Source organism: Corynebacterium drakensteinense (genome assembly GCF_041224285.1).
Taxonomy (GTDB): domain Bacteria; phylum Actinomycetota; class Actinomycetes; order Mycobacteriales; family Mycobacteriaceae; genus Corynebacterium.
Map to the genome: position 1 here is coordinate 113,927 of NZ_JAXOFP010000001.1, position 115,343 is coordinate 229,269.

The window sequence follows — 115,343 nt, forward strand, 5'->3', positions numbered from 1 at the left end:
GTTCCGTGCGAAATACTCTCGTCTATAGGGGGCTGGATAGAACAGCCACGAAAGATGCCCCATTGCTGAATGATTGGCTGCGACAAATCCACGAAAGCGATGATGTGCTATCGACTGATTTCCGCTTCGACCTATTATATGAGGTTGCCTCGGTTTCAGTACGACACCCGAAATTCTCGCAGTTAAGATCGTTGCCCTATTGGTATCAAGAGTCTTTGGGGGCGCTATGGCGAGCACCACTAACATCGTTCCTGGAACACGGTGAGAAAGCCGTTTCTTTGGCGACACTGCCTTACGAAAGCAGAGGAGGGTCAGTAGTCGCCTATATGGTACGTGCTTCGGGGCTTACTCCCGTGGAATGGTTTTCGCGTTTGTGGCGCCTAATTTTGCAGCCAAATCTGCGTTGGTTTTACTATCATGGTGTGGCGTTTTGTCCTCATTCCCAAAACTTAATACTCGTGGTTGACGAACAATATCGTCCCCAGAGAGTTTTGATTAAGGATTTTGCACAAGGGGCAGACTTAGTACAGCCATTAGACGGAAAGTCCTTTGCAAGTCATGATAAATTGCCAAAAACTGTGCGGAAAAATCTGCTTGCATGGGACGCATCGCTGATGGCACAGGCGTTTTTCTCCTCAATATTTTCGGGTCAAATCAGATTCTTAGCAGAAATTGCATGGGATCAGCTGGACTTGGAACGTACCACGATGTGGGACATTATCCGAAAAAATTTCGAGGAATTTTTTGAACAAAACCCAGCTGCTACCTCAATCGTTGGCAGTGAATGCTTCTATGTGGAAAACCTGGAACGGGTCTGCTTAAACCGTGAGCAGTTGTCGGGAGAAGGATTCAACCGTGTGGACAGAGATGAAGAATTCGATGTGAGGTACGGAGTAGTGCCTAATCCCTTGTTAGGTCCTGACTCAGAGGGGCACCGATGGTAAACACACGCTTATTAGGTCCGGCCTCTTTGGATGAGCGTGAGATACGTGCACGCGAAGTACTGAAGAAGCATCCTGACTGGAAACGTTTAAGACTAGTTGTGCCAGATCATCATAGCCGTTTGATATGCCAGGATCTTTCTGGAATCTATGGAACCCAAAACTTGGACTCACTGGCGCATGGATTTTGTTCCTATGTTTTCACGTGGGATCTGGACAAAAACATGTTGCAAGGAAACGGCTTCGATTGTGATGATTCATATGGCGATGTCTGCGTCAAGCCAGATTGGTCAACGCTGATCGCTGATCCGTTTGACGATGACTTGGCGTGGGTTTTCGGAGATTCGGAACACCGATTGTCTCCACGGAAATTTCTCCGGGATTCTTTAGCGGAATTAGAAACATTCGGTTTTGTCCCTTCAATAGGAATCGAACACGAATGCGTCCTATTGCAGGAGTCCGGAGAACCTTTGACAAAACATGGTCTAGACTACTCGTTGTTTTCGGCGCATGCTGCCTTAGATTTTCTGGGAAGTTTAACCTCGAGTTTAAGCAACATTGGTTTAGAAGTGGAGACGTACCGAGCAGAATGCCATCCGGGGCAAATAGAAATCGTATTAGCCCACCGCAACGCCTTAGCAGCATGCGATGACGCGATGCTCTTGCAGCACTTTGTGCGTCAGCATGCTGTGAATCGGAAATTAGAGGCCTGTTATTTACCGGCACCGCGTACCGGATGGGGCAATTCTGCGCATGTGCATATTTCTTTGAATCCATTGCTTAAAGATAGCGAGGGCGATATGGATTTGATGCAGAATCTTCAGCGCTTTACTGCTGGAATACAGCGTTATCTACCGCAAATTATGTCTGTGGTGGTGCCTACTCGAAATGGCTGGGTGAGGTTTAATTCAGGACAGTTTGTCGATAATCCACTTAGGGTTGGTATTGATTCCAGAATAGATGGATTACGGATTTTGCCTGGTGATATTCCGCGGGTTGAGTTTCGTCTCTCAGGCTCCGATGCCCAGTTACATCTGCTAATTGGAGTGCTTGTGCGGTGTGGTTTGGAAGGTATCCGAGAGCAGTGTGAAATTAACCCAGAGCCTTTGGACAAATTACCCGACAATTTAGATCAAGCATTAGAGCTTTGGCAGGATAGCGAGGAAACACGGCAAATAATCGGGGCAGAAATGCATGGACTTATTTCAGCATTGTGTAAAGCCGAGCTGGAAGCTCATGGCTCAGCAGTAACGTCTGTTGATGTACAACGAGAACGGTTGCGTGCGTGATCCTTAAGCAAAACAAGATTTGTGAGTTGCTGACTGTTCCGTCGATTCGGAGCATCTTGCTATGGTCAATTCCTGCGCGTCTGCATTTGTCTGCGACTAGTATCGCGATAGTGCTTTTATTGCTGGAGCGTACAGATTCCGCTGCAAAAGCCGGGATTATTGCTTCAGGATTGGTTTTAGGACAGGGGATAACCGGACCCATTAGAGGGGGTTATGTAGATAACCATCGAACATCTGTTGTACTAAAGGTCACTAGTATTGCCTATGGTATTGGGCTAATCGGGCTGCCTCTTGTGTTGTCGGAATCATTGTTTTCCGGTTATCTCTTGGTTTTTCTCGTTGGGCTGATGTGCCCACCATCGACTCAAGTTTCTCGTGCAAAACTTGCACAGGCCACTGCAGATACAGAGTGGAATAGAGTTTATGCGTTACAATCTGTTATTAACGAACTGGTGCTAATTTGTGGTCCTGCTTTGGTGGCATTCGTCGTAGCCGTTTTTTCTCCTTCGATTGCGATGCAGGTATCTGGGGCAATAGCTATAATTGGTGGACTTGGTCTGGCTCGTTCATGTAAATACTTCGGGATAGACCATCCCCCTTCGAGCAGTGCTGCGAATCAGTCACGGGGACGGCTCAGCTCAGCTGCGTGGCGAATAATTGTGAGCGTGGCGGTTTTGGTGGCTTCGTTTACGTTGATCGATTTGTCTCTACTTTTTTGGTCAGGAAATTCTGGAGAGAGTGCTTTAGGGGCAATACTTATTGCTATATGGGCGGTCGGTTCGATGGTAGGCGGGATTATATCGGGTAGTAAAGAGCAGACTTACAGTCTAATAATCCCATTTTTAGCAGTAGTATTCTTGACTGCTGTATTGACGGTTATGATGTATATTTTTCAGGCCAATTCTCAAGGCTTGCTGCTATTAGGTACTGTTTTATTGGTTCATGGGGGATTTATCACTCCATGCCTGGCCAGGCTGTATTCGTCCTTAGCTGTGTTGGCGGGGGCTGCGCGTGCTCGTGCTTTTGGCTGGCAAGCAAGTTTTACGACAGCTTCCGGAGCAGTAGCGAGTGCAATCGGCGGGGCGGTGAGTGAATCTCACAGTCCTTATATGCTAATTGCAGTTGCGACTGTGTTGTTGGCTGCAGTGTCTTTGTGGGCACCGCGAATTAATAATGAAAATACAGTAAAGAGTGTTTGATGAAATTAACTGTATCGAAAAATAACACTAGAAAAAATTCTAGGAAAATTCCCACGGCAGTCGTGTGTATGTTGCTACTATGTGCGGTTTTATTGCTGTGCATCGGCAGTCTAATTTTTGGTGCAAAGCCATTATCATTATCTGCGTTACTACAGGCTACCCCAGGTAATGATACAGAAGCGGCGTTAATAGTCTGGGATTTACGTGCTCCGCGCACACTGATTGGCCTCATAGTTGGGATGGCCCTAGGAATTGCTGGAAGCTTGTTGCAGGGGCTGACGCGAAACCCGGTTGCTGATCCTGTGCTCTTAGGAATTGGTGCTGGTGCAGGACTTGGAATAACCGGGGCAACTTTTTTGCTGCACGTTTCCACCATCACATCAACCGTGTGGTTTGGACTACTCGGTTCCTTCGTTGCAGCAGTGACTCTGGTCGCTATTGGCCAAAGAATAGGAACGGGCATGTCCGGGCTGACCCTTATCTTGGGTGGAGTAGCAGTGCAAGCAGGGTTCATGGCTATTTCTAGTGCTCTGATTATTTACGATCAGCAGTCTTTGGGCACCTATCGCTTATGGACTGTAGGTTCATTGGCAGGACGTCCTACTGCAATATTCTTGCCATTGCTTTTGCTACTCGTATTAGGTTTAGCAATAGCGCTCTACACTGCGATTAAGCTGAACATACTGGCGCTGGGTGATGAAATCGCTGTCAGCATGGGCGAAAACGTACGAAGAATCCAGTTGTTTGGTTTTTTAGCTGTGGCCATATTGACAACCGTTGCGGTTGCTGCGGCAGGCCCCATTGCATTCGTAGGGCTGATGTGCGCCCATTTAGCTGCCTTGGCTGGGCAAGCAGATTGGCGGTGGAACGTGGCGCTGGCTGGTTTGTTGGGCATGTGCGTTGTGTTGTTCGGTGACATCGTGGGCCGCCTTATTGCTCAGCCGGCAGAAGTGCCAGCCGGCATAGTTTTGGCGCTTATTGGGGCCCCTTATTTCATTATGCAGATTAAGAGATCAGGGGTGAGGACGTGATTGCACTCCAAGCTCGCAAAGGTAATCTTCGGCCCTTTTGGTCAACGACTGGGTTAGCGGTGGCACTGCTTGCCGGAATAGTTGTTTCTATCGCGGTGGGAGAAGAATATTTTTCGTTGATGACAGTTATTCAAGCCCTTGGCGGAGGTGGGGATTCGCACACGAGTTTTGTAGTTCGTGAGCTCCGTTTCCCACGCGCAGCAGTAGCCGTTGTAGTCGGAGCTGCTCTCGGGCTGGCTGGGATGGTGCTGCAATCGATGTCGCGCAACCCGCTGGCAAGTCCTGATGTGCTGGGTATCGTCACTGGAGCTGGAACTGGGGCAGTTGCTTTAATCGTGCTCACTGGTGACTATGGTGGCATTTCCGGTAAGTGGGCAGAAGTCGGGTTGCCGGTGGCGGCCTTAGCCGGCTCTTTGCTGGCAACGATTCTATTGTGGATTTTAACGCGGAACGAATCTGTCATCCGGGTTTTGCTCATTGGAGTGGGTATGCAAGCTATGTTTGGCGCGCTAACATCCTGGCTCTTGCTCAAAGCTTCTATTGTGGATGCAGGGCGGGCTATCGTGTGGTTGACCGGTTCGTTGAATGCGGTCACGATGGCTAATGTCTATCCTTCCTTGGTGGCACTCGTGGTTTCTACAGTGGCTGTTCTCGCAACTTATCGTTCATTAATTGCGTTATCCCTAGGGAATGAGACTGCCATTGGTTTGGGCGTGTCTATCAACCGCACCCGATTGATATTGCTTCTGGTCTGCGTGATTCTTTCTGCAACAGCGACCGCCGCGGTAGGCCCCATAGCCTTTGTGGCCCTTGGTGCTCCGCAGTTAGCGCAGAGGCTTTATCGCAGCATTATTCCACCGTTATCTGGGTCAATATTATTTGGCGGGTGCTTGGTTGTCTGGGCCGATTGGATTGGGCGGGCTTTGTTTGAGCAGTCGCTGCCAGTGGGGGTAGTAACTGCTGCATTGGGGGCTCCATTATTAGTTTACCTCGTAATTTCTAGTACCAGAACAGGAGAATAGCATCGTGGGATCGCGTTTGGAGGTTAAAGAATTAAGCGCTGGATACGGCGACGATAAGGTATTGGACGGGGTGGATTTAGCTATCGTCGATAATGCTGTTACAGCAGTAATTGGGCCTAATGGCTGCGGAAAATCTACGTTGGTCAAGGCTTTGGGGAGAATCTTGGAGCCAAAAGAGGGCGGCGTATATTTGGATGGACGTTCTTTGCGATCGATAAATACCAAGGCCATTGCGCGTACGGTCAGTATTTTGCCGCAGAACCCGCAAGCCCCTGTCGGTATTACAGTGAAAAAATTAGTGAGCCGGGGCAGATTTCCGCATCAAAAATGGTGGGGTGCTAATACCGAACACGATGCACAGGTTATTCGAGAAGCATTGCGCACAATGCGGCTGGAAAAACTTGCTGATGAGCCGGTGACTAATTTGTCAGGTGGACAGCGGCAGCGCGTCTGGATTGCGATGTCGCTAGCGCAAGAAGCAGATATTTTGTTATTGGATGAACCCACAAACCACCTTGATCTCATACACCAATTGGAGATTATGGAGCTGTTGCGCAGCCTGCCAGCGGATCACCGAACGGTCGTAGTGGTGCTGCATGATTTAGCGTTGGCAGCGCGTTATTCAGATTACTTAGTGGCTATGCGGGATGGCGTGATCGTCTCGCATGGCCGAACGGAAGATACCTTCAATGAACAATTATTGTTGGATACCTTCAGTTTGGAATCAAAGATTTACAAGGATGAACCCACGGGGCTACCAGTGGTGTTGCCGTTGGCAGCAAAGCTCGAGTAATCATAAACTCGCGCTTAATCCGCCACCAATGGTTCCATGGTCAGCTCTGGGTGTTCTTTTTGTATGAACGCGAGCTTCCATTTATCGCCGAACAGTGCGATCAATTCGCCGTCAGTGCGAGTGAAAATTTCCACTCCGCGTTGGCGGCCTAATTCTTCGGCTGAGGCCGCGTCGGTGCGTCGTGCTACCGAATAGGGCACGGGTTCGACGACGGTTTCCACGTTGTATTCGACTTCCATGCGCGCTTGCATGACTTCGAACTGCATCGGGCCGACGGCTGCCATCACGGGGGCAGCATCGCCGCGCAGTTCGTTGCGCAGGATCTGCACGACGCCTTCGGCATCCAGTTGCTCCAGCCCTTTGCGGAATTGCTTGTATTTGCCCAGTGATTTTGCCCGCAGGGTTTGGAAGCTTTCCGGAGCGAACTGCGGCATTGGGCGGAACTGGATCTTTTTGCCCGAATAGATGGTATCGCCGGGAGCCAGCGATCCCGCGTTGACCAATCCGACGATATCGCCAGGGTAGGCGGCTTCGACGGTATCGCGGGTGCGGCCGAAAACGGTCAGCGCATATTTCGTCGAAAAGCTGCGCCCGGATTGCGCGTGCGTGACCTGCATGCCGCGTTCGAAGACGCCGGAGACCACGCGCATGAAGGCTAGGGTGTCGCGGTGGTTGCGGTCCATGCCGGCTTGCACTTTGAATACCACTCCGGCGAAATCGTCGGCCACCTCGCGGGTTTCGGCGATGGCCCCGGTGGCCTTTTCCACTACCTTGGGGTCGCACTCGCGGCTACTTGGTTCTGGGGCGATTGCGCACAACGTGTCCAGGATTTGGTGTACGCCAAAGTTCAACATCGCGGAGGCGAAAATCAACGGCGAGGTCACACACTGTTCGAATAAATCTTGATCGTGTAGCGCGCCATCGGCAGCCAAAAGCTCAGCTTCTTCCACTGCCGTTTCCCACGCCTCGGCTTCTTTTTCGCCAGCTTGCTCCGGTGAGTAGTGCTCCTCCGGTGCGATGGTGGAACCACCGGCGGTGCGGATGAAGTGGATGTAGTTATCAGCCTCACCGTCGTCGTTAATGTGGGCGAGCCCGCGGAAGTCACCGGCTTCACCAACCGGCCAGTACAGCGGTGTGGGTTGAAGCTGGATTTCGTTGACGATTTCGTCGACAAGCTCTAAAGGCTCGCGGCCAACCCGGTCCCACTTGTTGATCACTGTAATAATCGGCAAACCGCGAGCTTTACACACGCGGAATAGCTTCAGTGTTTGCGGCTCTAGGCCCTTGGCGGCGTCGATGAGCATGACTGCCGCGTCGACGGCAGTGAGAACGCGGTAGGTGTCCTCCGAGAAATCGGCGTGTCCGGGGGTATCGACCAGGTTGATCACATACGGTTCGCCGTCGTGGCCTTCCGGGGAATAGTTGAACTGCAGCGCGGAAGAGGCCACGGAAATGCCGCGGTCTTTTTCCATGTCCATCCAGTCAGACACGGTGGCTTTGCGGTTTCCTTTGCCGTGCACCGCGCCAGCTTCGGTGATGATGTGCGCGTGTAGTGCCAGAGCCTCGGTCAGTGTTGATTTACCCGCGTCGGGGTGGGCGATCACAGCAAAGGTGCGGCGGCGCGAGGCCTCGTGGGCAGGGGAGGAAACAGCAGTGGTCATGGTTGAACAGTCTAATGGTTTGGTGATGTGCGTGCCGAGGTGGATCGGGTTTTTAGGAATACCAAGAAGTTGTTTAGAAAGATGTTGTTGACAGGTCAACTAAAGTCGTTTTATTGTTGTTGTATCAACTTCGTTATTTCTAGGAGGTAATCGTGAATATTGGTGTCTTTATTGGTTCGATCCGTGCAGGCCGCGCTGGTGAAGCGATCGGCCACTGGGTGCACGAGCACGCAGCTAGCCGCAATGACGGCCACAACTACGAAATCATCGACCTGCAGGATCACGACCTGCCATTTTTGGCCGCAGATACCGTCCCTGCCATGGCCAATGGTGAGTACGGTGATCCGAAGACCCAGCAGTGGGCCAAAGTAATCGCGCAGTATGACGGCTTCGTTTTTGTGACTCCGGAATACAACGGCACTGTACCTGGCCCAATGAAGAATGCCTTCGACCAGCTTGGCCAAGAGTGGCAGGGCAAACCAATCGGTTTCGTCGGCTACGGTTACTCGCAGGCTGGTAAGGGCTCGACCGCGACCTGGCGTACCGTCGTCAGTGGCATGCTGGATATGCAGCTTGCCGACGAAGACGTCAACATCGACCTGAACACTGCATACCCAGAAGATGCCAACGGTGAATTCCGCGCAAACGACGCGGAAAAAGCTGGCTTGGACAAGATTTTGGATCAGGTCACCACGGCTGGCGCTAACAGCTAGTTAGCGAGAATGAATCTCGTTTTGCGCGGCGCCTAGCCCCCGAGCCACGATCAGTCGGGCAGCCTCGGCGCCGGTGGCAATAAACTCATCGAAACCAGCCCCTGCTGGTACTGGGCCCAGAACCCAGGCAATGATGTCATTTCCTTTCCCAGGGTGGCCCACCCCCATACGTACACGGGGATAGTCGCGGGTGCCCAGGTGCTCAGTCGTCGATTTTAGGCCGTTATGCCCGGCTTCATTTCCGCCTTGTTTGAGGCGGATTTTGTGCTCTTTCAGGTCTAATTCATCGTGAATAAGCAGCACGCGCTGCGCGGGGATGCCTAAACGTTGGGCAACTTCGGCAATCGCCGGGCCAGAATTATTCATAAAGCTCGCAGTCCGCAGCACCAAGGCGGTGTTCTCGCCTGCTTCGATGGTGGTGCCGAAAGCCTGCACATCTTTAATAGGTTGCAAGGTCTCGCCGTGTTCGGCCAGCAGATCGTCGACCACCATATAGCCCACGTTGTGGCGTGTGGCCGCATATTTTTGCCCCGGATTACCCAAGCCGACGATTAGCCACTCGGCGTTGAGGTCAGCAAGATTTAATACCGGTTGTTGGGTAGTTGCCCTCTGGTATCCACCGTCGGCAGGGTTAGCGGCTGGGTCACCTTCACCGTCGGCGTTGCGGCCGAATACTTTCGATAACAAGTCGCGCACAATATTCACCCGCCCAGTGTCTCATTATTGCCGGGGTTTTCTCTACTAGCCTGGGTGCTATGTCGAAAGTTTTGAGTCAGCTGGATACCCGAATTCTCATCGCGCCCATGGCCGGTGGGCCGTCGACCCCAGAGTTGGTCACTGCCGCAGATCAGGCAGGGTCCTTCGGCTTTCTGGGGTTGGGCACGTTGCCGGTGGCGCAGGCGCAGGAGCTCATCGACGGCATGGGCGATGGCGTGCGCTATGGAGTGAATTTGTTCGCCCCGCAGGATCCGCTGGAGATCACCGCCGAGGTGCGCGAATTTCATCAACTGTTGCAGCGCGAGTACGGGGTAGCGGAGGCACTGCCAGAACCCGATTACACCAACGGCTGGGAAGGCAAGCTCGAGGCCGTGTTGGGCGCGCAGAACCCACCTGCGGTGGTGAGCTCCACGTTTGGTTGTTTCAGTTCTGCAGAAATCCGTCGGCTCCACGATGCTGGGATCGAGGCCTGGGTGACAGTAACCACCGTTGAGGATGCGTTGAGCGCGCAAGATGCCGGTGCAGACGTGCTGGTCGTGCAGGGCCCAGCAGCCGGCGGGCACCGCGGCACGTGGTTGGTCGAGGAACAGCCATCTGGTCTGGGCTTGGGTGATCTCATCGAAACCATGTCGCTGGCTGGCGTGAACGCGCAGTTAGTGGCCTCTGGTGGCGTGCGCACCGCAGACGACGCTGCGACGTTGTTGCGTTTACCACGAGTAAAGGCGGTCAGCTGTGGTTCGGCATTTTTGCTTGCCGACGAAGCCGGCACGAGTGAGTTTAACCGTCGCCTGCTGCGCGCTGGTGGCGAAACCGTGGCTAGCCGGGCGTTTTCCGGGCGGGTAGCCCGCGGACTAGAAACAGAATTTTCCCGTGCGCATGGCGACGATGTGCCCGCGATGTACCCGTTGCTGAATCCGTTGTTGGCGCCGCTGCGTGAGAAGGAAGATGAACGTATGGCCTATTGCTTGGTCGGCGAAGACGTCGACAAGCTCGCTGCGGGCAGTGTGGCTGAGATCCTTGCCCAATTACGGGGGTAGTAACCAAAATCCGGGTAGGATGTGGGTTGTAATTTTGAACCCCGATACCCCCGCGTAAAGGAAGTTGACTGTGAATCAGCCCGCCGAGGTAGGACACCAAAACTGGAACGAACGCATCGCGCTGGCGCAGGAGATGATCCCACTGATCAGCTCGTTGCACCGCAACCACAACGTCGTCACCTCAATTTTTGGTCGTCTGCTGATTAGTGTCACAGACATTGACATCATCAAAGCGCACGAGCGTGCTCATCAGGTCATCGAAGAGGATTTACCGCTGGAGCAGACCCTTCCTGTCCTGCGGGAGCTGACCAAGATGGACTTGGGAACCGCTTCGGTTGACGTCGGACGACTGGCCGTCGGTTTTGCACAACCTGGTTCCGATGATCTTTCCGGATACCTACATCAAGAGCTGGAAGAAGTCATCGGCGGACGCACCAACGTCGAGCCCACCGACGTCGTTCTCTACGGCTTCGGCCGTATCGGTCGTCTGCTCGCGCGCATTCTCGTCGAACGTGAAGCCTCCTATGGCGGTGTGCGTCTGCGCGCTATCGTCGTCCGCTCCAAGGGCGAGGGTGACATCATCAAGCGTGCTTCGCTGCTGCGCCGCGATTCCGTGCACGGTGAGTTTAACGGCACCATCTCGGTGGACGAAGAAAACAGCATCATCTGGGCCAACGGCACCAAGATCCAGGTCATCTACGCCAACTCGCCGCAAGAGATCGACTACACCGCATACGGCATCAATGACGCCATCATCGTTGACAACACCGGCGCATGGCGTGACCGCAAGGGCCTGTCGCAGCACCTAGAGGCCAAAGGTGCCGACCGTGTCGTGCTGACCGCGCCGGGCAAAGGCGATATCCCGAACGTCGTCTTCGGAATCAACGAAGACAGCGTGACTGCCGACGATAAGGTGCTTTCCGCGGCATCGTGTACCACCAACGGCATTACCCCGGTGCTTAAGGCACTCGGCGACCGTTACGGCGTTGCGCACGGACACGTAGAAACTGCGCACTCGTTCACCAACGACCAGAACTTGATCGACAACTACCACAAGGGTGACCGTCGTGGACGCGCTGCTGGATTGAACATGGTGCTGACCGAAACCGGTGCAGCCAAGGCCGTGTCGAAGGCTCTGCCAGAATTCGAAGGCAAGCTCACCGGTAATGCCATCCGTGTTCCCACCCCGAACGTATCCATGGCTGTATTGAACCTCGAGCTGGAAACCGAGGTGACCAAAGACGAGGTCAACGACTACTTGCGTAAGGTAGCGCTGCTGTCGAACCTGCGCCAGCAGGTTGATTACGTCAACGACCCAGAATTGGTCTCCTCTGATTTCGTTGGTTCGGTCAAAGCCGGCGTCGTCGATGGCTTGGCGACGATCGCTAACGGCACCAAGCACCTGGTGGTATACGTCTGGTACGACAACGAAAACGGCTACTCCAACCAGGTAGTACGCTTCGTTGAGGACATTGCGGGCAAGCGGCCACGCGTGCTGCCGCACCGTACCCCAATCAGCGAGCTTTAAAACTGGAATAGGCCACGCTGGCTGGTTCGCCAGTTAGCGCGTGCAACCGGCGATGAAGAAAACCGCGGGTTCCGGATTGCCGGGCCCGCGGTTTCGCTGGTCGTGCCTGTGAAGATTTTGCTGAATTAGCTTTCGAGCTGAATGGATTCAAAGCCCAATACGGGCTGTGTCTCGGTAGTTGATGTACCTTCATGCTATAAAGCTAAAGAACTAGGAAGCAAAGCAGAGACTGCGACCCAAAAAATTCGCCAAGCATACCCATAAAAATGGCAAGGGGGATGCTTTCCGTCACTGCTACTGGAGTGGATTGATGACTTTACATTTGAGGTTTGGGCAGGGTAAAGCGTTTCTTGCGTTGTCTTTGATGGCATTCTTGGTGGCTTGTTCAAGCGAAATTGAACAAGCGTTACCAGCTGCAAGTGAATCTGGGGGGCCGGTTACTATCTCGGTTCGCGATGCTTATGGTCAGCATTGGGTAGAATTTGGTGTCCAATGTCCATACACCAGTGCTGATGATATTTCCGAACATCTGGGTCTGGAGCCTGATGAGGCTTATGACTTAGGCAGCTACGACACTCGAGAGGTGGTGTACCTGAAAGATGCCGACGGTGACGTTGATTTTGACGTGCTCAATAGGCTAGATGTTACTTTGTGCTCCCATAGGGCCCCGGAATACTTTGGTTATCGTGGATGGTTACCGGCAGACCTGCCTCTGATTTTTGAGGTTAATTATGATGGCTGGGCCCTCACAGGGGTGGGTGATACAGCCACGGAATAGATCATTCTGTAGCCTAAGTAGCTATACACCATGCCTGCCATTTGTGGGCAGTGGGTAAGCTCACCGGTAATGCTATCCGCGTGCCAACCCCGAACGTATCCATGGCTGTATTGAACCTCGAGCTGGAAACCGAGGTGAGCAAAGACGAGGTCAACGACTACCTGCGTAACGAAAACGGCTACTTAACCCCCGGCTGGTGCGCCAGTTGGCGCGTGCAACCGGCGATGAAGAAAACCGCGGGTTCCGGATTGCCGGGCCCGCGGTTTCGCTTGTCGTGCCTGTGAAGATTTTTTGCTGGATTAGCTTTCTAGCTGGATGGATTCAAAGCCCAATACGTCGACAGACATGCCACGCTTTTCATCTTCGACATGGTTGCCTGCTGGCCGTGCATCAGCCCATTTTTGGTAGTTTTCCTGGCTGTCCCACCGGGTGATAACGAAGTAGCGATCCTCACCGGCGACGGGGCGCAGCAACTCAAAGCTTTCAAAGCCTTCCGCCTTGTCGACGCCTTTTGCGCGTTGCGCAAAGCGCTGCTCGATTTCCGGGCCAGCACCTTCAGGGAAGGTAAGGGCAGAGATGTTGACGTAGCTCATGGATCATCCTTTCTACGGTTGGATTCATCCACCATTTTAGCGATATTAATCTGGTGGGGAGTGTGAAATTCAGCAGAAATACTGTGATATTTTGCGGCGAACTGCTCGCCGTAACCTCGTCGTTTGGTTGGTTCTAGCTCGGTTTCCGGGCCACCAAAGCCACACCGCGCAAGACATCGCTGTGTTCGTTGAAAAGCTTGCGCATTGCCAACATGCGGCGCCTGGCATCCTTATCGCGCAAGGCATTTTTCATGATTCGCAATGTACCCAGCAGGCCTTCGTCGGCAAGATTGCGGCGCATCTTTAGCAGCGCCATTGGCGCGGTATCTGTCCATTCGACGACTAAGCCAGCGTTTTCGAGAAGCTCTGTCCACTCAACCACGGTGAGCGGGCGGGCATTAACCTTAATCACGCGCGCGAGGTTTTTGCGCAGCTCTGTCTTGAATTCATCGTCAAGGTCGTCGGGTTGCAGGCCGAGCTCATGAATCGCATAGCGTCCACCTGGTCGCAACACCCGCACGGCCTCGTCAACGATCTTTTGCTTGCCGGTGGGCGACTGCATCGTCAGCATTGCCTCACCCAGCACCACGTCAGCGTGAGCATCGGGCAAACCAGTATCCGCGGCATCAGCGTGCACCATGCGTCCGGTGTCTTTGACGATCTCACCGGTAATGCGTGCGGCATCTTCGTCTTTTTCCACGCCGACATAGCTGGCGGGTTGGAAACTTAATAGTTCGGTGGCGGTGCGCCCCAAGCCCGGTGCCAACTCGACGACATCAGCATCAGTAAGGTTGGCATTCTTGAGTAACTTGCGGGTGAGTTCCAAACCGCCTGGTCGTAGCACTCGTTTGCCCAGCCGCGCGAGCAGCCAGTGGCCGGGTGCATCTTCTGCACGACGCTGCGCATAGGGAAGTGGATTGTCCTGGTGTAAACCGTGAGTCATGGTGGATTCCTTTCTCGAAGGCCCACCTACAACGGACTAAGGCAGATGCTTGCAGATACTATAAGGCAGGCCTAATGTGCATCCATTTCCGAGTTTAATACCAGGCGAACCCAAAGAATAGGCTTGCCAAAATAATGTGATTTTTCTCGGAAATATTCGCCCCCTTTCTAGGTAGGGCGGCGGTAGCTCGGCGGACAAGAGAATAGAAAACCCCTCGCTCGCTGGTGAAGCTTTGGAACACCGGCTAGCGAGGGGGCAGTCTGCTATGAACTTAGCTGTGCATTAGCAGTCGTAGTACATTTCGAATTCCTGCGGAGTTGGGCGCAGACGAACCGGGGTGATTTCCTCGTCGTACTTGTACTTGATGTAGGTATCGATGAGGTCTTCGGTGAACACATCGCCTTCGGTCAAAAATTCGTTGTCTTCCTGCAAAGCCTTGAGGGATTCCTCCAACGACGTTGGTGCGGTAGGAATATCTTGTGCCTCTTCTGGTGGTAACTCGTAGAGGTCTTTGTCGACCGGAGCGTGCGGCTCGATCCGGTTCTTGATGCCGTCGATACCGGCCATCATCATTGCCGCGAAGCCCAAGTATGGGTTACCGGATGGGTCCGGTGCACGGAACTCCAGGCGTTTTGCCTTCGGGTTGTTGCCAGTGGTCGGAATTCGCACGGCAGCCGAGCGGTTACGCTGCGAGTACACCAAGTTGATTGGCGCTTCGAAGCCAGGAACCAGGCGGTGGTACGAGTTCAGCGTGGCGTTGGTGAAAGCCAAGACCGCTCCCGCGTGCTCCAGAATGCCGCCGATGTAGTAGCGAGCCATATCCGACAGGCCGGCGTAGCCGTCCTCGTCATGGAACAGTGGGGAACCGTCTTTCCACAGCGACTGGTGGGCGTGCATACCCGAGCCGTTGTCACCGGCCAATGGCTTCGGCATGAAGGTAGCCGTCTTGCCGTGCTGGAAAGCGGTGTTTTTGATGATGTATTTAAACAGCTGGATCTGATCCGCTGAGTGCAACAAGGTGGAGAAACGGTAGTTAATCTCCTGCTGGCCACCCGAACCGACCTCGTGGTGGAAACGCTCCAGCTCAAAGCCCACCTTTTCTAGGTTCAAAGCCATGGCATCGCGGATTTCCACGGACTGGTCATAAGGAGCGGTAGGGAAGTAGCCACCCTTCGGGCGCGTCTTGTAACCAGGGTTTGGAAGCCCATCGATGGTGGTTTCCTTATCGGTGTTCCACCAGCCCTCATCGGAATCGACTTCGTAAAAACCGGCGTTCGTTGAGGTATCGAAACGTACCTTGTCGAACAGATAAAATTCTGCCTCGGCACCGAAGAAGCAGGTATCGGCAATGCCGGTGGACTGCAAATATTCCTCGGCCTTGCGGGCGGTAGTGCGTGGGTCACGCGAGAATGGCTCGCGGGTAAACGGATCGTGCACAAAGCACTTAATGTTCAGCGTCTTTGTGCTGCGGAATGGATCTACCACTGCCGAGTGCGGATCCGGCAGCAACATCATGTCGGATTCATCAATAGTGGTAAACCCGCGGATCGAGGAGCCGTCGAAAGCCAGTCCTTCTTCTGCTGCCTCCTCAGTGAACTCCGAGGCGGGGATGCTGAAGTGGTGTTCAACACCAGGAAGGTCGGTAAATTGAATGTCGACGAATTTAATATCTTCGTCTTCGATATGTTGGACGACATCCGAAATGGATTCGAAACTCAAGGGAACTCCTCGTTTTGGGTGCAACTGTGCAGTCGTATTTCCCACTATACCGACTAATCCCGCTTCATATTCGGAATTTGTGGTTGCAAACTCAGAGAAGTTCTTGCCGAAGATAATCGGCAACATCTGGAATTATAAAATCGAGTTCTTGCTCTTGTGCTGCGGAAAATTTTCCAAGCACAAACGCAGAAGGGTCCATTTTCCCCGGTGGGCGGCCAATACCCACGCTCAGACGGGCATAATCTTTTGTGCCCAGAGCTTTCGTCACAGATTTCAGCCCATTGTGGCCCTTATCGCCACTGCCGAAGCGCACCGTATAAGAACCAAATTCGCGTTCCATATCGTCGTAAATCGCGACGATGCCCGCTGGCGCCACGTGAAAATAATTCGCCAAGGCATCGACTACGCCACCAGATGTGTTCATTGGGGTGGCGGTGCGCGCCAGAATTAGCTTCGGCGCGCCTGGTCGCAGAGCACCAGCGGGCATTTCAGCGACAAAAGCCCCGGTGCGCTTGTGCAGACTGAACGGCACGGGCTGGAACGACGTCGTTTCTGCTAATTCATTAACGACCCGGTATCCAATATTGTGCCGTGTCTGCGCATACTGCGCACCGGGGTTACCGAGCCCGACAACGAGCACACTGGATTGCTGGGATAAAGCAGGTGCAGCGGGCATGGTGTATTCGGGCTCGGCTTTCTTCGAGAAGATTCTTCGTCGGAAGGTTTATTCTTCGTCGGAGGACTCAGTGTCAGGGTCCAGACGGTCTGCTGGGGTCTCCTCGTCGGCTTCTTCTTCGCTGTCAGCACCAGCCTCAGCGCCACCTTCCTCGGCAGCGGCAGCAGCGGCCTCGAGTTCTTCGTCTTCCTGTGGCTCCATGACGGAGACGATGACGGTGTCTTCTTCGGCAACCAGGGTGGTGTTGCCTGGCATATCCAGGTCAGCAGCGGTGATGACGGTGCCGTCTTCGGCGCCTTCGATGGAAACCTCGATCTCTTCCGGAATGGACAATACGTCGGCCTCGACCAGCAGAACGTCGTTGTCCTGGATGAACATCATGCCAGCAGCAGGCTCGCCGGTGATGGTGACAGGAACCTCAACCTCAACCTTCTCGCCGCGCTTAATGGAGAGTAGGTCAACGTGGTCAACGTCCAGCGTGAGAACGTTCTGATCGACGTTTTTCACCATCGACAGGTGCTTTTCGCCATCAACTTCCAGTTCCAGAACGGCGTTCAGGCCGTTGTAGCGCAGCATGGTCTGCAGTTCCAGCAGTGGAACAGAGAAGTGGATTGGCTCGGTGTTGGAGCCGTAGAGAACACCAGGTACTCGCCACTCGCGACGCAGACGACGTGCGGCGCCCTTACCGAATTCGTTACGTGGTTGTGCTGCAAGAATTGGGGTCTTTTCAGCCATAATGGATAACTCCTCAGTGCGGTCAAAAATTTTAAAATGTGGACAAACGTGCACAGGCAAGGGCACATCCACGACCGGGGAGCAACCGGGTTAAGTGTAGATCGCGTCGATAACGGCCAAAAATGAATGGCCCTCGCCGAGACGAGAGCCATCATAGCAAAACAGTGGGTGCGCTAAGAAATCTGCTTAGACCGCGGTGTAGCCACCATCGACGGTTTGTGCGCTGCCGGTGATAAACGATGCGTTCGACGACAGCAGGAAGATCACCATCGCGGCAACCTCACGCACCGAGCCCAAACGGCCCAGCGGGTGGTCGTTGATCAGCTTGGTTAGCTCGTCCTCGTCCATGAAATTGGCCAGCAAGGCATTGCGGATATAGCCCGGGCACACTGCGTTGACACGAATTGCCTTGGAACCATATTCCACGGCCGCAGACCGGGTCAGGCCAATCACACCGTGCTTTGCGGCGGCATAGGCCGCTTTTCCCTTGGCTGCGACCAAACCGTGCACCGATGCGACGTTAACGATTGAGCATTCCGAGGTCTGATCCATGTCGAGGAACTGATCGATCTCATAGCGCATCGCATATGCGACACCATTGAGGTTGAGATCTACAAGTTCACGCCACTCGCGGCCGCTCATTTTGCCGGTGAGTTCACCCTCGCCGCCGTAGCCGGGGGAGTTCACCGCGTAATGCAGACCACCGAATTGCTCGACGGCGGTGTGCACCGCGGCCTTGTAATCAGACTCGGAGCTCATATCGATCTCGATGGCGTAAGCTGATCCGCCATTGTCACGGATTTTTTCTGCTACCGCGGTGGGGTTATGCTCTGCGGAATCGGCAACCACAATGTGGCTTCCGAGTCCACCTAGCTCATAACAAATTTCTTCGCCGATGCCGAAGCCGCCACCGGTAACGAGTGCAACTTTGTCGCGAAATTCCTCAAAGCTCTTCATTAAGCTGACCCCTCGAACAATGTGGTAACCGAACCGTTTTCGAAAATTTCGTTGATCGTGCGCGCCAGCAACGGAGCAATGGACAGCACGGTCAGGTTGTCCCAGCCTTCGGTGGATTGCGGCATGGTGTCGGTGGTGATGACCTCTTCGGCGCCACAGCTCGACAGCTTTTCCCGCGCTTGGCCGGAGAAAACGCCGTGCGTACAAGCAACGACGACGGATTTCGCGCCCTCGTCCTTCAAGATCTTCGCCGCTCCAGCGATAGTTCCACCGGTATCAATCATGTCGTCGACCAGAATGCAGTCTTTACCAGCGACGTCACCGACCACGCGGTTAGCGACCACCTCGTTGGCGACATCAATGCTGCGTGTTTTGTGCACGAAGGCCATTGGCGCGCCGCCGAGCACGTTGGCCCACTTTTCGGCAACTTTCACGCGACCAGCATCTGGAGAAACGATGCACATGTTCTCCGTTGGGTATTTGGACTTGATGTAGTCGGTCAGCACCGGCATGGCGTGCATGTGATCGACCGGGCCATCGAAAAATCCCTGGATTTGGTCGGTGTGCAGATCCACCGAGACCAGGCGGTCCGCACCAGCAGTTTGCAGCAGGTCAGAAATCAGGCGGGCGGAAATAGGCTCACGGCCGCGGTGCTTTTTATCCTGTCGTGCGTAAGGGTAGAACGGCAGGATGGCGGTGATGCGCTTGGCTGAGCCACGCTTGAGCGCATCAATCATGATGAGCTGTTCCATCAGCCACTTGTTGAGGTCCCCGCCTTCGACGGTGGCGTGAGATTGCATCACGAAACAGTCGGCACCACGCACAGATTCTTCGAAGCGGACAAAGATTTCTCCGTTAGCGAAGTCCTCAGCGCGCATTGGGGTGATCTTGGTGTCCAGTTCCTTGGCGACGGCCTCGCCGAGAGCTGGGTGCGAGCGGCCGTTGAAGACCATCATATTCTTTTGGTTGATAGCGATCTTGCCAGTCATAGGATTAACCCTTCTGCGTCGGAGTCTGCGCTTGTTCTACGTTGTGGTCACCAGCGGTCTGCTGGGCAGCTTCGGCGGCCTGCGCTGAAGAGCTGTTCGGACGCTTTTTTGCGACCCAACCCTCGATGTTGCGCTGCCGACCACCCGAGACGGCGAGTGCTCCTGGTGGAACATCGTCTTTAATCACTGTACCCGCCCCGGAATAGGCGCCATCACCCACGGTCACTGGTGCGATAAACATCGTGTCCGAGCCAGTGCGTACGTGGTCACCGACGACGGTGTGGTTCTTGTTTACCCCGTCGTAGTTCACGAAGACTGAGGAGGCTCCAATATTGGAATGCTTGCCGATGGTGGCGTCGCCGACGTAGGTCAGGTGTGGCACCTTGGAACCTTCGCCGATCGTGGCTTTCTTCGTTTCTACGAAACCGCCCAGTTTCGCCTCATCGCCCAGGTCAGTTCCTGGGCGCAGGTAGGTAAACGGGCCGACATTGGCGCGTGCACCGATGTGTGAGCTTTCACCGTGGGCGCGGATCACACGGGCATCCTGGCCGACGGTGACATCTCGCAGCGTGGTATCTGGGCCGATTTCCGCGCCGTCGGCGATTGACGTCGTGCCCCACAGCTGGGTTCCGGGGTGGATGGTCACATCCTGGCCGATGGTGACATCGGCGCCGATCCAGGTGGAATCCGGATCAACGATTGTCGCCCCACCCAGCATCGCGTCTTCGACGGTGCGCCGGTTGAACTCTTTGGCCGCCGCTGCCAATTGCACTCGGTTGTTAACTCCAGCTAATTCGCCTTCGTCAGCGGCAACGAAAGCTCCGACACCGTGGCCAGCTTCGCGTGCGATGGCCAGTACGTCGGTGATATAGAGCTCGCCTTGCGCGTTGTCGGTGTTGAGTCGGGTCAACGCGGATCGCAGAACTGCAGCATCGAAAGCGAAAACGCCGGAGTTGATCTCGGTGATTTTGCGGATTTCTTCCGAGGCATCTTTATGTTCCACGATCGCGGTGACCTGGTCTTTTTCATCACGCACGATACGCCCGTAACCGGTGGCGTCGGCGAGCTCTACCGAGAGCACCGTCACACCTGCCTGGGTCTTTTCATGATGGGCGCGTAACTGATCCAAAGTCTCTGGACGGAGCAGCGGGACATCTGCATTGGTGACAATGATTGTGCCCTGGAAATCCGCCAGAGCATCCATGGCGCACTGCACCGCGTGGCCGGTACCGTTTTGCTCTTCTTGTACCGCGGCAGTCAACGTGCGGCCGAGTTCGTCGGCAAGCTTGTCGACGGCTGGGGCTACCTGCTCGCGCTGGTGGCCGACAACGACGACGATTTGTGCCGGGTCAAGGCCTGCTGCGGCATGCACGCTGTGGGACAGCAGCGAACGACCGCCGATTTCATGCAGCGTTTTCTGGGTGGCGGATTTCATCCGCGTGCCGGCGCCGGCCGCCAAGATGATGACCGAGCAGGAAGATTGATGAGCCACGGCGAAAATTCACTCCTGAACAAATGGGGATTAACTAATGGCATCAATCATAACGATCTGTCTACGGCTGCGCGCTGACATCCATGGCGAGTGAACTAGCGCCGGTGCGGCTCGGAGACTTCCGGAAGGCTTCGAGCTGCCCAAACGCCGCCCAGCCCGATGACTGCCAAAAAGACTAACGCCCACAGTGGCCCCTGAATGGCGATCACTGATGACAACGCACCGACTAGCAACAAGATCACACCCATGATGGTGTTTGCTGCGCCGGTATAGCGGGTGCGTTGATCATCTTCGGCCATATCCACCAAGTACGTTGATCGCGCGACCCGGACCGCGGCGTGGGCAAGGGAGACCAAGAAAAACCCCAGCGGAAACGCGACCGTATTCCACCAGTGTGGCGCCGTGAGCGCACTCAAAACCAGTATCAACAGCACGACCGACGATGCTCCGGCGGCAGCAGCCATCACGTTTTTGGATGAGCGGTCCGACCAGATCCCCGAAACCCTGCCTGCCAGCAGCGCAGATAAACCAGAAACGAGCACAAATGGAGCAAGATCGGCGAAACCAGAATTTGCGGTGGCGGCTGTGGCACCCTCTGCCTGCGCACTGGTGGCTTGCGCGCTGGCGGCGACGATAAACGCAGTGGAAAGTGCAGAGACCAACAGCAATGAGCGCACGAGGACGAAGCGGCGGAATAGTTCGTCATCGCGCAGTAAGTTCCAGGTATCGGTGTACCACGCAGAGTTCGGCGTATGAGGAGGCTGTGCACTAGAGCTTTGTGCGTTGGCATTCGGGACACTGTTGGTGCGCTTCGGGGCTGCGTGGAGATGCTCATCCACGCGTGCAAAGACCACCGCCGCCAGGGCCCAAGCTAACGCACCAGTGGCGAGGAGAATCGCTCCGACCCAGATCGGCATGGGGGCAGGCAGGAACAACAACACGATGCCGACGATGATGGTGACACTGCCAGCGAGTGTCGTCGCCAAGCCTGTGACAGCTCCGCGCCGCCCCTTCGAGATTGCCCGGCCCATGACGTCTTTGCCGGATAACGACGACAGCGAGCGGAAGGTTGCGAGCAGCGCCAGCAGTACGACGACGGCGATGCCGAGCGCGCTTCCGCTAAGCGTTAGGGCAGCGAGAGCCATCAGTCCTGCACAGACGGCTTGTCCCGCCGACCCGATAATCCAGACTCGTTTGCGCGAACGACGGTGTGCTGTCACCCAACGGCGCAGTGGAGCTTGCGGGAGCATCGCTAAAGATTCACGAACCGGCACCAACAAACCGAAAAAGAACGCTGGCACCCCGGCGGCGGTAAGCAGCCAGGGCAGTACGGTTTTGGCCGAGGCGGTTTGATCACCGACATTTTGCAGGCCATTGGCGGTGGCGATGAGCCGTCCGTTGGTGCGCTCAACGCGTGCTGCCGAGGTTGCAGAATCATCTGCATCGATAGCGTTGCCTGCGGACTCTTGCGGCGCGGAATCTGGGGAGTCTGGACTCATGCTTTCAGGCTAATGGAAGAGCACACTGCGGTTTGTGTATTCGTGGCACTATTGTGTAAAGTTGCAAGCCGTTGGCAATCCGCACAGCGGTGAAGCTAACGTTTCCCCATGGTGTAATCGGCAACACTACGGTTTTTGGTACCGTCATTCTAGGTTCGAGTCCTGGTGGGGAAGCTTTTTTCATATGGGGGTAAATCACCAGCCGTCGTAGTCAGGAGAATGATCCCGAAGTGAATATGCTCGCCGGCCTATTAAAAGTTGCTGCCAGCGATCCAAAACTCAAAGGGCTCATTAATCACGTTGCTGAACCGAGTCTGCACGTCACCGGAATCACCCAAGCTCGGCCCTGGGCCATTGGAACCCTCGCACACCACGCACCAGTAGTGGTGCTCACCGCGACTGGCAGGGAAGCCGAAGACATTACTGCAGAACTTGCGGCGATGCTGGGCGATAAAGTCGCGATGTTTCCGGCTTGGGAAACTCTTCCGCACGAGCGGCTTTCACCGGGAGCTGACATCGTCGGCAAGCGCGCGGCTGTGCTGCACCGTTTAGACGAGTTGCAAGTTATCGTCACCCCCGCCCGCGGATTGGCGCAGCCGGTGCTGGAGACGGTGGCTGGACGTGAGCCGATCCGCCTGGCTGAAGAACAAGAATATGACTTTGACCAGTTGGTTTCAGAGCTAGAGTTCCGTGCTTATTCGCACGTCGATATGGTCTCAAAGAAAGGCCAATTTGCTAAGCGCGGCGGCATCGTCGATGTCTATCCCACGACGCTGGACTATCCCGTGCGCATCGAATTCTGGGGCGATGAGATCACTGATATTCGCCAGTTTTCGGTCGCAGACCAGCGCACGATCTCCGAAATCGAAGTTGGCAAAGTCGATATTTTCCCAGCCCGCGAACTACCAATCACTGATGCAGTGGCGGCGCGCGCAGAATCCCTCGCCCGTGAATACGCCTCGAACGCGACGCTCGCGGAACTGCTGACCAAAATCTCAGAGAAGATCCCGTCGGAAGGTATGGAAGCGTTGCTTCCGGTGCTGACGGATGCGCCGATGGTGTCGTTGGTGGACCTGGTGCCGGATAACACACATGTTCTGGTCATGGACCCAGAAAAAGTTCGCCGCCGGGTAGAAGATCTGCACGAGACCGACGCAGAATTTTTAGCAGCCAGCTGGGAAGCCGCAGCGATGGGGGCGGATGGTCCCGTTGCCCACAACAAGCTTGATCTATCTGCGGCGAATTACCTCTCCTTAGAGGCACTCGAAGATATCGCGCGGGAGCGTGGCAACTCCTGGTGGACGTTCGCGCCTCCGGGAATGTTCGCGGCGGATGAGTCAGCGACGTTGCCTCTCGAATTCGAAGCTGGGCCGCAGCCGAAGGGCGAGCCGAAAGAAATCGAAGCCATGATGTCGCAATTGCGTGCGCACTGTCAGGCAGGGGGACGCGCCGCCTATATCGCCCCTGCTGCGGGTGCTATCAAACGCATGGCGGAACGCTTCCGTGAAAACGGAATTTCGGCCCATGTCGCTGAACCAGGCTGGCAACCAAATTCTGGTGAAATTACTCTTTACCAGGCTCTCAGTCATGCCGGATTGGTCTTTCCGAAGGTACGCAACCAGCACGACGGCGCGACGCTGCCGCTGGTGGTAGTGACCGAAACCGACCTTACGGGTAACCGGGTTGGCGATATCGCCGGGGCGAAGCGTCGACCAGCAAAACGCCGCAACCGGGTGGATCCACTGGCGCTGAAAAAAGGCGACTTCGTCGTGCATGAAACCCACGGCATCGGCAAATTCATCAAGATGGCCGAGCGCACCATCAATGCCGGTGGAGAAAGCTCACGCCGCGAATATATCGTGCTGGAATATGCTGCCTCGAAGCGCGGACAACCCGCCGACCAGTTGTGGGTGCCGATGGAATCGCTCGATTTACTGAGCAAATACACCGGCGGGCAAGCTCCGACGCTGTCGAAAATGGGCGGTTCGGACTGGAAAAACACCAAGAAAAAGGCCCGCGCTGCCGTGCGCGAAATCGCGGGCGAGCTGGTGCAACTCTACGCTAAACGCCAAGCCGCGCCGGGCTATCAGTTCGCCCCGGATTCGCCGTGGCAAGCAGAGATGGAAGATAACTTCCCGTTCGTAGAAACCGAAGACCAGATGCTGGCCATCGAAGCGGTGAAAGCGGATATGGAATCATCCGTGCCGATGGACCGCGTGATTGTCGGCGACGTGGGCTATGGCAAAACCGAGGTTGCCGTGCGTGCAGCCTTCAAAGCTGTACAAGACGGCAAACAGGTCGCGGTGCTGGTGCCGACCACGCTGTTGGCGCAGCAACACTACGACACCTTCGCTGAGCGCATGGCTGGTTTCCCCGTCGAAATGCGCGTGCTGTCACGTTTTAGCACGACCGCAGAAGCCAAGCAGACGATCAAAGATTTGGCCAGCGGTACCGTCGACATCGTCGTCGGCACGCACCGCTTATTGCAAACTGGTGTGCAGTGGAAGAATCTGGGGCTCATCGTGGTGGATGAGGAACAGCGCTTTGGTGTGGAGCACAAAGAACACATCAAGGCGTTACGTTCATCTGTAGATGTGCTCACGATGTCTGCGACTCCAATCCCACGCACCCTGGAGATGTCGATGGCGGGCATCCGGGAAATGTCGACGATCCTTACTCCACCGGAAGACCGGCACCCGATCCTGACGTATGTCGGTGCCTACGAAGACAAACAGGTTGCGGCTGCGATCCGCCGCGAGCTCTTGCGTGATGGCCAAACCTTCGTGATCCATAACAAAGTCGCCGATATCGAGAAAAAGGCCCGCGAGATCCGTGAGTTGGTTCCCGAAGCCCGCGTCGTCGTGGCCCACGGCCAAATGAACGAGGACCTGCTGGAACGCACCGTGCAAGGTTTCTGGGATCGTGAATACGACGTGTTGGTGTGCACGACGATCGTGGAAACCGGCCTGGACATCGCCAATGCGAATACCTTGATCGTAGAGAATGCGCACCAAATGGGTTTGTCGCAGTTGCACCAGTTGCGTGGGCGCGTGGGCCGTTCCCGCGAACGCGGCTACGCCTATTTCTTGTACCCGCAAGGCGCCACGCTGTCAGAAACCAGCTATGACCGCTTGGCGACGATCGCGCAAAACAACGACCTCGGTGCCGGCATGGCAGTCGCGATGAAAGACCTGGAGATGCGCGGTGCCGGTAATGTGCTGGGCGCCCAGCAATCTGGCCATATCGCCGGCGTAGGTTTTGACATGTACGTTCGCCTGGTGGGAGAGGCCGTCGAAACCTTCAAAGCTCTTTCCCGCGGTGAAGCCCTCGACGCCACTGATCAATCGCCGAAAGAAATTCGCATTGACCTACCCGTTGATGCGCATATTCCAGAAAAATACATTGCGTCTGAGCGCCTACGCTTAGAGGTCTACCGGAAGTTGGCGTCGTCGCAGGACAACAAAGACCTGCGGTTGGTCGTCGAAGAAATGGAAGACCGCTACGGGCCGATCCCCGAAGAAGTCGAGCGTTTGTTGGCTGTTGCCCGTTTGCGGCACCAAGCGCGCCGGGCTGGAGTCACCGACATTATGGTGCAAGGCACCCGCATCAAGGTGGGGCCGGTCGAGTTGCCGGATTCCAAGCAAGTTCGGTTGAAACGCACCCACCCCGGCGCGAATTACCGCGCTGCCGCCAAGGCAATCCAGTTGCCATTCCCGAAGGCTGGACGCGGCAACGTCACTGATCCGAAGCTGCGTGATGTGGAATTGCTGCAGTGGCTGGCAGATTTTCTCTCTGAGATGTTTGATGTGGAGGCAGTTGATGTCTCGGGCGCGCGTAGCAGGCAAACGCCGCAGAGCAACGAAAAGTCTGCGGCACCTGGGGCGGAAAAATCTCGCTCAAAAAAGCGCCCAGGGCAGAAACCGGCAGGGAAGACTACTGGCTCGGTATTTTCACTGAGCGAATAAGCTGAATGAACGCTCTGAGTGAATAAGCTGAGTGAGCACGTTGAGTGAACATGCTGGGTGAATAGCTGGAAATGCAAAAGGTGAAGTGACTAGCTAATGCCAGTGATTAATTTTCACAACGATGCGGATGTTGTAGCACCGCAGCTGCTGGGGGCGACCCTGGCTTTTGGCCCGGTGGCGATACAAATTACCGAGGTCGAGGCATACCTGCACGGAGTGGACGAAGCAGCCCATAGCTTTCGTGGGAAAACCGCCAGCAACGCTGCGTTATGGGGCCCGGGCGGGCACATGTATGTCTATATCTCGTATGGCATTCACCGGTGTTGCAACCTGGTGTGTGGTCCGGATGGTACCGGACAGGGATGTTTGCTTCGTGCCGGGCGCGTGATTGCGGGCGAGAGCCAGGCGCGCAGCCGCCGCGGCGATGTCGGATTCCCGCGTTTGGCCTCTGGGCCGGGAAATATTGGCAAGGCCTTCGGGTTTAATACCGAGCACAATCATCTCCCGGTAGACCAGGTTGCACAGAACTGGGAGGATAGCCAACTTGCTGCCACCAACGCCGCTGCAGACAATGGTGCAGAACCGATGGTTGCAGACCCGACGGTTGCAGAGGCCGGGTCAGGGGCAATACCGCGCCCGCGACTGTATATCCGTTCAGAAGAACCAGAGTGGGTCGCTGGTCCGCGCATCGGCATTTCGAAAAACGTCGACGCGCCACTGCGGTTTTGGATTCCGCACGATAAGACAGTTACTAGCCCGAAGCGCCCGCCGAGTTAATTGGCGCTGCGCATCCGTGCCTGGTTGCGCAGTCCTGCGGTGATAATCAGCGCCACACCAACCACGATCTAGGTGATGAGCATGCCGATGGTATGCCCGGGGCGGCGAAATTAGCACTAAATAGAGTTTTTTGTTCCAGTAATGGGGCAGTGTAGTCTTGCATTAAAGAAAAATCCAACTACGCGCCCAGAAAGCCAAATACTGTGCAGCTGCATTGACGCAGTGACATCGACTCAGCCACGTTGACTCAGCCACGCTGACGCAGTGAGATTGACGCAGTGACCTGCTAATTCGAGCACACGGAAAGGAGCATGACACGTGCGCGCTGATGCACAAGCCAACCGCGAGGCGATCATCAATGCCTGCCACCGGTTGTTCCAAAAAGACGGCATCGATGTGACATTTCGTGCTATTGCCGAAGCTGCCGGCGTCGGAGTGGCGACAGTCCACCGCAATTTCCCCGACCGCTGGTCGCTGATTTTGGCTGTTGGGCAATACAGCTATGACCGGCACTGCGCGATCATTGCGAAATACGACGAACGCTGGGAAGCCGACCCATGGGAAACCTGGACAGACTTGGTGGTGGAATTAGTCGAGCAGGGCATCGGGCCTTTAAGCGAGCAAATATCGATGTATGCCGAGCGTGAAGAACTCGTCGATCAATTCGCCGAGGTAGTGCGCAACCGCGATATGGCACCTATCGAAAAACTTTTACAGCGCGCTACCCACTATGGCTTTGTCGCAGAAGGGCTGCATCCGCGACGATTCGTCATGACCATCGGCGTACTTTCCCGGCACCTCACCAGCCTGGCTCAGGACATCATGCCGGATCATCAACGGTGGATGACCCATCTCGTGCTCAAAGGCCTGGCACAGTCTGCGAATTCTGAATAATCGCGAACAAACTGCGCGCCGTTTTATCGGTTTCTTGCAGCATGATCGGGTCGGTCCCGGGCATAGGCGAAATCGTGGTATCCGGCATTTGTGCATGCGTCGGGATGCCAATGATGTGCAGACGTGCATCCTCGCTGCCATCCGGGTGCACCGTACGACGATTCTCCATAGTGGTTTCTGGCGATGGTCCCGCAACCCCATCGACGGAAAACGGGCGGATCCGGCCAGAGGCAAACAACGACTGGCTCAACAGATCAGCAGGGAAGCGGATATCAGGCTTTGGCAACCAAGCATCGACCAGAGTGGCAGCGCTTGCCCTTCGCGCGGACACACCGCTACCGCAGGTCAGAGTGAATTCCTCTGCGCCGATTTCTAACTGCGGGTTCGCTCCTAAAAATTCCACCAGTCCGGCGTCGACAAGCGCTAACAGTTGCTGCGAACGAAACAGCGGCGGCCCAGAACCGACCATCTGGCCCAAGGCCATGACTTCGCGCAGCGTTGGCGACTGTGAGTCCGGGACAAACTTGCCTTGTGCTCCTGCAATGCCGACGAATTTGCGGCAGGAAGCAAAAACCCACAGCGCGGCTTTGATCGGAGAATCCGCACCCGCCAACGCAGCAGTGATGTCTTCAGCCATGGATTCAGCAACCTGTGCCGTCGAATTCGGCTGCGGATGGAGATACCGTTGCAGATCACAGACTTGATTGGTGTGCCGGTGCAGTGCGCCCGCCAAACCCTGCGGGTTTAGCAGCACAGAGACCGGGGTGGCATCGATGACGGCGATGATCTCCTCGACGCTCGTGGCGATAGCATCCGGGTGAACCCGAGCCAGCGTGGAATAAAACGCCTGCAGTGCATCGCGGGCAATCGCGGGGAAGAAATCCACCGAAAAATCAATGCGCTGCCAGTTCTCGGCAGCCTGCAATTGCTCCTGCAGCCGTGGCATCGCAGCTTTCGGGGGCAGACCACCATAGTCCGATTTCGGCAAAAATGGATAGCCGCGCCGGGAAGTGACGACAAAATGCGGCTCTGCGCCGCTCGCACGGTAGCGCAAACCGGAACGGGAAGTGGGGTCGACCTCGAAAAATCCGCCGCGATCGATGGTGCACAAAGCCATCACATCGAAAAATCCCATACCCAAACCGCGCACCAAAACCGGGGCGTTTGCTGCGATCTTGTCGAGGGGTTGTTCGACCGGGTTGTCTGGGCTGATCCACGTGAGCCCTGGCGACTGCGCGGCGGCACGCAATTGGTATTGCTCGTCGTTGTCTGCATTGAGCAGCCAACCGGTTGCCAGCACGGTGGCGTGTGCAGTGATGGAGGCGCCGTCGGCAAGCGAAATGACATCATGGTCCGGCTGCGTCTGCAGGGCAATCGCACGTGTATTGTGCTCGACAACCTGCACCGATTCCGGCAACAAATCGATGCTCACCTGATATACCCAGCGCAAATATTCGCCGTACAGTGCTCGTGAAGGATTAGATTCTGCAACGGTTCCGGTGAGTTCTTCGCGGTAGCTAGCAGCCAGGTCAGCACGCGGTGGGTGAGCACGAAACAGGTCCTGTTTGGCAGCATCTGCCTGGTCGAGTTCGTCGCCGCGTAGGAGTCGAATCCATTCGAACAAGGTGGGGCCTTCCACCACCGGGGAGTTGACGCTAGCTCCGGGTTCGGTGAAAAGTGTCACGGCATCGGCCAGGGTATTCATGCATAGCGTGCGGGTTTGGGTGGTATCCCACACACGGCCGGCACCGATTTGAGAATCATCGATGAGGTGGATGGTCACTGGCTGCGGAGAAGTTGCTGCGCGAAGATACGACCCCACACGCTCAATGACTGAGATTCCGCGCGGTCCTGCCCCAACGATGGCGATGTGCATGCGCTGCATTAAAAATCCAATCCGATGTCGAATACGCGCACCGAATGCGTCAGTGCTCCGACCGCAATATAGTCCACCCCAGAGGTGCCGTAAGCGCCAGCGCGCTCCAGGGTTAGCCCGCCGGATGCCTCCAGCGCGGTATCCGGGCTGAGTGCTTGTCGACGCTGCACGGCGGCGTGGACATCCGCAAGCGCAAAGTTGTCCAGCAACACCATATCTGGTTGCAAGGGGAGCACCTCGGTGAGTTGATCGAGGGTATCAACTTCCACTTCGCAGGCAATTGCGGGGTTGTGAGCACGCACCCGGCGCAAAGCTTCGGCCACACTGCCCCCGGCAGCAAGCACGTGGTTGTCTTTGATCATCGCGGCATCGCCCAAGCCCATGCGGTGGTTGACTCCGCCACCGGCGCGCACGGCGTATTTTTGCAGCGCGCGCATGCCAGGCAGGGTCTTGCGGGTATCACGTACCCCGGCCTGCACGCGGCTGCGGGCAGATTCTCTCGTGGCTTCGGTAGCGATCGCAGCTACCCAGCGATGGGTTTCTGTGGCGATAGCACTGGTATGCGAAAGCAGATTGAGCATGGTGCGCTCGGCAGCTAAAACCACGCGAGTATTCGCGTCAATTGTCGCCAGGGTTTGTCCGGCGCTGACCTGCTGGCCGTCGGCACTGTGGAATGTGATCTCACAGTTGTCGTCGGCGATCTCGACATCTAGGCGGCGCAGACGCTGCGCGGTGGCATTGAGCACCGCCTCGAGCAATCCCAGCCCGGCGATGGTGCCGTCCTCACGCGCATTAAGATCGGCGCTGCAGCGAGCAGCGGCGGGCACCGTAGCGATTGAGGTGTGATCGGGGCCGTAAGCGAAATCCTCGTCGAGGGCGGTGGCGATCAGCGCAGAACAATCGGGCAGCTGCAATTGAGTCATTTATTCGGCACCACCGGGGTTGCCGATCGAGATCATTGCTTCGAGCGATTTACGCGCGGCATCCGCAATGTTTTTCGGGACGGTAACCTCATCGGTTTCGGTTTCCAGGCAGCGTTCGAGCGCTTCTGGGGTGATCATTTTCATGAATCTGCACTCGGCGCGATCGTTGACGGCCTGGAAATTAATGTCTGGAGCAGCCTGGTTGAGCTGGTGCAGCATGCCGGTTTCGGTGGCAACCAGCACTGTGTTCTTTTCTTGTTTTTGTGCCTGGGTAATCATCTGCCCGGTGGAGAGCATGTGCACGCGCTCTTCTGGCACCAGACCTTCGTTGGCCAGGTAGAGCGCGGAGTTCGCGCAACCACATTCTGGGTGGATGTACAGATCCGCTGTAGGGTTATCCTGCGTTTGCTGAGTTAATTGCTCGGCGCTGATGCCGGCGTGCACGTGGCATTCACCAGCCCAAATCCGGATGTTCTCGCGGCCGGTCTCACGCTTGACATACGCTCCGAGGAACTGGTCGGGGCAAAATAGGATTTCTTGGTCCGCGGGCAGTGAATTGACCACATCAACCGCGTTTGAAGAGGTGCAGCACACGTCGGTCAGCGCTTTGACCTCAGCGGTGGTGTTGACGTAGCTGACCACCAGCGCGTCAGGGTGCTCGGCCTTCCATTCGCGCAATTGCTCGGCGGTAATCGAATCTGCCAGCGAGCATCCGGCGCGGGCATCGGGGATGAGAACTTTTTTGTCTGGCGAGAGGATCTTCGCGGATTCGGCCATGAAATGCACACCGCAAAAGACGATGATATCGGCGTCGGTTTCGGCAGCTTGGCGTGATAGTGCCAGGGAATCGCCGGTGTGGTGGGCAATATCTTGAATTTCGGGGATCTGGTAGTTGTGGGCCAAAATCACTGCGTTGCGTTGCTCTGCTAGCGCGCGTACCCGCTCGGCCCAGCGAGCGGAATCAGCGTTCGACGTGGTGGTTGAAGTGGTGGTCGCAGCGTCGGCAGTAGAACGCGTGAGATCCGCGTTGGTAAGAGTCACAAAAGCTCCCAAGAATTGGTGATAGTCACAGGAATCGACGGTGTCATTACCGTACTAAAAATCTGCAGTGAACTACCAGCTAAGGCCAAGCTACAGCTGGCGAATGTTAGCAAGCTATAGCTGGCGAATATTAGGCAGCAGACTAGAGCTGCAGTGAGCCTTGGGCCAAACCAACAGCCGCGAAGGCCGCAGCTACCAGCACGAGTACGACAATTGACCACTCAAAACCGTTGAAAAGCTTCTCTCGTCGCGAGATACGCGTTAAGACGTACGGGATGATTCCTGGAACCACAGCGAGGGCACCGAAGAGAATATAAACCGGATCCGCGGCATAAATTAGCCAGATGGAATAGACAAAAGCTACCACCGCCACGGCCAAGTGCCGTCGATTTTCGCGCGGGGAAATTTTTGGCCCGGACAGGTCAAACCGTGTCCCCGCGTGCGGGTGCGTGATGCCTTTGCCGCGTAGAGCCAGCAGCAACAGGTAGAGCGAGGAGAAGATATACGGCAGCAGGTACATCACGGTGGCCAGCTGCACCATGGAGATATACGCGGTTTCGTTCAGGAAGAACACGATGACTGCGAATTGAATCACCGAGGTAGAAATCAGCTGGGCCATCCACGGGGCGCCGGCCTTATTGATTGCGCCCGTGCGCTTCGGCAGCAGGCCGTCGAGAGCCATCATCGTCAACGGTTCGGCACACAACATCTGCCAGGAAACATAGGCACCCAGCACAGAGATGCACAGACCGATCGAGATCAACAATCCGCCGACCGGGCCAATCGCGGCTTCCAGCACCGCGGCCATGGAGTTATCTGGCAGCGCGGCGAGTTCTTCTTTGCTCAACACACCGAAAGACAACGTCGCCACGGAGACCAACAGCACCAACACAGAAACAAAACCCAGCACGGTGGCGCGTCCGACGTCGGTACGCTGCCGGGCTTGTTTCGAATAGACCGACGCGCCTTCTACGCCGATGAAAACCCACACGGTAAACAGCATGATGCCTTGGACTTGTTCAAAAACCGAGCCCTCGCTGGATTCACGGCCCCAAAAATCCAGGGTGAAGGTATCCCAGCTGAAGCCGAAGAACAACAGCAACACAATAAACGCCAGAATCGGCACCAGCTTGGCGACGGTGACCACCGTGTTCATGATCGCGGCCTGCTTTACTCCGCGGCTGAGTAACGCGAAAATCACCCACGTCAGCAAGCTCACCGAGATAAACGACGCCCAGCGGTTCGATTCGTGGAACAGCGGAATGTAGTGGCCGACGGTATTGAAAAACAGCGTCGCATAACCGACCTGCGCGATCACAGAACCTAGCCAATAGCCCCAGCCCGAGGCGAAACCAATAAAATCGCCCAGCCCGGCGCGCACGTAGGAATACACGCCGGAATCTAGATGCGGCTTACGCTGGGCCAGAATTTGGAAGACAAAGGCGACCGAGAGCATTCCCACCCCGGCGATCGCCCAACCGATCAGCATCGCGCCGGGGGCGGCGACCGAGGCGATATTTTGCGGGAGCGAGAAGATCCCAGCACCGACGCAGGAGCCAATGATCAACGCCACCAGCGACCACATGGTCACGGTGTGCTTGGATTTTTCGCCTGCCTGTGGGCCAGCAGAATCTACAGCCGCAGCGTGGGCTGTTGCGCCGGCCGGGGTGCTGGTGCCACCGGCGGCAGGGGAGGAGGCATGAGGCTCGCTGTGCATGTTGGTAAAACTACCGTGGAAAAGCCTGAGTGGGAAAGGCGGGTGGGGATTACAGCTGCTGTTGCTTATAGGATTGTGCCCATGACTGTTCTGCTTCTTGATCCTCGTTGGCCCGAGCAAATCCCGTTAGAAGTCCTCAGCGGCGTGTTTGGGCCAGTGAGTTATACCGAGGAAGTTCCGGTGTCGGTGCGCTGGAATTTTGCTGACATCATTAGCGGAACTGACCCGTCTGGCCAGGGACTTTTGGTGAGCACGAATGAGGCCGACAAGCGCGTACTCGAGCGTCTAGATGCTGGTGAGCGCATCATCAGTGCGCGCTCGAGAGATGATCAGATGCATATCGCCCGGCAGGTGATGCGCCGTGCCCGCGATATCGGTGAGTTTGAATTGTTGCAGACGCATAAAACTCTTCTGCCGTATCTGCGCGAAGAAGTAGCCGAGCTTTCCGAGGTCATCGAAGCGGCCGAAACCACCGCGGGGATTGACGAAGGCAAGTTAGTGCGTGAGCTTGGCGACGTTTTGCTGCAGTTGCTGTTTCATGCGGAGCTGGGACGACGTCGTCAAGCATTTTCGCTGGATGATATCGCAGCGAGTTTTATCGCGAAGATGCGTTCGCGTGCGCCCTATCTTTTCGACGGCACCACCGGGGTGGTAGCGCAAGAAGAACAAGATCGTTTGTGGGCTGCGGGTAAACGCACGGAAAAGGCGGCCCGCGATGCCGCTGCCAGTCGTGACAACGATGCTGGAAACGAAAACGCCGGGAACGAAAACACCGGGTCGGCGTTCTAGATGAGTTATTCATCACGCCGCAGCCCTGCGGGTTGCGTGAAAGTCGGCTGCGCGTCTGTGCTCGGGATCATTCTGATTATCTCTGCGGTGCTGTGGTTGCTCTCGTTTGTCGACGGGCCGTCAGTGACTCGGCAGCTACAACCGGTGCCGGACAATGTACCGCCAGCAGCCGGACGCGAGGTGCCATCGATCGACGTGCACGCAGAAGGCCGCACCGCAGACAAGCTGACGTACTGGTCTGATGGGCTTGCCGACGACACCGGTATCCCAGGCCAAGCGCTGCGTGCGTATGGGAATGCCGAGCTGATTGCCCGTGACTCGTGGCCGGAATGCAACCTGGACTGGACGACGCTCGCGGGCATCGGGTGGGTAGAAACCCGGCATGGCAGCTATGCCGGAAACTGGTTTGATCGCCCCTCGATTGGCGACGATGGCAGGGTAGAACCGCCGATCATCGGCATCCCCCTGGATGGCACGAACAACACCGTGCATATTCCGGATACCGACGGCGGTGAATTCGACAATGACGACGTCTACGACCGTGCGGTCGGCCCGATGCAGTTCATCCCGCAATCGTGGCACCGCTACGGCTCGGACGCGTCCGGGGATGGCTACCCGGATCCGCAAAATATCGACGATGCCGCCCTGGCGTCGGCGAAACTGCTGTGCGATGGTGGCCGAAATTTGCATGATCCGCAAGCCTGGACCGAAGCGATATTGTCGTATAACCATTCCAACGATTACGTGCGCAAGGTCCGCGATGCCGCGAATTCCTACGCCATTGACCAGCCCGCCTCCCGCTAATCCGGGGTGCGTGTTACAGCGCAAGATAAAATCTGGAACAATTAGCAGTGTTGACTGCACCTGACATGGCGCAAGAATGCGCATAATTCTCTGAGGAGGCCCAGCCAGTGGCTGATATCATGCACGTTTTCGCTCGCGAGATCTTGGATTCGCGAGGCAACCCAACGGTGGAAGCCGAAGTCGTTTTGGACGATGGTGCGCACGGCCGCGCCGGGGTCCCATCCGGTGCTTCCACTGGTGAGCACGAAGCCCACGAGCTGCGTGATGGTGGAAAGCGTTATTTGGGCAAAGGCGTGTTGCAAGCCGTCGACAACGTCAATGAGGTCATTGCCGACGAATTGGCGGGCCTGGTGGCTGATGATCAGCGCCTGATCGATGCCGAAATGCTGGCACTTGATGGCACCGAAAACAAATCTAAACTCGGCGCGAACGCGATTCTTGGCGTGTCTATGGCGGTAGCGAAAGCCGCAGCGGATTCTGCTGCGTTGCCGCTGTACCGCTACATCGGCGGACCGAACGCCCACGTACTGCCGGTGCCGATGATGAACATTCTTAACGGCGGTGCACACGCTGATTCCGGTGTGGACGTGCAGGAATTCATGATCGCCCCATTGTCGGCCACCAGCTTCGCTGAGGCTCTGCAGCAAGGCGCTGAGGTCTATCACGCGCTCAAGGCTGTGCTGAAAGAGCGTGGCTTGTCGACGGGATTGGGTGATGAAGGTGGCTTCGCGCCGTCGGTGGAATCCACCCGCGCTGCACTGGATGTCATCGTCGAAGCCATCAAGAAAGCCGGTTATGAGCCGGGTAAAGACATCGCCTTGGCACTTGACGTGGCGTCGTCGGAATTCTATGAGTCTGGTTCCTATAAATTCGAAGGCTCCGAGCTCAGCGGCGAAGAAATGGCGCAGGTTTATGCTGAGCTGATCAACGAGTACCCAATCGTGTCCATCGAAGACCCATTGGATGAAAACGACTGGGACGGCTACGTTAACTTGACTCGCGAAATTGGCGATAAAGTCCAGATCGTCGGCGATGATTTTTTCGTCACCAACCCGCAGCGTCTGCGTGAAGGAATCGAGAAAGGTGCCGCCAACGCCCTGTTGGTCAAGGTGAACCAGATCGGTACTCTGACCGAGACTTTCGATGCTGTCGAACTGGCACACCGCAACGGTTACCGCACGATGATGTCGCACCGTTCCGGTGAAACCGAAGACACCACCATCGCTGATTTGGCAGTGGCATTGTCCTGCGGCCAGATCAAGACCGGTGCACCAGCACGTTCGGAGCGCGTTGCAAAATACAACCGCCTGTTGCGCATCGAAGAAGAACTCGATGCTGCCGCACGCTACGCCGGCCGTGATGCGTTTCCACGTTTTCAGGGCTAAGGGCTAATCTATGGTGCACGAGCAGTGAGTGCGCCATCGGTTGTAGCGCGCACTAGGTTGTAGTTGTAGTGTGCCAGCTGCAGGTTAACTGCGGCAGTGCGGCCACAGGCACAAAAGACGCTGGTTAGACGAGGAGATTATGACAGAGCGTAAAAAATCTACGCTGCGGACACGGACTACCGTGCCCGTATCTTCTCGTACCGCACAACGAAATGCCGACCGCGCACCGCGACCGCGCGCCAGGCTGCACCAGAGGTTCGATCTGATCAGCATTGGCGTGATGGTTTCTGTGGTACTGGTGATTCTCGTGTCGGTGGCCGTACCCTTGCGCAATTACTACGAAGGCCGTGCGGAAATCGCTCGTCTGGAAGATTCCATTGCGGCCAAGCAAGCCGAAAAACAGCAGCTTTCCGAGGAAATCGAGCGCTATCACGACGAAGATTTTGTGCGTGAACAAGCTCGCCGCCGATTTGGTTTGGTTGCACCTGGCGAGACTGCCTACCGGATTCTTGATCCGCGCATAACCAATAATGACTCGGTGACAACTTCGCGCCAAGATTACGAAGAAGCCCGTTCATGGTATGAGGTGCTCTGGGACGCGATAACCGAGCCGCCTGAACCACCTGTACCGGCAACTCCTGCCCAGCCGGCTGAGCCGGTGGAAGAGCCAGCGGGAGAACACCCCGATGGTGAGCCTGCGCCCGAAGTGCCGGATGCACCGGCGGCTCCATAAAGTTAAGACTTAGTTACCCGCAGGCATGGCACGCGTGCCAGAATAGGGCGCATGAGTCTATCTTCTTCTGAGCTTGCTTCTCGAGGGCTTGATTCTCGAGAACTCGAATCACGAGAGCTTGCTTCAACTGAGCCCGATTCAACTGAGCCCGATTCAACTGAGCTTGACATCGTCGAAAAGCAATTGGGGCGCCGCCCACGCGGTGTCGTCGAGATTTCATACCGCACACCAGACGGTCAGCCAGCGGTGATTAAAACCATGCCGAAGCTTCCCGATGGCACCCCGTTTCCGACGCTGTTTTATCTCACTGATCCACGCCTGACCGCGGAGGCTTCTCGGTTGGAAGTCGCGCATGTGATGAAGTGGATGGAATCACGCCTGGCAGAAGATGCAGAGCTTGCCGCCGATTATCGCAATGCACACGAATCTTTTCTGGCAGAACGCAACGAGCTGGCGGACCTCGGCACTGATTTTTCCGGCGGCGGCATGCCCGAGCGCGTGAAATGTCTGCACGTGTTGATCGCTTATGCCCTGGCCAAAGGTCCAGATCATTTCCGGTTGGGCACTGAAGCAGTCGCTATGGCCGCAGAACACGGCAACTTGCGCGGTATTGCTATTCCTGTGGACTGGCCGTCGTGTGAAGCGCTGGGTATTGACCTCGATGAGTTCGATTTCAGTAACGCTTAATAACGAAGCCTAGTAATAGTGCCGAGCAATAGTGCCGAGCACACAACCGAAACCGAGGACGAAGGGGATCCTATGACCCGCATCGCAGCCGTTGACTGTGGTACCAACTCAATCCGATTGCTTATCAGCGATGTCACACGCACCAGCAACAATTCTGCAGGCTTTAGCACCAATGAAGTCACCCGCCGTATGGAAATCGTGCGTTTAGGTCAAAGCGTCGATGCCACCGGGGAATTGGCGCCCGAGGCGATCGAGCGGACACGTGCGGCGTTGAGCAATTACGTCGCCATCATGAAGTTTGAAAACGTCGAAAAGGTGCGCATGGTGGCGACTGCGGCGGTGCGAGATGCGAACAACAGCGAGGAATTCTTCGCGATGACCGCAGAACTGCTAGGCGAAGTCGAAGACGGCGTTCAGGCTGAAGTTATTTCTGGCGTCGAAGAAGCCGAACTATCTTTTTTGGGCGCGGTGCAAGATCTCAGCCCTGACGCCGGCCCATTTTGTGTGATCGATCTTGGCGGTGGATCGACAGAGTTCATCGTTGCGAACAAAGGCGAAGAAATCCTTGGCGCACACTCGGCAGCCATGGGGTGCGTGCGTATTACCGAACGCATGATGCCCAGCGACCCACCGAGTGAAACCGAGGTCGAAATTGCCGATGACTTCGTGGCCGAACGCATGGGCGAAGTAGAAAAACTCGTGCCCATTGAGCAGGCGCGCACCGTCGTCGGCTGTGCCGGAACCTTTACGACGCTGTCTGCCCTGGCACAAGGGCTAGAGCAATACGATCCTGAACAGATCCATGGCTCCGTTTTGCGCTTTGCTGCCCTGCGGGTGCTGTTGCAGCAAGTGATTGCGGCTTCTGCGGCCACGCGGGCACAAAACCCAGTGATTCATGCTGGGCGTGCCGATGTCCTTGGCGGTGGTGCCGTCGCGGTCCGCGGAATCATGGACATGCTCGAACGACGCAGTGGTGCACGAGAATTTGTCATTAGCGAAAAAGATATCCTTGATGGTGTGATCTGGAAGCTCGCGGGGACGCTGCCGGCCTAAAAAGTGAGTGGCGTCTGCATAGCAATTGCGCAGCCGTTGTTGCTGGGATAGTGGTAACTGAGGTGCTGATATGCGTACTCGACGGTATGAAGTGCTAAGATAGTTTTCCGTGCCAGAAGCAATGGATAATTGCTGGTGGCGCGGTTATGCCCCCATAGCCCAATTGGCAGAGGCGGTGGACTTAAAATCCATACAGTGTCGGTTCGAGCCCGACTGGGGGCACAATGACCAGCGGAAACGCTGGATGTAGGGTCTGCAGGCCTAAAGAATGCCACATCCCATATCCCGCAGTTGCCTCGATATTATTCGGGAAGACTGCCTTAAAAATATAAACGGGAAAAAATAAAAGGGTTCGAAATAATTTGCTTACTTGGGAACTATTTTGCCGTGCCCGTCGTTAAACTTGGTGAGAGATGTACAAGAACAACGTACAACCCATGACACGAAAGGCACAGGATTTCTACAGTGCGTAATAGCAATCCAGTAATGAGCAACGTGTCTGCTGGCGCTACTGGCAACGGCAACAATGCCGGTTTCCAACAGCAGATGGATTACAACGCTTACGACAATTATGGCGGCCAGGGTGGCTACGCCCCGATGAGTGAGCAGCAAGCGGCTGACCGTCCGATGACCGTCGACGATGTTGTCACTAAAACTGGTATTACCCTTGGTGTCATCATCGTCTTCGCCGTCATCAACTTTGGCATCGGCATGGTGAACCCACAGCTTGCGATGATGGCTACTCTCGGCGGTGCCATCGCAGGGTTTATCACCGTTTTGGTTGCATCGTTCGGCAAGAAGTGGGGATCACCAGTTGTGACCCTGCTGTACGCCGTATTCGAGGGCTTCTTCGTCGGCGGCATTTCGATGATCTTTTCCGGCATGTACGTCGGTGAAGCAAATGCAGCCAGCCTCATCGGCCAAGCCGTATTGGGCACCGTAGGCGTCTTTTTGGGCATGCTTGTCGTCTACAAAACTGGTGCGGTTAAAGTAACCCCGCGCTTTAACAAGATTCTGACTTCCTGCATCATCGGCGTTGTCGTTTTGATGTTGGGTAACTTCGTTCTGGCTATGATCACCGGAAACAACCCGCTGCGTGACGGTGGCATTCTGGCGATCATCTTCTCACTGGTGTGCATCGGGCTGGCTGCTGCGTCATTCTTGACTGACTTCGATGCCGCAGACCGTATGATCCGCGCTGGTGCACCATCGAAGATGGCGTGGGGCGTTGCATTAGGCCTGGCAGTCACCTTGGTCTGGCTCTACACTGAGATCCTGCGTCTGCTGTCGTATTTCCAGCAGCGCTAAATAACGCAGAAACAACACAGCGCGAAACAGCACAGCACTGAGTAGCTAGGCGTTATAGATTGTTGTTACCCCGCTAGAGCAGCTAAGAAAGCTGCAGTGGGGTAGCAGAAAGTACAGAAAACTCCGGTGCGCGTGTCAACATCGATATGATGCTGATGACAAGCTCACCGGAGTTTTTCGTGCTGGTAAATCGACTAGCTCTAGCGGCCGAAAGCTACGGCGTGATCAATTGATTATCAACCCAGATCTCAGAAAAAACCACACCTTGTGCGGATTCTACTGGCGATCTCAAGGTCACAGTGACGGTGCCTTGTGGTGAGGAGTCTTGTGAATTCTTCGAGCCTGTGGTGCTTTGAGGAACACGCTGTGCGGTTGCTTTCGCGGAATCGGTACCCCAAGATTCCCACTCTAATTTTTCCAGTCGCAGCGTGGGATCACCGCAGTCGAGCACGATAAAGCTGGGCTTGCGCTCAGGAGCGCCTAGGCAATTGATAAAACCGACGCGTTTCGCGCTCTGCGCCCTGTTGGCTCTGGTGCTAGCGGAGGAGGTTTTCACGGCCCCTGAAGAACCCGTCGCAGAATCTCCAGAGGCCGTGGCTAATTCAGCGTCTTCGTCGTCGTCCAGCTCGGAATCCGAGCCACCGATGACGGTTTCCGTGGTTTGTACAGATTGGCCGGTGCTATCGGTCCCGGTGCCGTCAGTTGCGGTGGTGCCAGCAACGCCGGTTTCGGTGGTTTCGGTGCTGTTCGATTCGCTCGTGCGAGGTGCCTCGAACGTAGAGCCGGTTTCGACTTTCTGATCCGATGGGTTCTCGTTGGGCGGGGTGCACGCAGCCAAAGCCAAAGCAGCAGCGGAAACTCCGGTCACGGCGAATTTACGGTAGTTAGTCATAGGAAAATCCTTCTTAGTTTTCTTCGCGTGGGGTGGCATACAGCGCGGAATCATAAGGCGTAGCCGAATCGATGGTCACCTTGATGACATTGCCGTTAGGAGCGGAATACTGGCGGGTTTCGCCTTCTTCTGCACCCAAGATTGCCGCACCCAAAGGAGATTGCTCCGAGTAGGTCTCCAAGTTTTCGTTGTCTGTGGCAGCAGCACGAGTACCGATCAGGAAGGTTTCTTTATTCTCTGGGTCTTCGTTGTAATGCACGTGGACAACCGAACCGACGTTGGCGACGCCTTCTTTCACGCCGGTGCGCTCAGTGGTGGAGTTGGCCAGAATCTCCGAAATGTGCTTGATGCGGGCCTCTTCTTGGTCCTGCATCTCACGCGCAGCGTCGTAGCCGGCGTTTTCTTTCAAGTCGCCTTCTTCACGGCGCTCATTAATTTCGGCGGCAACGACAGGGCGGTGGTCGATCAACGCCTGCAGTTCTTTTTCCAGTTTCGCCTTGGTTTCTGGCGTAATGTATTGCTTCTGGTTTTCAGCCATGGTGGTGTGAAACCTTTCTTCGTTGATCATCGAGGTAAATGCTCGCTGCTTTGCGACGATGCTGCCTAGATCTTAACGCATTTGCTCGCAGGGTTTTGCCGTGGTGGCACAACAGGCTGTGTGAGTCTTAGCTTTCGAGGTCGAGATGCGCTGGAATTGTTCCAGAACAACCGTAGACGCCGCCGGCGACGGCTTTTTCACCTGCACGCACTGGTACATCGACACTGATGCGCTCTGTGCGTTTTTCTCCAGGAGCCATGGGGATTTCTACGCGCCCGACCTCAGCTTTGTCGTAGTTGAACGCTTGCACGATGCAGTATGCCGGAACCGCCGGATCCTCGCGGGTGATGTCCACCCACACTCGCAACGTGTCGTCGTCGGGATACTCTTGGCTTAGCAGCGTGATTTCTGCGGCTGGGGAGTCTGCGTTGAACAGGCGGAATAGCCCCCACGAGCCAAGAGCGAGCATTGCGATCAATGCAGCAACCAAGATTTTTCCGGTGAGGTTGCTGGCGGGCTTTTTCGGCCTGCTGGAGCCATAACGTGCGCGCGTGGGAGTGCTCATTCTTCGCATCTTAAGGCAGGCGTATCAGCCAGTACAATTAGGTAATATAATCAGTTCGACTAATAACTCGTCTAATAATTCGCCTGTGAATTCAATCGTGAATTCAAACGCGAGTTTAGCGGCGAACTAGACCACGAACTCGAACCCGAGAAAGGACCGATGTGAATTACCGGTTGCTGTCTATCCATGCCCACCCGGATGATGAGGCATCAAAAGGCGCAGCTACCACCGCGATGTATGCGCACAACGGTCACGATGTCATGATCGTCACCTGTACTGGTGGTGAACGCGGCGACATTATTAACCCGGCTATGGATAAACCGGGAATCAAAGAAAACATGCAGGCTGTGCGCCATGAAGAAATGGCGGAGTCCGTGCGCGCTCTCGGCGTCCAGCACCGGTGGATGGGCTATATCGATTCCGGTCTGCCGCAAGGCGACCCGCTACCGCCGCTGCCTGAAGGCTGCTTCGCCCGGGAAGATTCCATGAAGGTGGCACGCGAGTTGGTAGAAATCATTCGGGAGTTTCGCCCGCACGTGATCATGACGTACGACGAAAACGGCGGCTACCCGCACCCGGATCATTTGAAAGTGCATGAAATCAGCATGATCGCCTGGGAGCGGGCGGGCGATTCTGAGTTCATGCCCGAGATCCCGGCCTGGGAGCCGTTGAAGCTGTATTACAGCCATGGTTTTGTCTACCGACGCATGGAGCTGTTCCACAACCGCCTGTTGGAGAAAGGAAAGCCGTCACCGTATGGCCCGATGATGCAGCGCTGGGAGCCGCACTTGGCGGATATCATGTCGCGCATTACCACGACGGTTGAATGTAGCGATTATTTTTCCCACCGAGAGGCTGCCCTGCGTGCACATGCCACGCAGATTGACCCGGCCGGAGCATTCATGGCGACGGATGTTGCCACGCAACAGGAATTGTGGCCGACCGAAGAATACGAACTTGCTCGCAGCCGGGTAGAAACGAAACTTCCGGAAACTGATTTGTTTGCCGGACTGGAGGGAGCCAACTGATGCAAGCGACATATCTGTCGACCGCGCTGCAAGAATCGTTAACGCATACCGCTGCCCGAGCTAGCCAGGGAGCAGGCGAGGCGCTGGTGTGGGCGCAAAATCAGGTTAATGACGGCCCGATGGGACCAGAATTTGGTAAAGCTTCGCCGATTGGTTTGTTGGTGATTGTTGCGCTGGTGGTGGCGATTATGGTTTTAGGCTGGTCGTTTCACCGTCGTCAATCGAAGTTTCGACGTCGTCGTGCTTTTGCTGAAGACCATGGTCTCGACCCTTTTGATCAGCAAGCTGTAGATGCAGCTATGCGCGAAGCTGGCGTGCACGACAGGCGGTAGCGATGAAGTTTCGCGAGTTGGTATACCCATTTTACGAGGCGCGTATCCGGCGCAGCCTGCGTGGGCGCCCGCAGCCACAGCATGTCGCGATCATGGCCGATGGAAACCGTCGGTGGGCACGCGAGGCTGGGTTTACTGATATCAGCCAAGGCCACCGCCGCGGAGCGAATAAGATCGCGGAATTGGTGTCGTGGTGCGCGGAGACTGAAGTCAAGGTCGTAACCTGCTACTTGCTGTCAACGGAGAATTTGCGCCGCGCACCGGAAGAGCTTGAGCTGCTGTTTGACATCATCACTGATGTCGTCGTCCAGCTTTCCCAGGGTGATATGGATTGCCAGGTGCGCTTGGTCGGCCACCTCGATCTGTTGCCGGTGGAGGTTGCCCGGCGCATGGAGGAAGCCGCTGCGACCACGAGATCCAATAGCGGTGTCATCGTCAACGTTGCGGTTGGCTATGGGGGGCGGCAAGAAATCGTGGATGCGGTGCAAAAACTCATCCGCGCAGAAGCTGCAAAGGGGCTGAGCGCAGCCGAGATCGCCGAGGCGGTCACTGCAGATTCAATTTCGCATCATTTGTATACCAAGGGCTTGCCAGACCCAGATTTGGTGATTCGTACCTCTGGCGAGCAGCGGCTATCCGGGTTTTTGCTGTGGCAGGCTGCGTATTCGGAAATTTGGTTTACCGATACGTATTGGCCGGCTTTCCGCAAGATTGACTTCTTCCGGGCGCTGCGGGAGTTTTCGCAGCGTTCCCGGCGTTTTGGGAAGTAGCCGGCAGCCCCCGGGGCAATTGGTGTGCCCGGAAGCATGCTGGGTGATTCGTAGTGGGTTGGGTGCTTAGTAGCGGGGTCAGGTGCGAGTGAGCCGCGATAGTTTAGGCTCTAAAGCTTGCGCAGCCGGATCTTTTCGACGAGATGGTCGTGGTTTTTCCGCAGCACTAGAGAGGCGCGCACCCGCGTGGGCAAGATATTTTCCACGAGGTTGGGCAAGTTGATGGACTGCCAGATTTCGCGAGCTTCGGCGCGTGCCGTGGTTTCTTCGAGGTCGGCGAAATGCGCGAAGTGTGCGCCAGGCTCGCGGAAGGCGGTGCGACGTAGTTTCAAAAAGCGTTCGATATACCAGTTTTCGATATCGTCGACATGCGCATCGACGTAGACCGAAAAATCCACGAGATCTGACACCATGAGCGTCCGGCCCGTTTGTAAGACGTTGAGACCTTCGATAATCAAGATATCGGGCTGCCGAATGCGCTGCACTTCACCGGGCAAAATATCGTATGCGGTGTGGGAATACACTGGCGCGTGCGCTTCGGGTGCGCCCGATTTTACCTCGGTGACAAAACGCAGCAACGCGCGTTGATCGTAGGATTCCGGAAACCCTTTGCGCTTCATCAGCCCACGCTTTTTCAGTTCTGCGGTGGGCAACAAGAACCCGTCGGTCGGCACCAGGTCGACCCGTTGGTGTTTATCCCATTTCTGCAACAGCACCTGGAGTAGACGGGCAGTGGTGGACTTGCCGACGGCTACCGAACCCGCCACCGCGATGATGAAAGGGACTTTCTGCGGTGGGTGCCCCAAGAATTGCTGCGTGGCATCGTTGACCCTCCGGTGGGCTTCGATCTGAAAATGCAGCAAACGAGCCAGCGGGAGGTAGATTTCTGCTACCTCGTCGAGGTCAATGTTTTCCCCGATGCCGGCGAGTTCGGTGACCTCTGCCTCCGTGAGCAATTGTGGCACTGATTTACGCAGGTTACGCCAATGTTCACGGGAAAAATCCAGGTAGGGGCTGGTAGTCATAGTAGGTATTGTCTCATTAGTGCTGGGTGTTATGGTTATAAGCATCATTATCACCACCTGCGTGCAGAAAGGCCCGCTTTGATGTTTGAATCCCCGCTGTCTGAGTTTGACCCAGAGGTAGCTGCTGCGATCGACGGAGAGATCTCCCGTCAACGTGGAACCTTGGAAATGATTGCCTCGGAAAACTTCGTGCCACGTGCGGTGTTGCAGGCACAAGGTTCGGTGCTGACCAACAAGTACGCCGAGGGCTACCCGGGCCGCCGTTACTACGGTGGTTGTGAGCACGTTGACATCATTGAAGATCTGGCACGCCAGCGCGCCAAAGATCTGTTTGGTGCAGAATTCGCCAACGTGCAGCCGCACTCTGGTGCGCAGGCCAATGCTGCCGTATTGGCTTCGCTGATCAAGCCAGGCGATAAGATCATGGGCCTTTCTTTGGCACACGGTGGTCACCTGACTCACGGCATGAAGTTGAACTTCTCCGGCAAACTGTACGAGGTTGCCGCGTATGAGGTTGACCCAACCACCCACCGTATTGACATGGATAAGGTGCGTGAGCAGGCGCTGGCGGAAAAACCACAGGTCATTATCGCTGGCTGGTCCGCATACTCGCGTCGTTTGGACTTCGAAGCCTTCCGCTCAATTGCTGATGAGGTTGGTGCCTACTTGTGGACTGACATGGCGCATTTCGCTGGTCTGGTAGCCGCAGATCTGTACCCATCACCAGTTCCACACTCTGATATTGTTTCGTCGACCGTGCACAAGACCCTGGGTGGGCCACGTTCCGGCATCATCTTGGCTAAGCAGGATTACGCCAAGCAGATCAACTCCGCGGTCTTCCCAGGCCAGCAGGGTGGTCCATTGATGCATGCTGTTGCTGCCAAGGCCGTGTCATTCAAGGTGGCTGCTACGGAGGAATTCCGCGAACGCCAGCAGCGCACGATCGACGGTGCACGCATTCTGGCTGAACGCCTGACCGCGCAGGATTGCCAAGATTCCGGCATTTCTGTGTTGACCGGTGGCACTGACACCCACTTGGTTTTGGCTGATCTGCGCAATTCGGAGCTGGATGGCCAGCAGGCAGAAGATCGTCTGCACGAGGTTGGTATCACCGTCAACCGCAACGCGGTGCCGAATGATCCGCGTCCGCCGATGGTGACCTCTGGTCTACGTATCGGTGCTTCGGCCCTTGCTACCCGTGGTTTCGATCAGCAGGCATTTGAAGAAACCGCTGACATCATTGCGCAGGCATTGCTGGGTAACGACGTTGCACAGCTGCGTTCCCGCGTCGAGAAGTTGACCCAGGATTTCCCACTGTATGAGGGCCTGGAAGACTGGAAGATGGTCTAATTGCGCGTTGTCCTGGTTGATAACCACGACTCGTTTACCAATAACCTGGCCAGCTATGTACGCATTGCTGGCCATGAGGTCGAAGTTATCGCCAATGATGCTGACCTTGACGGGTTGGATTTTGCCGCGTTCGTAGCACGGCGCGGATTTGGTGCGGTGATTATCTCCCCGGGCCCGGGCACGCCGGAAAACCCGCAAGACCTGGGACATTCTGCAGCTGCGCTGGAAACAGGGCTTCCGGTGCTAGGGGTCTGTCTCGGCCAACAAGCGATGGCCTGGGCCGAAGGCGGGGCGATTGTGCGTGCGCCGGAGCCGTTCCACGGACGACGTAGCCGGATTAGCCATGACGGTACCGGGCTATTTTCCGGCATTGACCTGGATTATCAGGTGGTGCGCTATCACTCGTTGGTAGTAGCGGATGATGAAGATAGACCCGTTCCGGAATGCTTTCGAGTCACCGCCCGTACCGCCGATGCGGATGACTTGGTCATGGGGCTGGAGCATAAGCACAAGCCGTGGTGGGGCGTGCAGTTTCACCCAGAATCCATTGCCGATGAGCACGGCATGGCTCTTGTACGTAATTTCTTGCAGCTTGCCGTCGCGGCCGCTGGCACAGCTGAACTGACCACCGCCAGCGGTAGGGGAGAACCTGGTGGCAGCACGCACCAGCACGCGGAGATGAATACCGCCCCGTGGTTGCTTGTTCGCTCGATTCCGGCGCCTGGATTATGCGCCGAGCCAATGCGTGCGTACGAGCTTTTGCGCGGGCAGCGCTGGTGGATCGAGGATGGTTCCGGTGCTATCTGCATCGGCGATGATTCTGGCCCATTGGCCAGGCACATCAAAGCATCGGTGACACGCGGGACAGTCGAGGTATTCCGCTCTGCTGGAGGCGGGAACGCAGCGCAGTCGTCGACAGATCACCAGGCTGCGAGGCCTACTGAGCACGTCAAACACCAAGAGTCAGTGTTCACCACGCTTGAGCGTATGCTGCAGCGTTATTCTGGTCTGCAACCGCCGGTGGCCAGCTGCGAATTTAGCCTGGGCCTTGTGGGTTATCTGGGCTATGAGTTGAAGGCAGACTGTGGGTATTCCGCACCCCACGCCCGGGACGATTTCTCGGATGCACAATTGCTGCTGGCGGATCGGGCAATCATCCTTGCCGACGACGAGTGCCACGTGGTCGTGCTCTGCGAGGATGCTCACTCAGCAGCGCTGCAGCAGGAGTGGGTGGGTTGCGTGCTCGCAGCCGTGCAGAAAACGCACGATCACATGTCTGCACAGGCTAGCACCGCTCCTGCTGCATCGCAGCAGTCCGAGGTTGACGTGGAGACGGTCTCGGATACCCGGCAGGCAGTTTCCCCGCAGCAACTACATTCGCGCGCGGAATACCTGCAGCTGATCGAGGAATCACAAGAGCTCATTGCTGCTGGTGAGTCTTATGAAATTTGTCTGACCAACCGTTTGACGTTGCCGATTTCCGGGCACAAGGCGAAGGATGCATTCACGTATCTGCGGAAAAATCATGCTTCCCGGCGCGCAGGATTGCTGGAGTTTGCTGATTTCGGATTAGCGTCGACAAGCCCGGAATGCTTCGTGCGTATTGCCAACGGGGAAGTGACAAGCAAACCTATCAAAGGTACTCGCCCGCGGGGCGCGAGTGCCACAGAAGATGTGGCCTTGCGTGAGGATCTCCGAACGGCAGAAAAAGATCGCGCGGAAAATCTCATGATCGTGGATTTGGTGCGCCACGATATGAATGCGGTCGCGGTGCCGGGCTCAGTGGAGGTCTCGAAATTATGGGACGTGGAATCGTTCCCGAGTGTGCACCAGCTGGTCAGCACCGTGTCTGCGCGGTTGGCTAAGGTGAGTCCGGTTGCTGCGGTGCGGTCGCTATTTCCTGCTGGTTCGATGACGGGTGCTCCGAAAAAACGCACGTTGGAGATCATTGATCGTCTCGAGGGGGGCCATCGCGGGGCGTATTCCGGTGCCTTTGGTTATTTTTCATTCAATGGGGCGGTGGATTTGTCGATGACGATACGCACGATGATCTTTGAAGCAGACCAGGTGACCTATGGCGTGGGCGGGGCGATCGTCTCTTTGTCGGATCCGGCAGACGAATATACCGAGACGCAGGTGAAGGCCAGACCATTGCATGGTTGGTTGGATACCCTTGCCTAACTTGTGTTGTGCGGTTAGTATAAACGAGTTTTGTTAGTACCGGGCCTGGCCGCACAAGACTTATCCGCAGCCAGTGCTGGCTGATGCTATCGACGACGGTGTCGGCAACGTTGATCCAGGATGGTCTGGCAGAACACCTTGCTAAGGGTGCGAAGTTGCCAAAGCGGACGCAATAAACAGCGTTGTTGTAATCAGGCAGGATGCGCGCCGGAACCGCGACTGCACAATCTATAATCACGTTTATGATGCGCTGGTTCTTGGCGTTTTTACAACCCTGGCATAATTGGGCAAACAATGAAGATCCTGGATTCTTACCTCATTAAAGACGGTCGCGTGATTGGCCGTGAAGCCCACGAATACCGCTTTAGCCTTGGTGCTCGCGAAGCGGGTTTCGACCAATGGGATATCGAAGCTTTTTTGCTGCGCGTGCGTGATGAGCTACCGGACGAGGGAACGTATTTCCCGAAAATCGAGGCAGGCGCCGAAGGGCGGCTTCGTTGGCAGCTGCGCCACCCGCCAGCACTGCGGAGCACCACCGAGTTGTATATCCCATCCGAACAAGATGGACGTGTGCAGCCGCGGGTGAAAGGTCCTGATTATGATTACCTGCAGCAGCTGCGTGAGCGTGCCCGAGCTGCGGGGGCTGATGATGCGGTACTCCACCGCAACGGGAAGGTGCTTGAGGCAGCGAATGCCTCGATCATGTTTTTCCCGGGCTGGGTAGCAAAATCTGCTGCCGCCGGTGCGGACACCGCGGCAGGCGAAAACGCAGGTGGTGCGACAGATACAGCCGGTGAAGCTGACCATGTAGCAGCGGAAGACAAAATTGCGCTGCTGCCGCCGGAACAAGCTCAGGTTTTAGCATCGGTGACGGCAAACAGCAGTGTGAGCATCCTCCACGATGCTGGGTGGCAGGTCCATCGCGGGGTGTTGAGCCTGGCAGAAGCCTTGCAGACCCCGGCGTGGGTGGGAAGCTCACTGCACGGCTGGACACGCTTGACCGCGTGGCGCACCGATGCTGGGCGTCGGCCTGCGGCTCCCGCCCCCGATCCCGCACCAATCAATCAGGCTTTGTGGGAGGCTGCTAGCTAGCCACCATGCGCGTGGGGGAGCTAGCCACCACGTGCATGCGGCAGTTAGTCAGCAGCGTTATCGCCGTCGGCTCGTGCGCCTTCCTTGCGGGATTCGGCAAGCTGGGTGCGAGCTTTAGATAACCACTCCGGCTGGTTTTGCAACAGCTCTTTGATCTCCGCGGTGGTCAACGCCTTGTCCAGGTGAGTCTTGACAGCATTGACGGAAATTCCTAACTTGCGGGCAACTTCAGCGCGCGGATGAGGGCCTTCCAGGCGCAACTGTTGCAACCACTGTGGTGGCTCGTGCTGCAGCGAACGCAGCTGGGCATGGCTGATACCACCATTCTGGAACTCGGGTGGGCATGCCGGCAGATGGATGCCGAGCTTCTTGGCCGCTGTTTGCGGCTTCATTGCAGTGCTGGAAGGGGCAGCGGCGTCGGCACCACGGACAGTGGCATCACTCTGGTCAGCGTTGTTCTGATCAGCTTGTGCGGCAGAATTATTGCTTTGATTCACACCTGCACCCTACAACACGAGACGCATTTACAGCACACAGTCGCCGATGAGTTTGTCGATCGCACGCACATCCAGCTTGCGTCCGATTTTGATTTTGATATGCCCAGCGCGCGTCCACAATTCGATTTCAGCATTGAAGTCCAGCGTGCCGGCGTTTTCCGTGGACCACATATTGATGGCAGAATACGGCAGCGAGTACATCTCGATCTTCTTGCCGCGTAATCCTTGTGAATCACGGACGATCAACCGCTTGTTGGTGAAAATCGCGCTGTCCCGGAACGTTTTAAAAGCGACGTGTGCATGTTCGCCGTTGGTCAGCAGTGGATAGACATCGTCCGGGATGGGGGTTTCTTCGAATAACGTCCACTCGGCAATCGCTTTAAATTCCATGGGGTTTCCTTCCGCTCAGAGTATTGGGGTTCTCTTCTAATATGCCAGGCGCGGTAGCATGGCCTGCATGTTGCACCTCGCATTCGCTACTGGCACTGAACCGGGAAAATGGTTCCAGCGATTCCAACGTGACACGCCACATGGGTTGGACGCGGTGGCGGTCGATGATCCTTTTACAGCGCTTGACGACGGCTCCGGTCCCGACGGCCCCGACGGTGCTGATCATGAGACCGATCACGAGGCTGGAGTCGGTGAGGATGGGGTTAGTGGGGCTACTGCGGATCTCGCGCTGATGCGGCTGCCGGATAAACGAGTTGATGAAGCTGCAATCGGCAGGCAGTTCCACGTCGTCAAGCTATACACCGAACAATGCGGGATCGCGGTGCCGAAAGATAGTGTGTACGCCGAGGTTGGCGAAGCCGTGGAAGCAGCAGATATCGAGGGCGAGATCATTAACTTCGTGGCAGCACACGATGGCCCGATTGACGTCGACAAGCTCCGCGAGGCATTGCAGGTGGTTGCGGCCAATGTTGGGGTTGCTATTGGGCCGCTGCCGTTGTTGAAGTTGCTGTCGAAAAAGCAGATCAGCGTAGTGCCCTATGTTGGTGGTGAAGTTGTCGATCGTGACGGTGGTGTGTTCACTGCCCCGGAAACCGAGATCGCGCTGGTATGGAAGGTTTCTGACGACGGGGATGCAATTCAGGATTTCGTTGGGATCGCCAAGGGGCGCAAGTCGGGATCAACGCGGCACCGCGCGGTGAAAGACACGCGCGGCAATGCTGGCAGCAAAACTGGAGGAGCGAAAGCGCCGGTTGGAAAAACTGGAGGTGGTGCGCGCGGCAAAGGAACCGGAACGCACGGGAAAGGCAGCGGGGCACGTGGTAAAGCTGGCGGCGGACCACGGAAGAAGAAGCGTCGCCGTTAGCGCAAACGTCGTTAAGCGCAACAGCCTTCACCGTATGAAGTGCGAGCTTTGGCGGCACGTTAACTTTTATTGTTGTGACACACATTGCTGAGCAGTGTGATGTGGGTTATATTATAGGGAATATAACCTCGGTTTGGGGCCGCGTTTATTGTGTAATTTGCAACGACGTGGCCTCTACCGTCAAAACCACGGTGAAACGGTGATGCCGCATGACAACAAGCTCTGATATATCTGAGCACGAGGCAACTGACGGCACTTCCGCAGCTGCACACGAAGAACAGCGTTCGGCGGGGCACCCATTCGCGTGGGTCATCACGCTCTTCGGTACCGCCGTCGGCGCTGGCATTTTGTTTTTGCCGATGGATGCCGGAAGTTTCGGCTTTTGGCCGCTATTGGCCGGTACTATCGTGATCGCTCCGCTGGTGTTTTATGCTCACCGGATGTTTTCGCGCGTTATCAGCGCATCGCCGGTGCCCGGTAAAGACGTACTGGAAATCGTCTCGCAATTCATGGGTAAAACCCCAGGCACCGTGGTGGCCATTGCGTATTGGATGGCGATTTATCCCGTTGTGCTCATTTACGCGATCTCGGTGACTAATACCGTAGATAGCTTCGTCGTCAACCAACTGAATGGCCCAGATCTCAACCGCTGGCTGCTATCGATCATCTGCGTTGGTGTATTGACGGGTGCTTTCGCCTTGGGGCGCCGTCCCATGTTGTGGCTGTCGAATGCGCTGGTGTACCCGCTGATTATCGCATTGGCTGCGACCTCGATTTATCTCATCCCGTTGTGGGATTTCAATTCTTTTTATAGTTCGACAGAATTTTCCGTCTGGCCGTTCATCAAAGGCTTGTTCTTAATCATGCCGGTGCTCATATTTTCCTTTGCGCATGAGGCGGCAATTTCTCAGTTCTCACTCGATATGCAGAAACGCCATGGGGTGGCAGCAGAAAAATACGTCTCAAGGGTCGGACGGATCACCGCGGCCATGCTGGTCTTTTTCACGATGTTTTTTGTGTGGTCGTGTGTGCTGGCGATGGGCAAAGACGGCATCACTGATGCAGCTGAGCAAAATATTCCGGTGCTGTCTTATTTCGCGAATATCACCGGCACGCAGTTTATGGCTTATATTTCGCCACTGGTGGTGATGTGCGCGATTATCTCGTCCTATTTCGGCCACATGCTCGGAACAGAGGAAGGTACCAAATACCTTTTCCGTCGCATCGCCCCGGAAACCGCAAAGAAATTCAATGACCGGCAGATTAACGTGATGACTTACCTCTTCGTGTTCATCACCGCGGTTATTGTCTCCGTCGTCAACCCATCAGTGCTGGAGTTAATTTCCATTGTCGGCGGAATTTTTGTGGCGCTGACCGTCTACATCATGCCGCTGTTGCTGTTCCGCAAGCACGAGCGCTACGAACAATTCCGCGGGATCTGGTCGAACTACTTCGTCTTTGGTGCTGGCATCCTCATCATCATCACCACCGTGCTGGATTTGTTCTCGCTAGCTTAGACGGCTAGCTGTGCGGTGCGCATACGGTGGCAATTGTTCCATTGCGCTGCGGTTGCATGAAAATACGGCGGCAATAAGCACCAGGGGTGTAAATTGGGGCCTTGTCAGACAAGAAAACCAGGCGAAATTCGGCTCCGCTGGAGCGAAAGAACCTGGTGATAATAATGAATGTACTTCACGCATTGCTGCGAGTCGTACCAGTTACCTCGAACCCGTTACGAGAGGATCAACAGCAATGTCCGATGATTTCAACCTGCGCCCAATCCGGCCTGATGACTACCCACAGGTCAGGGATATCTATGAACTGGGCCTAGAAACCGGCCACGCGACCTACGAAACTGAAGCACCGACGTGGGAGCAATTTACCCGTTTGAAAGTCATGGAAACGGTGTTCGTCGCTGTCGAAAAAGATAATGATTCCAAGATTTTGGGATGGGTCTCGGGTGCACCTGCCAGCCACCGCCCGGCATTTCATGGTGTGTTGGAAGATTCCATTTACCTGCATCCGGATGCGCAAGGACGCGGCATTTCTGGTGCGCTGCTCGACAAATTGATTGAGGTTGCAGAGCAGCTGCACAAGTGGGCGCTCCACGCGTGGATCTTTCCGGAAAACGAAGGCTCAGCGAAGCTGCATGAATCTCGCGGCTATGAAAAAGTCGGAACATTCAGCCACATGGCAAAGATGACGTACGGTGAGCGCGCCGGGGAATGGCGCGATACCGATGTGTGGGAGAAGCTACTGGCGAAACCAGACGAAAAATAGGCGCACTTAGTGCTTGTCGACGCCCCGGAACGTCACAATCGTTCCGGGGCTTAGTTGTGCCATCTTGTCGACGGACTCGGTGGTCAAAACCCCAATAACGGGATATCCGCCGGTGATGGGATGGTCCGCACCGAAAGCTACTGGGTGCCCGCTCGGCGGAACCTGCAGTGCTCCGCGTAATGCCCCTTCGGAGGCGAGCTCGCCATCAGCGGCACGCCGCAGTGGGCGTGCCGCTTGCAGGTTCACCCCGACGCGATCAGATTCTGCTGAGACCTCGAATTGCTGGTTGAACAGCTCGGAAACATCTTCGAACCAATCTTCTCGTGGTCCGACAACGACGTCGAGGACTTCGCGCTGTTGTGGCACAAACGGCGCGGGTAGATGTTTGGCGTGCGGCGGCTGGCTGGGGGAGTGGACGTCGCTCTGGTCCTGGTGGGCTTTCGTCGGCAAGCAATCGTTGGCAGCGATAGGGGCAGGCCCGATGCCCGACAGCGTATCGGTGGCGACCGAACCCAATACCGGCGAGATGTCGAAACCGCCCGCAACAGCGAGGTAGGCGCGCAATCCGGTGCCTACCTCCAAGCGCACCGTCTGGCCAGCGCGAACATCAAGCACCGTGTGGGTGCGCATCCGACGCTTGTCGACGAAAACGTCGGCATCAGTGCCGGTAAAGACCAAGCGCAGCGCAGTTTCGGCCTGCACCTGGAACCCGCCGAACAGGATCTCGACAACAGGTGCGTTGTCATCATTACCCACCATGCGATTAGCACGCCGGGCTGAGCCGCGATCGAACGCGCCGGAGGGGCCGACGCCTAAACCTGAATACCCGTTGCGGCCGAGATCTTGAAACAGAGCGTGTGGGCCGGTCTCGAGAACTTTTAGCATGTCTTCTCCTGGAATCGCACGGTATCGCCGGGGTGTAGCAGTGCAGGCTGGTCTCGGTCGAGATCCCACATCTGCTCGTCAGTTTTGCCGATCAGCTGCCATCCACCTGGGGAACTTTGTGGGTAGACTGCGGAGAAGCCACCGGCTAAACCAACAGAGCCTGCTGGAATTGAGGTGCGTGGTTGGCTGCGCCGGGGAATCTCGGCGAAGATCCGCGCATGTGGGCTGTCTTGGTCTGGGCGCAGGTACAAAAATCCCGGGGCAAAACCAGCGAACGCAGCGGTCCAGGTGGTTTCGGTGTGGGCGGTGATTAACTCGTGGGTGCTGATCTGCAAATCGTCGGCAAGCTCGGCTAAATCCGCGCCGTCGTAGGTGACCGCGATGGTGTGTGATTGACCGTTTGTGTTTGTTGCATCCGCGGCGTTGAACTCGGGCAAGATGGTCTCGCTGGGATCGCGGTCGAAAACGACCAACAATGTTTGCGCTGCGGGGATGAGGTCGACGACAGCATTGAGATTTTCCTGCTGGAGCTGAGCCTGGTAGGCAAGCACCTGACCGAGCGGGTCGGAGTGCTTGCTGAAATCGACGAGTAACCCACGGTCACCATAGGGGATTAGCATATAGCGATGCCCTCCTTTTGCAGTGCAGCGATGATTGCTTCGACCATTTCTAGTGCTTTGCGGCTATCGCCGTGAACACAAATCGATTGGCCAGCGACCTGCACCGGGTTGCCGTTGATCGAAGTAAAAGAATTTCCGGTAGCAATCGCGACAGCCTGTGCGACGGCGGTATCGATGTCTTCGTGGACAGCGCCAGGTTCGCGTCGAGAGACCAAACGTCCTTCGTCGGTATACGCACGGTCAGCGAAGGTTTCTTCGATGACCTCCAACCCGGCAGCTCGGGCTTCTCCGACGACCGGGGTACCCGACATCGCCATGAGCTTGAGTTGCGGATCTACAGCCAGGATTCCGCCAATGACGGCCTCGGCCTGATAATTATCCGTCGCCATGCGGTTGTAAAGGGCACCATGTGGCTTGACGTAACTGACTTCTGCACCGACGACTGCTGCGGCGGCTTTGATAGCGCCAAGTTGGTAGACGGTTTCGGCGAGGAGTTCATCGGCGTCGTAGTTGATAAAGCGTCGCCCGAATCCTGGAAGGTCGCGGTAGCCGATGTGTGCACCTATGCGCACGTCACGCTCATATGCTGCCTTGACCGTGTCGAGAAGGACTTTCGGATCGCCAGCGTGAAATCCGCACGCGATATTTGCGGAACTGACCAGATCGAGCACGGCGTTGTCGTTGCCCATGGTCCAGTTGCCGAAGCTTTCACCGAGATCGCTGTTGAGGTCGATGTGCAGTGCAGGTGTATCAGGCGCGGTGCTCATCGTTGTCATCTCCTGACTAGGTTGAAGGTTGTGCGGCGTTGTGCTGTGAAGGTGTGTGGGGCAGGGGTGTGGCGTCAAGAATTAGAATACGAAATCCCAAACGCCGCCAAAGGAACGTATGGCCAAGAACCAGGCGATTGCGACACCGATAGAGCCCAAAGCGATCAGCCAGCGCGGGTAGTTGTAACCGAACAGCAGGTCTTTTTGGCGGAAAATGGCGACGTAGATGATCATCGTAAAGCCAACCGGCAGAACCAGACCGTTGAAGGCGCCAGCGAAAACCAACAGGGCAGCCGGGGCCGAGCCGACGAATCCGAAGGTGGTTGCCGAAGCCACGATGAAGATGATCGTGACGATGTTTTGTGTTTTCCGCAGGTGGTCTTTCTTCGGGATGATAAACGTCGCCGAGGTATAGGAGGCACCGATGACCGAGGACAATGCAGCAGCGAACAGGACTGCACCGAACGCACGCATTCCGAAATCACCGGCGGCGGCTTGGAATGCTTCAGCAGCAGGGTTGTCGTCGATGTTGAGAACGACACCACCTGCGACCACACCCAGAATTGCAAGGAATAGCACGAAGCGCATGACACCGGTGAGGACGATGGCTGTTACAGACGCGCGGGTCACAGCCTTGACGTTTTCTGGGCCGGTGGTGCCGGAATCTAGCATGCGGTGCGCGCCAGCGTAAGTGATGTAGCCGCCGACGGTGCCGCCAACCAGCGTGGTGACGATTACCCAGTCGATGGTGTCTGGCCACACTGTTTGCGTCAGTGCTTCACCGACGGGCGGTTGGGAGACGAAGGCAACGTAGATCGTCAATGCGAACATGAGGATGCCAAGTCCGACGAGGATTTTGTCGAGTGCGGCACCGAGGCGTTGGAACAAGAAAATGATGATGGCGATACCAGCGGTGATCAGTCCACCAATTTTTGCGTCGATGCCGAGCAAGGCGTTAAGGCCTAAACCGCCACCGGCGATATTTCCGATGTTGAACACGAACCCACCGATGGCGATCAGTGCGGTCAGTAAATAGCCCAGACCGGGAAAGACGGTGTTACCGAGCTCTTGAGCGCGCAGACCGGAAATACCGATTACGCGCCAGACGTTCATCTGTACGGCGATATCAATAATGATCGAGACCAGGATGGCAAAGCCAAATGCGGCAGCAAGTTGGTTGGTGAACACCGCCGTTTGGGTGAGGAAGCCCGGGCCGATGGCTGAGGTTGCCATCAAAAAGATAGCGCCCATCAAAATGCTGCGGGTCGAAGCAGTGGCCGCGGCTTGCTTCAGGCTTGGCTGTGGCGCTTTATTGCCCTGGTGAGAACCAGCGGCTGCAGCGTTGGAGGATGATGACATGTGTGCGTCCTTGTCGTGAGATGCGGCTTTGCGCTGTGCATTGCCAACGAAGGTGGGGAAGAACGGATAATTATGTGATTGTTGAACAACGATAACATAAATGTGCGTTAACTCACGAAAAGATGATTTCTGGGTGGTGTGGTGTGTGAACAAAGTATCGAGTTGCCTGGGATAATTCCGTAGATAGAATTAGTACGTATGATTGCTGATTCCTTGGCGCGCGAGATCACACAGCGCATAACGCGAGGCGAACTGCGCCCCGGCCAACGTTTGCCCGAAACCCGCCTCGCCCAGCAATTAGAGTGCTCGCGAAACTCTTTACGCGAGGCATTTCGTTTCCTCGCCAACGACGGCCTAGTCATTCACATTCCGAACCGGGGAGTGTTTGTTCGAAAGTTGAATGCCGATGCCATCAACGAAATCTACACGTATCGCCGTATCGTCGAATGTGCCGCAGTAGCAGAAGCTGATCTCGATGCGATTGATTTGTCGAGCTTGTACACAATCATCACTGAAGCGCGTCGTGCAGCCGAGCATGACGATTGGCACGTGGTAGGTAGCTTGAATGCCCAGGTGCACTTGGAATTGGTGGCCTTGGCGGGCGTCGATCGTTTGGTGGAAGATATTCGGCCCGTCATCGCCCAAGCGCGCATCGCCTTCTTATCGCTCGCACAGCGCGATATTCACGAACCGTTTATCTCCCGAAACGAAGAAATCATCGAGCTGTTGCGCAACAAACAACGTGACGACGCCGTGTGTGCACTGCGAAAATTGCTGGATACCGCGCAACAACACGTGCTGGAACGCCTGGAATCCTAGTTGCCGTTACACTAGGTGCATGATGTTCCGACGCTATCGCCAAAACCGCCTGTTGCGGCAGCCGGACCCGTCGTTTCCTAGCTTGAGCCGCAAAGATGCTGACCAATTGCGTTCGTCTCTGCGGCGCCAGCTGGCAGCCGAGGGGGCATCGGTTCGCTTCGATGGAATGGTAGCTACGATCGAGCATCCGCGCCGGGGCCGGATGTCGGTGCGATTGGATGATTTGGTGCACCAAGTAGCGAGCTCGCAGCACCCGAAAGCAATCCCTAATTTAACGGCTAATTTTATGTCGGGTCTGGACAACGATACGTACGTTGACCAGCTGGATACTGCCGCGTTTTACTCGCGACTACGTTTACGTTTGGTCTCGACGCGTGATTTGAGCGCTGAAGAGCAACGAGTAGTAGACGCTGCGACGTTGTTCGGGTTCACCAACGACACTTCAGCGACGATCGCCGTCGATACCGCGTCGTCGATTCAGACCATAGCTTTAGAAAAACTCTCTGAGATCGACGACATTGATGCGCTAGAGCGTGCTGCACGGACGAACTTGCGCGAAGAGCTGCGCACCAGTGACGTCGACGTGCAGTTTCACAATGGGCCTGATGAATCCCCGGGTGCATCAGCATGGACGTTTGAATCGAGTTCGCATTATCTCGGCTCAGCGCCGTTGCTGCTAGAAGAATTCGTTGACATGTGGGCCCCGGAAATTGATACCACTAATGGACTGCTATTTTCCATGCCGACCCGGCACTTGTTGTTGGTGCGCGAAATAACGGAGGGCACGGATTTGTTGGAAGGGATCTCGCGAATGGCCCCGGTGGCTGCACAAATCGCGGATAGCGCAGAATCCACAGTCTCGCCGCTCGTGCATGTTTACGACGACGGCGAAATCACCACAATTTCCAATTGGACACCGGGTAGCCATCAGATTGAAATTGCACCCAATGCCCACATCATGAACCAGCTGATCAAAGGTGGGTTTGACCCGCAGGCTGCCATTGAAGCTGGTGGTGGGGTGTGGGAATCGGGCGAATTGCCACCATTGCCGGAAGATTTTGAATTGCCTGATACTCCGGCAGCGATTGATGATGTCGATGATGACGACAGCGATGCCTCCGGACGTGGTGCAGATGGCGACTATGGTGGCGGCAGCACTGGCGATGATCGACGCCGAGATACTTAGTTTCGATGTACCGGCGGTAGATCATGTGGCCGAAAAGGAGAAATCCGCAACTGAAAAATCTGCCCGCTCGCGGGCGTAAGAACTGGGGATTGCCCGCGGGCGAAGCCAAGGCGTTGGAAGCCGAACTCTTTACGACGTTCAGCGCTGCGGGGATTAGTATGCGTGCGACTGGGCAGAAGATTCATCTGCGATGGCGCGAAGGACATGAAACCAGTAGAGAGATCTCACCGCTGCTGGAAAAGATTGCTGCTGGTGAGCCGCGTGCTGCAAGTGTTGATGAGTTCGTCGCAAAGATTATTCGCAGCGAGACTGACACCGTAGCGCGTGGCCTTAGCTTGGCCGAGCTCTACCGCGGTGCATTTTTGCACTTGGATGCTAAACGCGGGGGTGAATGGGGGAGTTACAGCTTTGATTTGGCACGCTACCTGGTGGTTGGCAGTGCTGGGAGTTATTTGCGTCTTCCTGCTTTTAAGGTTCGGGAGATTGACGATGATATCCAAACGATTTTGGGGATTGCCCGGCGCAATTTATTCGAAGCTCTAGATACCGCTGAGGTAGATGTGCAACGCCGTCGTAGTGGCCCGGGCGGAGAATATGCCTATGTGCTACGTAGTTCGAACCCGCATTGGAGTTCTGCGCCGTTGTTCGTAGATTGGTGCGTGCAACGGTTCATCCCTGGTGAGGATTTCAGCGCGGGAATATTATTTGCTGTTCCACAGCCGGATATGTTGCTCTTTCGGCCTGTAACCTACGGCAATGATCTTGCCGACGGCATGGCGACGATGGCGGGCGCGGCGCTCACGTTGTTTTCCACCGATGCGCGGGGAATCTCGCCACGCCTGCACGTCGCTGTGGATGGCTCCGTGCACACGATCTCGGATGTTACGGAGAACAGTTATATGCTGTACCCGACGGATTACCTGCTCGCCCGGATTAAAGGAACCTAACCGGATTGACGCAACCTAACCGGACGATTGCAGGAACCCTGCTGTGTGGGGTTTGGTTCCAGGTGCAGTCGTTTAGTCGTTTCTGTTCCCAAGGACCGTAACAATCGTGGACTCGAGTTATTCGCGAACCCACGCACCGATGACGCCGGGAACGACTGGGCGGCGCTGGCCGAGTAGCGCTTTTTGATTACCTTCACGCTCGACTGCGGTCGTTACTGCTTTAGTCCGAGTCTTCTTGCTGCCTGCTTGCATGCCTTGCCCCGTTTGTCCAGCTCCCCCCATCATTGGTATCATGCCTCGTCCTGTGTGAGCAGAGTGAGCACGCGATGAATTCCCTGCGGAATTGCCAGATCCGTGACCTGATGTCTGCTGATTACTGTGTGATCCTTGTGAACCGTGTTGCCCGGCATTGTTGTGACCGCCGTTGCTTGTCCCGGGTCCAGATCCGCCGGGGTTTCCAGAGTTGCCGGCACTGGGCGCTGGGCCACCAGTTCCGATCGGACGGGTAGTGAGATTTTCACCATGGCTCGAACCCAGGGGCCCAGCGGAAGGCAGACCAGCTGATCCAATGGCGCGGATGCCTGTTCCCAGTGGTGCAGAGTTGTTGATTGCACCGCGTGCTGTGCTGTTAGCCCCCGGCGAAGAATTGTTGCTCGCTCCAAGATTGCCAGCACCTGGTGAAAGACCATGTGGCTGGCCACCAAATACGCCTGGTGCCGTGGAATTACCAGGGGCAGGCGCATGTGCACGCTGAGAAGCAGCCGTGTTGATCGCATTGATCGAGTTGCCTGCGCCGAGGACGCGTGAGGCTCCTGTGTTCGGTGAAATATTTGGCGATACGGAAGCCGGCGCCCCGTTTAATCCAGATGGTAGTTGAGATGGAGAGTTTATGGTTCCCGGTGCTGCATGGTTGATTCCAGGTTGTGGGGAATTCAGCGCTGACGCAGTCGTTGGTTGTGAGCCGAGCGTGGCGGAGGTTCTGTCGAGAGCCGCATTGTGGCTCGCAGCTGCGGTGTGACCTTCTGCATTTCCGACATTTGCTAACGACGCGGTGCCCTCGTCTGCAGCAGCAAACGATGCTTGGTTGGTTCCATAGTCACCGATTACTTGTTGCACATCGCGTGGAAGTTGGAATTGAGCACGCGCTTGGTCAGCGCCAGATGCGGAATGCGCACTACCAACAGCTTGATTAGCGCCACCACTAGCCTCAGGTTGAGGGATAGTGAGCCCGGATAGCCGTGGTACGGCAGCTTGCAGTGCGGCACTAAAATGAGCTGGGAAGGCAGCTAAATAATTGGCTTCGACAGTTTCGCTCGCTCCCGGGGTCAGATTCATGGTCACTGACGCTTGCACAACTTTTGTCGCTTTGCGGGTGCTTTCGACGGCACTGATCAAGTTGTTGATGGTGCCGTGCATGACTTGGGAATTCGCATGCAGTACTCGTCCGCTTTCTGCGAAACTCCGTAACTTGTGAGCCCCACCCGAGATTGCTGCGCCGTAGTTATTAGTTTCAAGTTCCGAGGCGATGTCCTCGAGTGCATTTGAGATATCTGTTGCGGTATTCCCGATCTGCTGCCACAGCTCGGCGTCGTGATGAGCTGCAGAATCTAGTGTCCCATCGAAATAGCTGGCTAGCAGATTAATACTAGGAACATAGCCAATCACAGGATTGTTGATAACGACTGGCGCAGCTTTATCGTTCGGCTCGGCTGCAGTAAAGAATTGAGTATTGCTGCCTGCATGGCCTGCCTGCATGTTGTCGAGGCTGCGAGCCAATTCTCCATCTTGCTCATAGACTGCCTCGGCAAGTGTGTGCAGATTGTTAGCGGCCCAATGGATTTTGCTGGATAACGCCGCAAACTCCTCTGCCGCTGAGCCAGGGTTTCCTGCAAGCGTACGGCCATGTTCTGCAGCAAGGAACCCAAGTCCAGGTATTTGCGAAAAGGCCTGATTTAAATGATTTAATCTGCTGCGCCGCTCGATTCTGTCTGCTGTGTCAGCTAGCCGGTTGAGATGATTACGCGAAGATTCTAGTGAATCAATGGAAATTTCCAAGCTCATAATTACCCCCTGTTTATTTTGTTAGCAATTGTGAAAAGAAGTGATATGCGATCTCGCAGTTCGTGTCGAAGGACTTGCTTCGAATTTCGTCGTACCCTATGTTTATCCGGCCTTCTCTAGTTTCGATGCCGACAGTGCATTCGAAGCTATTAGGAACACCATGGAAATGAATATCAGGAATGCGTGCGTGGTCTATTGGTTTTGTTAGCAGGCCACTTTCTTCAAAGTTTTCTCTTGTACTGGCGTCGGCTGAGATACGAATGCTTCCTTCTAACGGATGCTGCTCTACTATATTTTGGCTTGCGGGAGCTATTGCGTAATAACAATCCGTATAGCGGCTTCCAAGAAAAGTTCCAACCGATGCGTCGGAATCATACAAACCGGCTTCGGTTACCAGCGACTCGGGTATGGTTCCGCAGATGTCGAATACTTGAAAATCCGGATCAAAAATATCTGCAGGTCCGATTTCCGGGACCCAGTCTTCGAATTCGACGTCCGAAATTGGTTCATGACTTGAATTTTCTTTATTTCTGTTGCCAGCTTTTTCTTGTGAAGTTCCCGTACCTGCGCTTGTACCCCCGATTGGTTCTAAGGGTTCGTCAGAAGTTGCGGTACCTGCTGTGGAGGTTTGCTCTGGCGTACTACAGCTGATTAGCAAAATGCTCGATAGTGCCAGTGCAGAGCTAGCCCTAAACCAGCGCATCTGTTTTCCTTTCCGCTTAGAATTTGTTGTTGGCAGCTACAGCCCAGCCGGTGGGGCAGCGGCACCATGAACTCTTTAGACTGAAACCAGTTCAATGAGGTTCCCACGAACACGATATTCAGTGGTTTTCGCACTGTGAGGTAAACGAAAGCGCCCCAGATGAGCGTAATGTTGAGATCTGGGGCGCTCTCGCGAACCAAACGCTATGGAATTTTCTAAATCAGCCGGATTCCGGCCCGAGCAATCGATTAATAGAACCGATTGCTTTTTATGCCCCCTGGACCGGAATCCTGTCGCCTTTTGGAAACCGCTTTGCCGCAAGCGCTTTCCGAGAGCACGCTGGCGATACACGAAATAGCCCCCAACGTGTATCCGCTGAATAGGTGGTCCTGGCCGCAACCACTTCTCGGGCCTCCCTTGTCTTCGCAGGCTGTGCCCGAGCAATTGACGCAGTCCTTGACCCCGAGACGTGCCAATCAGTGAATAAGCCTTGGCCATTGCGGTTAGTAGTGTTCCCCCGATACACGCTAGCCGCGCCAGAGCTCAAGACTGAATCGGTCGCCTGCATGAGGCCGTTCCGAAGTAACTGCATCAATGATCCCCCGCTTATTGCCGGTGATTACAAACGTGCTCTCAGCGAATGATCAAGCGATCCTGATCTGTTCGCCAGGATTCATTGTGCATGAAACTTCGTGATTTGTCCCACCTCGGTAAGAAAAAATAAATCCGTGATATATCAACTTTTGTGATGTTCGACTGTGTTTCCATCGCGGCCTCGATAGCTTGTTCGGGAAATATTTTGGGGAATTATAGTTTAGGGTGAAAATTGAATTTCCTGCCAGGTTACTGACAGGAAGTTGCGGCTTCTCGTGCTGACTTTTCCAAGCTCACGGCAGTTAAAACGGTTGGTCTATAGATTTAAAGGCGTGTGAATTGTGTTAATCGAGATGTGATGGCTAAACGCTGCCTTGCTGCTGGTTGGGGATCACCCGAACGCGAAACTGTTCGAATTGTATTATTTTGTACTCTGGGGTGTGAACGCGCGCTTGAAAAAGCGGGAACGAAAAAATTACCCCCTTTTCGGGGTGGAGAATCATCTACAGGTCGACTGAGATTCTTATGTCGCGCAAATCTTAGTACGCGAATTTACCCGTGCGACGACTTATCGATGGGGTTGTTCCATCGTGGGCGAAACCCAATGGAACAACTTTCAAGTAGAAACCTTCCGACGAGAACGCTGGTGGGTGCGCAGTCGTCGGTAGCTATTATCTAGGATTTTTTGACTACAGCAGGTTTAAGCGTCATCGCACCGAAACCATCGATTTTGCAGTCAATGTTGTGGTCTTCCAGACCGGTTCCAGCGTCAAAATTTAACCGAATATTGCGAACCTTGGTGCCGGACTTAAGAGGTTGTTGCGCGCCTTTGACCTTGACCGTTTGTGTGATGGTGATGGAATCACCGTCGGCAAGCTCATTTCCTACGCTGTCTTTGATGACTGTGGATGCTGCAGCCGTGGAATCGTCGTCAGAATCGGTGTTGGGGTTCCATTCATGTGCGCATTCTGGACACACAAGCACCGGTGGTAGTTCATAGGTGTATTCGCTGGTGCACTCCGGGCAAGCTGGCAAAGTCATTGAACAATAATAACCGGAATCGAATGGAGAAAGTGAAATGCTTGGACACTGGTGGTGTAAAGCAGCACATATGAAACTGTGCGGTCTGTGACGGCTGTGATGGGTCGGTAGCAGATTTAGGCCATCCGGGCGCTCGTGGGCAAATATCGCAGAGGCCTCGTATGCCCTTTGAATAGCGATCCAGGTGTAAATCTCATCGTTTCATTCTCGCTCCTTGGGAGAACCAGTAAAAATCGAAGTTGGCTGAATTATAAGACTTGCGCTGGGATTATAAAATGATTTATGTCATGGCACGCACAACGCCCCGGGCGAAAACCCGGGGCGTTGCAGGAGTGAGACAGCTATGCGAACGGCTTTCATCACTAGCTGTGGCAGACTTTTGCTAGAAAAGCCTTAGAAGCGGTCGCGATCCGTATTTGCCATCGCCAGAACATCCAGACGCTTGTCCAGCTCTTCTTCAGACAAGTCGTCGCCAACGAAGCCCAGGTCAATGACGGCCTCGCGGATGGTGATTTCCTTCGCCAGCGCGTGCTTGGCCACCTTAGCGGCATTCTCATAGCCGATAGCCGAGTTCAGTGGGGTCACGATCGATGGAGACGACTGTGCAGAAGTCTTCATCATTTCGCGGTTTGGCTCAATGTCGTCAATCAGACGCTCTGCGCACACGCGGGAGGTGTTCGCCAGCAGGCGAGCGGACTCTAGTACGTTGCGAGCCATCATCGGGATGAAGACGTTCAGTTCGAACTGTCCCTGGGTGCCGCCGAAGGATACCGCGGCGTCGTTGCCGATGACCTGCGCAGAAACCTGGGTAGCGGTCTCGCACAGAACCGGGTTGACCTTACCTGGCATGATCGATGAACCCGGCTGCAGGTCAGCCAGACGGATCTCGCCCAGACCAGTCAGCGGTCCCGAACCCATCAGGCGGATGTCGTTGGTGATCTTGTACAGGGAACCAGCGATAACTTTCATCGCGCCAGAGAATTCCACCAACGCGTCGCGGTTAGCCTGGGCCTCAAAGTGGTCCACAGCTTCACGCAGCTCTTCCAACCCGGTTAACTTCTTGAGTTCCTCGGTTACCTGCGCACCGAAATCTGCGGAAGTGTTCAAACCGGTGCCGGTAGCAGTACCACCGATTGGTAGTTCGCCCAGGCGTGGCAACGTCGCCTTGACTCGTTCAATGCCCAGTTCGATCTGGCGAGCATAGCCGCCGAATTCCTGACCCAGGGTGACTGGCACAGCATCCATCAGGTGGGTGCGTCCAGACTTGACGACGTCTTTCCATTCTTTGGCCTTGTTCAGCAAAGAATCGTGCAACTGCTGCAAGCCGGGGATGAGGTCTTTCACGGCAGCTTCGGTGGCAGCAACGTGGGTGGCGGTAGGGAAGGTATCGTTCGAGGACTGGCCCATGTTGACGTCGTCGTTAGGGTGCACCTCGGTGCCAGCCTGCTTGGCCAACGAAGCGATAACTTCGTTGGTGTTCATGTTCGACGAGGTGCCGGAACCGGTCTGGAAAACGTCGATAGGGAACTCATCGTCGTATTTACCTGAGGCAATGTCTTTTGCTGCCGCGATGATGGCATCCGCCTTGGCACCGTCGAGTGTGCCGTTATCCTTGTTCACCTGCGCACAGGCGGCTTTGAGCAGACCCATGGCACGGATCTGGGCGGATTCCAGACCACGACCGGAAATAGGGAAGTTCTGCACGGCACGCTGGGTTTGTGCGCGCCACAATGCGTTCTTAGGGACCTTCACTTCGCCCATCGTGTCGTGTTCGATGCGGTATTCTTGCTCGCTCATTATCTCACCTTCAAAGTAATGTTTGTCTTTGGTTAACGTGCATCTGTGTAGTTGTGCGCCGAGCCTAGCTAGCCGACGCTTACTACCAGTATTCCAGCGTCGCGGGATTATTTCCCGTCTAATTTGCTGCCGTAATCAATGACGGAATATTCCTGCAGCTTAGCCAGTTGGTGAATCGACTCGACATAGCGAGTAGTACCCGATTTCGAACGCATGACCAGACTGCGGGTCACCGCACCGGCCGGGCGGTAGGAAACTCCGCGCACCATGTCTCCGTCGGTAACGCCGGTGGCCGCGAAGTAGCAGTTGTCGGACGAGACCAAATCATCGGTGGTCAATACTTTATCCAGGTCGTGTCCGGCAGCGCGGGCCTTTTCAGCCTCTTCTTCGCTTTGTGGCCACAACTTGCCTTGGATCTCGCCGCCCATGCACTTCATGGCACATGCGGTGATGATGCCTTCTGGGGTGCCACCGATTCCCATCATCATGTCAACGCTGTTGGAATCGTGAGATTGAGCAGCGGCAATCGCGCCCGCAACATCGCCGTCCATGATTAAACGGACTTTCGCGCCGGCTTCCCGGATTTCTGCGATGAGCTTTTCGTGGCGTGGGCGATCCAGAACGACGACGTTCATTTCGGCAACCTTAATGCCTTTGGCCTTGGCGACAGCGGCAATATTTTCGGCAACCGAGGCGTTGATATCAATCGCACCGCGGGCTTCTGGGCCGACGGCAATCTTGTTCATATAAAAGACCGCCGATGGATCGAACATGGTCCCGCGCTCTGCTGCGGCGATGACAGAAATCGCGTTGGGGCGACCTTCTGCCATCAGTCGGGTGCCATCAACGGGGTCGACCGCGATATCGACCTGTGGGCCTTCTCCCGTGCCCACATTTTCTCCGTTGTAGAGCATCGGAGCTTCGTCTTTTTCGCCCTCGCCAATAACGACGACGCCATCCATGTGCACTGAGTTGATCAGGCTGCGCATGGCATCGACCGCGGCGCCGTCTCCCTCATTTTTCTGGCCACGACCTACCCAACGGCCCGAGGCCAAAGCGGCAGCTTCGGTCACACGGACTAATTCCATGGCGAGGTTGCGGTCAGGGATATACGAGGTGGGAGCGGACATGAATCCTCCTGAATCTAGCTTGGGCATAAACGTTGTTCCCATTGTTCCACTAAATTGCTGGGTTGGCCGACGGGCGCACCCATTTTACGACGAACCCGCAGTCTTTAGCTGCTGATTACCACCCGAATGTGGGAAACATGCCATACTAATGAGCGTGGCTGGCGAATCTAAAAAACCCGCAATTTTTCAGGGCGGCCGGGATATGGTTATCTCCGTCGCCGTCATTGTTATCGCCATGATCGTTGTGGTTGCACCGACTGGCTTGTGGTCGTACGGGCCCGGTGAGCCCGAATTTGAACCGGTGCATGAGGTTGACCCGCAGGCATTTATAGATAATGAAGCCCGCGCGAATGCATACGAAATTTATTTCCCAGAGACCCCAGAACAATGGGTGCCGAACTCCGCGCGACGCAAGCTCATCGACGGTGAGTCTGCGACCGTCGTGGGGTGGGTTACTGCAGAACGCGGTTTTATCCAGATTGCGCAATCCGATGTGCCACTAGAAAAAGCCTTGCAGTCCTTTGATAGCAAGTATCGCCCGCATGAGACCATCCAGCAGATTGCTGGCCGGGATGTCATCGTGAAATCTTCTGACGACGACAGTGTTAGCCGACTATGGGGCGTCGACAAAAACGGCACCACCGTGCTTTTCGACGGCGTTGCCTCGGATGACGAATTCACCACGATTATCGAGGCTACGCTGCAAGCCGAGGCTTACCGTCCGCAGTAGAGTCGGAGCTTTGACTCGGCTTGCCAAGCTGGCGCATAGATCTGCCGCTGAGAGCTGCACAGCTGAGCGTTGTGCTTACACGTTGTAATACAACTCGAATTCTTTCGGGGTGGGGCCTTTGCGCAGCGGGATGATCTCTTTGTCATATTTCAGTTGAATATGTGCATCGATCAGCTCGTCGCTAAAGACACCGGTACGCGTGAGAAAGTCCCGGTCGCTGTCTAAAGCTTCCAACGAGCGTTCGAGAGAATACGGCACCTGCTTGACCGAGCGCGCAGCACTGCCCTTATCACTATTCGCGCCCACTGACAAGTCAAAATCAGCTGGCTCACCAGGATCAATCTGATTTTGGATGCCATCCAATCCAGCCAACAGCTGGGCGGCAAAGCCGAGGTAGGGGTTGCCGGAAGGATCGGGTGCACGGAATTCCAGGCGCTTGGCAGCTGGGCTGTCACCGGAGGCAGGAATCCGGATCGCTGCGGAACGGTTGGACGCTGAATACGCTAGATTTACCGGAGCTTCAAAACCCGAGTACAACCGGCGATAGGAATTTGCCGTGGGGTTAGTGAAAGCCAACACTGCACCCGCGTGCTTGAGCAATCCGCCGATATACCACAGAGCCATATCCGACAGTCCGGCGTAACGGCTACCGGCAAACAGCGGCTCGCCGTCCTTCCACAACGATTGGTGGGCGTGCATGCCGCAGCCGCCATCGTTTTCGAGTGGCTTCGGCATAAACGTTGCGGTTTGTCCCATGGCTTCGGCCGTGTTTTTCACGATGTATTTGAATGTTTGCAGATCATCGCCGGCACCCAACAATGTATTGAACTTGTAATTGATTTCCTGCACACCACCAGTGGCGATTTCATGGTGGAAGCGTTCAACCTCAAAGCCGCAACCGTGTAAATGGTGCGCGATTTCATCGCGGACAGCAATCGTTTTGTCATAGGGGGCGACCGGGAAATATCCGTCACTCAGATTGATCTGATTACCGCGGTTGGGGGAGCCATCCATCATTGTCTTTTCCCCAGAGCGCCACCAACCTTCATCGGAATCTACATGGTGAAACGCAGAGTTGACCGCGGTGGAATACCGTACAGAATCAAAGACGAAAAACTCCGCCTCACAACCGATATAGCAAGTATCGGCAATTCTGGTTTCTCGCAGGTATTCTTCGGCTTGCCGGGCGATACTGCGCGGATCTCGCGCGTAGGGAGTTTCTTCGGAATCGGGCTTATGTACGAAGAACTTCATATTGACCGTTTTACGGGCACGAAACGGATCAATATACGCCGTCGAAATATCCGGACGCAGCAACATATCTGATTCATCGACCGTCGCGAAGCCATCGATCGACGAACCATCAAAAGCAAAACCTTCTGCGGCTGATTCCTCGGTGAAAGCACCAGCGGGAATGGTTAAGGCATGTTCGATGCCTCGCAAATCAGTAAACCGCATGTCCAAATATTCGATGGAATGTGCTTTGAAAAAATCCAGTAGTTCGGTCACGGTCGTGATTGCCATGTCTGCTCCTTGCAGAAGAATCTTGTTTCGCTGGGGCTTGTTGCTCTGGGGCTTGTTGCTCTGGGGCTTGTTGCTCTGGGGCTTGTTGCTCTGGGGCGGGGGAACTAATGCGGTGACATCACTGCAGCAGCACGATTACAACGACATGCTTGCAGCAGCGTTATTTCAGCGTCGGAATATCCCACAGATTGAGCGAGGTACCAATACCTTTATCTAGCGCGTTCTGGTACACATCAGTCGCCCACGCGACATCTTCCACCGGCATGCCGCCGACGGAATAACAGATGATTTGTTCATCGTTTTTTCGTCCTGTGACCTTGCCCGAAGCAATATCACCCATGTTAGAAATCTGCTCGGCATCCAAGCGAGATTCTTCGATCATGTCGTACCAATGGCTGCCGATAATTCCCAAGGACTTATAGGTTTGGCCTGGGCCGTTTTCGTGGAACCACTCGGAGTACAAACCTTCGTAATCCCAGACCAGCGTGCATTCATCCGAGCGTAGGAAGTCTTCATCCATGCGTGCGGCAGCCGGACACAGCAAAAGCGCGCCGGGTTTGATCCACTCTTTTTTGAAGTATGGATACGCTTGTGGTCCCTCGGCAGACGTCGTCGTAGCACCGATGCAGATATCGGAACCCTCGATGGCTTCTTGCTCAGTCTCGACGATGGTGACCTCGACGTCGAAATTATCGCGAATCCACTCGGCTGCTTTTTCCGTGGAACCGGCACTGCGTCCTTTCAGCTTCACCTTGTTGATCGTTGGACGCTGCGAAATAGCTGAACCCAAAATCGTACGTGCCATTACCCCAGGTCCAATGATGCCGACGGTCTCGGCGTTTTCGACTGCCAAATGCTTCACACCAACGCCTGGTACCGCGCCAGTGCGATACGCGGATAACAAGTTTGCTGACATGATTGCCAGGGGAGCGCCGGTGTCGGCGTCGTTAAGCACAAAGACGTGAATCGAACGCGGTAGTTCGTGCTGGCGATTTTCCGCGTTGGATCCGTACCACTTCACGCCCGTTTTACGGAACCGTCCACCGAGATAGGCGGGCATAGCCATGAAACGACGGTCTGGGCCATCGGCAGGCATCGATTCATGTTGTGGTGCGGCCGGGAAACTGATTTGCGCACCGTGAGAGTTCGCAGAAGCCCCGGCCATGCGGTAATCGCCGTCGGCAAGCAAAATGAGTGCTTCTTCCATCGCCTCGACGCACTGTGCGTAGTTGGTGACACCGGCCTCGATCATGTCCGGTTCAGACAGGTAGAGAAAATCAATGCGGGGGTTGTTGTCGGTGCTGTTGTGGGACTTACCGCGCGGGGTGTTGTCTGCGCTCATGGGGGTCCTTTTCGTGTCGTGGGTCAGGTGCGGAAAAACCAGTGGCATTGGGCTTAAACAGCGGGGCTGCCCTGGAATCATCGCTGTGGATGGGAAGCCTAGTGTGCAGAGCCAGAATCGCTTGCCGTGTTTGATTCGGCGCCGGAGCCGTCGTCATTAGCCGAGTTAGCCGAGTTATCGGAGCGGGCAGAACGCGCGTTCATCGCATCATCGACCCGCTTGCTGGCACGGTCCAAGTGCTCCTCACACCGTTTGGCCAAAGCCTCGCCGCGTTCCCAATATTTCAGGGACTCGTCGAGACCCATTTGGCCCAGCTCTAAGATCTTGACGGTTTCGATGAGCTCATCGCGTGCTTGTTCATAGCTGAGCTTGTCGACGGATACCGCTTCGCTGGGGTTACCGGTACCGAAAGAGTCATTCATGGTGCAGCCTTTCTGTGGAGTAGATGTGATGCGGAGGCTTGAGGACGTCGGCGCGGAGGCTTGAGGGCGTCGGTTTCGTATGTCTGCGGGAATAACTGGTGCTGATGACAATGGACTGTTAATCCGCGTGTTGGGTTCCCATACCCGCGGCTGTGATCGAGCCGTCGGTGACACGAATACGCAGTTGTGAACCGGGGGGAGTTTGCGCAATATTGGTGACTACCTCCGGCTCGCCATCGCGCGGCAAGACTTGGACGATGGAATAGCCGCGCTCGAGGGTCGACGCTGGACCTAGTGCCGATACTTGGCCGCGCAATGCAGAAACTCGTGATACCTCTTGCCCCACTAGGTGCCGGATTTCGCGGCGAATTGCACCGAGAGCATTAGTGAGTTCGTCGTGCCTGGCTTTGATTGGGGTGCGTGGGTCTGCCAGCACAGGGCGTGAGCGCAAAGACTGCAGATTGTGGCGCTCGCGAGCTACCCATTGGCCAACCGCTTGTGCCATGCGGTGGCGGGCTTCGTCGAGAAGCGCGCGCTCTTCAGCAACATCCGGAACCACCCGCTTAGCGGCATCTGTTGGCGTTGCAGCGCGCAGATCGGCGACGTTGTCTAGAATTGGTGAGTCGGGCTCATGACCGATGGCAGAAACAACCGGAGTCGAAGCCGCAGACACCGCACGTTGGAGGGCTTCTTCCGAAAACGGCAACAAATCTTCCACGCTGCCGCCGCCCCGGGCGATGATGATGACATCGACCTCATCGTCCGCATCCAGCGTCTGCAAGGCATCGATGACTTGGCTCACCGCTTGGGAACCTTGCACGGCGGTATTGAGCACGCGAAAATTCACCGCGGGCCAGCGATCGCGGGCCACAGACAACACATCTCGCTCGGCGGCCGAACCCCGGCCGGTAATCAGCCCGATGGTGCGGGGCAGGTAGGGGAGCGGAAGCTTCTTCGAAGCGTCGAATAGCCCCTCGGCCGCAAGAACTCGCCGCAAGTTCTCGATGCGCGCCAGCAGCTCACCGATACCGACGTGGCGAATATCTGTTACCCACAGCGAAAAAGAACCGCGGCCGGCGTAAAAAGCGGGCTTACCGTAGACGACGATACGGTCGCCGTCTTTGATCGGGGTGGGCAGGTTTTGCAGCAATTGTGTTGGTGCCGTCAGCCCAACCGACATCTCTTGGTTGACATCGCGCAGCGTGAGATAAGACAGCTTCCACGACGGCTTCATATTGATTTGGGTCAGTTGGCCTTCGACCCAGAGATAGCCGAGGCGTTCAATCCAGCCCTTGATCTCGGTATTAACCGTGCTGACTGACCATGGATTCTCGAATGTTGCAGGTGGTCTACTCAACAACTATCCCTTCGCGTCGCGATGATCTTCTGCTGGCCTATTGTACTGCCTGTTGACGTATTGGATACCCTGGAAGGCATGACTGATCAGGCTGTGCAAGAACCGAACGTTCTCCTCGCGGCACCTCGTGGCTACTGTGCCGGGGTCGACCGTGCCGTCGAGACGGTGGAAAAGGCCTTAGAAAAATATGGAGCACCAATTTATGTGCGCAAAGAAATTGTGCACAACAAGTACGTGGTGCAGTCCTTCGAAAAACGCGGCGTCATTTTTGTCAACGAGGCCGAAGAGGCACCCGAAGGTGCCCACTTGGTGTTTTCTGCCCACGGGATCTCACCAGCAGTGCGCGCGGAGGCTTCTGAGCGCAAACAGTTGACCTTGGATGCGACATGCCCGCTGGTGACAAAGGTGCATCGGGAGGCGGAACGTTTCGCCCGCGATGGTTACCATATCCTGTTGGTAGGCCATGAAGGCCACGAAGAGGTGGAAGGTACCGCCGGTCACGCCCCAGAAGTGACCTATCTTGTCGACGGAGTTGGCGGCGTCGATAAACTTCCAGACTCGCTTGCCGACAAAAAAATTGTCTGGCTTTCGCAGACCACGTTGTCGGTGACTGAAACCATGGAAATCGTCAACAAACTACGCGAGCGCTTCCCACACCTGGAAAATCCGCCGAGCGATGATATTTGCTATGCGACGCAGAACCGGCAGGAATCCGTGCGTGCGATTGCTCCACAGTGTGAGCTCGTAATCGTGGTTGGTTCGACGAACTCGTCGAATTCCAAACGCCTGGTAGAAGTTGCCCTTGATGCTGGTTCCAAGGCTTCATACCTGGTGGACTTTGCCGACGAGATCAAGGAAGAATGGCTCGATGGTGTAGAAACTGTCGGAGTGACCTGTGGCGCTTCGGTACCGGAATTGTTGGTGCGCGAAGTCGTCGAATGGCTTGATGAACGCGGATATTCACGGGTCAAGGAAATTACCACGACGACAGAGACGATACAGTTCTCGCTGCCGCGTGATTTGCGCCCTGCCCGCAATAAGAAAAACCGGTCCGCAGCGAAGGCCTAGAGGCCTAGCACTCCTAGCGTAGGGGGCGTCGTCGGCGGAGTGGTTAATTGCGTCGATTGTGCTGCGAATAGCGTGCAGCATCCGCACTTGCAGGATCAACGGCGGCACGACGACGTGCAGTCCGAGTGGGCTCTGCCGGCCGCTGGCGGAATTCATCACGGCGATACTGCGGCTGCTGTGGCGACTGGCCACGCCCGCTTGTGGTACCCGCAGGTTGGGTGTAGTCAGCGTGCGTACGCGGCAACCGTGAAGAGCGCACGGGCGAGCGGGTAGCGCCGTCGGCACGATTGCGTGCCATGAGTTCTTCCACGGTAACGCGGTTGGACTGTTCCCGTGCACGCGTCGTCGAACGCAAATTGCGTCGATTAGCGGCGCGGTTGTGGCTGCGCTGCTGCCGACGGTTCCGGTCGTGCACGCGCACTCGTCCACGAAGCATGACCACGCGGAGAATCGCAATTCCTATCGCCACAAACGTGATCAGCGCCAGTGCTGGGAAAAATTCGATCACCGGGTAGACCGAGGTCCAAACCATCGCCCGCGAAGCCCAGTTTGTACCATCTGGTGCGTTGGCAATATTGCTGCCCCAGGAAGTGAAAAAGGCGAAAACTGCAAAAAATAACGGCAGGGGAGCCACCGTCATAAACAATGATTCTGGCTCGACGAAAAGCGTCACGAAGATGACAGCGACAAAAAAGCACAGCAAAAATGGCAACCCGATGCCATTGAACAAGATGCTAAGCAGTAGTCCTGTCACGCTGGCGGCGAGCACGAGCACGAGTGCAAGCGGCAGCGACAGGCCGGTAAAGCCTGGCGCGGGGGACCTTCGAGACTGGGTAGACACAATCGGTAATCTTAGCGGAAGTTGGGATCGTGATAGTCTGCGACATCGTGGTTGGCAGGCTGCGCGGTGCCGTCAGCAAGAAAATCACCAGGATCAGCGATCTCCTTGCGAGCGGAGGGATCGTCCACACTATGCCGCGCCCGATGTGCTGCGTGGTATGGCTTGGTTGGTTGCTGGGAGCTAATGCCCATCTCTGCGAGCCGACGGGCACTGACCATGACACGCGAATCCAGCGATGACAGCGTTGCGTTATAGGCGTCGACGGCTTTATCGAGGCTGCGCCCGACGCGGTTATAGTGCTCACTGACGGTATTCAGGCGCGCGTACAACTGCCGACCCAGATCATGGATTTCTTTGGCTTTGTCGGAAAAATCTTCCTGTCGCCAGCCGAGGGCCACGGTGCGCAACAGACCAAACAAGCTGGTCGGGGTAGCGATGACAATATTGCGTGCGAAGGCAAATTCCAGCAGGTCCGGGTCGGTGTTCAACGCGGAGTCCAAGAAGGGATCTGCCGGAACAAACATGACGACGAATTCTGGGCTGGGTTGGAACGCGTCAAGATATGGCTTGGCCGACAGGTTCGCCACGTGCGTGCGTAATAAATGCGCATGCCTGCGTAAATATGCGGCGTGTTCTTCGGGATCATTCGTATCCAACGCATCGAGATAGGAAGAAAACGGCACTTTGGCATCGACGACAATCTGTCTACGGCCAGCCAAATGAATGACCATATCGGGGCGGACGAGTTTATCGCCGAGTCTGGCGGTGGCTTGCACGCTGAAATCGCAATGTTCCACCATGCCGCCGAGCTCGACGACGCGCTCGAGTTGCATTTCCCCCCACCGGCCGCGGACATTCGGGCTGCGCAAAGCGTTGACAAGCTGATCGGTGCGTTCATTCAACCGGGTCGAGGTACGGGAGAGCGCTTGCACCTGACTGGCTATCGATGCTGCACTATGGCTACGCTCGGTTTCCATCGCGCGCAACTGGCCATCAATGTTTTCTAAGGATCGTTCGACGACGGCGAGTGACTCCAATGCCGGAGTCAGCCCTCGATCGGGGGAGCCGGCGCCTGGTTGGTGCGGGTGCGGCGAGCCGTCGCGTTCGGTACCGCTAGTGGTATCGAGTGCAGTGCGTGCGCCGGTGTTGGCCGAAAACGTATGTCTGGCCTCTAGGCTGCCGTGGGCGAACCAGCCGAGTGCGATACCCAACACCAGGGCGATGACGACGGAGATAACGGCGGCTACAGAAAGTGTCATGTGTGTGCTTTAGTGTTCGTCGCGTTCTGAAGTTTCGCGCTGGGAAGCTTCTTCACAGTGTGACTTCTCTTCCGATGATCCTTCGGCTGCTGATTGCTCGTCGTGTGATGGCGTACTCACCGAGAATTGAGAAAACCATCGTGCGAAACGCTCGGTTGCTAATCGATGCTCATGGCGCGTGGTTTTATTATCTGGTCGTGCATCGAGATCAATGCGTTTTTCCAGCTGATCTTCCAGATCTTCATCGAGATGAATCGTGGCTTCTTTGGTGTATTTTGCGGCATCTTCGTGTGCTTGAGGTTGTGAACTGCCGTCTTGGCGCCACGTACGGCGAAGTCCGCGCCCATTATCTTCAGTGAATTGGGCGGCGAGTTCTCCGGCGATGGTTACAGAAGTAATATCCCGTGCGCGGCGTTCGCCGGATTCTAGCGTCAAAATGTCTTGTGCGTAGCGATAGCACACCGCGACCATCGCGGCGACAGGAACTGCCAAGAAAGCACCGATGAGGTTGAACAACGCCGCACCGGTGATCACGGAGATCAGCACGACGACCGGGTGCAAGTTCATCGCGCGTGCCTGGAACCACGGCGAGAGGATATTGCTCTCAATTTGCTGGACCGCAACGACGACGATCAACACCATGATGGCTTCCGTGAACCCGAGGCTGACCAAGGCGATGAGCGTCGACAAGGCACCGGCGGTGATAGCACCAGCGAACGGGATGAAACCAGCCATGAACGTGATGATCGCCAGTGCGAGCGCGAGTGGCACGCCGATGATCACGAGCCCCAGCCCGATGAACACCGCATCGATCAAGGACACCAGTGCTTGGGCACGAATGAACCCGCCGAGGGTGAGCCATGCCCGGGTGAACAGCTCGGTCATGTGCCAGCCGCTCCGCCGTCCGGTAGCTCGCCGCAACCAGGGGAGGAATTTGTGTCCGTCTTTGAGGAAGAAAAAGGTCAGCACCAAAACCACAAACAGCGTAATGATCATCGAGGTGGCTGTCTCAATGCCGGCGAATACGCCGCCGACGATGGTGTCGGCTTGGTCTTGCATCCAGGTGAAAACCTCGTCGATGAAATTCGACAGGTCTTCACTGTTCAGGTGTAGCGGTGGGCCTTGCAGCCAGACCTGGACACGCTGAATGCCTTCTACCGTCTGTAAGTAAAGCCCCTGTGATTGACGCGCGAAGTCGGGAGCGATGAAGAAAATTGTGGCGCCAACGAGTCCGACGAATCCGCTGAGCGTTAAGAGGGCCGCTAAGGAGCTGGGAAGCCCAGATTTACGCAAGCGAGTTGATATTGGTGCCAGAACGGTGCAGATGATCAGCGCAAACGTAATCGGCAATACGCCTGCCCAAAAGCGGCCCAGGATACGGCCGAGCAAGTATATGAAAACGCCGAGAATGATCAGCCGCAACGCCCAGGTTGCGGCCTGTTTAATGCCGTGGCCGAGCACAACCGAACGATCGACTTGGTCACCAGGCGGGTGCGGGGTGATATCAGACCATTCGATGTCCTGGGCGTCCGTATGCGGTGATCCAGGACCGGATGATCGGTTCGACTTCGTACTCACCCTTATCATCATGCCTTATTACAGCCTGCGAGGCGAAGGTGCGTTGGCAATGCGTTAGGATACAGCGTGTGAGTCTTACACTAGGAATCGTCGGATTGCCCAACGTCGGCAAGTCCACTCTGTTCAATGCCCTGACCCGTAGCGAAATTCTGGCAGCGAATTATCCATTCGCCACCATCGAGCCCAACGTCGGCCAGGTGGAGTTGCCGGATCCACGATTGCGCCGTTTGGCGGAGATCTTCTCTTCCGAGCGGATCTTGCCTGCCATCGTTTCCTTCGTGGATATCGCGGGCATCGTTAAAGGCGCCTCCGAAGGCGAAGGCATGGGTAACGCTTTCTTGTCGAATATTCGTGAAGCCGATGCGATTTGCCAGGTGGTGCGCGCCTTCGACGACGACAACGTGATTCACGTCGACGGCAAAGTCGATCCCACCAGCGATATTTCGATTATCAACACCGAGCTGATCCTCGCCGATCTGCAGACCATTGAAAAAGCTCTGCCACGGTTGGAAAAAGAGGCAAAGAAAAACAAAGACCTTGCTGAGGTAGTCGAGACGGCGAAAGCCGCGCGCGATATTTTGGAAGATGACCGCACGCTGTTTTCTGCAGCGAAAAATGGCGAGATCGAAATTGCACCGCTGCGTGAGCTGCATCTGATGACCACCAAGCCGTTTTTGTATGTCTTCAACTCCGACGAAGGCGTGCTCACAGACGAGGCAAAGCGCGCCGAATTAGCGCAGTTGGTAGCGCCCGCAGACTGCGTGTTCCTGGATGCCAAGACCGAGACCGAATTGCTGGAGCTGGAAGAAGACGAGGCCGCGGAACTTCTGGAATCCGTCGGCCAGCACGAACCAGGCTTGAACACCTTGGCACGAGCTGGTTTCGAGACCCTCGGATTGCAGACCTACCTGACGGCCGGCCCCAAAGAAGCTCGCGCGTGGACCATCAAAAAAGGTGCCACCGCTCCACAGGCTGCCGGTGTGATCCACTCTGATTTTGAAAAGACCTTCATCAAGGGTGAGATCGTGTCTTTTGCTGATCTTGACGACGCCGGTTCGATGGTCGCTGCCCGCAACGCCGGCAAGGTTCGCCTAGAGGGTAAGGATTACATCATGCAAGATGGCGACGTCTGTGATTGGAAGACGGGCGCTTAATCCGTCGACTGGCGCGGCAAGCATGCCGATACGCAATGCAATCAGCGCCATATCTGCTGAAAAGACAAGGCTGTAGGAAAACGAGATGACCGCAAAGAAGAGCACTTCCAGCAACAACCAGACAAAAGCGCGCTATATACCGGTGCGCGCCGGGCTTTATCCCATTTTTGTAGCCGTGTTCGTCGTGGTTTTTGTCATCTCGAATATTACCGCAAGCAAAGGCGTGACCATCGGCCCGTTGGTGACAGATGGCGCATTCTTCTTATTTCCGATCGCTTATGTCATAGGTGACGTACTAGCAGAATGCTATGGCTTCAAAGCCACGCGCGTTGCGATTTGGATCGGATTTGCCTCAGCATTGGGCGCGGTTATCGCGTTCTATATTGCGATTTGGCTTCCTGCAGCCGATTTCTACGAAAACCAAGAGGCCTTTTCCACCGTGCTGGGGCTGGTTCCACAAATTGTTGCCGCTTCCTTGGCTGGTTATGCCGTCGGCCAGCTGCTCAACGCGTGGGTGCTGACCAAGATGAAAAACCGCAACGCATCTGCTCCGCTGTGGCAGCGGTTGATGGGCTCGACGGTGGTCGGTGAATTCGGCGATACCCTGGTGTTCTGCCTGATTGCAGCGACAGCGATTGGCATCAGCACACTGCCGGATCTTGTGAACTACGTCGTGGTTGGGTTCGTCTGGAAGACGTCGATGGAAGCCATCTTGCTGCCAGTGACGTACCGCGTTGTCGCCTGGGTGAAAAAGCGGGAAATGCCTGCCGCGCCAGCTGCGTCCACAGCATAAAAGTATCGCGGCATAATGGTGTCTATGGGATCTGCGAAATCGGAACAAGCTAGCGAACAAGCTAGCGAACAAGCCAGCGAACCAGACACTACTGCATTGACACACCTTGATGTTTCGGGAATCAAGAAAATCTTGGTGGTTGTAGCGCACCCGGATGATCCCGAATACGGACTTTCAGCGGCTACGCACGCGTGGATTGAAAACGAAGACATCGAGGTTGGATATTTGTTGCTGACCTCAGGCGAAGCGGGCATAGCTGCGATGCCGCCGGAAGAATGCGGACCGCTGCGCGCCGACGAGCAACGCAAAGCCTGTGATGCCATAGGCGTTACATCTCTGGAAATTCTTGATTTCCCAGACGGGCACTTGGTGTACAACCTAGAGTTGCGCGAAGCGATCGCGCGCACAATTCGTCAATTTCAACCGGATGCCATCGTGACGTTGCCGATGAGTCTCGAACTACCGATGGGGCTCAACCAGGCTGATCACCGTGTGGTGGGTGTGGCAGCGCTTGATGCTGCACGAGACGCGGCGAACCCGTGGGTGTTCCGTGAATTGAGCGAACCAGCGTGGTCTGCCCGGCAATTGTGGATCGTAAACGACATCGCCGCTGATCACGTCTACCGTGTCAGTGACGATGATGAACAGGCGGCGATTGCTTCTTTAGCATCGCATGAACAATATCTCGCTGCGCTGGATGACCACCCGGCAGCGAAAGAATTTATTCCCATGGTGCTGCGCGGTGACAACCCTAGTGCGCCACCGGTGGTCAAATTTAAGGTTTACGAACTCTGATTGTGCGAGCTATTTCCCGCAGCATCTGCCGCGATATCAGGAGGTGCAGTGACCGTGCGGTGCCCGTCGGGTAGCGGCTGCACGACGGCAGCTGCTGGGTAGATGTCCAACGGCTGCGCAAGGCTTGGCAGCTGTACAAACTGGGCCTTGCCATGAGGCAAAGCGATTACCATGCGGCCGGCAGAACAATAGGCGCGGACAGTTAATGGTGGGGAGATCGGGGCAGCGACATCAATGGTGCCCAGTTTATTACCGTCGATGAACACGCTGTTTCCTGTGACAACGACATACATATGCGATAGACCGTAATTGTTCATGTCATACGCAGAGTGCACCGGGAGATAGCGGGATCCCGTAGCCACGGGGCCTTCTGGATTATTGACGGGAACGATCCACGGTGCAATCGGTGCCAGGATATCGACGTCGATTCGCCCCGACCTTAGGGTGATGCGCGCAGTGGCTGCGATGCGCAGGGCGCGTAATGTGCGCAGTGCTTCGACGTCGGCAAGCAGGGCGATGATTCCAGTTTGGGCACGTACCCGCCAATTGCCCTGAAACGTCAAGGTTACTGGTAGTTCGAAGTACCTTGGCGCGCCGCCAGCATTACGGGCATGGCGTCCTTGCGGCTGCTCGACGACAATGGTCGGTAAACCGAGTATCGCGGCGCTGAACACGCGTTCGGCGGGAAGCGGATCGCTCACGTGTACGGCGCTGGCTGGCAGCGAAAAGGTCTGCACTTCGATCATCCTGACTCGGGTGGCTTGGTACCGGTACTGGCTTAGTTCGTTGCGCTGCATGTGCTGGCGGCACAGCATGGCACGTCATTGCTTGTGTCGTGCGTGTTCAGTCAGCTTTTTGTTGCAACACCATCTAGTGTAATGAGTCGATGTACGAGACTTCCACGATCCTGTTCGCTTTCGCGCTCACACTTGCCGCAGGCATTTCCACTGGCATCGGTGGCGCGATAGCGGTAGCGAAAAGACGTCCAGGTCCGGCATTCATGGCAGCCGCACTGGGGTTGTCTGCGGGGGTGATGCTCTATGTCTCGTTTATGGAGATCCTGCCACAAGCCATGGAATCGATTGGCGGGTGGGCAGTCGCTGGGTTTTTCGCTGGTATCGCGCTGATCCTCGTGATTGACCGTTTGGTGCCAGAAGATGTCAACCCCCATGAGCCTCTCAGAATTCAGGCTGATGCGCGCAGCCGGTTCCTCAAAACTGGGGTGTTTACTGCCGTGGCAATCGCCATCCACAATTTCCCCGAAGGGCTAGCGACGTTTATCGCTGGGCTGGAAGACCCCGGCATCGCCGTGGGGATAGCTGCAGCGATCGCGATCCACAATATTCCTGAAGGCGTTGCGGTCGCGATTCCTTTGCGCGAAGCTACTGGTTCGCGGTGGAAGGCCTGGCTTGCAGCGACTGCCTCGGGATTAGCCGAACCCATTGGTGCACTCGTCGGTTTTGCGTTGCTGATGCCTGTCATGGGGCCGACAGCGCTGGGGTTGGTGTTCTCTGCAGTCGCCGGCGTCATGGTCTTTATTAGCTTGGACAAGCTCTTGCCGACGGCTGAAGTTACCGGCCGTCACCACGCTGCTGTGTATGGCTTGATTGCGGGCATGGCAATCATGGCGGTCTCGCTCTTGCTGGGTGCCTAGTGCTTCATCGGCGGGGTGAGCGTAATCGAATCTGGGTGAGCCCAGTCAATGGGCATATCCAGCGAACGTAGCCACGCGGGTACATCATCGTCATGTCGCGTGATGCCTTCGACGGCGCGCAGAGTGGCTTCGATGGCATGCTCTGCTTCCTCAGCAGAAATAAGCCCTTGCGCGGTGGCCTCTGCAAGCTCGTCGATATCGAGAACGTCTACCTGGTGGCCGGTCAAAGACACGATATCGATGTACAAATCGCGGGTGCGCCAGGTTTGTGCAGTGTTGCTGGTGCCGGAAGCGGTAGTGGGCCTGGCCTCGTCGGTCGCGGAGCTGACGTCGATATCAACGATGTCGATGTAATAATCCTGCGGTTTTTCGCAGCCCTTACGGAAGTGGAAGATGCTCACACGTAACGACAGCTCTGGCAATAACCACGACTCGAGGTAGCCGAATTGTGGGTGATCAGCACCGCGCGCCATGTACAGGCCAAACTCGGTGGTGCGGTAAGAATCAACCTCGCGATGAAAGCCTTTGGGGTCAATGTTTATTTTGTCCGCTGTAGCGAAAATTTCGTTTTTGACTGGATGCATGGTTTAGCTGGTGATAATCGCGGCGGTCGGGAAATAATTGCAGATGCTGTTTTCTGTATGCACGCTACCTTCCAACAAGGCCACGATGACGCCACGGCCGGTATCGGCAACTCCAGAAATAGTGGCTGGCCCCTCTGGATTAATCCCGTGGTTGCCTAATGCAGTGGTGCCGCGCTTGCCGTTGGATAGGTTGAACCAGTGTGCTCGCATGTCTTGGTGTTGCGTTGCCGGTGCGGTGCCCAGTGCAGTGAACAAAAATGCCGTTTCGTGGGCTGCTGCTCCAGGGGCTGGAATTTCTGCTGGCCCAGGCACAGCAAGCGCGGTGCCCACGCTCTGGTGTGTGCCGTCGATGCAAGATCCAGCTACCGTAGGCCAGCCAAACTGCGTGAAGTGGGGAGCTTGCTGGGGCAGGTCTGGTCCGTCGGTTTCGCCGGCGCCAACAGCGAAGTCCAGGGCTTGCAAAATGGATTCCCGTGCCTGTGACGGAATCCAGGGTTGGTGTGCGAACTGGCGGATTTGCGCTTCTGTTTGTGGGGTCGGCCGACCGAGGTGGTCAACCGGGGAAAAACGTGCGATAAATTCGTCGATTTCGCTGCTCAACTGTTGGTTGCTGGCCGGTGCCGGTAGTGCGCTGGAAACTTGCGCGGGGGAAAGATTCTGCGCGTGTGCTGCGGGTGCTGTCGTTGCCAACAGGGCGCAGCTGGTGGCGATGGTGACCGCAATGCTGGGCACAATGGTGCGTGGGCGGATGGCTGCAACCATGGGTCCTCCGTGAACCGAGTTTAAACTGGGCGTGAGCTATTCGGGATATAGCGGTGTGTTCAATACAACGTCGTTAAGCACTGCATCGTTACATATTTATTATTGTAAGTCTAATAATTATAATTGTGCTTTTTAGTCACTCTAGAAACTTTAGCCACAATTGTCACAACGATAGCCGTCTTGTTGGCCGAGCGCAATGGAGCGCGACTAATTTGTTGGGGGAAGGCTGGGGCTAATAACGAGCACAAAGGTGCAAGTGTTAGCGAAGACGCGTATCGTTGAACCGTTAAAACCCACGATCTTTTCAGGAGTACTGTGAACACTGAGTTCCGCAACGTCGCAATCGTCGCGCACGTCGACCATGGCAAAACCACGCTTGTCAACGGAATGCTCGAACAATCCGGTGCGTTCGGCGAACATGGCGAAGTAAATGACCGCGTCATGGACTCGAATGACCAGGAAAAAGAGCGTGGCATCACGATCCTCGCAAAAAACACCGCAGTCCGTCGTAAAGGGCTCGGCAAAGACGGCGCTGACCTTATTATTAACGTCATCGACACGCCGGGACACGCTGACTTCGGTGGTGAGGTCGAGCGCGGCATCTCGATGGTTGACGGTGTTGTCTTGCTTGTCGACGCTGCCGAAGGTCCACTGCCACAGACTCGTTTCGTATTGACCAAGGCACTGGAGGCCAAGCTTCCAGTGATCATTGCCGTCAACAAGACAGACCGCCCGGATGCCCGTATCGATGAGGTCGTCCAAGAGTCACAAGATCTTTTGCTGGAAATCGCCGCTGGCCTGGAAGATGAGGAAGCATCCGCAGCTGCCGAAGAGTTGCTGGACCTGCCGGTGCTCTATGCCTCCGGCCGTGAAGGCAAAGCATCGACCGAAAACCCGGGTGACGGTAACGTCCCAGAATCAGATGATCTGCAGCCGCTTTTCGACGTCATCTACGACGTGCTGCCAGAGCCGTCCGCCAACGTCGATGGTCCACTGCAAGCACACGTGACCAACCTCGACTCCTCGGACTTTTTGGGGCGTTTGGCCCTGTTGCGTGTGTATGCGGGCAAGATCACCAAGGGGCAGCAGGTTGCCTGGATTCACTACGACGAAGACGGCAACCAGAAAGTCAGCAACGTCAAAGTTGCCGAGTTGTTGCGCACCGAAGGCTTCGAACGCCAGCCAGCGAAAGAAGCCATCGCGGGCGATATCGTCGCGATTTCCGGTATTCCAGAAATCATGATTGGCGATACGGTCGCAGATACCGAAGATCCGAGACCTCTGCCGCGCATTGCAGTTGATGAGCCAGCGATCTCGATGACCATCGGTGTGAACACCTCGCCATTGGCTGGTCGCGGCGGCGGTGACAAGATGACTGCTCGTTTGCTCAAAGGCCGTTTGGATCAAGAATTGATCGGTAACGTTTCGCTGCGTGTATTGCCTACCGAAAAGCCGGACGCTTGGGAAGTGCAAGGCCGCGGAGAAATGGCCCTGTCTGTATTGATCGAGTCGATGCGTCGTGAAGGCTTTGAGCTGACCGTTGGCAAGCCAGAAGTGGTTACACAAACCATTGATGGCCAGCTGCACGAGCCGTATGAGATCATCACCATCGACGTGCCAAGTGAATTCCAGGGTGCTGTTACCCAGCTGCTGGCCGGGCGCAAAGGCCAAATGCAGACCATGGACATCAAAGAAGGCGACTGGGTGCGCATGGTCTTCCGCATTCCTGCCCGTGGTCTGATCGGATTCCGCACGCAGTTCATGACTGAAACCCGCGGCACCGGTATCGCCAACTCCATGTCGGACGGCATGGACGTATGGGCAGGTCAGATCAAGTCGCGTCCTACCGGTTCTTTGGTTGCCGATCGTTCCGGCAAGATCACCCAGTTCGCGCTGATGTCACTGGCAGATCGCGGTAATTTCTTCGTGGAGCCAGGTGCAGAAGCTTACGAAGGCATGGTGGTTGGTGCGAACAACCGTGATGAAGACATGGATATCAACATCACCAAGGAAAAGAAGTTGACCAACATGCGTGCAGCGTCGGCGGATACCACCGTGACGCTGGCGAAGGCGAAGACCCTGTCGCTGGAAGAAGCACTGGAATTCTGTGGCAATGACGAATGCGTCGAGGTTGCCCCAGAGGTTTTGCGCGTGCGCAAGGTAGAGCTCAACGCTGCCGAGCGCCGTCGTGCAGCTTCCCGTGCGAAAAACCAGAAGTAACTCAACCCTGGTGCCACGATGAGTGCCCGACGACACACGATCCCATTATCCCTGGTGGCGGTGTGTGCTCTCGTGACCTCATGCGTGGCTAACCCAGGACCACCACCGATAGAAACTGGGCAAGAAGCAGAATCGAGTGCTTCTGCTGTCGCCGGTGCTCACGAGCGTGACGACGATGCTGCACACGAGCCTGCAGCCGAAGAAAAAGACGAGCGGGACGATTCTGCAACGGAATCCAAGGTTGGTGTGGGAATAGACCCGATTCACTTCGGGCTTAACCCCCATTTGCGTGCGAACCAGCAGGCCGTCGTCGATGATATTGCGGCGTTGGTGCTGCCGTCTGCGTTTCTTGGCGACGAGACCACCGAACTGTTGGAAACGGCGGAAGAAATTCCCGTCGCGGCGGCAGATGATGCGAGCGCTGGGAAGCAGCCTGTCGTGCAACGGGTGCGCTACACCATTGACGCGCAGGCACAGTGGTCCGATGGCACCCCCATTACCGGGGAAGACTTCATTTACCTGTGGAAAAGCATGGTCTCAACACCCGGTGTCGTCGGGGCAGCCGGATATTTCGCGATCGCTGATATCACTAGTTCTGCTGGTGGGCGCATCGTGGATGTGGAGTTTTCGCACCGGGTCGCTGACTGGCGCGGGCTATTCCACAACCTGTTGCCCGCGCATTTGATGACGGTGCCGTTCGCGCAGGCCCGGGAACTGCCGGCCGGAGCAGGACGATATCAAGTTGATAGCGTTGATTGGGCGCGTGGCAAAATAATCTTGCACCGTAATGATCGTTTCTGGGGGGCCGAACCCGCCAACATTGACGTTGTTGAGCTCACGGAGATTCGCACCCCTGCACAAGGGCTCAATCTGATGCGCTCGGGCCAAGTCTCGTTCGTAGACATTACTCCGCAAGAAACCACCTTCGCCGCCTATGGTGCGTTGCCGGGCACGCAGGTTTTCCGTTTCAATACTCCACGCCAGCTGCGGATGGACTTGACGCTGCGGTCGTCGGTTTTTCTGCGTCCCGAGGCGCGCGCGGAGTTTTTCGATGCTATCAACATTCCGGAACTCGCCGTGTACGCTGCGGGGCGACGAACGGATCTGCGTATCCCCGGGTTCGGGGAGGACGCAGCCCACGCCGTAGATGGTGTTGACGCTGCGGCGGATGCTGCAGTCCAAAAGGCTGCCGGTGGCGCAGACCTCGAGGAAAACGACGAACTTGCGGTGCTGCGGGAACATACCGGCCATGAACGCCCATTGCGGATTGCCGCCGATCCTGCTGATTCCGTGGCGAGTGCGGCTGCCGCTGCAGTGGTGGATCGCATGGTCGCACGCGGCCTGCATGCTGAACTAGTCGCTGATGATTTTGCATCTTTGAGTGCCGATTTGGTTCCGGCAGGCGAGGTTGATGCGGTGCTGAGCTGGGATGATACCACCGCATCCGCACTCGCTATCGCGGATGATTTGTTATGCCGGACGCCGCACACAGCGACAGCCAAGGCTGGATGGCTTCCACGCTGTCTGCCCGATAACGCAGATGCCTGGACGGACATTCTCAGTGGCGAGCTAGATCCCGCCGGGGGACAAGCGCAGATCGCGAGCCTGCGTGATGAGCGCACACTGTTTATTCCCATCATCGATGAGCGGCGAATCCGGGTGCTGGGCAGCGGTATCATTGGCCCTAGCGAAGCAATCGCGAGCTGGCCTGCAGGCTTAAAAACTTTGCCGCAATGGCAGCTTACTGCGCAAACCGAATTGCCACACTAACTGAATTGCCCGGTTCTGACTGTGTCGGCTGCACCCGCGGTGCGATGTGTCAGCTGCACCCGCGGTGCGATGTGTCAGCTGCACCCGCGGTGCACTGCGTCGTCGGTCTGCCAGGGCCTGTCTGCCACCGTCTGTTTGTAGTTGCCTGTTTCCCCAAAAATCGGAAGGTATAAACCCCATGAAAGTACTTGCCGTCCACGCTCACCCCGACGATGAATCCATCTGGACGGGTGGAGCTTTGGCGCGATTTGCCCGGCAGGGTGGAGCAGTCACGGTGTTGACGTGCACGGGAGGCGAAGAAGGCGAGATCATCGGCCGCGCCGAAATCGTCGACGATCTAGCACAGTTTCGCCAGGAAGAATTAGATCGTGCCCTGGAGATATTGCAGGTCAACGGGGAATTGCTGGGGTTGCGGGATTCTGGAATGGCGGGCTCTGCAGCCTCACAACATCCGGAGGCTTTGGTTAATAATGTCTCAGCAGCCGCAGATGCCGTCGAAAAGCTACTGCGCGAACAACGCCCAGACTTGGTGATCACCTACGGCCCGGATGGCGGATACGGCCACCCCGATCACATCGCTGCCCATGAGGCGACACACCTGGCGCTATCGCGCGTGCACGCCGACGGCCTCGATCCGGAGGTGTGGTGGTCGGTGCTGTATCGACCAGGTGTAGTGGAAGGCCAGCAACACTTTGCGTTGCCGGAAGGCTGGCAGTGGCCGAGCCAAGAATATTTATTCAACGGTACCGACGAGATCGCGGATGTGGAATTGCAGCTTTCCTACTACGAAGTCACCGCGAAACGGGAAGCCATGGCGGCACACGCTACTCAGGTATGGATTGCCGATGGACGAACCTCACGGGTTAACCCGGATTCCGTGCAGACCAATTACGACGAATCACTCGCCGGAGTCTATGCCTTATCGAATCTCTATGCTTATCCAATTTCGCGCACTGAGCACTACCAACGGCCTTTCGGCCCCGGGAAATTCTCGCGAGCTCAAGAAAGCTCACAGTAGCCGAATACAAGCTGTAGTCAGCAGAGCGGGGTTTGGTGCAGAAAAATTAAAGTAGGCACGAGCAGTAAGGAATACGGGTGGGCGCAGCGTACACGCGAACGGAATTCAGCCGCGGTGAAGTGATTACCGGCTTAGTATGGCTGAGTGTCTTTGCCGCGGCGGGGTCAGTTTTTTGTCTGCAGTACCTGCCCGCTACCATCGAACTGAAGGTTACGAGCCTGCCGTGGACTGTCCCATTAGCCTTCGGCGGGTGCTTGGTTTTGGTGAAAACCGCCACGTTATGGTCGCAGAACTACCTCATTCAGGTGATACCAGCGGTAGTCTGGTTGGGTGTAGTTGCGCTGATGTCGCCTACGTCAGCTGCATTTGCGTACGTGGTGGGTTTGGTGTGTGCCGTCCTCGCAGGAGCAGCGTGGCCGGTGATCGCCAGCCGTACAAGAAACCGTCGTGCCGCAAACTAACGTAAATAGGAGAGCCCATGACTTATATCATCGCCCAGCCGTGTGTCGACGTGCTGGACCGTGCTTGTGTCGAAGAATGCCCAGTCGACTGTATCTACGAAGGCAAGCGCATGCTCTATATCCATCCAGACGAATGCGTCGATTGCGGTGCGTGCGAACCAGCGTGCCCCGTCGAAGCTATTTTCTATGAAGACGATACGCCCGATGAGTGGGAAGAATACTACGACGCGAACGTTGGCTTCTTCGACGATCTCGGATCGCCAGGTGGAGCTGCGGGACTTGGACCGCAAGACTTCGATCACCCAATGATCGCAGCACTGCCGCCGCAAAACCAGGATGTTGAAACCTAAAGCGCCAAATTAAAGAGGACACCATGTTGCGAACACCTTCGCTCCCGGATTTTCCGTGGGATAGCCTAGAAGCCGCCAAACAGACGGCGCAGTCGCATGCTGACGGCATCGTCAACTTGTCCGTGGGTACCCCAGTAGATCCAGTCGCCCCGGGCATCCAATTGGCTTTAGCGGAATCTGGTGCGGCGCCGGGGTATCCCCAGACCGCGGGAACAGCAGAACTGCGGGACGCGATTGCTGCTGCCTTGCAACGCCGCTACCACATGCAGGCGGATGCCGTTCTGCCTGTCGTCGGAACAAAAGAGGCTATCGCCTGGTTACCGACCCTGCTGGGAGCTAAGAGTGTCGTCATCCCCGAGTTGGCGTACCCCACCTATGAAGTGTCTGCTCGTTTGGCAGGCGCGAATATCTTGCGCGCAGACTCGTTGACGCAGATTGGCCCTGGTCGGCCGGATCTGTTGTATATCAACAGCCCATCGAACCCGACAGGCAAGGTGCTGGGGATTGAACACCTGCGCAAGGTCGTTGGTTGGGCACAAGAACGCGACGTGATCGTGGCATCCGACGAATGCTACCTGGGCCTGGGCTGGCAGAGCGACGGCGACGACGAGCCGTTGTCGATTTTGGATCCGCGGGTGTGCGACGGTGATACGACAAATCTCATCGCAATCCATTCGCTCTCGAAGACGTCGAATTTGGCGTCGTATCGCGCTGGTTATTTAGCTGGCGATCCGGCTATCATCGACGCGTTGTTGCAGGCACGCAAGCACGCTGGGTTGATAGTGCCGGGGCCCGTGCAAGCGGCAATGGTGGCAGCGTTGAACGAGGACGGACACGAACTCGAGCAAAAACAACGCTACGCTGCACGACGCGCGAAATTGCTCGGTGCGGTACTGGACGCAGGCTTCCGCGTGGATAATTCCGAGGCCGGGCTGTATTTGTGGGCGACGCGGGATGAACCCTGCCGCGACAGTGTTGACTGGTTCGCACAACGCGGAATCCTCGTGGCACCAGGAGAGTTCTATGGTCCGAAAGGGAAAAACCACGTCCGGATTTCGTTGACGGAAACCGACGAGCGTATCGAGGCCGCAGTGGCACGTTTGCGCGGCGAGCAGTAGCGTCGTCGCTATTGCCTATTCAATGCTCGGTAATTTGTTGGTTGACGAAAGGGATTAGGTGGCCGAAGCTTCTTCCAAGCCGGTGCAAGCGCTAGCGAACCTCCGACAGTTCATCCAGTTCGGAATGGTGGGTGGCTCCGGGGTTATCGTGAATCTCACCGTGGTTTATCTCTGTAAGAAATTCGCAGAGATTGTTTTTGCGGTGAACGAGCGCGAAGTTTTTCTGCCGCTGTTCGCCACCGATTTCAATATTCGTTGGTACAACGTTTTTACCGTATTGGCTTTTATCGTCGCGAATATCTGGAATTACCAGCTCAATCGCTCGTGGACGTTTAAAGGCGTCTCCTCGGTTGGCTGGCTGCGTGGGCTTGTACCGTTCATGCTTACCGGCGTGGGAGCCCTGGTGGTTTCGCAGATCGTGCTGGTGTTGCTGATGAATCCGGGATCACCCATCGCGTTGCCGGAAAATATTTTTGATGATTCGACGGGTGTGCGCACCAAATTCTATTGGGCGAGTGCGATTTCTATTTTGGTGTCGATGCCGGTGAACTTCGTGATTAACAAGTATTGGACGTTCCGAAAAATCCCAAAGGGGAGCCGAGTGGTACTCGACTCCCCAGCGTCCTAATCGTGCGCCAGCACTTCGCTGCTAGCACGTCTCAGTGAGTGCTAGCGCTAGCGCGAACTGCGCCATGAGGCGCATGAGGCGCAGTAATTAGTTGTTGTGTAATTCTTCGTTGAGTTGCACAGCCGATGCTTTCCACTCGGTGGCTTCGACAGAACCCGAAACAGAGTTGCGTCGGTAAAGGATGCCGCTGGCACCGCTTAGTGCGCTGGCCTTGATCGTCGAGCCGTTGGATACACCAACGAGTTCTGCGATAGAGCCGAAAACCGTCAGCTTGGTGCCGCCGGTGATGTACAGTCCAGCTTCGACCACGCAGTCGTCGCCCAAGGAAATACCGATACCAGCGTTGGCACCCAACAAGCAGCGCTTGCCGACGGAAATTACTTCCTTGCCGCCGCCGGACAGAGTGCCCATGATGGATGCTCCTCCGCCAACATCGGAGCCGTCATCGACGACGACACCAGCAGAAATGCGGCCTTCCACCATTCCGGAACCCAGCGTGCCCGCGTTGAAGTTGACGAAGCCTTCGTGCATCACGGTGGTGCCTTCGGCTAGGTGGGCCCCGAGACGGACACGGTCGGCATCGCCAATGCGTACACCGGAAGGAACGACATAATCCACCATGCGCGGGAACTTGTCTACGGAATAGACGGTGACTGGGCCGCGGCTGGCCAAGCGTCCACGAACCATCTGGAAGTCGTCGACGGCACAGGGGCCATAATTCGTCCACACGACGTTGGCGAGTAACCCAAACAAGCCTTCCAGGTTTTGCTCGTGTGGTTTGACCAAACGGTGGGAAAGCAGGTGTAAACGCAAGTAAGCGTCGTAGGTATCCTGCGGGGCCTGGTCCAAGTCGGCGATGTCGGTGCGTACTGCGATGCGTGCAACGCCACGCTCTTCGTCTGGCCCTACTAATTCAGCGAACTGCTGTGGAATCTCATCCAATTTGGTGGTCGTGCTGCTGCTGACAGACTCGTTGAGTTTTGGTGCGGGGAACCATACGTCGAGGACAGTGCCGTCGTGAGTGACAGTTGCGAGTCCGCGTGCCGATGCTGAAGTCATAGAAAAGCTGTTACCTATCCTGTTTCGGGTGCTGGCGTCGGTTGTTTTCAGTTGTCTATTGTCTACTACTCGTCGTCCACATTTCGTTGATTCCGGCGAGTGCTGACGTGCCACACCGTAATTGTGATGCAAGTTACGGGTGTGACTGGCCTGTGCTGCCCCGAGCATACCCGAAACGAGAGAACTTTACTGCTTGACGACGTTGGACAAGCCTTTGCGCGTCCGGCTCTGACCGACGAAATACGACGCGATAAGTAAGATTACGAGCAAGGCACCGACTGCGGTGAGCTGTCCACGCGAGCCAGGATCCGTGAGCATCAACACGATGATTCCTGCTAACGATGCCAAAGAAATGTAGGCATCCCAGGGGTAGAAGCTGGATTTCAGCTCTGCTAATTCGCCTTTGCGCTGCATGATCGGGTGCAGCTTCAGGTAGGACAAGATGGTCAGGATCCAAATGACCAACAGGCAGCCACCGACGGCGTTGAACAAAAACTCCAACAGCCCTGGTGGGTTCCACCACTGCAGGGCGACAGAACCGAATGCAAAAATCACGGACAAGATGACTGCATTTTGTGGTGATGCGACGTTATTCGTCTTGGCGAAGACTGCCGGCGCATTGCCGTCCCGGCTCATGTTGTAGACCAAGCGCGAAGTGGCATAAATCTGTGCGTTGAATGCAGAGAGCAAAGCAATGACGATGATCAGTTCCATGAACCCTGCTGCGCCGGGGATGTTAGCCAGTTCAAGGATTTGGGTAAACGGCGATTCTGCTGCGACATCTGCGTCGTGGATATTGTCGAAAGGCAGCAGCAACGTGATGACAAGGACGGAGCCGATGTAGAAGAACAGGATGCGGAAAATGATCGCGTTGACGGCAGTCTTCACGTTCTTCGCTGGATCTTCCGATTCTGCTGCGGCGATGGTGACCAACTCGATGCCTCCGAATGCGAAAGCGACCGCCAGCAAACCAGCTGCAATTCCGGAGATGCCATTCGGCGCGAAGTTCTCGACGAACTCACCGATGTTGGCACCGCCGGAGTTCGGCCACAAGCCGAAGATCATTAACAGACCGATGCCGATGAAGCCAACGATGACAGTGATTTTGATGATGGCAAACCAGAACTCAAATTCACCAAAACCGCGTACATTCGCGAAGTTCACGAACGCGAAGAAAACGACGGAGACAAGAGCTGGAATAACCGGTGCGATGCCAAACCAGGCGCCAATGATGGCAGACGCACCAGTAATTTCGGCACCCATCACCATCACGAGCATGAACCAGTAAATCCAACCGTTGGTAAAACGCGCCCAGTTACCGAATGCCATACCGGAAAACGTGGAAAATGACCCGAGCGAGGGGCGAGCTGCAGCCATTTCGCCCAGCATGCGCATGATCAGCGTGACCAAGATTCCGGCGACGATATAGGACAGCAGCACGGAGGTACCGGAAATTTGTACCCCGAGACCGACGCCCAAGAACAGACCTGCACCAACAGCAGATCCTAGGCCCATCATGGTCAGGTGTCGGGTTTTCATTAGGTTCGCGCCCTGTTTTTTCGCTGGGGACGCCCCAGCTTGCGGTTGCGTCATGAGATGCGCCTTTCTTGTCCCGGGCGAGCGGTGATGTTGTCAACGGTTTCTGCGATTTTCGCGGCTTTACAGTGGTGTTCTCAGTGATGCCTTTCGCAGAATACATAACACCCTAGTCCAGAATGTTTGCCTGATCACGTTCTGGGCGGTAGTTTGTACGCGCTCAAATCTGCGAATCGATAGTGCGCACGCGGTAGGCTGGGGCACTGTGAATATCTCGCAGTCAGAACCACAGTCAGAACCACAGTCAGAAGCACAGCCAGAATCTGCTCAGCCATCGTCTGTTCGCACACTTGATCTCCATAGTGATCCGGTTAAGCTGACTGCAGATTTGGTTGATATCGAGTCACCATCGCACCACGAGACCGAGATCGCCGATGCCATTGAAGCTGCACTGTACGAGGTGCGGGAAAACGCGAGCGTGGATTTTACGATCCAGCGCTATAACAACACGGTGTGCGCAAAAACCGATGCCGGTTTCGATACCCGGGTGGTATTGGCAGGACACGTTGATACCGTCCCGATCGCAGACAACGTGCCACATCAAATGGTGCACGGCGACGACGGCGAGCCAGTGATGCATGGTTGCGGAACCACCGATATGAAATCTGGTCTTGCCGTCTACCTGCACGTGTTTGCCCAATTGGTAGATTCTGGCAAGCTTTCCTGCGATCTTACGCTGATTGCCTATGAGGGCGAAGAAGTCGCCACTAGATATAACGGCTTGTTCCACCTGCAGCGCGATCACCCCGAGTGGTTGGCAGGGGATCTCGCGTTGCTCGGTGAGCCCTCCGGAGGAATCATCGAAGCCGGCTGTCAGGGCACATTGCGCCTGAAAGTTAGCGCCCGCGGACAACGCGCCCACTCGGCCCGCTCGTGGCTGGGTTCGAATGCCGCTCACACGCTGGCCCCGGTCCTGGTGAAAGTCGCCGACTACCAGGCGCGCGAGGTAACCATCGATGGTTGTACCTACCGGGAAGGGCTCAACATTGTGCACTTAGAAGCCGGAGTGGCGACGAATACCATCCCGGATGATGCGTGGATGTTCGTGAATTTCCGCTTTGCCCCAGATCGCAGCGAAGACGAGGCGCTGCAGCATGCGTTGGAAGTTTTGGGCCTCAATGACCTTGGCGACCTTGACGACGACGCACCGCTGCGCGTGGAAGTCGATGATAGCGCCGGTGCTGCGCTGCCAGGCCTGGGGGCGCCCGTCGCCAAGCGTCTGGTCGATGCTGTCGGAGGCAACTTCCGGGCCAAGCTGGGCTGGACCGATGTTTCGCGATTTAGCGCCCTTGGTGTGCCAGCCGTGAATTTTGGTTGCGGCGACCCGGGCTATGCGCATAAACCCAACGAGCAATGCCCAACTGCCCAGATCACACAGGTAGCACAACAGCTTATTGACTACCTCGAGAACAAGGATTTATCTTCCTAATATGGTTGCAGCAACCCCTAACGATGACTCGGCGAATACCGCACCAGAAAACGAAGCCTTGGACCAGGAAAGACTGACGCCGCAGAATCCGGACGGAACGCCGCGCCACGGTTTTTCGCATGGCGATGTCAATATGCGAGGTCCTGTGATCACTCGCAACGAAACCCGCTCCCAATCGACTTATGACCAGCGGTTGCTTGAGCGCAGCGCTGACCACGACTGGATGCACGCCGACCCGTGGCGTATCTTGCGCATTCAAGGCGAATTCGTTGCCGGTTTTGACGCTCTGGCTAAATTACCGAAGGCGGTGACGGTATTCGGCTCCGCCCGCACCCCGCGCGATGACGCATTTTATGAACTGGGCGAGCGGTTGGCTGCCAAACTCGTCGAGCGGGACTATGCGGTGATTACCGGCGGTGGGCCGGGCTTGATGGAAGCTGCGAACAAAGGCGCTTTTGAAGCCGGTGGGCGTTCAGTCGGGCTGGGCATTGAATTACCCTTTGAGCAGCAGCTTAATGACTATATTGGTCTCGGTATTCATTTCCGGTATTTCTTCGCCCGAAAGACCATGTTTTTAAAGTACTCGCAGGGTTTTGTCTGCCTGCCGGGCGGGCTCGGCACCCTCGACGAGCTTTTCGAGGTTCTGTGCATGGTACAGACCAAAAAAGTCACCAGCTTTCCCATCGTGCTCGTTGGCACAGAGTTTTGGTCCGGTTTGGTGGACTGGCTGCAGCAGCGACTGTTGGCCGAAGGCATGATTTCGCCGTCGGATATGGATCTATTCATCGTGACTGACGACGTTGATGAGGCCATCGCTCATATCTTGGCTGTACACGAGCGCATCGCTGAGGCGGAGCACTAATGCCCGAAATTATGGCGATTATTAATCGCACCCCAGATTCGTTTTATGACAAAGGCGCGACCTTCGCCGAGGATTCAGCGCTCGCACGTGCGAGCCAAGCCATTGCCGAGGGCGCAAGCATCATTGATGTCGGTGGGGTGAAAGCAGGGCCCGGCGATGCCGTCGATAGCGCAGAAGAAATAGACCGCGTCGTCCCGACGATTGCTGCCGTACATGAGCGACACCCAGAGATCACCATTTCGGTCGATACCTGGCGTGCTGATGTAGCCGAGGCCGCGATCGCCGCTGGTGCGAGATTAATCAACGATACCTGGGCCGGCTATGAACCCGAGCTGATCGAGGTCGCCGGTCAACACCGCGTAGGTTACGTCTGCTCCCACACTGGAGTAAACACCCCCCGGACGAGACCACACCGCGTGCATTACGACGATGTTGTAGCCGATGTGATCACACAAACCACGGCGCTGGCCGAACGCGCTGTGAGCTGCGGGGTCCCCGAAGACAAAGTTTTTATCGATCCCACCCATGACTTCGGCAAAAATACGTTCCATGGACTCGAGCTACTGCGCCGCTGCGATGAGCTCGTCGCCACCGGATGGCCAGTACTGATGGCACTGTCCAATAAAGACTTTATTGGCGAAACACTGCAACGCCCGCCGCGTGAGCGCGTAGTCGGCACCCTCGCAGCTACCGCGTGGGCAGCTGCCCGCGGCGTAGCAGCGTTTCGTGTTCACGAAGTTGCCGAAACACTTGACGTCATCAAAATGACTGAAGCTATCGCCGGCTGGCGCGCACCTGATCACACCATCCGCGGGTTGTTATGACCTACGGTACTGACTTTTTAGAACATGTCAGCGTCGTCATTCCTGCGTTAAACGAAGAACCCACCGTCGCTGCTGTGGTGCGGGCAGTCGCTGCGGAATCCCCCGGTGAAATCATCGTGATCGATGCGGATTCTACTGATGCCACCGCTGCTTGTGCACGGCAGGCTGGCGCACGGGTGATCAATTGGCGAGACGCCGCGCCGGGCCGCGAGGTTGCGCCGCGGGCGGGGAAAGGCGAATCGTTATGGCGCGGGGTGGCAGAAGCACGCAAAGACTTCGTGGTTTTTGTGGATGCAGATTTGGTGGACCCACCGCAAGGGCTGGTGCGTCGCTTGGCACAACCGCTGGCGGACAAGGAGAATATCTCGTTGGTCAAACCCATCTATCAGCGTGGGTTTCGCGGGGAAAACAGTGGCGGCGGCCGTGTGACAGAGCTGACCGCGAAACCGCTGTTGCGCTTGTTTTTCCCTGAACTTGCTCATATTGTGCAGCCGCTCGGTGGAGAATATGCCATGCGTCGTTCCGCTGCGCTGCAGCTGCCGTTTGTCGGCGGGTTTGGCGTGGAAGCCGGGCTATTGATTGATATGGCGTCTGCGTTCGGCGTTGCTGCGATCACCCAGGTCGAGCTCGGTACGCGGCATCACCGAAACAAACCATTGGATGAACTGGCCCCCATGGCTGATATTGTTGCCGCTACTATTATCCAGCGTGCTGGGGTCGGTTGTGATGGCATTAACGGCGTGCAAGCAGGTGCATTAGTGCCAGCTGATTTCAGCGAACGAGCCAGTTTGCGCGAATATGGCATCAGCTGAACAAACGCAGTTGCTAAGACAAGGGGTTAGACCGTGACGATGTTTCTCTCGTGGCTTTTTCTTCTGCTCATCATCGCGGTGATCGTCGTGACCGGCATCGTGGTATGGGCCAAACTTTTCGGTGTGGATGATGCCGCGGCACGCTCGGGTACGGCTTGGTCAGGGACGGTTGATGATTCTGCCGAGGCTGCCCGCCACGAAAACGAAAGTCAGATCGCTGCCACGAACCGGCAGGCGGTGGCAGATGGCCGGATAGACCGCGTGGAGTTTTCTGTTGTGCCTCGCGGCTACCGCCCGGATCAAGTCGATGCTGTATTGGCAGAATGTCAGGCAGAAATTGATCGCTTGCGAAATCAGGCTCAACAGGCAGACTAGACTTTAGGCATGCTCCACGAGGTAATTGATTTACTCGCCGATCCCAACGACGGGACGGCGTTACATGCTGAGGATGGATATCGTCGCTTAGTGTCTGACTCAGGCCACAGCTTTGACGTCGCCAAGCAAGGCTATGTCAGCTTGATTGCGGGTGCAGGCCGACGTCACGATGGTGACAGCGCGCAGATGATTCGTGCCCGTGAGACCTTCCTCGCGGGTGGTCATTTTGCACCCTTCGTCGAGGCAGTGACCGCTGCAGCCATCGATGCCATCGAAATACCTCGCGAGGATTCAGCAGAGCCCGCACTTGACGACGAGAGCGCTGCGGCCGCCCTTCCGGGGCCGGTTATCATCGAATCCGGTGCTGGCACGGGCTATTACCTGTCGCACACGCTGGATAGTATCGCTGGTTCTCGCGGCATCGGTTTAGATATTTCTACACCGGCTGCGAAGCAACTAGCGAAATGCCACCCAAAGGCAGGTGCAGTGGTTGCTGATGTGTGGCAACGGCTGCCGATAGCCAGTAATTGTGCAGATGTTGTTACCGTGATTTTTGCGCCGCGCAATATGCAGGAATTCGCTCGCGTGCTCAAGCCCTCCGGTCAGCTCGTGGTGCTCACCCCAGATGCGGGGCATTTGGATGAATTGCGCACTCCACTCGGGATCGTCGCAGTAGAAGAGGATAAAATCTCTCGGTTATACGAGCAGACCGCGGGACTACTGGAACCGCAGGCGCAACCGCAGCACGTGGAATTTCGGATGCGTTTGGATCGAGCTTCGATTAGCGCGCAAATTGGGATGAGCCCATCTGCGCGGCATATCAGACCGGAAGAGTTAGAGCAGCGCTTGGCTACGCTTCCCGAGGTCATGACAGTGACCGCGCGGGGCAGGATCGACCGCTTCGGCAAACCCAGCTAGCGCTGGCGGGCAGAGCTTTCAGGCATGTCCCAATCACGAGTTGTTGCGTGATTGCTGAGCGAGTTACTGAGTGGGTTACTGGGTGGGTAGCTGCCATGAAGCAGTCACGGGCTTAAGAACCGCTGCGGTGCCATTCTTGCTCGATTGCAGCTTTGCCAGTGGTGGAGGCTTCAATCTTGGAACAGCCACCGTCGAAATACACCCGCGAGGTCATCGCGACGCAGCCGCCATCAGCGAAGACTTCTACCGTGGAACCATCAACGATGATGGTTAACGAATCGCTATCGCCGTCGGCAAGCTCTGCGGTGGCAGCAGCCTCATCGCGGTAACGATCGGAAGGGCCAACGCTGCGATCAATGCTCAAGGTGTGGCCCGAGTGGGTAATGCGGGCGGTTTCTTCGCCGTTGCTATCCAGCAAAGACACGGTCAGTGCAGAATCTTCGTCGGAGGGCACTTCACACAACACGGTATACGCGCGTACCCGTTCGGAAGCCGAAATGGCGGCCGGTAACCCTGCAGGTGGAGTCTGATAAAGCTGGCCATCGTGCAGGGAAATCATGCGAGGTAGCGTTAATACATTCGCCCAACCCTCGTCCTGCATCGACGGGTGTTCGGCAGGGTCGTCGTGGCGCCCGATGCCGTTGATAAGGCCGAATAACGCAGCTTCGGTGTAATAATCGGCCGGCTTGGTCGGATCGATGGTGGAATCGGTCACCGTGGTGCCTTTGGTGAGGTTTGTGTTGCGCGGGCGCGTGAAATCGTGCCCGAAGTCGATGCGTCGGAAGCCATGGTGCACCCGGAAAGTGGTGCCTCGCAGGGTACCGACGAGATAGCCCGAAATGTCAATCCCGGCACGTTCGACCGTCAACAGCAAGATATCGTAAATTTCGCCGTCGGCATCGTCGCGCAGGCGTAGAATCCGCGGGGCCACGATGGTGGAAAGCTGGCCTTCCTCCGGGGAGAGATCCAGGCCGATTTCGCCGTCAAATTCGAGCGCACCTTGGAAATCCCAGGACTGGCCGTCCTGTGAGGTCGCGATAACTGGGGTTGGTGTTTCTGCATCACCGGTTAGTGCCAGCATGAGCCAACCGGCATGCCCTGCATCGCGGTCGACGGGGCTTTCCCAGTTAGGCACGACGCATGGCGAGCGAAAGCGCTGGAACCCTTCTTGTGCTTCCAGCACAGCCGAGACCCGGTTGACGGCGGGATCGAGTGCCGTAGGTTCTTCCGACAGTGGGCAATCTGCGGTCAACGAATTGATCTTTGCGAGCTGGATATTGGTGCCGCCGGAGGTCACCGAAGTGAAATACAGGTTTGCATCTTGCTCACCGTCACCATCGATCGGAACGACAGAACCGGCGCGGACGGTAAGTTCGCCGCCGACCGGGCTTAAGACGTCGTCGCATTCGAACCAAGAATAAGGATCGCCCTGGGAAACCGTATGTGCCCACCGCGCTGGGCCGGGCACCTCGGGGCGATACTGGTAGAAAACGTGCCAGTCATTACCGTCGAGCAAAACTCCAGCAGGGGCATCCAGAACACCGTGTTCTGGGGTGATGTGGAGTTCCGGTCGATGGATCTCAGTCATGGTTTTCTCCTTGCGTCAATGAACTCACGACCAGGGTAGTGGTATTCGAGCGATCGTGCAGGCATCGAGTAAGCGTCGATGCTTTAGAGCTTGGTCACCAGCGTTAGACCAGAGCTCAGTGGAAGTCGGGTGACGATGGCGTCATCAAGCTCACGACAGTATTCGTCGGCAGCCAGCGCGGCTTGGGTGGCACGATCGGTGCGTGAAGAATCGGCGATGGTTCCGTCGAGAAGCGAATTAGCCAGCACTAACGTGCCCCGTGGTCCCAACAAAGGCCAGGCAGTCTCGATGAGTTTTGGAAGCTGAGTGGGGGAGACATCAGCGTAAATGACCTGGTACGACGCGGCTGCCAAACGTCCCATCACATCGAGCGGGCGAGACGGCAAGAAACGAATCCGCGACGGGCTATAGCCAGCTTCACGGAAAGCATGCTTGGCATGCTGTTGGTGCTCAATCTCTGGGTCTATGCAGGTCAGCACGCCCTTGTCTGGTAGGCCTTGCAGCAGATACAAACCGACCACGCTTGCTGCAGGTGTGACCGCAATGACCCCGGCATTTTTCGTTTGCGCCGAGGGGGTGGCGCTGGCTGTCAGAGTGGTCAACAGCTGGCCGACGGTCGCATCGGGCGCGGGCAGTGAATACTCTTCTGCGTGGGCATGTGCTGCCTGTAAGCCTTCAGAAACCACGGCGGTGGAATTGATGTACTCGAGCATGGCAGACACCGACGAGGTGTGCGGAGAGTTCTCTGAAGTAGACACACCAACAGTCTAAGTACTTTTGCGCAATTACGCGGGGTGCTGCGCCGACGGGAGGAAAAACTGCTGGTCGTAGGAGTCTTGGATTCACAGCAATTGCACAGATCACAGGCTGGCTTTATAGAGATAGTTGTAGCACAATAAAAGCCATGACATTGCAGAGTGGGGCCCAGAAAAACCCAGATCTTGCTGCGCAAGTGCGCGGGACTGCTGCTTTCGATGACGGTGTTGGCGCAATGCCAAGTTGGGATGAGCTGGTTGCCGAGCATGCCGATAGTGTGTACCGGCTCGCATTCCGCCTGGCAGGTAACCCGCAAGACGCGGAAGATCTCACCCAAGAGACTTTCATGCGGGTTTTTCATTCGCTGCAGAACTACCAGCCGGGAACGTTCGCTGGTTGGCTCCACCGCATCACGACGAACTTGTTTCTGGACATGGTGCGCCACCGCTCGAAAATACGGATGGAATCATTGCCGGAAGATTATGAGCGCTTTGCAGGCAATAGCATGACGCCCGAGCAGGCGTTTAACGTGGCGAATCTAGACCCCGCTCTGCAAAAAGCGTTGGACGAGTTAGCCCCGGATTTCCGTGTAGCCATCGTGTTGTGTGACGTAATGGGGATGAGCTATGAAGAAATCGCCGCTACGCTAGGTGTCAAGATGGGCACCGTGCGTTCCCGCATTCACCGCGGACGCTCGCAACTGCGTGCTCGTTTGGAACAAGACGCTACGCATAACGAAGAGACTCAGATTCTGCTCCGCACACGCTAACCGCACGGGTGCACGATCGATAACAGGCACGAGGGAGGCGAACCGATTTTAACCATGACGCCTTCAACGCACGGTTCAGAGAAAAAGAAGCGCTCCACAAGACCGCGGCGACGCTTTGACCATCTAGGCCCCGAGGCAGTCGCGGCATTCGTCGATGGGGAAATGTCACGCAAATCTGCTCACAACGCGCGGGTTCACCTCGTACTGTGCGATAACTGTCGCGCCGACGTGCATCGCCAGCGCAAGGCAGCTCAGGCCCTGCGCAACTGCAATCATGACGATCAGGTGCAAGCTTCGGAATCGTTGTTGGACAGCCTACGCCGAATCGCAGCAGAAACGGACAACGCTGCGAAAGCCAAGCAGGCTAATGGTATGCGTAACACGAATTCCGCGGGGTTACGCGCCAGTGAGCAACCTGGGGAAGCGACGGTATCGGGTGCGAATAATGGCCGCGTGAACAAACAGCCTGAGCTGTTAGAGCGCATCGAAAAACTGGCGCGTGCGATGCGTCGAAATCACAGCGACTAGAGGCTAAAATAGTTTCGTGTTTTCCAATATCGGCTGGTCGGAGATTGGCGTCATCCTCGTGGTGACGATCATTGTCATCGGTCCTGAGCGTCTGCCGGGGCTACTCCAAGATATCCGAGCAGCCGTTTTCGCGGCACGCAAAGCTATCAGCAACGCGAAACAAGAACTCAACGGTGAATTTGACGACATCGGCGCCGAATTTGAGCAGTTCCGCGAACCGCTACAAAAATTTGGCCAACTTAGCCGAATGGGGCCACGCGCGGCGATCGCGAAAACGCTTTTTGATGAAGACGATGATTTCTTCAACCAATTTGATCCCCGCACCATCCTGAAAGAACAAAGTCAGGATGCCACGGGGGCAGCTGGTGCTGGAACAGCGGCGGCTCGGCGCAACCAGCGGAACGGTCAAGATCGTACTGGCGAGCAACAGCGGCCAGAGACGCAGTCGCAAGCACAATCTGCGCCGCAAGCGCAGCCGCAAACACGAACCAGGTCGCATGCGTCGGTTTCTGACGCACAAGAGCACACTAGCCGTGCGAGATCAGGAGCGCAGCGTCCGCCATCAGCTCCAGGCGGTAAGGCCGAGTTCAGCTGGACGGACGTGCTCTAAAAAGCAGCTTGCTAGTTAACACCCAAGCTCAGTGGCTTGCCCGCGAGGGAATTACGACGCTTTGCCAGGCCATTCGCGATCTTGGTGATTTCTTTCGCCGACGGGCTCTCCGGATCGGCGAGAACCACCGGTGTGCCGTTATCGCTGTGCGCTCGCAGCGGCGGATCCAGTGGAACTTGTCCCAACAGCGGGACCTCGGTGCCGACGAGCGTCGTCAAGCGCTGGGCGACGATCTCGCCGCCGCCGGAGCCAAAGACATCCATCGTGGAACCGTCGGGCATGACCATTGCGCTCATGTTCTCGATGACGCCCGCTACCCGCTGCCGCGTTTGTTGCGACAGTGAGCCTGCACGTTCTGCGACTTCCGCAGCCGCAGCCTGCGGGGTGGTCACCACGAGCAGTTCAGCATTCGGGATCAGCTGCGCGACCGAGAGCGCGACATCGCCAGTGCCTGGGGGTAAGTCCAGCAACAAAATATCCAGATCGCCCCAGAATACGTCGGCAAGGAACTGCTGAATCGCGCGGTGCAGCATTGGCCCCCGCCAAACGACAGGGGCATTGCCCTCGACGAACTGGCCGATCGAGATAAATTTCAAGTTGTGTGCCTGCGGAGGCATGAGCATATCGTCGATGACGTTTGGTGCATCTGTCGACCCCAGAAGATTAGGCACGGAGTGGCCGTAAATATCTGCATCGACGATGCCGACTTTGAGGCCCTGCTGTGCGAGGGCAGCGCCCAAGTTGACGGTCATCGAAGATTTTCCGACGCCGCCTTTGCCCGAAGCCACCGCGAAAACTCGCGTTGTGCTCTCCGGCTTCGAAAATGGAATTTCCGGTTCGCGCTGCGCTCCGCGCAAAGAATTGCGTAATTCGCGGCGCTGCTCATCGCTCATGACGTCGAGCGAGACAGAGACATTTTCGACGCCCTGGACTTCCTCGACGGCTGCTTGCGTATTCGATTGGATGGTCGTTTTCATCGGGCATCCAGAAATAGTGAGGTATACCTCGACGTTGACGTCGGCGCCGTCGATGTCGATGGATTTCACCATCCCGAGATCGGTGATTGGCTTTCCGATCTCTGGATCTTCGACGCGCGCCAACGCTTCGCGGACTGCTGATTCTGTAATGGCACTCATTACAACCCATCTTAGTCCTGCTGGTGCATCTGTAAACTGCGCAGCGTGGGTACGATGAATTATGTGAGAAATCGCTATATTCCAGCCGCTTTTTCCAGCGCGGCGCTGTTGCTCGCAGGTTGTTCCGCCGCCGATGAGCCTGCGGATGATTCCACGGCAGCCGAATCTAAGGCAAGTGACGTCGTCGACACGCACGCTGATGATCGCGACCGTGCAGTCCGGATCATCGCGGACGCGTCCTCCACAGAACAAGTGCTGTGGGCATATATTTACCGTGCAGTTTTGGGCGATGAAGGCCGCGACGCAGAAGTTATGCTTGACGACGGGGCGGATATTGCCAAGCGTTGGGATATGTTGCAGACTCGGCAGACTGATTTCTTGATCACCTGCACCGGAAAATTTGTCGCAGAATTTAACCCATCGATTGCGCAAGGCTTGGTTGCCGACGGCGATGCACCGGATCCGAATGAAGCGGATGTGCATGAACAATTCCACCGCGAAGTGATGGGGCTGTTACCGCCGACGATCGTCACGACAGCGCCGTCCTCAGCGCAAGGGTGTACCGATTCTGATACATCGCTGCCGCAGGATTTCACACCGTTGTTTGGCGCAGGCTTGTTTAACCGCGAAGAAATCGGCGAGATTCAAAAAGTCACACGGTTGTTGGATGACCGCAACCTAGAAGAACTCGAAGATAAGCTTGCCGACGGGCTCACGGCCGAAGAAGCAGCTGGACAGTGGGCAGCCGTCAACGTCACGGGCTCGTCACCAGACTCGGTGAGCGACGACTCCTAAGCACACGAGGCTTATGCGCCCGTGCTGCGCGTGGTGTTCGCCGTAATGCGCGTGGTGTTCGCCGTAATGCGCGTCGTGTTGGCGATCGAGCCTAAACCGTCGATCGTGACCGTCACAGTTTCTCCGTCGCGAATAAACCGCTGTGGACTGCGCGCAAAGCCGACGCCATCGGGGGTTCCCGTGGCGATGACATCACCTGGGCGCAGGGGATAGATGTGCGAAATGAATGAAATCAGCTCGGCTGGTGGGAAGACTTGGTCAGCCAGCGGGGCGTTTTGCATCAACGATTCGTCGAGATGAGTGCGCAAACTCGCGCAGGAAACATCGAACTCGTCTGGCGTTGTCAACCAGGGACCAAAGCCACTGGTGCTGCGAAAGGATTTGCCCTGGTGCCACTGCGGAGTACGACGCTGGGCATCGCGCAATGTGTAATCATTGAATACTGCGTATCCAGCGATATAGTCATTCGCATCAGCAGGGCTGACCTCGCTGGCATAATCTCCGATAATAACCGCGAGTTCGCCCTCAAAATCGAGTTGTGCGGCTTTGTCCGCGGGAACAGTCACGTCCGCGAACGGTCGAGCTAGTGCTTCGGGGTATTTGGTAAACAGTGTGGGATATTCGGGAAGTTCGCGGCCCATCTCCAGAATATGTTCGGCGTAGTTTAACCCTTGGCAAATTATTTTGCCGGGCCAGGGCACGACGGCATCGAGGTCGTGCTTGCTGATGATGACGGGATCACCGACGTCGATTAGTGCTTCATTGAGATGTTCGCGCCACCCCGGGATAGCTAAGAGCTCGCCGACATTGCGCACCGGGGTGTTGGCAGCAGAAAAGCCATGCAACGGCCTGACTGTCAGCGATGCAGAATCTGGGGATTCTACCTCGTCGACAATCGCTATGTAGCGGGTTCCATCAACAGGGGCTACAGAGGCTAGTCGCATGGCTTCGGGCCTTTCTACGGTGAGGGCTAGTGTGAACTAGCACCCACCGTAGTCAACTTCACCGGCGAATGCTGCTTATTCAGCGAAGGCTTCGTCGATAAGCTGCTTTTGCTCGATTTGGTGCACCTTAGCGATACCGGTGGCAGTCGAGGACTGTGCGCGGCGAGAAATGCGACGCATCCGTGGCATATCTGGGATGAGCTCGTGTAAGTGCTCATTGTAGAACGGCCATGGTCCTTGGTTGGCTGGTTCGTCTTGTACGAAGCGGACTTCTTCCATGTTCGGGAAGTTGTCGAATGCTTCAGACAACCGGTTGAACGGAATTGGGTGCAGCATCTCGATGCGGACGATCGCGATGTCGTCGCGCTCGTCTTTCTGGCGACGCTTTTCCAGCTCGTAGTAGACCTTGCCGGAGCACAGCATCACGGTTTTCACTTTGTCAGCGTCACCGACGACGTTGTTATCCGCATCGACCAAACGTGGATCGTTGATGACCGAGCGGAAGGAAGTGATGTCGGTGAATTCTTCGACCTCAGAGGTGGCAGCCTTCGCGCGCAACATGGACTTCGGAGTGAAGACCACGAGCGGGCGCGACATGGTGCCCAGCGCGTGACGACGCAGCAGGTGGAAGTGGTTCGCCGGAGTGGACGGTTGGGCGATGGTCATGGAACCTTCGGCCGCCAGCTGCAAGAAACGCTCGATGCGGGCAGAGGAGTGGTCTGGTCCCTGGCCTTCATAGCCGTGTGGCAACAGCAAGATCACCTTGGACAACTGACCCCACTTGGCCTCACCAGAGCAGACATACTCGTCGATGATGGTTTGTGCACCGTTGACGAAGTCACCGAACTGTGCTTCCCAAGCAACGACTGCGTCCAGGTTTCCAACGGAGTAGCCGTATTCCACACCCAGGCCAGCGAACTCGGTCAGCGCTGAGTTGTAGACCTCAAAGCTGCCGCCGTTACCGGTTTCTTGTGCCAGTGCATCCAGCGGGTTGTATTGTTCCGCGGTCTTGGGGTTGAAGGTGACCGCGTGGCGCTGGGTGAAGGTACCACGCTTGGAATCCTCACCGACCAAGCGTACGGGCTTTCCTTCAGAAGCAAGGGAACCGAAGGCGAGCAGTTCGCCCCAGCCCCAATCGATGCCACCTTCTACGGAGGACTTCGCACGCTTTTCAGCAATCGGTGCCACACGGTTGTGCAGCTCGAATCCTTCTGGCAGATCCAAGTAGGATTCGCCGAGCTCACGCATAGCATCTGCAGAGATCGAGGTATCGAGGCCGCGCGTCAGCTCCTGCGAAGCAGTAATACCGGTCTGTTCCTGAGGGCCGTTTTCTTCCGCTTCTTTGACCTCGTTGAACACAGATTCCATCTGGTCACGGAAGTCGCGAGCAGCTGCCTCTGCATCTTCTTCGGAAAGGTCGCCGCGGCCGATGAGCTCGTCAGTGTACTTCTGACGCACAGAATCGCGGTTGCCGATGCGATCGTACATCAGCGGCTGGGTCATCGATGGGTCATCGGCTTCGTTGTGGCCGCGCAGACGGTAGCAGATCAAGTCGATGAACACGTCTTTTCCGAAACGACGACGGTATTCGGTAGCCAATTGGCCGACCCAAACCACGGCTTCTGGGTCATCACCATTGACGTGGAAAACCGGGCAGTCGAAGCCCTTGGCCAAGTCCGTGGAGTACAGGGTGGAACGGCCCGCATCTGGAGTCGTGGTGAAACCAACCTGGTTGTTGACAACGACGTGGATAGAACCGCCGACGTTGTAGGCATCCAAGCCCATCAGGTTGATGGTTTCTTGGACGATGCCAAGACCTGCGAAGGAGGCATCACCGTGCAGCAACAGCGGTACGATGCGCTTGTCGTGGCTGCCCTCTACGCGGTCAAGGATGTCTTGCTTCGCGCGAGCGATACCAACGACGACTGGGTTGACGGCTTCGAGGTGGGATGGGTTTGCGGTCAGCGTAACCTTAATTTCGCCATCGCCGAACATCTGCAGGTGCTCGCCTTCGGCGCCGAGGTGGTACTTGACGTCACCAGAACCACCGGCTTGGCCGCCCTTATAGTTGCCGTCGAATTCGTTGAAGACTTCCGCCAGTGGCTTGCCGACGATATTGAACAGCACGTTCAAACGACCGCGGTGTGGCATGCCAATGACGACTTCGTCAAGGTTCTGGCCGGCAGCAGTATCGATCACCGAGTCCATCAGTGGGATCAGTGCCTCGGCACCCTCCAGTGAGAAGCGCTTTTGACCGACGTACTTGGTCTGCAGGAAGTTTTCGAATGCTTCGGCAGCGTTGACCTTCTGCAGGATGTATTTCTGCTCTGCATTGGTTGGCTTTGGCATACCAGCTTCGAGGGAATCACGCAGCCACTCGCGCTCGTCGCGGTCCATGATGTGGCTGAATTCGGAGCCGACTTTGAGCGTGTAAGCAGCCCGCAGACGGGAGAGCACCTCACGCAAAGTCATGGATTCTTTGCCGCCGAATCCACCGACGTGGAAGGTACGATCCAGATCCCACAGGGTCAGGCCGTGGGTGCGAATATCCAAGTCGCGGTGGTCTGGAGAAGGCAGACCTGGCTGCTTCCAGCGCAGTGGGTTGGTGTCTGCGATCAGGTGACCGCGGGAGCGGTAAGCCTCGATGAGGTTCATCACGCGGGTGGACTTATCAATTCCGGTGTTCGGAATATCTTGTGCCCAGCGCATTGGCTCGTAAGGGATCTGCAGATCGCTAAACAGCTCATCCCAGAAGACGTCGTCGACAAGCAACTGCGACATGGTGCGCAGGAACTCACCGGACTCAGCGCCCTGGATAACGCGGTGGTCGTAAGTAGAAGTCAGCGTGACTAGACGGCCGACGCCGAGCTCTGCCAGGCGATCCGAAGAAGCGCCAGCGAATTCTGCTGGATAGTCCATCGAACCAACGCCGATGATGGTGCCTAAGCCCTTGGTCAAACGAGCAATCGAGTGTCGAGTGCCGATGCCGCCCGGATTGGTCAGGTTAATGGTTGCGCCCTGGAAATCAGCTGCGGTCAACTTGTTCTTGCGGGAACGTGCGACGATGTCGTCGTAGGCCTCGATGAACTCTGCGAAGTTCTTGTCTTGGGCCTTTTTCAGTGCGGCAACGACGAGCGCGCGGGAGCCGTCTTTTTGTGGCAAGTCAATGGCCAAGCCAAGGTTAATGTCTTCCGGATACACGACGGTAGGCTTTTTGCCGTCGACAAGCTCGTACCGCACGTTCATGTCTGGGTGCTTTTGCGTGGCCTTCACCAGCGCATAGCCGATGATGTGGGTGAAAGAAATCTTGCCACCGCGGGTGCGCTTGAGGTGCTCGTTGATCAGAGAACGGTTTTCCCACATCAGCTTGACAGGAACGTCACGCACCGAAGTTGCGGTAGGCATCTCCAGGGATTCGTCCATGTTCTTGGCAATAGCCTTGAACATGCCCTTGAGAGCCTTCGACTCGCCGCCTTCGTATGCAGGCAACTCATCCAACGGTGACGGCGCCTTCTTTGGAGCCTTCGGAGTTACACCGCGCTTGCTGACGTCAGACTTCGCCTGTGCCTTCTTGGCAGATTCGTCAACCACGGATTCGCGCTGCTGTTGCTTATGGGACAGTGTTTTCTGTGTTGGGGGAGCGATATCCGCGGCTTCCTTGCCGGATTGCTTACGAGTGGCACCAGCGGATTTCGCAGCTTTGTTAGAACCGGCTGCTGCGCTAGCAGAATCGGTTGCTGCGGCGACGTCGGATGGTGCGCCGTGCTTGTCAAATAACTCGCGCCATTCTTTATCCACTGATTGCGGATCTTTCTTGTATTCCTGATACAACTCGTCCGCTAACCAGGTGCTCAAGCCGAAGGGATTGTTAGTGCTCACGGCAGGTGCTCGCCTCTTTCCGTTGATTTGCGTGCATTAATTTTATCTGCGCTGAAGCTGTCTTGTTCAAGCTTCCATCAAGCCTAATAGACAGTTTGTATTCATTCTACGCGCTTATGTCTCTGGTTTTGGCACATGATATTCCTCGGGGTGGTTACTAATCTGGAATGTTATGGATGAATCGTCACATGTGACGGCGGAGTACCCTCGCGTGCAGCTTGCGAGCGGGGAAATTCAAGGCGAAATAATTCGCGATGACAGCATCGTGACCTGGAAGGGCGTGCCCTTTGGGGCACCCACTGGCGGCGACACGAGGTTTCAACGCCCCAAACCCGTTCGCCCGTGGCTGGGCGTACTTGACTGCACCCGCTATCAATCACCGGCGCCACAGCCCAATTATGGCTTCAATGACCGGCTCATTGGCGACGAAGATTGCTTGCACCTCGACATCGTCCGGCCGGACACTACAGAAAAATTACCGGTGGTGGTGTATTTCCATGGTGGTTCATTTTTGATGGGTGCTAGCCACCAAAACATGTTGCGCGGGCACCGGTTAGCTGCAGCGATGAACGTCGTCTATGTCTCGCTGAATTTTCGCCTCGGGGTTTTGGGCTACCTGGACTTACGCAGCTTGGGTGGTGACTGCGTGGCGAACCCAGCGTTGTGGGATCAAGTGCTGGCTCTGCACTGGATCAAAGACAATATTGCCAAGTTCGGTGGCGACCCAGAATCGGTGACGATCATGGGGGAATCTGCTGGTGGCGCGGCCGTACTGGCGTTGCTATGTTCGCCAGCTGCACGTGGTTTATTCCACCGTGCGATCGCGCAGTCGCCGCCGATTGGGTTAATCCACTCTAAGGCGCAATCGCAATTGTGGGCGCGCCAGCTATTGACCCGTCTAGGGCTGCCGGCGGAGAGTACCGTTGATGATCTGCGCAGGTTAAGTTCCGACGAGTTGGTGCGGGCGGGAATGTCGATGATGTGGCGGGCAGGCGAATTGCAGTTTTTGAATTCGACTTTTGGCCCGACCGTGGAATCGGAATCGTTGCCGGAGCATCCGATGGTGGCATTCCAGCATGGCCGGCAGGCGCAGGTGCCGCTGATGTTGGGAACAAATCTGGATGAAGCCGGCGTGACCCGGTATTTCTTTCAGCGTACGACGCGCCGCGCGAAAGCAGGGCGACGCCTTTTGTATCCGTACGATCCAGAACATACGGATACCGTTTTGGAGGCCTACGGTGGGGCGCGCACGAGAGCGGAATTTGCTGATTTGGTCACCGATGCCTTGTTTTGGGCCCCGACGGTGCGCATCGCTAGTCACCACAATGAGTATGCGCCGACGTGGATGTATCGCTTCGACTTTGCGCCGCAGCTGATGCGCAAACTCGGGATTGGTGCCTCACATTCGTCTGAGCTTTCGAATGTATTCGGCACTCCGGAAGCGTCGAAAACCCGCCTGTTGTCCAAAATTGGTCGGGATGATGAAGCGATGCAGCGGTTGACGAAAGAGATGCAGCGGCACTGGGCGAGCTTTATCAGGTTCGGCGCGCCAGGCGAGGATTGGCCACAATATAAACCGCCAACTGAGCAGCATCATTCACGTCCGACGATGATTTTTGATGCGCAGTCGCGCGTGGAATACGACCCGAAGGCAGAAAAGCGGCGGGCGTGGAAACATTATGACGTTGTGGAATGGGGCGCGGGGCGGCCCGAGTTGCTCCGGGATCTCGGTTTCCAGGTTGATGAATGATCAATAGTGATAATGCTTAGTCCTACCAAAGTAGGTTCCGGCGTAGTAGATTGGCGAACATGAGCTTCTTCGAAGATATTGCTGCCGCCCTCGATGCCGACGGGATCGAGTCTCGGGTGAATGACGACGTGTTGTTCGTTCCGATTACCTCAGGTGTGGAAATCCAATTTGTTGAGATCGATGCGGCTCTGCCAGCAGCCAACGTATATATCGCGGCAGCTGATGTCGACGAAGACGACGAAAGCTTCGATGCGGCACTGGTTTCGGTGGCATTTTCTGTTGAGGATGCACTCGCGATCGTCGCCGAGCATATTGCTACTGACCAGGTGGTGACCGTACTGCGCGACTTGCTGGAAGGTCGCGACGAGCGGATCTCGGATCTGGAGTTTGAACACCACACCATCGACCCTGGGGTTGTCGTCGCGCACGTCGCCGAAGATTCTCACTTGCGGGTGTCCATTGATCTGGTATCTGGTGTTCCGACCGCAAAACTCTCATTTATCACCTTTGATTCCGAAGCTTTCGCTGCTGCGGAGGCAGAGGATGATGCGCCTGCAGATAATCCAGCTAAACCTTTCGCGGTCGATGTCGACGCTGAGGTGGATGTCGACGCTGAGGTGGATTTGGACGCAGCGTTGGATTTCGACGCAGCGTTGGGATTTGATCCAGAGATGGAATTGGACGAGGCCGCATTCGCGCCTGGTGAACTCATGCATGGTTATGAACCAGAAATTCTGGAGCTTGGCAGTTACACCGATTTTGATCGCTTGTTCGATGTGCTGTCGTTGTGCGCTGAGCAAGCAGAGGATTGGGAAGCGCAGCTCAAACCGTGCGAGGACGGTTTCGAACTTTAAAGCTGTTTGCGGCACATGCCGAAGCCGATGGGCGATAGGCGGTTATGCAGCCTGCGAAAACCCGGTAAAAATTGATGTAGGTGAGTGCACCGGTACGTAATTGGCGTCGACAAGCCAGGCATAGATGCATGCGGTCTCGTGGTCTGTGCCGATTTGATGTACCGCGCTAATCAGGTTTTCTGGCACGACCGCACGTATCCAGGCTTCCGTGAGTGGAATCGGCGGGGCAGCCCCGGTTGGATCGGTGATGCGAATGCTTACGACATAGGCAGGGGTGCGTTGTTCTCCATAGCCGCGGACACGGGATTGCACTAAGCGGCCAACCCGGTAGCGCGAGATAGCGGCTGTGAGCATTCGATGTTTGCCCACCTTTAGGTGTGCTAGTGGCGGGCGCCAATTAGCCATGGGGCGGGCCAATGAGCGTGGGTGATGGAGAATGCTTTCTATGGCTGCGAGCTGTTTTCCCTCGTTTCTCTGGATTTCTGTCAAGATTTCGTGGGTGGTACGGGTGCTGCGAGTTACTTGTTGTCTAGTCATGGTGTGCACTTTAATTTTCGCGGTGCACACCCGCTGATTGTTGTTCGAACTGGATTTCGAAAAGCAATGCTGGGTGAGGACCTTTCGCGGAGACAGGCCCGTCAACTAGGAGTAGGATCGCGAGAACTATGCCTATTGATCGCCCCGGTTCTCACATCCAGGAGACAGATAACTCGCCGTACGAATCGCAAACCCCAGCCGGAAAGCCAGGTGGGGTGGACCAGCTAGAAAAGCCGCGCATTCCGAAAGAAATTTGGGTGCTCGTGGTAGCGTTCTTCTTGGTTGCCCTGGGGTACGGCTTGATTGCGCCGTTACTCCCACAGTTTGTGGTGAGCTTTGATGTCAGCATGGCGGCAGCAGGTGCTGTGATCTCGATTTTTTCTGTATCTCGTTTGATTTTTGCAACCGGGGCCGGCATGCTCGCTGACAAACTTGGGGTGCGCCGCGTCTACATCACCGGTCTACTTCTGGTGGCTATTAATACTGGCTTGATTTCCATCGCCCAGGACTACTGGCAGATCCTCGTGCTGCGCTTTCTGGCTGGAATCGGCTCGACCATGTTTACCGTGTCGGCCATGGGGTTGATCGTGAAATTAGCCCCTCCCGCGATTCGCGGTAAATGCTCGGCGACGTATGCCACGAGTTTCTTGTTGGGCAGCATTCTCGGCCCATTGGTGGGATCAGCATTGGCCTTTTTGGGCTTCCGCTGGCCATTTTTCATCTATGGAATTGGTTTATGTGCAGCAGCAATCGTCGTGTGGGTCATGATGCCGAAAACGAACGCAGCAGCTGACAATGGGACCGAGAATAAGAAATTTACCTACGGTGAGGCCTGGCGTGATTCTGCTTTCCGCAGCGTGCTGGTGTCGAATTTTGCGCATGGCTGGGTGAATATGGGCGTACGTGTTGCGGTGATTCCGCTGTTTGCAGCCGCAGTGTTTATTGATGACACCGCAGCCGCCGGGTACGCGCTCGCAGCCTATGCTGCAGGTAATGCCGTCGTACTGCAGTTTTCTGGCCGTTTGGCAGACCGGATTGGGCGCAAACCACTGATCATGACGGGGTTTGCAGCGAGTGCACTGTGCGTCGGTCTCTACGGCACAGCTGAGATATTGTGGATGCTGCTATTGCTATCCGCCCTAAGTGGAGCGGCCGCTGGAATCGCGGTGCCCGCGCAACAGGCAACGCTTGCCGACGTTATCGGCAACGACCGCTCCGGCGGAAAAGTTCTCGCAGGTTTCCAGATGTCTATGGATCTGGGAATGATTTTTGGTCCACTGATGATCGGTGCAGTCGCGGATAATTGGGGATTTAACTGGGCATTTTTTGCCAGTGCAGCCGTCGCGATGCTGGCAGTTCTCGCGTGGATTCCGGGACGCGAAACCTTGCACACCCGGGATACCAACGTGCGGGAAATGCCAGCGGAGAACGAGGCAAAATAAGAGCCGGTCCTCCTAAGGGCAGGGCGTCCCTAAAACGCTTGCCGCAGCTAATTGCGGAAAACCCAGGGTTCAGCTTATTTTTGCAACTTGGCGTGCTCGTTGATCATGTCGTCGAGAAGCCGCGCCGCAACTCGCGCGGTGCGACCGTCGACGTCGTAGTAGGGGTTCATTTCTGCGACGTCCACCAAACGAAGTTTGCCGCTGGCTGCCAAAGCCTTGCACATCGCGCGCATCGGTTCGATACCAATGCCGACGGTGCATGGCGAGGAGACACCCGGAGCAACAGCAGGGGAAATGGCGTCCAAGTCGATCGTCACGTACAGATCGTCGTGAACATCGGAAATCTCTAGCGCCCGCTCGGCGGCTTCGCGGGGAGTCATGTTGTGGATTTCGTCGTCAAGCACAATCTTGGTG

Annotated in this window: 107 protein-coding genes, 1 tRNA gene and 2 pseudogenes (2 of these 110 running past the window's edge); 61 read left to right on the forward strand and 49 right to left on the reverse strand. The window is 56.1% G+C overall.

All coding sequences use genetic code 11. From position 1 onward, the window contains the following. The 6 genes in view from U1140_RS00525 to U1140_RS00550 are tightly spaced (at most 4 nt apart) and all read left to right on the forward strand, a layout consistent with a single transcriptional unit that may run on beyond the window. Positions 1-944, forward strand: partial view of an IucA/IucC family protein gene (locus U1140_RS00525; RefSeq protein ID WP_369845483.1) — the 3' portion only. 949 nt of this gene lie to the left of the window's left edge; only the last 944 of its 1,893 coding nucleotides appear in the window; its start codon lies off the left edge, out of view; its stop codon occupies positions 942-944. Beyond that, on the forward strand, positions 938-2,230 hold the full coding sequence (locus tag U1140_RS00530; RefSeq protein ID WP_369845484.1) for a type I glutamate--ammonia ligase: 1,293 nt from the start codon (positions 938-940) through the stop codon (positions 2,228-2,230). The genes U1140_RS00525 and U1140_RS00530 overlap by 7 nt, the downstream gene beginning before the upstream one ends. Continuing rightward, entirely contained in the window at positions 2,227-3,429 is a 1,203-nt protein-coding gene (locus U1140_RS00535) for an MFS transporter (RefSeq protein WP_369845485.1), read from the forward strand. Before U1140_RS00530 ends, U1140_RS00535 begins: the two co-directional genes overlap by 4 nt. Continuing rightward, a complete protein-coding gene (locus U1140_RS00540; RefSeq protein ID WP_369845486.1) occupies positions 3,429-4,460 on the forward strand; it encodes a FecCD family ABC transporter permease in 1,032 nt (343 codons plus the stop codon). The genes U1140_RS00535 and U1140_RS00540 overlap by 1 nt, the downstream gene beginning before the upstream one ends. Continuing rightward, positions 4,457-5,482 carry a FecCD family ABC transporter permease gene (locus U1140_RS00545; protein ID WP_369845487.1) on the forward strand — a complete coding sequence of 342 codons (1,026 nt, stop codon included), beginning with the start codon at positions 4,457-4,459 and terminating at the stop codon, positions 5,480-5,482. The genes U1140_RS00540 and U1140_RS00545 overlap by 4 nt, the downstream gene beginning before the upstream one ends. A 4-nt stretch (positions 5,483-5,486) precedes the next feature. Then, positions 5,487-6,275 carry an ABC transporter ATP-binding protein gene (locus U1140_RS00550; RefSeq protein ID WP_369845488.1) on the forward strand — a complete coding sequence of 263 codons (789 nt, stop codon included), beginning with the start codon at positions 5,487-5,489 and terminating at the stop codon, positions 6,273-6,275. 14 nt (positions 6,276-6,289) lie between these two features. On the opposite strand, the gene U1140_RS00555 is transcribed toward U1140_RS00550, so the two are convergent. Further along, positions 6,290-7,936, reverse strand: a complete 1,647-nt coding sequence (locus tag U1140_RS00555) for a peptide chain release factor 3 (RefSeq protein WP_369845489.1) — start codon at positions 7,934-7,936, stop codon at positions 6,290-6,292. A 152-nt stretch (positions 7,937-8,088) separates the two neighbouring features. Here U1140_RS00555 and U1140_RS00560 point away from each other — a divergent pair, with 152 nt between their 5' ends. Further along, positions 8,089-8,649: an NADPH-dependent FMN reductase gene (locus tag U1140_RS00560; RefSeq protein ID WP_249620530.1), complete on the forward strand. Its 561-nt coding sequence runs from the start codon at positions 8,089-8,091 to the stop codon at positions 8,647-8,649. Here the strand turns inward: U1140_RS00560 and pth (U1140_RS00565) are convergent, their stop codons facing one another. Further along, positions 8,650-9,354 carry an aminoacyl-tRNA hydrolase gene (pth, locus tag U1140_RS00565; protein WP_369845490.1) on the reverse strand — a complete coding sequence of 235 codons (705 nt, stop codon included), beginning with the start codon at positions 9,352-9,354 and terminating at the stop codon, positions 8,650-8,652. Positions 9,355-9,404: 50 nt separating this feature from the next. Here pth (U1140_RS00565) and U1140_RS00570 point away from each other — a divergent pair, with 50 nt between their 5' ends. From U1140_RS00570 to U1140_RS00585, 5 genes and pseudogenes are all read left to right on the forward strand, one after another. Beyond that, positions 9,405-10,403 carry a nitronate monooxygenase gene (locus tag U1140_RS00570; RefSeq protein ID WP_369845491.1) on the forward strand — a complete coding sequence of 333 codons (999 nt, stop codon included), beginning with the start codon at positions 9,405-9,407 and terminating at the stop codon, positions 10,401-10,403. Positions 10,404-10,467: 64 nt separating this feature from the next. Further along, positions 10,468-11,931, forward strand: coding sequence for a glyceraldehyde-3-phosphate dehydrogenase (locus U1140_RS00575; RefSeq protein WP_369845492.1), 1,464 nt, complete (start codon positions 10,468-10,470; stop codon positions 11,929-11,931). 229 nt (positions 11,932-12,160) lie between these two features. Beyond that, positions 12,161-12,235 (forward strand): annotated as a pseudogene (locus U1140_RS11370) (DUF6973 domain-containing protein); the annotation flags it as partial. Positions 12,236-12,241: 6 nt separating this feature from the next. Next, on the forward strand, positions 12,242-12,709 hold the full coding sequence (locus U1140_RS00580; RefSeq protein ID WP_369845493.1) for a hypothetical protein: 468 nt from the start codon (positions 12,242-12,244) through the stop codon (positions 12,707-12,709). 53 nt (positions 12,710-12,762) lie between these two features. Then, a pseudogene (locus U1140_RS00585) lies at positions 12,763-12,876 on the forward strand (hypothetical protein); the annotation flags it as partial. Between the two features lie 132 nt (positions 12,877-13,008). Here U1140_RS00585 and U1140_RS00590 read toward each other — a convergent pair. From U1140_RS00590 to U1140_RS00630, 9 genes are all read right to left on the reverse strand, one after another. After that, positions 13,009-13,302 (reverse strand): antibiotic biosynthesis monooxygenase family protein, encoded by a 294-nt coding sequence (locus U1140_RS00590; protein ID WP_369845494.1) that lies wholly within the window; start codon positions 13,300-13,302, stop codon positions 13,009-13,011. Between the two features lie 133 nt (positions 13,303-13,435). After that, positions 13,436-14,245 carry a methyltransferase domain-containing protein gene (locus U1140_RS00595; protein ID WP_369845495.1) on the reverse strand — a complete coding sequence of 270 codons (810 nt, stop codon included), beginning with the start codon at positions 14,243-14,245 and terminating at the stop codon, positions 13,436-13,438. A gap of 282 nt (positions 14,246-14,527) precedes the next feature. Next, on the reverse strand, positions 14,528-15,964 hold the full coding sequence (glnA, locus tag U1140_RS00600) for a type I glutamate--ammonia ligase (protein ID WP_369845496.1): 1,437 nt from the start codon (positions 15,962-15,964) through the stop codon (positions 14,528-14,530). A 91-nt stretch (positions 15,965-16,055) separates the two neighbouring features. Continuing rightward, on the reverse strand, positions 16,056-16,640 hold the full coding sequence (gene pth / locus U1140_RS00605) for an aminoacyl-tRNA hydrolase (RefSeq protein ID WP_369845497.1): 585 nt from the start codon (positions 16,638-16,640) through the stop codon (positions 16,056-16,058). 48 nt (positions 16,641-16,688) lie between these two features. After that, positions 16,689-17,375 (reverse strand): 50S ribosomal protein L25/general stress protein Ctc, encoded by a 687-nt coding sequence (locus tag U1140_RS00610; protein ID WP_369845498.1) that lies wholly within the window; start codon positions 17,373-17,375, stop codon positions 16,689-16,691. Positions 17,376-17,561: 186 nt separating this feature from the next. Further along, entirely contained in the window at positions 17,562-18,332 is a 771-nt protein-coding gene (locus U1140_RS00615; protein WP_369845499.1) for an SDR family oxidoreductase, read from the reverse strand. Next, positions 18,332-19,321: a ribose-phosphate diphosphokinase gene (locus U1140_RS00620; protein ID WP_369845500.1), complete on the reverse strand. Its 990-nt coding sequence runs from the start codon at positions 19,319-19,321 to the stop codon at positions 18,332-18,334. Before U1140_RS00620 ends, U1140_RS00615 begins: the two co-directional genes overlap by 1 nt. 4 nt (positions 19,322-19,325) lie before the next feature. After that, on the reverse strand, positions 19,326-20,813 hold the full coding sequence (gene glmU, locus U1140_RS00625) for a bifunctional UDP-N-acetylglucosamine diphosphorylase/glucosamine-1-phosphate N-acetyltransferase GlmU (protein ID WP_369845501.1): 1,488 nt from the start codon (positions 20,811-20,813) through the stop codon (positions 19,326-19,328). Between the two features lie 95 nt (positions 20,814-20,908). Then, positions 20,909-22,312: an MFS transporter gene (locus U1140_RS00630; RefSeq protein WP_369845502.1), complete on the reverse strand. Its 1,404-nt coding sequence runs from the start codon at positions 22,310-22,312 to the stop codon at positions 20,909-20,911. 236 nt (positions 22,313-22,548) lie between these two features. On the opposite strand from U1140_RS00630, the gene mfd reads away from it, so the two are divergent. The 3 genes from mfd (at position 22,549) to U1140_RS00645 (ending at position 27,948) form a co-directional block, all read left to right on the forward strand. Continuing rightward, a complete protein-coding gene (gene mfd / locus U1140_RS00635; RefSeq protein ID WP_369845653.1) occupies positions 22,549-26,277 on the forward strand; it encodes a transcription-repair coupling factor in 3,729 nt (1,242 codons plus the stop codon). A 96-nt stretch (positions 26,278-26,373) separates the two neighbouring features. Next, positions 26,374-27,054 carry a DNA-3-methyladenine glycosylase gene (locus tag U1140_RS00640; protein WP_369845503.1) on the forward strand — a complete coding sequence of 227 codons (681 nt, stop codon included), beginning with the start codon at positions 26,374-26,376 and terminating at the stop codon, positions 27,052-27,054. 318 nt (positions 27,055-27,372) lie between these two features. Further along, the gene (locus U1140_RS00645; RefSeq protein ID WP_369845504.1) at positions 27,373-27,948 is read left to right on the forward strand and encodes a TetR/AcrR family transcriptional regulator; all 576 of its coding nucleotides are present in this window, start codon (positions 27,373-27,375) and stop codon (positions 27,946-27,948) included. Here the strand turns inward: U1140_RS00645 and U1140_RS00650 are convergent. From U1140_RS00650 to U1140_RS00665, 4 genes are all read right to left on the reverse strand, one after another. Continuing rightward, entirely contained in the window at positions 27,914-29,833 is a 1,920-nt protein-coding gene (locus tag U1140_RS00650; protein ID WP_369845505.1) for an FAD/NAD(P)-binding protein, read from the reverse strand. The two genes, U1140_RS00645 and U1140_RS00650, sit on opposite strands and share 35 nt — an antisense overlap. Further along, on the reverse strand, positions 29,833-30,747 hold the full coding sequence (gene nadC / locus U1140_RS00655) for a carboxylating nicotinate-nucleotide diphosphorylase (protein ID WP_369845506.1): 915 nt from the start codon (positions 30,745-30,747) through the stop codon (positions 29,833-29,835). The genes U1140_RS00650 and nadC overlap by 1 nt, the downstream gene beginning before the upstream one ends. Then, on the reverse strand, positions 30,748-31,788 hold the full coding sequence (gene nadA / locus U1140_RS00660) for a quinolinate synthase NadA (RefSeq protein ID WP_369845507.1): 1,041 nt from the start codon (positions 31,786-31,788) through the stop codon (positions 30,748-30,750). It abuts the gene before it with no gap. A 142-nt stretch (positions 31,789-31,930) separates the two neighbouring features. Continuing rightward, positions 31,931-33,505 (reverse strand): amino acid permease, encoded by a 1,575-nt coding sequence (locus U1140_RS00665; RefSeq protein ID WP_369845508.1) that lies wholly within the window; start codon positions 33,503-33,505, stop codon positions 31,931-31,933. 81 nt (positions 33,506-33,586) lie between these two features. Between U1140_RS00665 and U1140_RS00670 the strand changes: the two genes are divergently transcribed. The 8 genes from U1140_RS00670 to U1140_RS00705 all read left to right on the forward strand — a co-directional run bounded on the left by U1140_RS00670 (position 33,587) and on the right by U1140_RS00705 (position 40,264). Beyond that, positions 33,587-34,294 carry a MazG nucleotide pyrophosphohydrolase domain-containing protein gene (locus tag U1140_RS00670; RefSeq protein WP_369845509.1) on the forward strand — a complete coding sequence of 236 codons (708 nt, stop codon included), beginning with the start codon at positions 33,587-33,589 and terminating at the stop codon, positions 34,292-34,294. After that, positions 34,295-35,098 carry a lytic transglycosylase domain-containing protein gene (locus tag U1140_RS00675; protein WP_369845510.1) on the forward strand — a complete coding sequence of 268 codons (804 nt, stop codon included), beginning with the start codon at positions 34,295-34,297 and terminating at the stop codon, positions 35,096-35,098. Positions 35,099-35,205: 107 nt separating this feature from the next. After that, on the forward strand, positions 35,206-36,483 hold the full coding sequence (eno, locus tag U1140_RS00680; RefSeq protein ID WP_369845511.1) for a phosphopyruvate hydratase: 1,278 nt from the start codon (positions 35,206-35,208) through the stop codon (positions 36,481-36,483). 139 nt (positions 36,484-36,622) lie between these two features. Next, positions 36,623-37,216 (forward strand): septum formation initiator family protein, encoded by a 594-nt coding sequence (locus U1140_RS00685; protein ID WP_369845512.1) that lies wholly within the window; start codon positions 36,623-36,625, stop codon positions 37,214-37,216. Positions 37,217-37,267: 51 nt separating this feature from the next. Beyond that, complete coding sequence (locus U1140_RS00690; protein WP_369845513.1) at positions 37,268-37,903, forward strand: DUF501 domain-containing protein; 636 nt, start codon at positions 37,268-37,270, stop codon at positions 37,901-37,903. 72 nt (positions 37,904-37,975) lie between these two features. Further along, entirely contained in the window at positions 37,976-38,956 is a 981-nt protein-coding gene (locus tag U1140_RS00695; protein ID WP_369845514.1) for a Ppx/GppA phosphatase family protein, read from the forward strand. A gap of 148 nt (positions 38,957-39,104) precedes the next feature. Further along, positions 39,105-39,178, forward strand: a tRNA-Leu gene (locus U1140_RS00700). Between the two features lie 243 nt (positions 39,179-39,421). Then, entirely contained in the window at positions 39,422-40,264 is an 843-nt protein-coding gene (locus U1140_RS00705; protein WP_369845515.1) for a Bax inhibitor-1/YccA family protein, read from the forward strand. Between the two features lie 214 nt (positions 40,265-40,478). Here U1140_RS00705 and U1140_RS00710 read toward each other — a convergent pair whose 3' ends face one another. The 3 genes from U1140_RS00710 to U1140_RS00720 all read right to left on the reverse strand — a co-directional run bounded on the left by U1140_RS00710 (position 40,479) and on the right by U1140_RS00720 (position 42,259). After that, positions 40,479-41,156, reverse strand: a complete 678-nt coding sequence (locus tag U1140_RS00710; protein WP_369845516.1) for a hypothetical protein — start codon at positions 41,154-41,156, stop codon at positions 40,479-40,481. 13 nt (positions 41,157-41,169) lie between these two features. Beyond that, positions 41,170-41,694, reverse strand: coding sequence for a transcription elongation factor GreA (gene greA / locus U1140_RS00715; RefSeq protein ID WP_369845517.1), 525 nt, complete (start codon positions 41,692-41,694; stop codon positions 41,170-41,172). Positions 41,695-41,821: 127 nt separating this feature from the next. Next, the gene (locus U1140_RS00720; RefSeq protein WP_369845518.1) at positions 41,822-42,259 is read right to left on the reverse strand and encodes a DUF4307 domain-containing protein; all 438 of its coding nucleotides are present in this window, start codon (positions 42,257-42,259) and stop codon (positions 41,822-41,824) included. Positions 42,260-42,420: 161 nt separating this feature from the next. On the opposite strand from U1140_RS00720, the gene mca reads away from it, so the two are divergent. From mca to U1140_RS00735, 3 genes are read left to right on the forward strand one after another with little or no spacing between them, the layout of a single operon-like run. Further along, on the forward strand, positions 42,421-43,287 hold the full coding sequence (gene mca, locus U1140_RS00725; RefSeq protein ID WP_369845519.1) for a mycothiol conjugate amidase Mca: 867 nt from the start codon (positions 42,421-42,423) through the stop codon (positions 43,285-43,287). Continuing rightward, a complete protein-coding gene (locus tag U1140_RS00730) occupies positions 43,287-43,619 on the forward strand; it encodes a hypothetical protein (protein ID WP_369845520.1) in 333 nt (110 codons plus the stop codon). The genes mca and U1140_RS00730 overlap by 1 nt, the downstream gene beginning before the upstream one ends. 2 nt (positions 43,620-43,621) lie before the next feature. Beyond that, positions 43,622-44,389, forward strand: coding sequence for an isoprenyl transferase (locus U1140_RS00735; protein WP_369845521.1), 768 nt, complete (start codon positions 43,622-43,624; stop codon positions 44,387-44,389). A gap of 110 nt (positions 44,390-44,499) precedes the next feature. Here U1140_RS00735 and coaA read toward each other — a convergent pair whose 3' ends face one another. After that, the gene (gene coaA / locus U1140_RS00740; protein ID WP_369845522.1) at positions 44,500-45,414 is read right to left on the reverse strand and encodes a type I pantothenate kinase; all 915 of its coding nucleotides are present in this window, start codon (positions 45,412-45,414) and stop codon (positions 44,500-44,502) included. An 81-nt stretch (positions 45,415-45,495) separates the two neighbouring features. Here coaA and glyA point away from each other — a divergent pair, with 81 nt between their 5' ends. From glyA to U1140_RS00755, 3 genes are all read left to right on the forward strand, one after another. Continuing rightward, positions 45,496-46,764, forward strand: a complete 1,269-nt coding sequence (gene glyA / locus U1140_RS00745; protein ID WP_306515744.1) for a serine hydroxymethyltransferase — start codon at positions 45,496-45,498, stop codon at positions 46,762-46,764. Then, positions 46,765-48,945 carry a chorismate-binding protein gene (locus U1140_RS00750; protein WP_369845523.1) on the forward strand — a complete coding sequence of 727 codons (2,181 nt, stop codon included), beginning with the start codon at positions 46,765-46,767 and terminating at the stop codon, positions 48,943-48,945. Between the two features lie 294 nt (positions 48,946-49,239). Further along, positions 49,240-50,037: an aminotransferase class IV gene (locus U1140_RS00755; RefSeq protein WP_369845524.1), complete on the forward strand. Its 798-nt coding sequence runs from the start codon at positions 49,240-49,242 to the stop codon at positions 50,035-50,037. A 44-nt stretch (positions 50,038-50,081) separates the two neighbouring features. On the opposite strand, the gene U1140_RS00760 is transcribed toward U1140_RS00755, so the two are convergent. Both U1140_RS00760 and U1140_RS00765 read right to left on the reverse strand, forming a co-directional pair. Continuing rightward, a complete protein-coding gene (locus U1140_RS00760; RefSeq protein WP_306515759.1) occupies positions 50,082-50,429 on the reverse strand; it encodes a DUF5997 family protein in 348 nt (115 codons plus the stop codon). Between the two features lie 132 nt (positions 50,430-50,561). Then, complete coding sequence (locus U1140_RS00765) at positions 50,562-50,924, reverse strand: PH domain-containing protein (RefSeq protein WP_369845525.1); 363 nt, start codon at positions 50,922-50,924, stop codon at positions 50,562-50,564. A gap of 67 nt (positions 50,925-50,991) precedes the next feature. Between U1140_RS00765 and U1140_RS00770 the strand changes: the two genes are divergently transcribed. The 3 genes from U1140_RS00770 (at position 50,992) to U1140_RS00780 (ending at position 54,129) form a co-directional block, all read left to right on the forward strand. Next, entirely contained in the window at positions 50,992-51,849 is an 858-nt protein-coding gene (locus U1140_RS00770; RefSeq protein ID WP_369845526.1) for a type 2 periplasmic-binding domain-containing protein, read from the forward strand. A gap of 209 nt (positions 51,850-52,058) precedes the next feature. Beyond that, on the forward strand, positions 52,059-53,366 hold the full coding sequence (locus U1140_RS00775; RefSeq protein WP_369845527.1) for an amino acid permease: 1,308 nt from the start codon (positions 52,059-52,061) through the stop codon (positions 53,364-53,366). Positions 53,367-53,601: 235 nt separating this feature from the next. Beyond that, the gene (locus tag U1140_RS00780; protein WP_369845528.1) at positions 53,602-54,129 is read left to right on the forward strand and encodes a GNAT family N-acetyltransferase; all 528 of its coding nucleotides are present in this window, start codon (positions 53,602-53,604) and stop codon (positions 54,127-54,129) included. A gap of 6 nt (positions 54,130-54,135) precedes the next feature. Here U1140_RS00780 and U1140_RS00785 read toward each other — a convergent pair whose 3' ends face one another. The 4 genes from U1140_RS00785 to U1140_RS00800 all read right to left on the reverse strand — a co-directional run bounded on the left by U1140_RS00785 (position 54,136) and on the right by U1140_RS00800 (position 57,760). Further along, a complete protein-coding gene (locus U1140_RS00785) occupies positions 54,136-55,014 on the reverse strand; it encodes a 5-oxoprolinase subunit C family protein (RefSeq protein ID WP_369845529.1) in 879 nt (292 codons plus the stop codon). Then, positions 55,008-55,634 (reverse strand): 5-oxoprolinase subunit B family protein, encoded by a 627-nt coding sequence (locus tag U1140_RS00790; protein ID WP_369845530.1) that lies wholly within the window; start codon positions 55,632-55,634, stop codon positions 55,008-55,010. The genes U1140_RS00785 and U1140_RS00790 overlap by 7 nt, the downstream gene beginning before the upstream one ends. Then, positions 55,628-56,401 carry a 5-oxoprolinase subunit PxpA gene (locus U1140_RS00795; RefSeq protein ID WP_369845531.1) on the reverse strand — a complete coding sequence of 258 codons (774 nt, stop codon included), beginning with the start codon at positions 56,399-56,401 and terminating at the stop codon, positions 55,628-55,630. The genes U1140_RS00790 and U1140_RS00795 overlap by 7 nt, the downstream gene beginning before the upstream one ends. A gap of 81 nt (positions 56,402-56,482) precedes the next feature. Further along, positions 56,483-57,760 (reverse strand): NRAMP family divalent metal transporter, encoded by a 1,278-nt coding sequence (locus U1140_RS00800; protein ID WP_369845532.1) that lies wholly within the window; start codon positions 57,758-57,760, stop codon positions 56,483-56,485. 198 nt (positions 57,761-57,958) lie between these two features. Here U1140_RS00800 and U1140_RS00805 point away from each other — a divergent pair, with 198 nt between their 5' ends. Genes U1140_RS00805 through U1140_RS00815 form a run of 3 tightly spaced genes read left to right on the forward strand, consistent with a single transcriptional unit; the run spans position 57,959 to position 60,712 of the window. After that, positions 57,959-58,579 carry a GntR family transcriptional regulator gene (locus tag U1140_RS00805; RefSeq protein WP_369845533.1) on the forward strand — a complete coding sequence of 207 codons (621 nt, stop codon included), beginning with the start codon at positions 57,959-57,961 and terminating at the stop codon, positions 58,577-58,579. A 19-nt stretch (positions 58,580-58,598) separates the two neighbouring features. Beyond that, entirely contained in the window at positions 58,599-59,765 is a 1,167-nt protein-coding gene (locus U1140_RS00810; RefSeq protein WP_369845534.1) for a hypothetical protein, read from the forward strand. Between the two features lie 23 nt (positions 59,766-59,788). Continuing rightward, positions 59,789-60,712 (forward strand): hypothetical protein, encoded by a 924-nt coding sequence (locus U1140_RS00815; RefSeq protein WP_369845535.1) that lies wholly within the window; start codon positions 59,789-59,791, stop codon positions 60,710-60,712. 117 nt (positions 60,713-60,829) lie between these two features. Here U1140_RS00815 and U1140_RS00820 read toward each other — a convergent pair whose 3' ends face one another. The 5 genes from U1140_RS00820 to glpX all read right to left on the reverse strand — a co-directional run bounded on the left by U1140_RS00820 (position 60,830) and on the right by glpX (position 68,038). Further along, a complete protein-coding gene (locus U1140_RS00820) occupies positions 60,830-62,773 on the reverse strand; it encodes a serine-rich family protein (RefSeq protein ID WP_369845536.1) in 1,944 nt (647 codons plus the stop codon). A gap of 13 nt (positions 62,774-62,786) precedes the next feature. Then, complete coding sequence (locus tag U1140_RS00825; protein ID WP_369845537.1) at positions 62,787-63,476, reverse strand: hypothetical protein; 690 nt, start codon at positions 63,474-63,476, stop codon at positions 62,787-62,789. A 1,269-nt stretch (positions 63,477-64,745) separates the two neighbouring features. Next, a complete protein-coding gene (locus tag U1140_RS00830) occupies positions 64,746-65,111 on the reverse strand; it encodes a zinc ribbon domain-containing protein YjdM (protein WP_369845538.1) in 366 nt (121 codons plus the stop codon). Between the two features lie 393 nt (positions 65,112-65,504). Then, entirely contained in the window at positions 65,505-66,908 is a 1,404-nt protein-coding gene (locus U1140_RS00835; RefSeq protein ID WP_369845539.1) for a class II fumarate hydratase, read from the reverse strand. Between the two features lie 107 nt (positions 66,909-67,015). Then, positions 67,016-68,038 (reverse strand): class II fructose-bisphosphatase, encoded by a 1,023-nt coding sequence (glpX, locus tag U1140_RS00840; protein ID WP_369845540.1) that lies wholly within the window; start codon positions 68,036-68,038, stop codon positions 67,016-67,018. 154 nt (positions 68,039-68,192) lie between these two features. On the opposite strand from glpX, the gene U1140_RS00845 reads away from it, so the two are divergent. Beyond that, on the forward strand, positions 68,193-68,768 hold the full coding sequence (locus U1140_RS00845) for a DUF4245 domain-containing protein (RefSeq protein ID WP_369845541.1): 576 nt from the start codon (positions 68,193-68,195) through the stop codon (positions 68,766-68,768). A gap of 75 nt (positions 68,769-68,843) precedes the next feature. Here U1140_RS00845 and glnA (U1140_RS00850) read toward each other — a convergent pair whose 3' ends face one another. From glnA (U1140_RS00850) to xseA, 4 genes are all read right to left on the reverse strand, one after another. Continuing rightward, entirely contained in the window at positions 68,844-70,292 is a 1,449-nt protein-coding gene (gene glnA / locus U1140_RS00850; protein ID WP_369845542.1) for a type I glutamate--ammonia ligase, read from the reverse strand. A 160-nt stretch (positions 70,293-70,452) separates the two neighbouring features. Continuing rightward, the gene (locus U1140_RS00855) at positions 70,453-71,634 is read right to left on the reverse strand and encodes an ornithine cyclodeaminase family protein (protein ID WP_369845543.1); all 1,182 of its coding nucleotides are present in this window, start codon (positions 71,632-71,634) and stop codon (positions 70,453-70,455) included. A 98-nt stretch (positions 71,635-71,732) separates the two neighbouring features. Next, complete coding sequence (locus U1140_RS00860; RefSeq protein WP_369845544.1) at positions 71,733-72,056, reverse strand: exodeoxyribonuclease VII small subunit; 324 nt, start codon at positions 72,054-72,056, stop codon at positions 71,733-71,735. A gap of 118 nt (positions 72,057-72,174) precedes the next feature. After that, positions 72,175-73,413 (reverse strand): exodeoxyribonuclease VII large subunit, encoded by a 1,239-nt coding sequence (gene xseA / locus U1140_RS00865; RefSeq protein WP_369845545.1) that lies wholly within the window; start codon positions 73,411-73,413, stop codon positions 72,175-72,177. Positions 73,414-73,491: 78 nt separating this feature from the next. Here xseA and U1140_RS00870 point away from each other — a divergent pair, with 78 nt between their 5' ends. Further along, positions 73,492-74,481 carry a 4-hydroxy-3-methylbut-2-enyl diphosphate reductase gene (locus U1140_RS00870; protein WP_369845546.1) on the forward strand — a complete coding sequence of 330 codons (990 nt, stop codon included), beginning with the start codon at positions 73,492-73,494 and terminating at the stop codon, positions 74,479-74,481. A 43-nt stretch (positions 74,482-74,524) separates the two neighbouring features. On the opposite strand, the gene U1140_RS00875 is transcribed toward U1140_RS00870, so the two are convergent. Genes U1140_RS00875 through U1140_RS00885 form a run of 3 tightly spaced genes read right to left on the reverse strand, consistent with a single transcriptional unit; the run spans position 74,525 to position 78,159 of the window. After that, positions 74,525-75,322, reverse strand: coding sequence for a DUF6542 domain-containing protein (locus U1140_RS00875; protein ID WP_369845547.1), 798 nt, complete (start codon positions 75,320-75,322; stop codon positions 74,525-74,527). Between the two features lie 11 nt (positions 75,323-75,333). Next, positions 75,334-76,581 carry a DNA recombination protein RmuC gene (locus U1140_RS00880; protein ID WP_369845548.1) on the reverse strand — a complete coding sequence of 416 codons (1,248 nt, stop codon included), beginning with the start codon at positions 76,579-76,581 and terminating at the stop codon, positions 75,334-75,336. A 9-nt stretch (positions 76,582-76,590) separates the two neighbouring features. Then, entirely contained in the window at positions 76,591-78,159 is a 1,569-nt protein-coding gene (locus U1140_RS00885; RefSeq protein ID WP_369845550.1) for an AI-2E family transporter, read from the reverse strand. A gap of 68 nt (positions 78,160-78,227) precedes the next feature. Here U1140_RS00885 and ychF point away from each other — a divergent pair, with 68 nt between their 5' ends. From ychF to U1140_RS00900, 3 genes are all read left to right on the forward strand, one after another. Beyond that, the gene (gene ychF / locus U1140_RS00890; protein WP_369845552.1) at positions 78,228-79,313 is read left to right on the forward strand and encodes a redox-regulated ATPase YchF; all 1,086 of its coding nucleotides are present in this window, start codon (positions 78,228-78,230) and stop codon (positions 79,311-79,313) included. 85 nt (positions 79,314-79,398) lie between these two features. Next, on the forward strand, positions 79,399-80,106 hold the full coding sequence (locus U1140_RS00895; protein WP_369845553.1) for a queuosine precursor transporter: 708 nt from the start codon (positions 79,399-79,401) through the stop codon (positions 80,104-80,106). 24 nt (positions 80,107-80,130) lie between these two features. Next, on the forward strand, positions 80,131-80,901 hold the full coding sequence (locus U1140_RS00900) for a PIG-L deacetylase family protein (protein WP_369845555.1): 771 nt from the start codon (positions 80,131-80,133) through the stop codon (positions 80,899-80,901). On the opposite strand, the gene U1140_RS00905 is transcribed toward U1140_RS00900, so the two are convergent. Next, positions 80,889-81,647 carry a hypothetical protein gene (locus U1140_RS00905; RefSeq protein WP_369845556.1) on the reverse strand — a complete coding sequence of 253 codons (759 nt, stop codon included), beginning with the start codon at positions 81,645-81,647 and terminating at the stop codon, positions 80,889-80,891. The genes U1140_RS00900 and U1140_RS00905 overlap by 13 nt on opposite strands. A gap of 140 nt (positions 81,648-81,787) precedes the next feature. On the opposite strand from U1140_RS00905, the gene zupT reads away from it, so the two are divergent. Continuing rightward, positions 81,788-82,555: a zinc transporter ZupT gene (gene zupT, locus U1140_RS00910; RefSeq protein ID WP_369845557.1), complete on the forward strand. Its 768-nt coding sequence runs from the start codon at positions 81,788-81,790 to the stop codon at positions 82,553-82,555. Here zupT and U1140_RS00915 read toward each other — a convergent pair. Beyond that, the gene (locus U1140_RS00915; protein WP_369845558.1) at positions 82,552-83,139 is read right to left on the reverse strand and encodes a ribonuclease FAU-1 family protein; all 588 of its coding nucleotides are present in this window, start codon (positions 83,137-83,139) and stop codon (positions 82,552-82,554) included. The genes zupT and U1140_RS00915 overlap by 4 nt on opposite strands. Before the next feature lie 3 nt (positions 83,140-83,142). Continuing rightward, positions 83,143-83,901 carry an Rv1157c family protein gene (locus U1140_RS00920; protein ID WP_369845559.1) on the reverse strand — a complete coding sequence of 253 codons (759 nt, stop codon included), beginning with the start codon at positions 83,899-83,901 and terminating at the stop codon, positions 83,143-83,145. A 315-nt stretch (positions 83,902-84,216) separates the two neighbouring features. Between U1140_RS00920 and typA the strand changes: the two genes are divergently transcribed. The 7 genes from typA to U1140_RS00955 all read left to right on the forward strand — a co-directional run bounded on the left by typA (position 84,217) and on the right by U1140_RS00955 (position 91,466). Continuing rightward, entirely contained in the window at positions 84,217-86,121 is a 1,905-nt protein-coding gene (typA, locus tag U1140_RS00925) for a translational GTPase TypA (RefSeq protein WP_369845560.1), read from the forward strand. 18 nt (positions 86,122-86,139) lie between these two features. After that, the gene (locus tag U1140_RS00930; RefSeq protein WP_369845561.1) at positions 86,140-87,891 is read left to right on the forward strand and encodes an ABC transporter substrate-binding protein; all 1,752 of its coding nucleotides are present in this window, start codon (positions 86,140-86,142) and stop codon (positions 87,889-87,891) included. 178 nt (positions 87,892-88,069) lie between these two features. Continuing rightward, entirely contained in the window at positions 88,070-88,909 is an 840-nt protein-coding gene (locus U1140_RS00935; RefSeq protein WP_369845562.1) for a PIG-L family deacetylase, read from the forward strand. A 77-nt stretch (positions 88,910-88,986) separates the two neighbouring features. Further along, positions 88,987-89,370 (forward strand): hypothetical protein, encoded by a 384-nt coding sequence (locus tag U1140_RS00940; protein ID WP_369845563.1) that lies wholly within the window; start codon positions 88,987-88,989, stop codon positions 89,368-89,370. Between the two features lie 17 nt (positions 89,371-89,387). Continuing rightward, positions 89,388-89,720: a ferredoxin gene (fdxA, locus tag U1140_RS00945; RefSeq protein WP_369845564.1), complete on the forward strand. Its 333-nt coding sequence runs from the start codon at positions 89,388-89,390 to the stop codon at positions 89,718-89,720. A gap of 23 nt (positions 89,721-89,743) precedes the next feature. Then, positions 89,744-90,838 carry a succinyldiaminopimelate transaminase gene (dapC, locus tag U1140_RS00950; RefSeq protein WP_369845565.1) on the forward strand — a complete coding sequence of 365 codons (1,095 nt, stop codon included), beginning with the start codon at positions 89,744-89,746 and terminating at the stop codon, positions 90,836-90,838. A gap of 58 nt (positions 90,839-90,896) precedes the next feature. Then, positions 90,897-91,466 carry a GtrA family protein gene (locus tag U1140_RS00955; RefSeq protein WP_369845566.1) on the forward strand — a complete coding sequence of 190 codons (570 nt, stop codon included), beginning with the start codon at positions 90,897-90,899 and terminating at the stop codon, positions 91,464-91,466. A gap of 87 nt (positions 91,467-91,553) precedes the next feature. Here the strand turns inward: U1140_RS00955 and dapD are convergent, their stop codons facing one another. Further along, entirely contained in the window at positions 91,554-92,525 is a 972-nt protein-coding gene (dapD, locus tag U1140_RS00960) for a 2,3,4,5-tetrahydropyridine-2,6-dicarboxylate N-succinyltransferase (RefSeq protein WP_369845567.1), read from the reverse strand. Positions 92,526-92,711: 186 nt separating this feature from the next. After that, positions 92,712-94,118: an amino acid permease gene (locus U1140_RS00965; protein WP_369845568.1), complete on the reverse strand. Its 1,407-nt coding sequence runs from the start codon at positions 94,116-94,118 to the stop codon at positions 92,712-92,714. 214 nt (positions 94,119-94,332) lie between these two features. Here U1140_RS00965 and dapE point away from each other — a divergent pair, with 214 nt between their 5' ends. From dapE to U1140_RS00995, 6 genes are all read left to right on the forward strand, one after another. Beyond that, positions 94,333-95,550, forward strand: a complete 1,218-nt coding sequence (dapE, locus tag U1140_RS00970) for a succinyl-diaminopimelate desuccinylase (protein WP_369845654.1) — start codon at positions 94,333-94,335, stop codon at positions 95,548-95,550. A gap of 133 nt (positions 95,551-95,683) precedes the next feature. Beyond that, entirely contained in the window at positions 95,684-96,412 is a 729-nt protein-coding gene (locus U1140_RS00975; protein WP_369845655.1) for an LOG family protein, read from the forward strand. Continuing rightward, positions 96,412-97,236 carry a dihydropteroate synthase gene (gene folP / locus U1140_RS00980; protein WP_369845569.1) on the forward strand — a complete coding sequence of 275 codons (825 nt, stop codon included), beginning with the start codon at positions 96,412-96,414 and terminating at the stop codon, positions 97,234-97,236. The genes U1140_RS00975 and folP overlap by 1 nt, the downstream gene beginning before the upstream one ends. Then, a complete protein-coding gene (locus tag U1140_RS00985; protein WP_369845570.1) occupies positions 97,233-98,048 on the forward strand; it encodes a glucosyl-3-phosphoglycerate synthase in 816 nt (271 codons plus the stop codon). The genes folP and U1140_RS00985 overlap by 4 nt, the downstream gene beginning before the upstream one ends. A 39-nt stretch (positions 98,049-98,087) precedes the next feature. Continuing rightward, positions 98,088-98,423, forward strand: a complete 336-nt coding sequence (locus U1140_RS00990) for a DivIVA domain-containing protein (RefSeq protein ID WP_369845656.1) — start codon at positions 98,088-98,090, stop codon at positions 98,421-98,423. 9 nt (positions 98,424-98,432) lie between these two features. Then, positions 98,433-99,341 (forward strand): methyltransferase domain-containing protein, encoded by a 909-nt coding sequence (locus U1140_RS00995; protein ID WP_369845571.1) that lies wholly within the window; start codon positions 98,433-98,435, stop codon positions 99,339-99,341. A 112-nt stretch (positions 99,342-99,453) separates the two neighbouring features. Here U1140_RS00995 and U1140_RS01000 read toward each other — a convergent pair whose 3' ends face one another. Together U1140_RS01000 and U1140_RS01005 are read right to left on the reverse strand one after the other, a co-directional pair. Further along, on the reverse strand, positions 99,454-100,929 hold the full coding sequence (locus U1140_RS01000) for a GH32 C-terminal domain-containing protein (RefSeq protein WP_369845572.1): 1,476 nt from the start codon (positions 100,927-100,929) through the stop codon (positions 99,454-99,456). An 83-nt stretch (positions 100,930-101,012) separates the two neighbouring features. After that, positions 101,013-101,642 (reverse strand): O-methyltransferase, encoded by a 630-nt coding sequence (locus U1140_RS01005; RefSeq protein ID WP_369845657.1) that lies wholly within the window; start codon positions 101,640-101,642, stop codon positions 101,013-101,015. 191 nt (positions 101,643-101,833) lie between these two features. Between U1140_RS01005 and sigE the strand changes: the two genes are divergently transcribed. The 3 genes from sigE to U1140_RS01020 are packed head-to-tail and all read left to right on the forward strand — an operon-like array spanning position 101,834 to position 103,592. After that, positions 101,834-102,454 (forward strand): RNA polymerase sigma factor SigE, encoded by a 621-nt coding sequence (sigE, locus tag U1140_RS01010; RefSeq protein WP_369845573.1) that lies wholly within the window; start codon positions 101,834-101,836, stop codon positions 102,452-102,454. 54 nt (positions 102,455-102,508) lie between these two features. After that, on the forward strand, positions 102,509-102,982 hold the full coding sequence (locus U1140_RS01015; RefSeq protein ID WP_369845574.1) for an anti-sigma factor: 474 nt from the start codon (positions 102,509-102,511) through the stop codon (positions 102,980-102,982). 16 nt (positions 102,983-102,998) lie between these two features. Next, entirely contained in the window at positions 102,999-103,592 is a 594-nt protein-coding gene (locus U1140_RS01020; RefSeq protein WP_369845575.1) for a twin-arginine translocase TatA/TatE family subunit, read from the forward strand. A gap of 11 nt (positions 103,593-103,603) precedes the next feature. On the opposite strand, the gene U1140_RS01025 is transcribed toward U1140_RS01020, so the two are convergent. Next, the gene (locus tag U1140_RS01025; RefSeq protein ID WP_369845576.1) at positions 103,604-104,728 is read right to left on the reverse strand and encodes an Mrp/NBP35 family ATP-binding protein; all 1,125 of its coding nucleotides are present in this window, start codon (positions 104,726-104,728) and stop codon (positions 103,604-103,606) included. Between the two features lie 45 nt (positions 104,729-104,773). Here U1140_RS01025 and U1140_RS01030 point away from each other — a divergent pair, with 45 nt between their 5' ends. Continuing rightward, on the forward strand, positions 104,774-105,523 hold the full coding sequence (locus U1140_RS01030) for a hypothetical protein (protein ID WP_369845577.1): 750 nt from the start codon (positions 104,774-104,776) through the stop codon (positions 105,521-105,523). Between the two features lie 11 nt (positions 105,524-105,534). Here the strand turns inward: U1140_RS01030 and U1140_RS01035 are convergent, their stop codons facing one another. Further along, on the reverse strand, positions 105,535-106,467 hold the full coding sequence (locus tag U1140_RS01035) for a fumarylacetoacetate hydrolase family protein (protein WP_369845578.1): 933 nt from the start codon (positions 106,465-106,467) through the stop codon (positions 105,535-105,537). 75 nt (positions 106,468-106,542) lie between these two features. Beyond that, positions 106,543-110,346 (reverse strand): multifunctional oxoglutarate decarboxylase/oxoglutarate dehydrogenase thiamine pyrophosphate-binding subunit/dihydrolipoyllysine-residue succinyltransferase subunit, encoded by a 3,804-nt coding sequence (locus U1140_RS01040; protein WP_369845579.1) that lies wholly within the window; start codon positions 110,344-110,346, stop codon positions 106,543-106,545. A gap of 172 nt (positions 110,347-110,518) precedes the next feature. On the opposite strand from U1140_RS01040, the gene U1140_RS01045 reads away from it, so the two are divergent. Next, positions 110,519-112,096, forward strand: coding sequence for a carboxylesterase/lipase family protein (locus U1140_RS01045; protein WP_369845580.1), 1,578 nt, complete (start codon positions 110,519-110,521; stop codon positions 112,094-112,096). A 59-nt stretch (positions 112,097-112,155) separates the two neighbouring features. After that, a complete protein-coding gene (locus tag U1140_RS01050; protein ID WP_369845582.1) occupies positions 112,156-112,950 on the forward strand; it encodes a hypothetical protein in 795 nt (264 codons plus the stop codon). Positions 112,951-112,992: 42 nt separating this feature from the next. Here the strand turns inward: U1140_RS01050 and U1140_RS01055 are convergent, their stop codons facing one another. Next, the gene (locus U1140_RS01055) at positions 112,993-113,304 is read right to left on the reverse strand and encodes a hypothetical protein (protein WP_369845583.1); all 312 of its coding nucleotides are present in this window, start codon (positions 113,302-113,304) and stop codon (positions 112,993-112,995) included. A gap of 311 nt (positions 113,305-113,615) precedes the next feature. On the opposite strand from U1140_RS01055, the gene U1140_RS01060 reads away from it, so the two are divergent. Continuing rightward, positions 113,616-114,929 carry an MFS transporter gene (locus tag U1140_RS01060; RefSeq protein ID WP_369845584.1) on the forward strand — a complete coding sequence of 438 codons (1,314 nt, stop codon included), beginning with the start codon at positions 113,616-113,618 and terminating at the stop codon, positions 114,927-114,929. 74 nt (positions 114,930-115,003) lie between these two features. Here U1140_RS01060 and hutG read toward each other — a convergent pair whose 3' ends face one another. Then, positions 115,004-115,343, reverse strand: partial view of a formimidoylglutamase gene (gene hutG, locus U1140_RS01065; RefSeq protein ID WP_369845585.1) — the end only. Its footprint extends 599 nt past the window's final position; only the last 340 of its 939 coding nucleotides appear in the window; its start codon lies beyond the right edge, outside the window; its stop codon occupies positions 115,004-115,006.

Excerpts from the sequence above, each read along its gene's own strand:
- U1140_RS00530 (WP_369845484.1), top strand. The coding sequence starts at position 938 with ATGGTAAACACACGCTTATTAGGTCCGGCCTCTTTGGATGAGCGTGAG.
- U1140_RS00540 (WP_369845486.1), top strand. The coding sequence starts at position 3,429 with ATGAAATTAACTGTATCGAAAAATAACACTAGAAAAAATTCTAGGAAA.
- U1140_RS00555 (WP_369845489.1), bottom strand. The coding sequence starts at position 7,936 with ATGACCACTGCTGTTTCCTCCCCTGCCCACGAGGCCTCGCGCCGCCGC.
- U1140_RS00570 (WP_369845491.1), top strand. The coding sequence starts at position 9,405 with ATGTCGAAAGTTTTGAGTCAGCTGGATACCCGAATTCTCATCGCGCCC.
- U1140_RS00580 (WP_369845493.1), top strand. The coding sequence starts at position 12,242 with ATGACTTTACATTTGAGGTTTGGGCAGGGTAAAGCGTTTCTTGCGTTG.
- U1140_RS00590 (WP_369845494.1), bottom strand. The coding sequence starts at position 13,302 with ATGAGCTACGTCAACATCTCTGCCCTTACCTTCCCTGAAGGTGCTGGC.
- U1140_RS00595 (WP_369845495.1), bottom strand. The coding sequence starts at position 14,245 with ATGACTCACGGTTTACACCAGGACAATCCACTTCCCTATGCGCAGCGT.
- pth (WP_369845497.1), bottom strand. The coding sequence starts at position 16,640 with ATGCCCGCTGCACCTGCTTTATCCCAGCAATCCAGTGTGCTCGTTGTC.
- U1140_RS00610 (WP_369845498.1), bottom strand. The coding sequence starts at position 17,375 with ATGGCTGAAAAGACCCCAATTCTTGCAGCACAACCACGTAACGAATTC.
- U1140_RS00615 (WP_369845499.1), bottom strand. The coding sequence starts at position 18,332 with ATGAAGAGCTTTGAGGAATTTCGCGACAAAGTTGCACTCGTTACCGGT.
- U1140_RS00620 (WP_369845500.1), bottom strand. The coding sequence starts at position 19,321 with ATGACTGGCAAGATCGCTATCAACCAAAAGAATATGATGGTCTTCAAC.
- U1140_RS00630 (WP_369845502.1), bottom strand. The coding sequence starts at position 22,312 with ATGAGTCCAGACTCCCCAGATTCCGCGCCGCAAGAGTCCGCAGGCAAC.
- mfd (WP_369845653.1), top strand. The coding sequence starts at position 22,549 with ATGCTCGCCGGCCTATTAAAAGTTGCTGCCAGCGATCCAAAACTCAAA.
- U1140_RS00640 (WP_369845503.1), top strand. The coding sequence starts at position 26,374 with ATGCCAGTGATTAATTTTCACAACGATGCGGATGTTGTAGCACCGCAG.
- U1140_RS00650 (WP_369845505.1), bottom strand. The coding sequence starts at position 29,833 with ATGCAGCGCATGCACATCGCCATCGTTGGGGCAGGACCGCGCGGAATC.
- nadC (WP_369845506.1), bottom strand. The coding sequence starts at position 30,747 with ATGACTCAATTGCAGCTGCCCGATTGTTCTGCGCTGATCGCCACCGCC.
- U1140_RS00665 (WP_369845508.1), bottom strand. The coding sequence starts at position 33,505 with ATGCACAGCGAGCCTCATGCCTCCTCCCCTGCCGCCGGTGGCACCAGC.
- U1140_RS00670 (WP_369845509.1), top strand. The coding sequence starts at position 33,587 with ATGACTGTTCTGCTTCTTGATCCTCGTTGGCCCGAGCAAATCCCGTTA.
- U1140_RS00675 (WP_369845510.1), top strand. The coding sequence starts at position 34,295 with ATGAGTTATTCATCACGCCGCAGCCCTGCGGGTTGCGTGAAAGTCGGC.
- U1140_RS00685 (WP_369845512.1), top strand. The coding sequence starts at position 36,623 with ATGACAGAGCGTAAAAAATCTACGCTGCGGACACGGACTACCGTGCCC.
- U1140_RS00690 (WP_369845513.1), top strand. The coding sequence starts at position 37,268 with ATGAGTCTATCTTCTTCTGAGCTTGCTTCTCGAGGGCTTGATTCTCGA.
- U1140_RS00695 (WP_369845514.1), top strand. The coding sequence starts at position 37,976 with ATGACCCGCATCGCAGCCGTTGACTGTGGTACCAACTCAATCCGATTG.
- U1140_RS00710 (WP_369845516.1), bottom strand. The coding sequence starts at position 41,156 with ATGACTAACTACCGTAAATTCGCCGTGACCGGAGTTTCCGCTGCTGCT.
- greA (WP_369845517.1), bottom strand. The coding sequence starts at position 41,694 with ATGGCTGAAAACCAGAAGCAATACATTACGCCAGAAACCAAGGCGAAA.
- U1140_RS00720 (WP_369845518.1), bottom strand. The coding sequence starts at position 42,259 with ATGAGCACTCCCACGCGCGCACGTTATGGCTCCAGCAGGCCGAAAAAG.
- U1140_RS00730 (WP_369845520.1), top strand. The coding sequence starts at position 43,287 with ATGCAAGCGACATATCTGTCGACCGCGCTGCAAGAATCGTTAACGCAT.
- U1140_RS00735 (WP_369845521.1), top strand. The coding sequence starts at position 43,622 with ATGAAGTTTCGCGAGTTGGTATACCCATTTTACGAGGCGCGTATCCGG.
- coaA (WP_369845522.1), bottom strand. The coding sequence starts at position 45,414 with ATGACTACCAGCCCCTACCTGGATTTTTCCCGTGAACATTGGCGTAAC.
- glyA (WP_306515744.1), top strand. The coding sequence starts at position 45,496 with ATGTTTGAATCCCCGCTGTCTGAGTTTGACCCAGAGGTAGCTGCTGCG.
- U1140_RS00755 (WP_369845524.1), top strand. The coding sequence starts at position 49,240 with ATGAAGATCCTGGATTCTTACCTCATTAAAGACGGTCGCGTGATTGGC.
- U1140_RS00760 (WP_306515759.1), bottom strand. The coding sequence starts at position 50,429 with ATGAAGCCGCAAACAGCGGCCAAGAAGCTCGGCATCCATCTGCCGGCA.
- U1140_RS00765 (WP_369845525.1), bottom strand. The coding sequence starts at position 50,924 with ATGGAATTTAAAGCGATTGCCGAGTGGACGTTATTCGAAGAAACCCCC.
- U1140_RS00770 (WP_369845526.1), top strand. The coding sequence starts at position 50,992 with ATGTTGCACCTCGCATTCGCTACTGGCACTGAACCGGGAAAATGGTTC.
- U1140_RS00775 (WP_369845527.1), top strand. The coding sequence starts at position 52,059 with ATGACAACAAGCTCTGATATATCTGAGCACGAGGCAACTGACGGCACT.
- U1140_RS00780 (WP_369845528.1), top strand. The coding sequence starts at position 53,602 with ATGTCCGATGATTTCAACCTGCGCCCAATCCGGCCTGATGACTACCCA.
- U1140_RS00785 (WP_369845529.1), bottom strand. The coding sequence starts at position 55,014 with ATGCTAAAAGTTCTCGAGACCGGCCCACACGCTCTGTTTCAAGATCTC.
- U1140_RS00790 (WP_369845530.1), bottom strand. The coding sequence starts at position 55,634 with ATGCTAATCCCCTATGGTGACCGTGGGTTACTCGTCGATTTCAGCAAG.
- U1140_RS00795 (WP_369845531.1), bottom strand. The coding sequence starts at position 56,401 with ATGAGCACCGCGCCTGATACACCTGCACTGCACATCGACCTCAACAGC.
- U1140_RS00800 (WP_369845532.1), bottom strand. The coding sequence starts at position 57,760 with ATGTCATCATCCTCCAACGCTGCAGCCGCTGGTTCTCACCAGGGCAAT.
- U1140_RS00805 (WP_369845533.1), top strand. The coding sequence starts at position 57,959 with ATGATTGCTGATTCCTTGGCGCGCGAGATCACACAGCGCATAACGCGA.
- U1140_RS00810 (WP_369845534.1), top strand. The coding sequence starts at position 58,599 with ATGATGTTCCGACGCTATCGCCAAAACCGCCTGTTGCGGCAGCCGGAC.
- U1140_RS00815 (WP_369845535.1), top strand. The coding sequence starts at position 59,789 with ATGTGGCCGAAAAGGAGAAATCCGCAACTGAAAAATCTGCCCGCTCGC.
- U1140_RS00820 (WP_369845536.1), bottom strand. The coding sequence starts at position 62,773 with ATGAGCTTGGAAATTTCCATTGATTCACTAGAATCTTCGCGTAATCAT.
- U1140_RS00825 (WP_369845537.1), bottom strand. The coding sequence starts at position 63,476 with ATGCGCTGGTTTAGGGCTAGCTCTGCACTGGCACTATCGAGCATTTTG.
- U1140_RS00830 (WP_369845538.1), bottom strand. The coding sequence starts at position 65,111 with ATGACTTTGCCAGCTTGCCCGGAGTGCACCAGCGAATACACCTATGAA.
- U1140_RS00835 (WP_369845539.1), bottom strand. The coding sequence starts at position 66,908 with ATGAGCGAGCAAGAATACCGCATCGAACACGACACGATGGGCGAAGTG.
- glpX (WP_369845540.1), bottom strand. The coding sequence starts at position 68,038 with ATGTCCGCTCCCACCTCGTATATCCCTGACCGCAACCTCGCCATGGAA.
- glnA (WP_369845542.1), bottom strand. The coding sequence starts at position 70,292 with ATGGCAATCACGACCGTGACCGAACTACTGGATTTTTTCAAAGCACAT.
- U1140_RS00855 (WP_369845543.1), bottom strand. The coding sequence starts at position 71,634 with ATGAGCGCAGACAACACCCCGCGCGGTAAGTCCCACAACAGCACCGAC.
- U1140_RS00860 (WP_369845544.1), bottom strand. The coding sequence starts at position 72,056 with ATGAATGACTCTTTCGGTACCGGTAACCCCAGCGAAGCGGTATCCGTC.
- U1140_RS00870 (WP_369845546.1), top strand. The coding sequence starts at position 73,492 with ATGACTGATCAGGCTGTGCAAGAACCGAACGTTCTCCTCGCGGCACCT.
- U1140_RS00880 (WP_369845548.1), bottom strand. The coding sequence starts at position 76,581 with ATGACACTTTCTGTAGCCGCCGTTATCTCCGTCGTCATCGCCCTGGTG.
- U1140_RS00895 (WP_369845553.1), top strand. The coding sequence starts at position 79,399 with ATGACCGCAAAGAAGAGCACTTCCAGCAACAACCAGACAAAAGCGCGC.
- U1140_RS00900 (WP_369845555.1), top strand. The coding sequence starts at position 80,131 with ATGGGATCTGCGAAATCGGAACAAGCTAGCGAACAAGCTAGCGAACAA.
- U1140_RS00905 (WP_369845556.1), bottom strand. The coding sequence starts at position 81,647 with ATGATCGAAGTGCAGACCTTTTCGCTGCCAGCCAGCGCCGTACACGTG.
- zupT (WP_369845557.1), top strand. The coding sequence starts at position 81,788 with ATGTACGAGACTTCCACGATCCTGTTCGCTTTCGCGCTCACACTTGCC.
- U1140_RS00915 (WP_369845558.1), bottom strand. The coding sequence starts at position 83,139 with ATGCATCCAGTCAAAAACGAAATTTTCGCTACAGCGGACAAAATAAAC.
- U1140_RS00920 (WP_369845559.1), bottom strand. The coding sequence starts at position 83,901 with ATGGTTGCAGCCATCCGCCCACGCACCATTGTGCCCAGCATTGCGGTC.
- U1140_RS00930 (WP_369845561.1), top strand. The coding sequence starts at position 86,140 with ATGAGTGCCCGACGACACACGATCCCATTATCCCTGGTGGCGGTGTGT.
- U1140_RS00935 (WP_369845562.1), top strand. The coding sequence starts at position 88,070 with ATGAAAGTACTTGCCGTCCACGCTCACCCCGACGATGAATCCATCTGG.
- fdxA (WP_369845564.1), top strand. The coding sequence starts at position 89,388 with ATGACTTATATCATCGCCCAGCCGTGTGTCGACGTGCTGGACCGTGCT.
- dapC (WP_369845565.1), top strand. The coding sequence starts at position 89,744 with ATGTTGCGAACACCTTCGCTCCCGGATTTTCCGTGGGATAGCCTAGAA.
- dapD (WP_369845567.1), bottom strand. The coding sequence starts at position 92,525 with ATGACTTCAGCATCGGCACGCGGACTCGCAACTGTCACTCACGACGGC.
- U1140_RS00965 (WP_369845568.1), bottom strand. The coding sequence starts at position 94,118 with ATGACGCAACCGCAAGCTGGGGCGTCCCCAGCGAAAAAACAGGGCGCG.
- U1140_RS00975 (WP_369845655.1), top strand. The coding sequence starts at position 95,684 with ATGCGAGGTCCTGTGATCACTCGCAACGAAACCCGCTCCCAATCGACT.
- folP (WP_369845569.1), top strand. The coding sequence starts at position 96,412 with ATGCCCGAAATTATGGCGATTATTAATCGCACCCCAGATTCGTTTTAT.
- U1140_RS00985 (WP_369845570.1), top strand. The coding sequence starts at position 97,233 with ATGACCTACGGTACTGACTTTTTAGAACATGTCAGCGTCGTCATTCCT.
- U1140_RS00990 (WP_369845656.1), top strand. The coding sequence starts at position 98,088 with ATGTTTCTCTCGTGGCTTTTTCTTCTGCTCATCATCGCGGTGATCGTC.
- U1140_RS00995 (WP_369845571.1), top strand. The coding sequence starts at position 98,433 with ATGCTCCACGAGGTAATTGATTTACTCGCCGATCCCAACGACGGGACG.
- U1140_RS01000 (WP_369845572.1), bottom strand. The coding sequence starts at position 100,929 with ATGACTGAGATCCATCGACCGGAACTCCACATCACCCCAGAACACGGT.
- U1140_RS01005 (WP_369845657.1), bottom strand. The coding sequence starts at position 101,642 with ATGCTCGAGTACATCAATTCCACCGCCGTGGTTTCTGAAGGCTTACAG.
- sigE (WP_369845573.1), top strand. The coding sequence starts at position 101,834 with ATGACATTGCAGAGTGGGGCCCAGAAAAACCCAGATCTTGCTGCGCAA.
- U1140_RS01015 (WP_369845574.1), top strand. The coding sequence starts at position 102,509 with ATGACGCCTTCAACGCACGGTTCAGAGAAAAAGAAGCGCTCCACAAGA.
- U1140_RS01025 (WP_369845576.1), bottom strand. The coding sequence starts at position 104,728 with ATGAGTGCCATTACAGAATCAGCAGTCCGCGAAGCGTTGGCGCGCGTC.
- U1140_RS01035 (WP_369845578.1), bottom strand. The coding sequence starts at position 106,467 with ATGCGACTAGCCTCTGTAGCCCCTGTTGATGGAACCCGCTACATAGCG.
- U1140_RS01045 (WP_369845580.1), top strand. The coding sequence starts at position 110,519 with ATGGATGAATCGTCACATGTGACGGCGGAGTACCCTCGCGTGCAGCTT.
- U1140_RS01050 (WP_369845582.1), top strand. The coding sequence starts at position 112,156 with ATGAGCTTCTTCGAAGATATTGCTGCCGCCCTCGATGCCGACGGGATC.
- U1140_RS01055 (WP_369845583.1), bottom strand. The coding sequence starts at position 113,304 with ATGCTCACAGCCGCTATCTCGCGCTACCGGGTTGGCCGCTTAGTGCAA.
- U1140_RS01060 (WP_369845584.1), top strand. The coding sequence starts at position 113,616 with ATGCCTATTGATCGCCCCGGTTCTCACATCCAGGAGACAGATAACTCG.